Annotated in this window: 79 protein-coding genes (1 of these 79 cut by a window edge); 59 read left to right on the top strand and 20 right to left on the bottom strand. The window is 34.3% G+C overall.

The features are described from left to right. From HJ01_RS12140 to HJ01_RS12125, 4 genes are all read left to right on the top strand, one after another. Positions 1–3,216 (top strand): T9SS C-terminal target domain-containing protein (locus HJ01_RS12140; RefSeq protein ID WP_040473886.1); only part of this gene is annotated, 3,216 nt, incomplete at its 5' end. A gap of 159 nt (positions 3,217–3,375) precedes the next feature. Continuing rightward, positions 3,376–4,284 (top strand): type IX secretion system membrane protein PorP/SprF, encoded by a 909-nt coding sequence (locus HJ01_RS12135; protein ID WP_007138730.1) that lies wholly within the window; start codon positions 3,376–3,378, stop codon positions 4,282–4,284. Between the two features lie 11 nt (positions 4,285–4,295). After that, on the top strand, positions 4,296–6,233 hold the full coding sequence (locus HJ01_RS12130; protein WP_007138729.1) for an OmpA family protein: 1,938 nt from the start codon (positions 4,296–4,298) through the stop codon (positions 6,231–6,233). 89 nt (positions 6,234–6,322) lie between these two features. Beyond that, positions 6,323–6,991 carry a hypothetical protein gene (locus tag HJ01_RS12125; RefSeq protein ID WP_007138728.1) on the top strand — a complete coding sequence of 223 codons (669 nt, stop codon included), beginning with the start codon at positions 6,323–6,325 and terminating at the stop codon, positions 6,989–6,991. 73 nt (positions 6,992–7,064) lie between these two features. On the opposite strand, the gene HJ01_RS12120 is transcribed toward HJ01_RS12125, so the two are convergent. From HJ01_RS12120 to pyrR, 8 genes are all read right to left on the bottom strand, one after another. Continuing rightward, a complete protein-coding gene (locus HJ01_RS12120; protein WP_007138727.1) occupies positions 7,065–7,571 on the bottom strand; it encodes a CAP domain-containing protein in 507 nt (168 codons plus the stop codon). Between the two features lie 689 nt (positions 7,572–8,260). After that, positions 8,261–8,389: a hypothetical protein gene (locus HJ01_RS17975; RefSeq protein WP_007138726.1), complete on the bottom strand. Its 129-nt coding sequence runs from the start codon at positions 8,387–8,389 to the stop codon at positions 8,261–8,263. A gap of 394 nt (positions 8,390–8,783) precedes the next feature. Beyond that, positions 8,784–9,287, bottom strand: coding sequence for a CAP domain-containing protein (locus HJ01_RS12115; protein ID WP_007138725.1), 504 nt, complete (start codon positions 9,285–9,287; stop codon positions 8,784–8,786). 161 nt (positions 9,288–9,448) lie between these two features. After that, complete coding sequence (pdxH, locus tag HJ01_RS12110; RefSeq protein ID WP_007138724.1) at positions 9,449–10,093, bottom strand: pyridoxamine 5'-phosphate oxidase; 645 nt, start codon at positions 10,091–10,093, stop codon at positions 9,449–9,451. A 36-nt stretch (positions 10,094–10,129) separates the two neighbouring features. Next, the gene (locus tag HJ01_RS12105) at positions 10,130–11,035 is read right to left on the bottom strand and encodes a ribonuclease Z (RefSeq protein ID WP_007138723.1); all 906 of its coding nucleotides are present in this window, start codon (positions 11,033–11,035) and stop codon (positions 10,130–10,132) included. Between the two features lie 60 nt (positions 11,036–11,095). After that, positions 11,096–11,428, bottom strand: coding sequence for a hypothetical protein (locus HJ01_RS12100; protein ID WP_007138722.1), 333 nt, complete (start codon positions 11,426–11,428; stop codon positions 11,096–11,098). 53 nt (positions 11,429–11,481) lie between these two features. Beyond that, positions 11,482–12,408 (bottom strand): aspartate carbamoyltransferase catalytic subunit, encoded by a 927-nt coding sequence (locus HJ01_RS12095; RefSeq protein ID WP_007138721.1) that lies wholly within the window; start codon positions 12,406–12,408, stop codon positions 11,482–11,484. Between the two features lie 58 nt (positions 12,409–12,466). Next, positions 12,467–13,006: a bifunctional pyr operon transcriptional regulator/uracil phosphoribosyltransferase PyrR gene (gene pyrR / locus HJ01_RS12090; RefSeq protein ID WP_007138720.1), complete on the bottom strand. Its 540-nt coding sequence runs from the start codon at positions 13,004–13,006 to the stop codon at positions 12,467–12,469. A gap of 304 nt (positions 13,007–13,310) precedes the next feature. Here pyrR and HJ01_RS17755 point away from each other — a divergent pair, with 304 nt between their 5' ends. After that, positions 13,311–13,484, top strand: a complete 174-nt coding sequence (locus tag HJ01_RS17755; RefSeq protein ID WP_162829161.1) for a hypothetical protein — start codon at positions 13,311–13,313, stop codon at positions 13,482–13,484. A 60-nt stretch (positions 13,485–13,544) separates the two neighbouring features. On the opposite strand, the gene HJ01_RS12085 is transcribed toward HJ01_RS17755, so the two are convergent. Together HJ01_RS12085 and HJ01_RS12080 are read right to left on the bottom strand one after the other, a co-directional pair. Continuing rightward, positions 13,545–15,164 (bottom strand): ABC-F family ATP-binding cassette domain-containing protein, encoded by a 1,620-nt coding sequence (locus HJ01_RS12085; protein ID WP_007138719.1) that lies wholly within the window; start codon positions 15,162–15,164, stop codon positions 13,545–13,547. Between the two features lie 173 nt (positions 15,165–15,337). Further along, a complete protein-coding gene (locus tag HJ01_RS12080; protein WP_040473884.1) occupies positions 15,338–17,371 on the bottom strand; it encodes a beta-N-acetylhexosaminidase in 2,034 nt (677 codons plus the stop codon). A 489-nt stretch (positions 17,372–17,860) separates the two neighbouring features. Here HJ01_RS12080 and HJ01_RS12075 point away from each other — a divergent pair, with 489 nt between their 5' ends. The 14 genes from HJ01_RS12075 to HJ01_RS12010 all read left to right on the top strand — a co-directional run bounded on the left by HJ01_RS12075 (position 17,861) and on the right by HJ01_RS12010 (position 34,338). After that, positions 17,861–19,522 (top strand): hypothetical protein, encoded by a 1,662-nt coding sequence (locus tag HJ01_RS12075; RefSeq protein WP_007138717.1) that lies wholly within the window; start codon positions 17,861–17,863, stop codon positions 19,520–19,522. A gap of 153 nt (positions 19,523–19,675) precedes the next feature. Next, complete coding sequence (locus HJ01_RS12070) at positions 19,676–20,860, top strand: hypothetical protein (protein WP_007138716.1); 1,185 nt, start codon at positions 19,676–19,678, stop codon at positions 20,858–20,860. A 468-nt stretch (positions 20,861–21,328) separates the two neighbouring features. Beyond that, positions 21,329–21,946 carry a GNAT family N-acetyltransferase gene (locus HJ01_RS12065; protein WP_007138715.1) on the top strand — a complete coding sequence of 206 codons (618 nt, stop codon included), beginning with the start codon at positions 21,329–21,331 and terminating at the stop codon, positions 21,944–21,946. A gap of 68 nt (positions 21,947–22,014) precedes the next feature. Then, a complete protein-coding gene (locus HJ01_RS12060; RefSeq protein WP_007138714.1) occupies positions 22,015–23,208 on the top strand; it encodes an argininosuccinate synthase in 1,194 nt (397 codons plus the stop codon). Continuing rightward, positions 23,201–24,178 carry an N-acetyl-gamma-glutamyl-phosphate reductase gene (argC, locus tag HJ01_RS12055; RefSeq protein WP_007138713.1) on the top strand — a complete coding sequence of 326 codons (978 nt, stop codon included), beginning with the start codon at positions 23,201–23,203 and terminating at the stop codon, positions 24,176–24,178. Before HJ01_RS12060 ends, argC begins: the two co-directional genes overlap by 8 nt. An 84-nt stretch (positions 24,179–24,262) precedes the next feature. After that, complete coding sequence (locus HJ01_RS12050) at positions 24,263–25,399, top strand: aspartate aminotransferase family protein (RefSeq protein ID WP_007138712.1); 1,137 nt, start codon at positions 24,263–24,265, stop codon at positions 25,397–25,399. Between the two features lie 84 nt (positions 25,400–25,483). After that, entirely contained in the window at positions 25,484–26,680 is a 1,197-nt protein-coding gene (locus HJ01_RS12045; protein ID WP_007138711.1) for a glutamate-5-semialdehyde dehydrogenase, read from the top strand. A gap of 122 nt (positions 26,681–26,802) precedes the next feature. Next, positions 26,803–27,564 (top strand): glutamate 5-kinase, encoded by a 762-nt coding sequence (gene proB, locus HJ01_RS12040; protein ID WP_007138710.1) that lies wholly within the window; start codon positions 26,803–26,805, stop codon positions 27,562–27,564. A 68-nt stretch (positions 27,565–27,632) separates the two neighbouring features. Next, a complete protein-coding gene (locus HJ01_RS12035; RefSeq protein ID WP_007138709.1) occupies positions 27,633–28,580 on the top strand; it encodes an N-acetylornithine carbamoyltransferase in 948 nt (315 codons plus the stop codon). Next, complete coding sequence (argB, locus tag HJ01_RS12030) at positions 28,570–29,355, top strand: acetylglutamate kinase (RefSeq protein ID WP_007138708.1); 786 nt, start codon at positions 28,570–28,572, stop codon at positions 29,353–29,355. The genes HJ01_RS12035 and argB overlap by 11 nt, the downstream gene beginning before the upstream one ends. 65 nt (positions 29,356–29,420) lie before the next feature. Continuing rightward, positions 29,421–30,491, top strand: a complete 1,071-nt coding sequence (locus HJ01_RS12025) for a M20 family metallo-hydrolase (protein ID WP_007138707.1) — start codon at positions 29,421–29,423, stop codon at positions 30,489–30,491. Between the two features lie 272 nt (positions 30,492–30,763). Beyond that, the gene (gene argH / locus HJ01_RS12020; protein ID WP_007138706.1) at positions 30,764–32,044 is read left to right on the top strand and encodes an argininosuccinate lyase; all 1,281 of its coding nucleotides are present in this window, start codon (positions 30,764–30,766) and stop codon (positions 32,042–32,044) included. Positions 32,045–32,195: 151 nt separating this feature from the next. Then, entirely contained in the window at positions 32,196–33,194 is a 999-nt protein-coding gene (locus tag HJ01_RS12015) for a DUF2157 domain-containing protein (RefSeq protein ID WP_007138705.1), read from the top strand. Then, a complete protein-coding gene (locus HJ01_RS12010) occupies positions 33,178–34,338 on the top strand; it encodes a hypothetical protein (protein ID WP_007138704.1) in 1,161 nt (386 codons plus the stop codon). The genes HJ01_RS12015 and HJ01_RS12010 overlap by 17 nt, the downstream gene beginning before the upstream one ends. Positions 34,339–34,475: 137 nt before the next feature. Here the strand turns inward: HJ01_RS12010 and HJ01_RS12005 are convergent, their stop codons facing one another. Both HJ01_RS12005 and ytxJ read right to left on the bottom strand, forming a co-directional pair. Further along, positions 34,476–35,144 carry a hypothetical protein gene (locus HJ01_RS12005; RefSeq protein WP_007138703.1) on the bottom strand — a complete coding sequence of 223 codons (669 nt, stop codon included), beginning with the start codon at positions 35,142–35,144 and terminating at the stop codon, positions 34,476–34,478. Between the two features lie 26 nt (positions 35,145–35,170). After that, a complete protein-coding gene (gene ytxJ, locus HJ01_RS12000; protein ID WP_007138702.1) occupies positions 35,171–35,560 on the bottom strand; it encodes a bacillithiol system redox-active protein YtxJ in 390 nt (129 codons plus the stop codon). Between the two features lie 145 nt (positions 35,561–35,705). Here ytxJ and clpB point away from each other — a divergent pair, with 145 nt between their 5' ends. The 17 genes from clpB (at position 35,706) to HJ01_RS11905 (ending at position 55,012) form a co-directional block, all read left to right on the top strand. Continuing rightward, positions 35,706–38,312, top strand: coding sequence for an ATP-dependent chaperone ClpB (gene clpB, locus HJ01_RS11995; RefSeq protein WP_007138701.1), 2,607 nt, complete (start codon positions 35,706–35,708; stop codon positions 38,310–38,312). Between the two features lie 443 nt (positions 38,313–38,755). Continuing rightward, positions 38,756–38,953: a hypothetical protein gene (locus tag HJ01_RS17720; protein ID WP_007138699.1), complete on the top strand. Its 198-nt coding sequence runs from the start codon at positions 38,756–38,758 to the stop codon at positions 38,951–38,953. A gap of 962 nt (positions 38,954–39,915) precedes the next feature. After that, complete coding sequence (locus HJ01_RS11975) at positions 39,916–40,485, top strand: Crp/Fnr family transcriptional regulator (protein WP_007138696.1); 570 nt, start codon at positions 39,916–39,918, stop codon at positions 40,483–40,485. Positions 40,486–40,546: 61 nt separating this feature from the next. Continuing rightward, complete coding sequence (locus HJ01_RS11970; protein WP_007138695.1) at positions 40,547–41,074, top strand: heme-binding protein; 528 nt, start codon at positions 40,547–40,549, stop codon at positions 41,072–41,074. A 17-nt stretch (positions 41,075–41,091) separates the two neighbouring features. Continuing rightward, positions 41,092–41,499, top strand: a complete 408-nt coding sequence (gene uraH / locus HJ01_RS11965) for a hydroxyisourate hydrolase (RefSeq protein ID WP_007138694.1) — start codon at positions 41,092–41,094, stop codon at positions 41,497–41,499. Between the two features lie 376 nt (positions 41,500–41,875). Beyond that, the gene (locus HJ01_RS11960; RefSeq protein ID WP_007138693.1) at positions 41,876–42,691 is read left to right on the top strand and encodes an SDR family oxidoreductase; all 816 of its coding nucleotides are present in this window, start codon (positions 41,876–41,878) and stop codon (positions 42,689–42,691) included. 12 nt (positions 42,692–42,703) lie between these two features. Continuing rightward, a complete protein-coding gene (locus HJ01_RS11955; RefSeq protein ID WP_007138692.1) occupies positions 42,704–43,201 on the top strand; it encodes a hypothetical protein in 498 nt (165 codons plus the stop codon). Continuing rightward, positions 43,198–44,106: a helix-turn-helix domain-containing protein gene (locus HJ01_RS11950; RefSeq protein WP_007138691.1), complete on the top strand. Its 909-nt coding sequence runs from the start codon at positions 43,198–43,200 to the stop codon at positions 44,104–44,106. Before HJ01_RS11955 ends, HJ01_RS11950 begins: the two co-directional genes overlap by 4 nt. Before the next feature lie 185 nt (positions 44,107–44,291). After that, positions 44,292–44,864: a Crp/Fnr family transcriptional regulator gene (locus tag HJ01_RS11945; protein WP_007138690.1), complete on the top strand. Its 573-nt coding sequence runs from the start codon at positions 44,292–44,294 to the stop codon at positions 44,862–44,864. 73 nt (positions 44,865–44,937) lie between these two features. After that, a complete protein-coding gene (locus HJ01_RS11940) occupies positions 44,938–45,705 on the top strand; it encodes an MBL fold metallo-hydrolase (protein WP_007138689.1) in 768 nt (255 codons plus the stop codon). Positions 45,706–46,028: 323 nt separating this feature from the next. Further along, positions 46,029–46,634: an FMN-binding negative transcriptional regulator gene (locus HJ01_RS11935; RefSeq protein WP_007138688.1), complete on the top strand. Its 606-nt coding sequence runs from the start codon at positions 46,029–46,031 to the stop codon at positions 46,632–46,634. Positions 46,635–46,834: 200 nt separating this feature from the next. Continuing rightward, a complete protein-coding gene (locus HJ01_RS11930) occupies positions 46,835–47,356 on the top strand; it encodes a GNAT family N-acetyltransferase (RefSeq protein WP_007138687.1) in 522 nt (173 codons plus the stop codon). 749 nt (positions 47,357–48,105) lie between these two features. Further along, entirely contained in the window at positions 48,106–49,104 is a 999-nt protein-coding gene (locus HJ01_RS11925) for a sterol desaturase family protein (protein WP_007138685.1), read from the top strand. A gap of 297 nt (positions 49,105–49,401) precedes the next feature. Then, a complete protein-coding gene (locus HJ01_RS11920) occupies positions 49,402–50,859 on the top strand; it encodes an FAD-dependent oxidoreductase (RefSeq protein WP_007138683.1) in 1,458 nt (485 codons plus the stop codon). A 562-nt stretch (positions 50,860–51,421) separates the two neighbouring features. Next, positions 51,422–51,820, top strand: coding sequence for a hypothetical protein (locus tag HJ01_RS11915; RefSeq protein WP_007138682.1), 399 nt, complete (start codon positions 51,422–51,424; stop codon positions 51,818–51,820). 141 nt (positions 51,821–51,961) lie between these two features. Further along, complete coding sequence (locus tag HJ01_RS11910; protein WP_007138681.1) at positions 51,962–53,590, top strand: long-chain fatty acid--CoA ligase; 1,629 nt, start codon at positions 51,962–51,964, stop codon at positions 53,588–53,590. Positions 53,591–53,710: 120 nt separating this feature from the next. Continuing rightward, entirely contained in the window at positions 53,711–55,012 is a 1,302-nt protein-coding gene (locus tag HJ01_RS11905) for an APC family permease (protein ID WP_040473935.1), read from the top strand. A gap of 484 nt (positions 55,013–55,496) precedes the next feature. Here HJ01_RS11905 and HJ01_RS11900 read toward each other — a convergent pair whose 3' ends face one another. Then, the gene (locus HJ01_RS11900) at positions 55,497–56,243 is read right to left on the bottom strand and encodes an NUDIX hydrolase (RefSeq protein ID WP_007138677.1); all 747 of its coding nucleotides are present in this window, start codon (positions 56,241–56,243) and stop codon (positions 55,497–55,499) included. A 162-nt stretch (positions 56,244–56,405) separates the two neighbouring features. Between HJ01_RS11900 and HJ01_RS11895 the strand changes: the two genes are divergently transcribed. The 13 genes from HJ01_RS11895 to HJ01_RS11835 all read left to right on the top strand — a co-directional run bounded on the left by HJ01_RS11895 (position 56,406) and on the right by HJ01_RS11835 (position 75,200). Continuing rightward, complete coding sequence (locus HJ01_RS11895; protein WP_007138676.1) at positions 56,406–58,871, top strand: glycoside hydrolase family 3 N-terminal domain-containing protein; 2,466 nt, start codon at positions 56,406–56,408, stop codon at positions 58,869–58,871. 214 nt (positions 58,872–59,085) lie between these two features. Further along, the gene (locus tag HJ01_RS11890; protein WP_007138675.1) at positions 59,086–60,210 is read left to right on the top strand and encodes an acyltransferase family protein; all 1,125 of its coding nucleotides are present in this window, start codon (positions 59,086–59,088) and stop codon (positions 60,208–60,210) included. An 810-nt stretch (positions 60,211–61,020) separates the two neighbouring features. After that, the gene (panB, locus tag HJ01_RS11885; RefSeq protein ID WP_007138673.1) at positions 61,021–61,839 is read left to right on the top strand and encodes a 3-methyl-2-oxobutanoate hydroxymethyltransferase; all 819 of its coding nucleotides are present in this window, start codon (positions 61,021–61,023) and stop codon (positions 61,837–61,839) included. Positions 61,840–61,901: 62 nt separating this feature from the next. Beyond that, positions 61,902–62,660, top strand: coding sequence for a glycosyltransferase (locus tag HJ01_RS11880; protein WP_007138672.1), 759 nt, complete (start codon positions 61,902–61,904; stop codon positions 62,658–62,660). An 18-nt stretch (positions 62,661–62,678) separates the two neighbouring features. Further along, positions 62,679–64,097: an ArnT family glycosyltransferase gene (locus tag HJ01_RS11875; protein WP_007138671.1), complete on the top strand. Its 1,419-nt coding sequence runs from the start codon at positions 62,679–62,681 to the stop codon at positions 64,095–64,097. 17 nt (positions 64,098–64,114) lie between these two features. Next, positions 64,115–64,804: an RluA family pseudouridine synthase gene (locus HJ01_RS11870; protein WP_007138670.1), complete on the top strand. Its 690-nt coding sequence runs from the start codon at positions 64,115–64,117 to the stop codon at positions 64,802–64,804. Positions 64,805–64,877: 73 nt separating this feature from the next. Beyond that, positions 64,878–66,206, top strand: coding sequence for an aldehyde dehydrogenase (locus HJ01_RS11865; RefSeq protein WP_007138669.1), 1,329 nt, complete (start codon positions 64,878–64,880; stop codon positions 66,204–66,206). Then, on the top strand, positions 66,197–66,934 hold the full coding sequence (locus tag HJ01_RS11860; RefSeq protein WP_007138668.1) for a nitroreductase family protein: 738 nt from the start codon (positions 66,197–66,199) through the stop codon (positions 66,932–66,934). Before HJ01_RS11865 ends, HJ01_RS11860 begins: the two co-directional genes overlap by 10 nt. A gap of 33 nt (positions 66,935–66,967) precedes the next feature. Beyond that, entirely contained in the window at positions 66,968–67,759 is a 792-nt protein-coding gene (locus HJ01_RS11855; RefSeq protein ID WP_007138667.1) for a hypothetical protein, read from the top strand. An 830-nt stretch (positions 67,760–68,589) separates the two neighbouring features. After that, on the top strand, positions 68,590–71,973 hold the full coding sequence (locus HJ01_RS11850; protein ID WP_157999921.1) for a PAS domain S-box protein: 3,384 nt from the start codon (positions 68,590–68,592) through the stop codon (positions 71,971–71,973). 85 nt (positions 71,974–72,058) lie between these two features. Beyond that, positions 72,059–72,919 carry a neutral zinc metallopeptidase gene (locus HJ01_RS11845; protein WP_007138665.1) on the top strand — a complete coding sequence of 287 codons (861 nt, stop codon included), beginning with the start codon at positions 72,059–72,061 and terminating at the stop codon, positions 72,917–72,919. Between the two features lie 227 nt (positions 72,920–73,146). Next, positions 73,147–73,506 carry a hypothetical protein gene (locus HJ01_RS11840; protein ID WP_007138664.1) on the top strand — a complete coding sequence of 120 codons (360 nt, stop codon included), beginning with the start codon at positions 73,147–73,149 and terminating at the stop codon, positions 73,504–73,506. A 407-nt stretch (positions 73,507–73,913) separates the two neighbouring features. Further along, on the top strand, positions 73,914–75,200 hold the full coding sequence (locus HJ01_RS11835) for a DEAD/DEAH box helicase (protein WP_007138663.1): 1,287 nt from the start codon (positions 73,914–73,916) through the stop codon (positions 75,198–75,200). 84 nt (positions 75,201–75,284) lie between these two features. Here HJ01_RS11835 and HJ01_RS11830 read toward each other — a convergent pair whose 3' ends face one another. Continuing rightward, positions 75,285–76,820 carry a YifB family Mg chelatase-like AAA ATPase gene (locus tag HJ01_RS11830; RefSeq protein ID WP_007138662.1) on the bottom strand — a complete coding sequence of 512 codons (1,536 nt, stop codon included), beginning with the start codon at positions 76,818–76,820 and terminating at the stop codon, positions 75,285–75,287. A 368-nt stretch (positions 76,821–77,188) separates the two neighbouring features. Here HJ01_RS11830 and HJ01_RS11825 point away from each other — a divergent pair, with 368 nt between their 5' ends. The 8 genes from HJ01_RS11825 (at position 77,189) to HJ01_RS11790 (ending at position 88,549) form a co-directional block, all read left to right on the top strand. Further along, positions 77,189–78,661: a sodium:solute symporter gene (locus HJ01_RS11825; protein WP_007138661.1), complete on the top strand. Its 1,473-nt coding sequence runs from the start codon at positions 77,189–77,191 to the stop codon at positions 78,659–78,661. After that, entirely contained in the window at positions 78,642–79,076 is a 435-nt protein-coding gene (locus HJ01_RS11820; protein WP_007138660.1) for a GNAT family N-acetyltransferase, read from the top strand. The genes HJ01_RS11825 and HJ01_RS11820 overlap by 20 nt, the downstream gene beginning before the upstream one ends. Before the next feature lie 6 nt (positions 79,077–79,082). Next, positions 79,083–80,237: an amidohydrolase gene (locus HJ01_RS11815; RefSeq protein WP_007138659.1), complete on the top strand. Its 1,155-nt coding sequence runs from the start codon at positions 79,083–79,085 to the stop codon at positions 80,235–80,237. After that, a complete protein-coding gene (gene alr, locus HJ01_RS11810; protein ID WP_238531087.1) occupies positions 80,170–81,378 on the top strand; it encodes an alanine racemase in 1,209 nt (402 codons plus the stop codon). Before HJ01_RS11815 ends, alr begins: the two co-directional genes overlap by 68 nt. After that, positions 81,378–82,451: an alanine racemase gene (locus tag HJ01_RS11805; protein ID WP_040473883.1), complete on the top strand. Its 1,074-nt coding sequence runs from the start codon at positions 81,378–81,380 to the stop codon at positions 82,449–82,451. Before alr ends, HJ01_RS11805 begins: the two co-directional genes overlap by 1 nt. Before the next feature lie 171 nt (positions 82,452–82,622). After that, positions 82,623–85,619 carry an amidohydrolase family protein gene (locus HJ01_RS11800; protein WP_007138656.1) on the top strand — a complete coding sequence of 999 codons (2,997 nt, stop codon included), beginning with the start codon at positions 82,623–82,625 and terminating at the stop codon, positions 85,617–85,619. 49 nt (positions 85,620–85,668) lie between these two features. Beyond that, positions 85,669–86,967, top strand: a complete 1,299-nt coding sequence (locus tag HJ01_RS11795) for an amidohydrolase family protein (RefSeq protein WP_007138655.1) — start codon at positions 85,669–85,671, stop codon at positions 86,965–86,967. A gap of 277 nt (positions 86,968–87,244) precedes the next feature. After that, positions 87,245–88,549 carry an ammonium transporter gene (locus tag HJ01_RS11790; protein WP_040473882.1) on the top strand — a complete coding sequence of 435 codons (1,305 nt, stop codon included), beginning with the start codon at positions 87,245–87,247 and terminating at the stop codon, positions 88,547–88,549. Positions 88,550–88,621: 72 nt separating this feature from the next. Here the strand turns inward: HJ01_RS11790 and HJ01_RS11785 are convergent, their stop codons facing one another. Genes HJ01_RS11785 through HJ01_RS11775 form a run of 3 tightly spaced genes read right to left on the bottom strand, consistent with a single transcriptional unit; the run spans position 88,622 to position 93,302 of the window. Beyond that, complete coding sequence (locus HJ01_RS11785) at positions 88,622–90,658, bottom strand: protein-disulfide reductase DsbD family protein (RefSeq protein WP_007138653.1); 2,037 nt, start codon at positions 90,656–90,658, stop codon at positions 88,622–88,624. Further along, positions 90,658–91,968: a tRNA lysidine(34) synthetase TilS gene (gene tilS, locus HJ01_RS11780; RefSeq protein WP_007138652.1), complete on the bottom strand. Its 1,311-nt coding sequence runs from the start codon at positions 91,966–91,968 to the stop codon at positions 90,658–90,660. The genes HJ01_RS11785 and tilS overlap by 1 nt, the downstream gene beginning before the upstream one ends. Positions 91,969–92,015: 47 nt before the next feature. Next, positions 92,016–93,302, bottom strand: a complete 1,287-nt coding sequence (locus HJ01_RS11775) for an anthranilate synthase component I family protein (protein WP_007138651.1) — start codon at positions 93,300–93,302, stop codon at positions 92,016–92,018. A gap of 247 nt (positions 93,303–93,549) precedes the next feature. Here HJ01_RS11775 and HJ01_RS11770 point away from each other — a divergent pair, with 247 nt between their 5' ends. After that, positions 93,550–93,927 (top strand): DoxX family membrane protein, encoded by a 378-nt coding sequence (locus HJ01_RS11770; RefSeq protein ID WP_007138650.1) that lies wholly within the window; start codon positions 93,550–93,552, stop codon positions 93,925–93,927. Between the two features lie 116 nt (positions 93,928–94,043). On the opposite strand, the gene HJ01_RS11765 is transcribed toward HJ01_RS11770, so the two are convergent. The 3 genes from HJ01_RS11765 to HJ01_RS11755 all read right to left on the bottom strand — a co-directional run bounded on the left by HJ01_RS11765 (position 94,044) and on the right by HJ01_RS11755 (position 96,889). Beyond that, complete coding sequence (locus HJ01_RS11765; protein WP_007138649.1) at positions 94,044–94,577, bottom strand: lipocalin family protein; 534 nt, start codon at positions 94,575–94,577, stop codon at positions 94,044–94,046. Between the two features lie 143 nt (positions 94,578–94,720). Continuing rightward, complete coding sequence (gene lpdA, locus HJ01_RS11760; RefSeq protein ID WP_007138648.1) at positions 94,721–96,124, bottom strand: dihydrolipoyl dehydrogenase; 1,404 nt, start codon at positions 96,122–96,124, stop codon at positions 94,721–94,723. A 306-nt stretch (positions 96,125–96,430) separates the two neighbouring features. Further along, positions 96,431–96,889 (bottom strand): Lrp/AsnC family transcriptional regulator, encoded by a 459-nt coding sequence (locus HJ01_RS11755; protein WP_040473881.1) that lies wholly within the window; start codon positions 96,887–96,889, stop codon positions 96,431–96,433. A gap of 289 nt (positions 96,890–97,178) precedes the next feature. On the opposite strand from HJ01_RS11755, the gene HJ01_RS11750 reads away from it, so the two are divergent. Continuing rightward, a protein-coding gene (locus tag HJ01_RS11750) for an aminotransferase class I/II-fold pyridoxal phosphate-dependent enzyme (RefSeq protein WP_007138646.1) crosses the window boundary here: on the top strand, positions 97,179–97,404 show its beginning. The gene runs 974 nt beyond the window's last position; the window shows 226 of its 1,200 coding nt (coding positions 1–226); its start codon is at positions 97,179–97,181; the stop codon falls past the right edge of the window.

The raw sequence follows: 97,404 nt of genomic DNA, 5'->3' as shown, positions 1-97,404 counted from the left end.
ACGGTAGCTTGCGGCGCTTTGCCCGAACCTACTACAATCGCTTTTAGCAACGGTTTAAGTGAAGGTTGTTTAATCAGTGGCACTTCTAATGCTTCTACCTTTACAACAGCAGTTTCTGGATATTGTAATGGTAAAGTAATTGAGACTTGGACAGCGACAGACAGCTGTGGTAGAACCGTCGCTAATGTTTCTAGAACTATTACTATTGATGATAAAACGCCACCAACTTTTACCGCTCCCTCAAATATAATAATAGCTACAAATGAATCTTGTTCTTATAATTCATCCGTAGCAATTACAGGCGATGTAACCGACGAGAATGATAATTGCTCTATAGGTATTCAAGCTACTTATAATGATCAAATCACCGAAGGTCCTTGTGATGGCTCATCTACAATTAACAGAACTTGGTCTCTAATGGATCTTTGTGGAAATAAAGCTGAAGACCGTATTCAAATTATCACTGTTAAAGATACTACACCTCCACAAATCGCAACACAAGCATCAGACATTTTAGTTAGTTGCGATGGACAAGGAAATCAAACACAGTTGAGCGATTGGTTAAATTCAAATGGTGGTGCGATAGCAACTGATAATTGTTCTAAAACTTTATATTGGACTAATGATTTTAATGCATTATCTAATGACTGTTCAACAAGTGTCACCGTTACATTTTCGGTAAAAGATAATTGTGGTAATGCTTCTACAACTACAGCTACATTCTCTATTAATGATACAATCAAACCAGTATTAGGGGAAGTACCTGCTGATATGACGGTCGAATGTGATGCTGTACCTACAGCTTCCGCAGAAGATGTAACGGCTACTGATAATTGTGAAACAAATCAAACTGTAACTTATGCAGAAGTGAGAACAGATGGTAATTGTACGAGTAACTATATCTTAACCAGAACTTGGACCGCTACAGATGCTTGTAGCAACAGTAGTTCTAAATCGCAAAAAATTACCGTTCAAGACACTAACAGTCCTGTTTTAGGTGAAATACCTGTCGATATTACGGTTGAATGTGAGGAAGTCCCTACTGCTTCAGCAGAAGATGTTTCGGCTACTGACAATTGTGATAATAACCCAATAGTAAGCTATCAAGAAGTGAAAACAGATGGTAATTGTATCAGCAATTATACCTTAACCAGAACTTGGACCGCTACAGATGCCTGTGGTAACAGTAGTTCCAAATCGCAAAGAATTACCGTTCAAGACACTACCGCACCTTTGTTAGGAGAATTACCTTCCGATATAACAGTAGAATGTAATGCCGTTCCTACAGCTTCGGAAGAAGATGTATCGGCTACCGATAATTGCGATAACAATCCGAAAGTAAGCTATGAAGAAGTAAGAACAGACGGTAATTGTATCAGCAACTATACCTTAACCAGAACATGGACCGCTACAGATGTTTGTGGTAACAGTAGTTCCAAATCGCAAACTATAATCGTACAGGATACTACTGCTCCTTTGTTAGGGGAAATACCTGAGGATGTAACAGTAGAATGTGATGTGATACGTTCTGCTTCTGCAAAAGATGTATCGGCTATTGACAATTGTGACGATAACCCTATAGTGAGCTACGAAGAAGTGAGAACAGATGGTGATTGTATAAATAAGTATACTTTGACTAGAACATGGACCGCTACAGATGTATGCGGTAACAGCAGCTCTAAATCGCAAACTATTACCGTTGAGGACACTACTACAGCTGTAATAATTTCTTGTGCAAATGAACAAACTATAGCGTCAGATTCAAGCTGTAAAGCTTTAGTACCTGACTTTACTTCTACTTTAATTGTATCAGATAACTGTACTCCTTCTGAGTCATTAATCGTTAGTCAATCTCCTCTTGCTGGTAGTGAGGTTATGGCTGGAATAACAACAATAACCTTAACTGTGGAAGATGCATGTGGAAATGAATCAACTTGTGAAACTAAATTAACCGTAACAAATTATATCGTAGCAAATGATGATGACGTTACCGCTACTCCTATAAATGGTTTTAGTGGAGGTATTGCGATACCAAATGTACTTACCAATGATTTGCTTAACTGTCAAGAAATAAATCCATCTGAAGTGACAATTATAGCTTTAAGCGATCCAACTGATGGAGTGACACTGAATGCGATCACAGGGGAGGTAATTGTAGCACCTGGAACACCCACAGGTATCTATGCTATCACCTATCAAATATGTGAGATTACTAATCCAACTAACTGTGATGATGCACTTATAACAGTTACTGTTTCTGCAGCCGTTATCGATGCTATAGATGATATTGGTGGTTATGTTACTACTGCAGTTGGAGGACAATCACTTGAAAATGTCCTTAATAATGATACTTTAAACGGAAATCCTGCCACTTTAAGCAATATAAACTTAATTCAAGTTTCTACGACCAATCCTGGTATAACACTTAATACCAGTACAGGCGCTATTAATGTGACTGCTGGAACTCCTGCTGGAAATTATTTGCTAACCTATCAAATTTGCGATAAATTAAATTCTAGTAATTGTGATACAGCTACAGTTAGTGTATTTATAGCTTCACCAGAATTACAAGTAACAAAAACAGCCAATAACGAAAATTATAGTTCTGTAGGAGACATTCTTAATTACACTATAACAGTAACAAATACCGGAAATGTTACTCTTTATCAAATAACGGTTACAGATGATCTTACTGGTTTAAGTACTACAATTGAGTCTTTAGCACCTGGTAGCACCAAAGATTACACTCAAAATTATACTGTTACACAAGAAGACAGAGTGAGAGGTTTTGTAACCAATATAGCTCGAGCTAATGGATTTGCTCCAGATGAACTACCAATCTCTGGCGAGGATAGTGCAACTGTTGAAGCCGCAATTGTTTTAGGTTGTGCAACTATAACCGTTCATAATGCATTCTCTCCTAATGGAGATGGAATAAATGAAATCTTTGTAATTGATAACCTAGAAGATGTATTGTGTTATCCCAACAATTCAGTTGAAATTTATAATCGTTGGGGAGTACTTGTTTTTGAAACTAAGGATTACAATAGTCAAAGCAATTACTTTGATGGAATTTCAAGAGGAAGAGCAACTGTTAGTCAGTCCTCAGGTCTGCCTACTGGAACTTACTATTACATTTTGAACTATACTTCTATCGATGGTACTGGAGGTTTAAATAATAATAGAAAAGATGGATTTTTATATCTAACACGATAAAAGGTATTCACTACCTGAAAATTTAATCCAGGTTTTAGGTAGTGAAAAACCATATTATAATCCTATTATTTTTGAAATAAAAACAGTAAACTTAATTATCAAGACTACATTTTTAAGAATGTATCGTTTGATTGATAATTTATTTAATAAATATCTATTATGAAAACAAAAATATTCTCTTTCGTTTTGATGTTTACAACCATTGTTAGTTTTGCACAACAAGATGCACAATTTACTCAATATATGTATAACACAATCAATATTAATCCTGCCTATGCTGGTTCCAGAGGTGCCTTAAGTATTTTTGCTTTACATCGTACTCAATGGGTTGGCCTTGATGGCGCACCCGTAACAAATGCGGTATCAGTAAATACTCCTTTTTATGGAAGCCGTTTGGGGTTAGGGGTATCTATCATAAACGATAGAATTGGCCCCATTCATGAGAATACTATTTCTGCAGATTTATCGTATACTGTCCCAACATCTGAAACGGTCAAATTGTCTTTTGGAATCAAGGCAACCGCCAATTTATTTGATTTAGATGTCTCTAGATTAAATCCTGTAGATAATGACCCCAGTTTGCAAGATTACAACAATAAATTCTCGCCTAATATTGGAGCTGGTGTCTATCTACATTCTGATAAAGCATATGTAGGCCTATCAGTTCCCAATTTTATAGAAACTAACCGTTATGATGATAATGAAGTGGCCGTTTTTAAAGAAAAAATAAACTATTATTTAATTGCCGGTTATATTTTTGACTTAAATAATTCTATCAAATTCAAACCGGCCCTGTTAACAAAAATGGTCAAAGGAGCCCCACTACAAGTAGATATATCTGGAAATTTAATGTTTAATGAAAAGTTAGTACTTGGACTAGCCTATAGATGGAGTGCTGCTGTAAGTGCTATGGTCGGGTTCCAAGTTTCGGATGGTTTGTATTTGGGTTATGGATATGATCTTGAAACAACTAATTTGGACAACTATAACTCTGGTTCACATGAAATTTTCTTACGCTACGAATTATTCAGAAAAAATAAAAAAATGACAACCCAAAGATTCTTCTAAAAACAATTATTATGAAAAATAACATACTCTTTTACATAACTATAATAAGTGTTTTTTCATTTAACATTTATTCACAAAAAGCTAGAATAGCTTCAGCCGACAAAAAATATGAAAACTATGCCTATGTAGATGCTATAAAAACGTACGAAAGAGTGGCAGAAAAAGGATATAAATCAGTGGACATATTTAAAAAACTTGGCAATGCATACTATTTTAATGCTAAATTGGAAGATGCCGCTAAATGGTATGGCGAATTATTTGCTATGACTTCTGATCTAGAACCAGAATATTACTACCGATATGCACAGTCCTTACGTTCCATTGGCGACAATAACAAAGCCAACGATATGATGAAAAGTTTTAATCAATCCTCGGGAAATGACAAGCGGGCAAAACTTTTTGAAAAAGACATCAACTATCTACAAGCAATTAAGGAAAATTCAGGTAGGTATGAGATTGAGAATGCTGGAATCAATTCACAATATTCTGATTATGGAACAGCTATTTATTTAAATAAAATCGTATTTGCTTCAGCTAGGGATACCGGTAGTTTAGGGCATCGAAAACATGCTTGGACCAATCAATACTTTACAAATTTATATGTGGCAGATCTAGGGGAAGAAAAGCTTCCGGCAACACCTTACAAATTTGATAAAAGTGTCAACACCAAATTTAATGAATCCACTCCTACATTTACCAAAGATGGGAAAACGATGTACTTTACCCGAAATAACTATCTAGATGGTAAAAAAGGAAAGGATGGAAATGACATTACGTTAGTTAAAATTTATAAAGCCACTTTAGAGAATGACAGCTGGGCTAATGTGACCGAGCTTCCTTTTGACAGTAATAACTACAGTACGGCTCATCCCGCCTTAAGTCCCGATGAAAAAACATTGTATTTTGCTTCAGATATGCCGGGTACGATCGGACAATCAGATTTGTTTAAAGTGCAGATAAATGACGATGGCACTTTCGGAAACCCAGAAAATCTTGGAAGAACAATCAATACCGAAGGAAGGGAAACCTTTCCGTTCGTAAATGATGAAAATGAAATCTATTTTGCATCAGATGGTCATCCTGGCCTCGGGGGACTCGATATCTTTGTATCAAAAATAAGTACCGATGCTACTTTTAATAAAGTACAAAATGTAGGGATGGATGTTAATTCTCCAATGGATGATTTTGCATATTGGATAAACACCAAATCGAGAAAAGGTTTCTTTAGCTCTAATAGAGATGGTGGACAAGGATACGATGACATTTATAAATTCCTAGAACTAAGAAGACTTACTTGCGAGCAGGAACTATACGGAGAGGTAACAGACATGCAGAACAAAGAAATATTACCAGACACCAAAGTCAGTCTGTTTGATTCTCGATTTACTGCTATTGCCACGGTTAATTCGGATGAGAAAGGCAAATACTCATTTCCGGTAGAATGTGGTGAAACCTATCATATAAGGGCGCAAAAAGAAAAATATACTACCAAGGAACAAAAAATAATTATTGCTAAAGAAAATGGTAAGACAAACTTACCGATAGAATTGGAAAAAGAAGAATGCCAGGTGACTATAGGAGATGATTTAGGAAAATGTTTTGGAATAAAAATGATCTATTTTGATTTTGATAAATCGGATATTCGAATAGAAGCGGCACTAGACTTAGAGAAAATTTTGGATGTGATGAACCAGTACCCAAAAATGAAACTTGATATTCGTTCACATACTGATAGCCGTGGATCACTCAAATATAATGAGGCTCTATCAGACAGAAGAGCCAAATCAACAATTAACTGGTTAATCAAAAATGGCGTAAATAAAAACCGATTAGTTGGTAAAGGGTATGGTGAAAACCAACTGGTAAACAAATGTTCAGATGGAGTGAATTGTACGGAGGACGAACATCAACTAAACAGACGTAGTGAATTCCTAATAACTGAATTATAAAATTATACTAGTTTTTAAAATAACATAGGATTTTTTAATGCCAAAATATATGAAATGAGAGTCCAAATATTCTACTAAAAATAATTATCATGAAAATCAATATACTCTTTTACATCATTATAATAAATGTGTTTTCCTTTAACTCTACTGCACAAAAACGCGAAATTACATTAGCTGACAAGGAAAAACAAACTGTTCAGAAATCTGAAGTAGTCCCTATTACTTTAAGGACTGTAAAATCATACCATGTTGAAGAAAACATTAAAATGAAATTTGGAGGGTACACTACAACTTATAATGTATCTGACTCAAGTCTAATTAACACAACTGATTTGGGACCTAACAACATACGGGTTGTAACCCCTAGATTTACAGAATCCGAAGAACCAATGGATTCGCAAAAAGAAATAATCCCAGTAGCGGCAAGGGCTAAATTGCAACCCGAAATTATGACACCAACAGATACGTTGAAGAAAAAGAATGGATATGCTAGCGTATATATGATAAAAACTTACGAACGAGTTGCGGAGAAAGGATACAAGTCGATAGATATATTTCGAAAATTAGGAAATAAGTTTTACTTTAACGACGAAATGAAAAAGGCGGCCAGATGGTATGGCGAATTATTTGCGATGACTTCTGATTTAGAGGCGGAATATTATTACCGTTATTCGTCATCTTTAAAGGCGATCGGCGAAAATGAAAAAGCCAACGAAATGTTGGCAATATTTAATGAACTATCTGGAAATAATAAATAAGCTTTTTTAATCTACAGTAAAAAAAGAGACTGCAATTTGGGGTAAACAGCCTCTAATTTTAAAAAACAATTAATTATATTTTCGCAAAAATATTAGTGTAATACTTTTTGCCTGTTGTAGGGTTTTCTCTTATAGCAATTCCGAAATGAGTAAAATTACCTTCTATATTTTGTTTATGAGCAGGGCTATTTAACCAAGCGTTTAAAGCTGCTTGAGGCGAACTATAGTTGTATGCTATATTTTCCCCTACTGTTTTTGCTCCCAAAACTTTTATTATATTTTCAGAACGAGCGACAAAATCATCATGGTTCACCACATTGTTTGTAATCATATAATTATCATGCTCTTCTGACTTGTACGAAATATGGTTAATCTTTTCTAAAGTATTTAACCCAACACTAACTCTGTAATCATTTATCAACTTCATCGCTTCTAGCTCGTTTGCGGTATAGGTATAGTTCACGACAGCTTGCGATTTTGCTTCTACTGGCGATGCTGCTTCAGTAGCATCTGAAGAACAAGAATTCATTGTGAATATAACTGCTGAAAGTAATACGGCACGAAGTAAATATCTTTTCATAATATAGTAGTTTAAGTTTAAAGTAGATTGTGGGGCAAACTCCTTTAGTATAATATTGTATGTGTTCTAATTCTTCTCAAACATACTTATATTTCCGTTTAAATACCAAAAATAATCGACGAAATACACATTTTAATTTTAATAATCTTCCTTTTCTTACATTAAGACACTAATGTTTATATTCTATAATAAAAAATTTTAACAACTATTTCATTAACTTAAATCATAAGCGCTTTTTTACTTAAGTCATTATATTAAACTGAATATATCTAAGAGTAGTTAAATCGATACTTACTGCTTAGCCAAAATAAAAAAAACTAAAAGAAAAAATCATTACAAAGACAAAGAATTATGTATTGGAAAAAAAAGTTGTTAATATTTTCTTCCGTCAATTGAACGTACTCTGATTGAAATACCAAAATGGCAGTAATAACATTTCATATTTATCTTCTGCCTTGTACCGACCAATCAAGGATTAAAGACTAGATATGCTACAATTAAAAACAAGATCTCTGTAACTGATTTAGCTCCTATTGACTCGATTAAGCCTTGAGAACGAATAATAAAATTTTGATGACTAACTACATATTTATTAAGCATATAATCATCGTGCATCCCGCTGCTTTTAAGGAAACAAAGTTGTTTTTTACTAAAGAACTAAAAATAATATTTTTTCGATACGCATTAATTTAATCCATAATTTGAATTTCAGCAACACAATGAGAATAGGCTGTTATAGCTATTTTTGTAAACACTAAAGTAGTTGAATATAAATTGGTTAAGGTAGACTGGGAAGAATCTATAGTCCAAGAATTCATAATACATATTATTAACATACGTAATAATAAAGGAAGTGATTTTAATTTTAATAAAGTTTATAGTAATTTGATTATCAAATAATTTAATTCGACTATTATTTCAAAAGTTTAGTAATTACTACGAATTATTGAAATTAGCAACTACATTTTCGGATATGAACAAACTAATTAAAAATCAATAATTCAAATAAGTTTAACTATAGATTATTTACTTTTCTTACAATATACAGTGAGATTTTTGCAGTATAAAGTGAATTATTATTGAATCACATACTTATTAAATGTATTTCTTTTAGAAATTCAATATTCGATTAAAAGCGTCAACAATTACAGCATTCCCAAAAAAAAGCATAGGCTGTATCCTAAGGATACAGCCTATGCTTTTTTTAACAAACTATATTTTAGCAAAAATATTAGTGTAGTATTTTTTACCTGTTGTAGGATTTTCTCTTATGGCAATTCCGAAATGAGTAAAATTACCTTCTATATTTTGTTTATGAGCAGGGCTATTTAACCAAGCGTTTAAAGCTGCTTGAGGCGAACTGTAGTTATATGCTATATTTTCCCCTACTGTTTTTGCTCCCAAAACTTTTATTATATTTTCAGAACGAGCTACAAAATCATCATGGTTCACCACATTGTTTGTAATCATATAATTATCATGCTCTTCTGACTTGTATGAAATATGGTTAATCTTTTCTAAAGTATTTAACCCAACACTAACTCTGTAATCATTTATCAACTTCATCGCTTCTAATTCATTTGCGCTATAGGTATAGTTTACGACAGCTTGCGATTTTGCCTCTACTGGAGATGCTTCAGTAGCATCTGAAGAACAAGAATTCATTGTGAATATAACTGCTGAAAGTAATACGGCACGGAGTAAATATCTTTTCATAATATAGTAGTTAAAGTTTAAAGTAGATTGTGGGGCAAACTCCTTTAGGATAATATTGTATGTGTTCTAATTCTTCTCAAACATACTTATATTTCCGTTTAACTACCAAAAATAATCGACTAACTACATCTTTTAATTTAAATAATCGTCCTTTTCTTACTTTAAGGCGATAACCTCTCTATTTTCCAAGAAAAGTTTTCTTCACTCGTATATCGTATTCTGTCATGCAGACGGTTAGGTCTTCCTTGCCAAAATTCAACCTGCGTGGGAATGACTAAAAAACCGCCCCAATGTTTTGGTCTTGGAATTACCATGCTGTCAAAATCTGCTTCTAATTGTTTTAAATTTTCTTCTAGATAAGCACGAGAAGGAATAACCTCGCTTTGATTAGAAACAATAGCACCCAACTTACTTCCTTCGGGTCTTGAATCAAAGTAATTATCAGAAGTGTTTTCTGTTGTCTTTTGGGCTATTCCTTTAATTATTACCTGACGCTCCATACTATGCCAGAAAAAAGAAAGACAAATTTTAGGATTTGCGGCAATAGCCTTTCCTTTTTCTGAATTATAATTGGTATAAAAAATAAAACCATCCTCAGTGAATTTCTTCAACAAAACAACTCTAGCCTTAGGGAAGCCGTCTAAACCAACTGTGGACACCGTCATAGCGTTAACCTCTTCGTTACCGCCAAATTCTTCTGTTTCATGAAACCATCTATTAAATAAGTTGATTGGATCTTCCGGAATATTAGATTCTAACAACTCACTCTTTTCATAGGATTTTCTATAGTTACTCAGATCATTCATTTTTATTCTTTTTAAATTTGTTGGAATTCTAATACATTAAAAATCAAAACTTTTCCCATCCTCTGCCAGTAGCACTTGAGGAAAAATAGTTTCAGCCTCTTCTTTAAATAATTTTATATTTTCATATCGAGTAGAGTAATGTCCAAGAATTAATTGCTTGACAGTAGCCTTCAAAGCGATAGTTGCAGCTTCTTTGGCTGTGGAATGCAGTGTTCTTTTTGCTAAATTCTCTTCCGATTGTAGAAAAGTAGATTCATGATATAAGATATCCACATCACTTAGTAGTGGAATTATTTTTTCATTATAAGCGGTATCTGAACAAAAAGCGTAACTCTTTTGAGGTACAGGATCAAATGTTAACAGATGATTCTCAATAAGCCTCCCATCGTCCAAAATGATATCTTTTCCGTTTTTAATATTTTGGTAGTAACAGCTATCAATTTCAAAGCTTTGAACAGCATCTACATTGAGTTTCCTTTTATCTATCTTTTCTTGAAACAAAAAACCATTGGTGTATATACGGTGTTTAAGAGGAATTGTTTTTACCGTAACTTTCTCATCTTCATAAATTACTTGGCTATCACTTGATTCCAATTCGTGGAAATGCAAACCATAATTTGTCCAAGAATTAGACAAACGTAATTGCAACATAATGATTTCCTTAATCCCTTTGGGACCATAAATATGCAAATCAGTTGCTCTATTTAGCAAAGTAAAAGTAGATACTAAACCCACCAGTCCAAAGAAATGATCCCCATGTAAATGGGAGATAAATATATGATTAATTTTAGAAAACCTGATTTTATTTTTGCGCAGTTGTACTTGGGTGCCCTCTCCACAGTCAATCAGAAAAAGTCTGTTTTTAATTTCTAAAATTTGAGAAGTTGGATTGGTAAAGGTGCGTGGAGTTGCTGCATAGCAACCTAATATTGTTAGTTTCAAAATTATGAGTTTCGATTAAAGGCTTGAAGCCAAATTCTACCCTAAAGATTAGCGTTTTTTTTAAAATCCTAAATCCCTTTCAATCTCTTCCATTTCAATAATGTCATGCGCTTCTAGTAATGAAGGGACAACAGTAAGCGCATCAGGAATCGCATTATAGTCAAAATCAGAGATTACAATAATAAAAGATTTTTTCGCTTTTTTGTGCTGTTTGGATAAAGGTGAAAACAATTTGATGTCATTTATAGTCAAATCATTATGATACGAAAGGTCTATTATTATATTATGCTTTTCATATGTTTTATACTGGTGAGTCACTTTCATCAAAAAAGAAGTAAAATCGCCTTGAGTATCTTTAATTGTAACCGTGTGTCCTTTTTGATCTACTTTCATCTACTTTTATTTTCAAAATTAGTATGTAACCAAGTTAGTGAAGATTTATGAAATTACTGAATTTTTGAGGCCAAAAGATAGATTACCGCCATTCTTATGGCAACTCCATTCTCTACTTGGTTCAAAATAACTGATTGATGCGAGTCAGCAACCTCTGATGTTATCTCTACTCCCCTATTTATAGGGCCCGGATGCATAATCACAATTTCTTTGCTTAACGAATCTAATAAGGTTTTATCTAAACCATATTGTTGTGCGTATTCTCTTGTTGAAGGGAAAAAATTCACATCCATTCGTTCATTTTGTACTCGTAACATATTGGCCACATCACACCATTCTAATGCTTTTCTGAGGTTGGGCTCCACTGTCACTCCAAGTGACTCAATGTGTTTTGGTATCAGTGTTTTTGGTCCGCATACTTTAACTTCGGCTCCTTGCATTTGCAATGCATATATATTAGATAGTGCCACCCTTGAGTGTAAAATATCTCCAACTATAACTACTTTTTTACCGCCCACATCTCCTAGTTTTTCTCTAATCGAATAACTATCCAATAAGGCTTGTGTAGGATGTTCGTGCGCACCGTCTCCAGCATTTATAATACTTGCCTTTACGTTTTTCGACAAAAAATAAGCAGCACCAGGATTAGAATGTCGCATTACAACCATATCTACTTTCATAGAAAGTATATTGTTTACGGTGTCAATAAGAGTTTCTCCTTTTTTTACTGAAGATTGAGCTGCTGAAAAACTGATAACATCTGCTGATAATCTTTTTTGCGCTAGCTCAAAAGAAAGTTTTGTGCGGGTACTGTTTTCAAAAAAAATATTGGCAATAGTAATATCTCGTAAGGAAGGTACTTTCTTTATAGGACGATTAATGACTTCTTTAAAATGATCGGCCGTTTCAAAAATAAGGTCAATATCACTTTTGTTAATATATTTTATCCCTAATAAATGATTTACGCTTAATTCTTTCATTCTTTTACAATTATTATTGCTTTGTCAGCTTAGTTTTTTGAACGTTTAATTATACTGATTAGTTAGTAATCAAATAAACGACATCTTCAACGTCATTTTCTTTCCAATTTACCTTGACTTTCTCGTTGTTTATGGCATCCACTTGTCTTCCCCTATAATCTGGTTGAATAGGTAAATTGCGGCTAAAGCGCCTATCTATTAGAACAAGTAACTCTATTTCTGATGGTCGTCCAAAAGATTGGATTGCAGTCAATGCAGAACGAATACTTCGGCCTGTAAATAAGACATCGTCAATAAAAATAACTTTTTTATTTTCGACAATAAAATTAATCTTCGTCTTATTTGCCTCTAAAGGCTTATCCGTCCTACGGAAATCATCTCTAAAAAAAGTAATGTCTAAATAGCCTAGTTTGATTTCAGGAGTCCCGTATTCATTTTCCAATAGCTCTTTCAGTCGCTCAGCAAGAAAAGTTCCTCTTGGCTGAATACCGACCAAGATGGTATCTTTAAAATCGAGGTGTTTTTCAATTAGCTGACAGGCCAAACGGTGCAAAATGATATTGACTTCTTTGGAATTGAGCAAAACTTTTTGAGTCATAGTAAAGTAGTGTGTTTGGTGTCGCAAATATACAAATTCAAATTTATGATTTATTAATTATAGCCCTAGAATATAGTTTTCATTTATCATTTGATACAGATAACCAAGTCGATTAATGCCAAAGGCATTCCAATGGTGCTTATCTATTCGTTTTTAATCACTTTTTACAAAAGAGTAATCACTAGCCATAGTACAAATAATTAAGTTATTAAATAAAGCTATTTTATAACATTCAATGCGAATTATGTAACTAATTTATTTTGCCATTTGGTAATTTTATAATTCAATTTTAAATCAATTTGCCATGATAAACAAAGGAACAAAAATCTTCATACTTTTTGTAATACTGATTTCATTTACAAGCTGCTCCGTGATTGGAGGAATCTTTAAAGCCGGTATGGGCGTAGGAATAATTATAGTAGTGGCTATACTCGCGATCGTTCTATTTGTAATCAGTAAACTATTTGGGAAGAAATAATTCGAAAAAAAACTCCTGCAATCAAATTGCAGGAGTTTAATAATAAATGATTCGTGTTATTTATTTTGTATACATTTTTGTTCTTAATTCTTGAACTTTTTCATCATCCAAGTATTCGTCAAATGTCATATAACTGTCTATTGCACCATTAGGAGTTAATTCTACTACTCTATTACCGACCGTTTGTGCAAACTCATGATCATGAGTTGTAAAAATCACAGATCCTTTAAAGTTCTTTAATGAATTATTAAAAGCAGTAATTGACTCTAAATCTAAGTGATTTGTAGGTTCATCTATCATTAATACATTCGCTCTTTCCATCATCATTCTAGATAACATACAACGTACTTTCTCTCCTCCTGATAATACTCTACATGTTTTCAATGCTTCTTCTCCAGAGAAAATCATTTTACCTAGAAAACTACGGATATTTACCTCGTCACGTTCTTCTTCTGTTTTTACCCACTGACGTAACCAGTCAACCAATGACAAGTCACTCTCGAAAAAAGAATGATTTTCTACTGGTAAATAGGCTTGATTTGTAGTAACTCCCCAATCAAAATTACCTGAATCTGCAGTTTTATTCCCGTTAAGTATTTCGTAAAAGGCTGTTGTTGCGCGTGAATCTTTAGAGAATAATACTATTTTATCTCCTTTAGCCATGTTCAAATCAACGTTTTTAAACAATACTTCTCCATCAACAGAAGCACTTAGACCTTGAACATTTAATATCTGATCTCCTGCTTCACGCTCCTGATCAAATATAATCGCTGGATAACGACGACTTGAAGGTTTAATCTCCGATATATTCAATTTACTAATCATTTTTTTACGAGAAGTGGCTTGTTTTGACTTGGCCACATTCGCGCTAAAACGACGAATAAATTCTTCTAATTCTTGTTTCTTTTCTTCGGCTTTTTTGTTTTGCTGTGCACGTTGTTTAGCCGCTAATTGACTAGATTCATACCAGAAAGTATAATTTCCTGAATAATGATTAATTTTACTAAAATCAATATCCGATATATGTGTACAAACGGAGTCTAAAAAGTGACGGTCATGAGATACTACAATAACTGTATTCTCATAGTTTGCCAAGAAATTCTCTAACCAAGCGATAGTTTCAAAATCCAGGTCATTGGTAGGCTCATCCATGATAAGTAAATCAGGATTTCCAAAAAGTGCCTGTGCCAAAAGGACACGAACTTTTATTTTTCCCTCAAGATCTCCCATTAATGTATAATGGTGTTCCTCTGTTATTCCAAGATTGGATAGCATAGAAGCGGCATCTGAGTCGGCATTCCAACCACTCATTTCCTCAAATTGCACTTGCAATTCCCCTATTCTATCTGCATTTTTATCATTATAGTCTAAATAGAGCTCGTCCATTTCTTTTTTTATAGAGTATAACGTCTTGTTCCCCATTATTACGGTTTCCAATACGGTATGCTCGTCAAACATATTGTGGTTTTGATTTAAAACCGACATACGTTTTCCCGGCTCTAAATGAATGTGTCCTGATGTAGGATCCATTTCGCCCGAAATTATTTTGAGAAATGTTGATTTTCCAGCTCCATTGGCTCCGATAACTCCATAAATATTACCATGTGTGAAGGTTGTATTTACTTCGTCAAACAAAATTCGTTTGCCAAATTGAACTGATAAATTATTAACTGTTAGCATAAATTATTTTTATAAAAATTTTTGCAAAAGTACAAAAAATTACTGATTTTTTGCGTAGCAAACCAGATTTTAATGAATTGCATTCTGCTTACTAGTATATTAATTATCCAAAAAAAATCCTGACGTAAGTTCGTCAGGATCATATCAATTCAAAAGCCACAATAATCGTCAGTCTATGGCATTTCTGATAGTTTTTTTAAACTATTGTACACTACTAATTCTACATCGGCATTTTTCTTAGAATTGCATTTTTCTAATAAATTAGTCAAGATTGTAGGCTGTACAATTTTCTTGTTTTCAATCTTAAGCAATAGCAGTTGTGATAGTTCACTAAGACTTTCTGACAAAGGTAAAAGTGGTTGAATTAAAGGCGCATTTGCACTTAAATCAATCAATTGACCATTCATAGCGATCCATTTCCTAAAAAAATCAGTTACTACAATTTGGTTCTCTGGGCTTTTATTTTCCAAATAGGCCATCACCGCCTTGTCAAAATCATAGGCATCATAGGCATCTGCAGTACAAGCATCTGCAAACAGGGTTAGCGGTGAATGCATGCGGTATTTTTTCCCACCACCATTACGAGAATAGTTCTTTAAAGGCTCACATACATTAGACAAATCATTTATTGGAGCTGTAGATTGGTTATTACTAATATTTCTTAAAATCACCTCTTTGTTCCTAATATGGGAAATTCCCAGTTCCTCTAGTCTCCAGGAAATCGTCTTTAGACGTTTGTGCAAACTGTTCAAATCTGTAATATCCGCTTCAGACCACAATCGTTCCGCTATGGCTGCAGTTCTAGGCCATATTCTTGAATCAATATTTAAAGGTGTAACAAGTTCGCTCCACATTGCTGCTTCTCCCCCTAGAATCTTTACTTTTTCTTCGGAACTTAAGGTGCTATTGCTCGGAATTGGATCGTTCAAATAATGCTTGTCTATACTAAGCATCAAATCAATATAATATCCATTTGACAAAACAGTTTGATAACCGTTCTTCGCTGCTTTAGCAAGCGAACCTCCAGAAGCTTGACCTTCATTAGTTCCTCTCCAAGCATGAATTATAGCATTCTTAGACATATTTTCTGTCATTATTTCTTCCCAACCCATCAATTTCTTATTATGTTTTTTCAACATTGGAATCAATTGCATATTAAAATAAGTTTGCAAATCATGATTGCTACTCATTTTATTTTCCGTCTTAAATTCTTGAATCTGGGGATTCGCATTCCATTCTTTGCCATTGTTTTCATCACCGCCAATATGAAAATAATCCCCTGGAAACAACGGGCATACCTCGTCAAAAATTTCACCTAATAGTTGATATGTTTTTGGATTTGTAGGATCTAGAGTCGAATTATAAATACCTGAGTTTCTTTTTACGGTATAAGCTGGGTCAGCGGCTAACTTACTCCCTATTTCAGGATACGCAGTTAGTAAAGCCGAAGCGTGGCCTGGAACATCAATTTCCGGTACAACTAGAATCCCTCTCTCGGCTGCATATTTTACGATATTCTTGATTTCCTCTTGGGTATAATAACTTCCATCGGTTGACAGTTCATTCAATTTTGGATGATTTTTCATTTCTATTCTCCAGCCTTGATCATCGGCCAGATGCCAATGAAAAACATTCATTTTCATTGATGCCATAGCATCCAAGTTTCTTTTAATCACATCCACTGGTTGAAAATGTCTTGCAGCATCTATCATTAATCCTCTCCAGATAAACCTTGGCGAATCTGAAATCGTAACGTTCGGAAAATAAAAAGAAGCACTACTATTTTGCAACAATTGCAAAAGCGTCTCCAGACCATGCAAAGCCCCTAAATCTGTTGTGGCATTTATTAGTATCTTATTAGACACAACAGTAAGTTGGTAACTTTCATCTTCCTTTAATTTAATTTCGCCATTGCGAATAATATTTATTTGTAATTCCGCTTCCGGAACTTCATTTATTTTGGTCAAATGTGCTTGTTCCAGAAACAGTCCCGTTCTCCCATCCAATCTTCGAATAAACTGGGTTGCCCCAATAAAAATCCTAGAATTAGGGTCTCCTGTAATATTGACTTTAAAGCTTTTTGTTAAGGAAAAATTACCGCCTTGAAGACTGATTTCTCGAGGCCAAGGCATTAGGTTTAAATCGTCGAGTTTTATTTGTGCGGTCGAACTAATAACAACGAAAAGAAAAAATAAAATGTATCGCATATGTTTTTTTTGTCGGTTTTAATATTACTTTTTATTAATTAAATCGCTTCTACAATTCCAGAACTTCATATTCCAGAAAGGCTAAAGCATAGCAATGTAAGCTTTCTCGTATTTGTTTTAATACTTTCACTTCAGTCCTTCAATCGAATTAACTTCATTCTTATGAAGATATACATTTTATGAAATCAGATTACTTTACAACTGCATTAGTCAGTTTGCACGACTACTTCAACTTGCAATTTGCGAAATTCATAATTCCAAACCACTAAATTTGCAAACTTATTTCTAAAGCTACAATTAAATTCTTTACTCAATATAAAATAGCGAAATTCTTAAATAAAATTCAGCAATATTTAACAAAAAGTGAGTATTCTATAAATATAACGTGATTTATACTAAATTGTTTTTTTTTAATTCACTTAACAAATATATTTACGGTCTTGCAAAAAGAATATTTAACTAACCTTAAAATTAAACTATTTTATAATTATGAATACAGAACAAACAAAGTCCAATAATTCGGCGCTTTACACGCTTATTACCGTGTTTTTCTTTTGGGGATTCATAGGTGCATCAAATGGAGTTTTCATCCCTTTTTGTAAAGCTAAATTTGGCTTAGATCAATTTCAGAGTCAGCTTATTGATTTTGCTTTTTATGGTGCTTATTATATTGGCGCAATTTTACTTTTTATATTTAGTAGTTTGGCAAAAAAGGATATTCTTAATGCTTGGGGATTCAAAAAAGGGATTATCTATGGTCTTTTAGTAAGTACTTTTGGAGCAGCCTTGATGATATTAGCCGTAACAGAAGGTAATTACTTATTTATTCTTGGAGCTTTATTCATAGTTGCTTTGGGTTTTTCTTTACAGCAAACATCTGCACAGCCTTTTGCAGCATCTCTTGGAGAGGCTCATACAGCATCAAGCAGGTTAAATCTTGCCGGTGGAATTAATTCATTAGGAACAACAATAGGACCGATAGTTGTTTCAATTGCACTATTTGGTGTGATTGCCGGAGTTAATATTGAAGAATTTGCACAAAAAGAAAACTCTTTAGATTCCATGAGAATACTATATGTATTTGTTGGTGGACTATTTTTATTAGCTGCTGCATTATTCTTCTTTTCAAAAAAATTGCCTGCTGGAAAAAGCGATTCTACTTTTGAACCAGCAAGTAAAGCAATGAAGACCTTGATTGCCATTACGGTAATTTTGATAGCTGTATTTGCTTACATATTTTCTCGATATGAAGACCCAGAGTTTATCACTCGCTTTTTAGAGAATAACGAAAAAGATTACTTAGGACTCGGATTAACCGTTTCTACCTTGCTAATTGTTGTAGTTGGATTATTATTTGCCAACGCGACGGCGCAAAAAAATGCTGAGGGATGGGGTGCAATGAAATACCCACAATTAGTATTAGGGATGTTAGCACTTTTTACCTATGTGGGTGTAGAGGTAACAATTGGTAGTAACCTAGGTGAATTATTAAAAACCGCTGATTTCGGATCTATCACTGGTCCTGCATTGGCACCATATATGTCAATGTACTGGGGAAGTTTAATGATTGGTCGTTGGGCAGGTGCAATTTCAGTTTTTAACCCTTCGAATCAACTTAAAAAAATATTATTAATTGTTGTTCCTTATATCGCCTTTGGAGTAGTTTTAGCTGCAAATGCTATTTCGGGACAAGATGTCACTCCTTTATATGCTTATGCTTTTGTAATTGTGTTTCAAATTGGTGGTTTCTTCTTAGGTAAAGACCAACCTTCAAGAACATTAATGATTTTTGGTTTAATGGGAATGACAGCCATGCTAATTGGATTATTTACAACAGGAACAATTGCAATTTTTGCCTTTATGAGTGGTGGTTTATTTCTTAGTATCATGTGGCCGTCAATTTTTTCTCTTGCTATTGCAGGATTAGGAAAGTATACTTCTCAAGGTTCTGCATTTTTAGTAATGATGATTTTGGGTGGTGGAATTATTCCACCTTTACAAGGTAAACTTGCTGATATCATTGGTATTCATGCTTCTTATTTTATACCAGTTCTTTGCTTTGCTTTTATTGCATTCTACGGTTGGAAAGTGATCGAAATACTAAAAAAACAAGGTATTGGACATGAAATTGAAGTTGGCGGAGCACACTAAATTCATCTTCAAAAACTAACTGTCTATATAAAAAAGGAGTTATAATTCTTAATTCAAAATAAGAGAACCATCAAATTCATTTTGATGGTTTTTTTATGGCATTACTTTTGAATTTAAAAAATCTAATAAATACATTTGTTTAAACGATTCCATATGAAAAAAACTATACTCCTTCTTTCGATTACACTCTTTATTTCGGCTTGTGGCGTAAAACAAACACGCAATTTACTTACTTCAGGTAATTATGACGATGCTATTGACAATTCTGTATCCAATTTAAGATCCAACAAGGACAAAAAAGGAAAGCAAGATTACATCTATATACTAGAAGAAGCTTTTGCAAAAGCAAAGGAGCGCGATTTGAATTTAGTCAATCTAATGACTCAGGCTGCAAATCCTTTGAATCTTGAAAAAATATACAACACCTATTTATTGTTACACAATCGTCAAGAAAAAATCAAACCCTTGTTGCCTTTGAAATTATTGCAAGAAGGTAGAAATGCCAAATTTCCATTCAATAATTACAATAGTGAAATCATTGAATCCAAAAATGCATTGTCCCATTTTTTATATGCAAACAGCAAAAAACTGTTACTATCTGTCAATAAAATGAATTACCGTAAAGCTTATGATGACCTCGTTTACCTGGATCAGATTAATCCCGGTTACAAGGACATTTTGAGCCTGATGGAAGAAGCACAATTCAAGGGAACTGATTTTGTTAAAGTATCTTTAAACAACGAAACCAACATGGTGCTTCCTATCCGTTTACAGAATGATCTTTTGGATTTCAATACTTTTGACATGAATGACAAATGGACTGCCTATCACAGCAATACAGAGAACGGTGTTGATTATGATTTTCAACTAATTCTAAATTTTAGAAGAATTGATATCTCTCCAGAACAGCTGAAAGAGAAAGAGATTACAAAAGAACAAAAAATAAAAGACGGACTAAGAACCCTAATCGATAAAAACGGAAAAGTGGTAAAAGACAGTTTAGGAAATCCTATAAAAGTCGACAATTTTAAAACAATCCGAGTGAGAATTTATGAGTTTAGCCAATTTAAAGCTTGCCAAATAACAGCACAGGTCGATTACGTTAATGCTAAAAACCATCAGTTATTAAAGTCATTCCCACTGGCAAGTGAGTCCGTTTTTGAAAACACATATGCAACATATAAAGGCGACAAACGAGCTACTGATGATTCCTACTACTCCTACTTTGACAAAAGGAATCTTCCCTTTCCTAGCAACGAACAAATGGTTTACGATACTGGCGAGGATTTGAAAGCCAAATTAAAAGAGATTATAAGTAGAAATAAATTTAGACAATAAGATCTGACCTAACAAGACCATAAACGCTCCTTGAAACTCTATTTTAAGGAGCGTTTACGATTTCAAAATAACAATTAATTAAAATTTTGTTAGAAAAAGAAAATTCATGCCTGTGTATTAAAAATATGTGTACTTTTGTATCGATGAATAATATAAGTGTACATATAACTTCTATCTCACGGATAAACAGAACTTCTACTTCTCCCGAAGTACGGATGCTATTAGTATAGTGCCCAAAATTAGTTTTACTTTATTTTTATTCATATTTCATTTTTCCAATTTTGAAAATTCAACTGTTAAGCATTGGATTAGCATATCCTAAAAAAAACAAATTACTCTATTTTATAACTTTTATATCTAATTGTTATTCAATACTTTATTTCTATGTTTTTACAGATAAGTCCAATAACTTTTGGTATTCAAATTTGACTTCTAACTCATTTTTTAATAAAAAATTCATCTTCTGAAATGAATATCTCAATTATTATAGCTCAGGAAGAACATTTTAAGTACGCACAAGTAATTTGCGATACCATAGAATCGTCTGCCCTACTGAGAGGAACCGGAATTGCAAAACGTACTCCGGAATACATCCAAAAAAAGATGGAAAATAAGGATGCAGTAATTGCATTAGACAATGGTGTCTTCGCTGGTTTTTGTTACATCGAAAGTTGGCAAGACAGCAATTACGTTGCACATTCCGGACTGATAGTGCATCCTGATTATAGAAATTTAGGTTTGGCAAAAAAAATCAAATCTAAAGTTTTTGATTACTCCTTGGAAAAATATCCAAATGCTAAAGTATTCGGAATTACAACTGGTCTAGCCGTAATGAAAATAAATTCAGAACTTGGATACAAGCCTGTCCCATTTTCTGAATTGACTACTGACCCAAGTTTCTGGAAAGGATGCCAAACATGTACCAATTATGAAATTCTAAAAAGCAAAGAGAATAAATTGTGCTTGTGTACAGGAATGCTTTATGATCCTAAAGAAAAGCCAAAAACACCTCCAAAGCATCCGTTTAATGTCCGGATTTGGAACCGATTAAAAAAAATTAAACAATCGCTCTTCTTACAAGATTAATTCGAATATAAATAAAAAATATAATCAGCTAAACGCCTGCAAGCCGATAGCCCATAATAGCTCAAAAAATGAAAAAAGTTGTATTAGCATATAGTGGAGGTTTAGATACCTCATATTGCCTTAAGTATTTAAAAAACGAAAAAGGATATGAAGTTCACACCGTATTAATAAATACTGGAGGTTTTGATGATGAAGAGCTAAAAGCCATTGAAGAAAGAGCCTACGAGCTAGGAAGCGCAAAACACGCTAACCTTACCATCGTTGATAAATATTATGATAAAGCTATTAAATATTTGATTTACGGGAATGTACTAAAAAATAACACCTACCCTCTATCCGTTAGTGCAGAAAGAGTTTTCCAGGCTATTGAAGCCATAAAATATGCGAAATCTGTAGGTGCCGAAGCTATTGCTCATGGTAGTACTGGTGCTGGAAATGACCAAATACGTTTTGATTTGATTTTTCAAACCATCGCTCCTGAAATTGAAATCATTACTCCTATTAGAGATTTAAAATTATCAAGACAAGAAGAAGTAGATTATTTGTCAAAAAATGGAGTACATTATTCTTGGGAGAAAGCACAATATTCTATCAACAAAGGACTTTGGGGAACAAGTGTAGGAGGAAAAGAAACCTTAACTTCTAGTCAGCCACTTCCAAGTGAAGCTTATCCTTCGCAATTGCAAAAAGAAGGGGAAGAGAAAGTAACGTTACATTTTGATAAAGGACAAATAGTAGGGATCAACGGAAAAATAGATGCTCCCACTAAAAACATTGTCATCCTTGAAAAACTAGCAAATGCTTATGCTATTGGTAGAGATACCCATGTAGGTGACACTATTATTGGAATTAAAGGAAGAGTTGGTTTTGAAGCCGCTGCTCCCTTAATCATCATCAAAGCTCATCATTTATTAGAGAAACATACTCTTGGAAAATGGCAACAATACTGGAAAGAACAACTAGGAAACTGGTACGGAATGTTATTTCACGAAGGACAGTTTCTTGATCCTGTAATGAGAAACATCGAAGCTTTCTTAGAAGACACGCAAAAAACGGTTAACGGAACTGTAACAGTCTCACTTAAACCATATCACTTTACGCTTGACGGAATCGAATCTGAAAATGATTTAATGAATACTGGTTTTGGACAATATGGCGAAATGAATAACGCTTGGACATCTGATGATGCTAAAGGTTTCATCAAGATTCTAGGAAATGCACAAAATATATTTTCATCTGTAAACGACATAAGTTATGATTAATGTTGGAATAATAGGAGGTTCAGGATACACGGCTGGGGAACTAATCAGGATTTTGATGTTTCACCCAAATACCAAGCTTGATTTCGTTTACAGCACGACTAATGCAGGAAAGCCCCTTTCTGTAGCGCACCATGATTTAATGGGTGATATCGAAATGAACTTTACTGATACAGTAAACCCAAATGTAAATGTAGTTTTCTTGTGTTTAGGACATGGAAAATCAATCTCATTTTTAGAAAACAACAAATTTGCAAGTCACACGAAGATTATCGATCTAGGAAATGACTTTAGATTAACGAAAGATAAAGAGTTCGAAGGAAAGTCTTTTGTTTACGGTCTCCCTGAACTGAATAAAACCCACATTAAAAATGCAAACTATATTGCTAATCCAGGTTGTTTTGCAACAGCAATACAACTAGCTTTATTACCGCTTGCAGCAAATGGACTATTGAATAACGACGTTCATATCAATGCGACTACTGGAAGCACTGGCGCAGGAGTTTCTCCTTCGGAGACTACACATTTCAGCTGGAGATCAAATAATATGTCACATTATAAAGCTTTTGAACACCAACATTTAGGAGAAATTAACCAAAGTGTCAATCAATTGCAATCTAATTTTACAAATGAATTAATTTTTGTACCTAACAGAGGGGATTTTGCCAGAGGAATTTTTGCAACTCTTTACACAACTGTCGAAGAAAGCTTAGAGGACTTGATTGCTAAATATCAGGCTTTATATCAAGACCAACCTTTTGTAACAGTTACCACTACTAATATTAATATGAAGCAAGTAGTGCAAACTAACAAATGCATTATTAGCTTAATGAAAAAAGGAAATCGGTTATTAATTACTTCGGTTATTGATAATCTAGTTAAAGGCGCTTCTGGACAAGCTATACAAAACATGAATTTAATGTTTGGACTAGATGAAACCACTGGATTGCATTTGAAACCTTCAGGATTCTAAAAAATTTGTTTCAAGTTTAAAGTTTCAAGTTACAGTGCTAACTTTAAACTTTAAACCTTAAACCATTTAAACAAAAAAATCAAAATGAACTTATTTGACGTTTACCCATTATACCCTATTACGCCTGTAAAAGCATTAGATTGTATCATTACAGACGACAAAGGAATTGAATATTTAGATTTATACTCTGGTCACGGAGTAATTTCTATTGGTCATACCCAACCGTATTACGTGGCGAAAGTAAAAGCACAATTGGATAATTTGAGTTTTTATTCAAATGCAATTCAGAATCCACTTCAAGTAGAACTAGCTGATAAACTAGGGAAACTTTCGGGTTATACTGATTATAGCTTGTTTTTGTGCAGTTCTGGGGCTGAGGCCAATGAAAACGCTCTAAAAATGGCTTCTTTCCACACCAATAAATCCAGAGTAATTTCATTTGATAATGCTTTTCATGGACGTACTTCTGCAGCAGTAGCAACTACCGATAATAAAAAAATTATAGCACCGTTAAACGCACAGCAAATAGTTACTTTCTTGCCATTGAACCAAATTGATTTGGTGGAAGCGGAATTAAAAAAAGGAGATGTTTGCGCTGTCATAATCGAGCCAATCCAAGGTGTAGGTGGATTAGACCAAGGAACTACCGAATTTTTTCAAGCCTTAGAAAAGGTATGTAAAGCGAATGATGTGGTTTTAATTTTGGATGAAGTTCAATCTGGTTTTGGAAGAAGCGGGAAGTTTTTTGCACATCAATACCATGACATCAAACCAGACATTATCTGTATGGCAAAAGGTATGGGTAACGGATTTCCAATTGGTGGTATTCTAATTGCTCCTCATTTTGAAGCGAGTTACGGTTTATTAGGAACTACTTTTGGCGGAAGCCATCTGGCTTGTGCTGCAAGTATTGCAGTTTTAGACGTAATTGAAAGTCAGAACTTAATGGAGAATGCTAAAAAAGTAGAAACCTATTTTATGGAAGCCATCAAAGTTATTCCTGAAATCATAAAAGTGAAAGGAAGAGGATTAATGCTAGGTGTCGAATTTGATTTTGACGTAAGTGCATTAAGAAAAAAAATGATCATTGAAAAGCATATTTTTACCGGTGGATCTAGTAACAAAAATTTACTGAGAATTCTACCTCCTTTAACAATTACAACTGAAGCAATTGACACTTTTATCGTTGCACTGAGAGAGTCATTGGCTGAATTGAAATAACTTTCAAAATATACAAGTCATATAAACTCTTAAATTTATATGACTTATAGGTTGGATTTTTTTCTCAAACACAAAATTAAAATAATGAACATAGTATTATCCATAGAAAATAGAAATGCCGTATTAAGTCGAATGGCTGTACTTCTAGAGGAACAAAGAGCTAATCTTAAGACAATTAATCAACAGGATTTAAACAATTATTCTGGTGATGATTTGGCTATGGAGAAACGTTTATTAGTAGACGATAATAAAATTGACGGCATGATTTTGTCACTGCAGCAATTGACAAGCCAAGAAGATCCAATTGGTCAAGTTCGTTTTAATTTCACCCATGATAACGGATTGAAAATTAGTAATAAAACAGCTGCTTTTGGAACTATTCTTATCATATATGAGTCTCGTCCTGACGTAACTGTTGAGGCTGGTGGAATAGCATTCAAATCGGGAAACAAAATTCTATTGAAAGGTGGTAAAGAATCTTTATTATCAAATCAGAAGATTGTTACTCTTTGGCATCAAGCCTTAAAAGATTCTGACGTTGATACATCTTGGGTTGAATACTTAAATTATGACCGAACAGAAACACAAGCATTTTTAGAAAAACCAACACAAAAAGTGGACTTAATCGTTCCTCGTGGTGGTGAAAATCTAATTAATTTTGTAAAAAAACACGCTAGCTGTCCCGTTATTGTAAGTGGTAGAGGAAACAACTTTGTGTATGTAAACAAGGAAGCTGATTTAGATCAGGCTCTTGCAATTATTATCAATGGAAAAACCTCAAACATATCAGTTTGCAATGCTCTAGATAAAGTATTAATTGACACTAATCTTCCTGATTGGGAAGCTTTCGCAAACAAACTTACAGCAAAATTAAAGGAGTTTAATGTTACCGTTCTAGGAGATGAAGCTTTTGCAAGGGCGACTCAAGTACCGCTTATAGAAAACGATTTGATTTGGTACGAAGAATTCCTAGATTACAAAATTGTTATTGGTACAACTAATTCCGATCAAGAAGCGATTGAAAAAATCAATAAATATTGCGGAGGACATTCCGCTTCGATAATTACAAAAAATGAGGCTATCGCACAGCAGTTTATGGATAACGTAGATACTGCGGCAGTATACCATAATGCTTCTACACGCTTCACCGATGGTGGTCAATTAGGGCTAGGTGGAGAATTAGCCATAAGCACTGATAAACTACATCAAAGAGGCCCTATTGGTTTACAGCATCTCGTTACCAATAAATGGTATATTTACGGTGATGGGCAGATTCGGTAAATAAGTCATAAAGTCGAAAGATTGAAAATAGGAAAATTCAAATATTAACAACACTTTGCGAACTTAGCGCTTATCAACGTTTCGTTTAAAAACTAACTTTGCGCACTTTGCGGTTAAAAAATATGGCAAAAAAAAGAGTATTACTAAAAATTGGAACCAATACACTAACCAAGGAAACCAATCATATTTCCAGAGGAAAGATTGAGGATATTGGGATGCAAATAGCTGCTTTAAACGACGAATACGAATTTGTAATTGTGAGTTCTGGCGCCATCGCTGCGGCAAAACAATTTGTAAAATTGGAAAGTAAAGGCAAAGAGATAATAGTCAAGCAAGCCTTGGCATCCATTGGTCAACCTCATTTGATGCGGATTTTCCATGAAAATTTCAGTGATTTGGGATTATTGACTTCACAGTGTTTATTGTCGTATTCTGATTTTGAAAAAGAGCAATCCAAGATTAACATCGTAAACACCATCAACGTATTAATCGAAAACAATTACATACCGATTATTAATGAAAATGACACGGTGGCGACGGACGAAATTCAGTTTGGTGACAACGATAAATTAGCAGCATTAACTGCTGTGTTACTAAAAGTCGATATTTTAATAATTGCAACGAATACCAACGGAATTTATACGAAAGCTTCTATTCATAATGACATTCCAGAAACCATTTCGCTAGTAACTGATTTACAATTGATGCAACAAGAAGTAGGCGATTCAAAATCATCCCAAGGAACTGGTGGAATGCAATCTAAAATTGAAGCAGCGGCGATAGCTAAAGCTGCTAATATTGAGACTTGGGTAGTCAATGGGTTGAAAGACGATTTTATTTTGAACGCAATAAAAAATGCAATTCCATTTACAAAGATTGTATAAAAATTTAATTTGGTTAATCGAATATTCGGTTAATCGATTAAATAAACTATCGATTAAACTATAAAATAATGAATTACATATCAATACAAAATATCGATTCCCTTTCTGAATGGGTAAAAGCAGCTTTGAAAATAAAAAGTAAGCCACTTAAAAATAAAAAACTAGGAAAAAACAAGACCTTAGGGATGTTGTTTTTTAATCCAAGTCTAAGAACGCGTTTGAGTACTCAGAAAGCCGCTCTGAATTTGGGTATGAATGTCATGGTGATGAATTTTACTAATGAGGGATGGACTTTAGAATTCGAAGATGGAGCTATCATGAACCAAGGCGCTTCAGAGCATATCAAAGAAGCTGCTGAAGTAGTGTCGCAATATTGCGATATCATCGCTGTACGAGCTTTTGCTGGATTGGTAGATAAAGAAAAAGACAATGCCGAAACTGTTTTGGCAGGTTTTCTGAAGTTTGCTACAGTACCAATAGTCAATATGGAAGGCTGTACAGGTCATCCACTGCAAGCACTTGCAGATGCGATAACCATGCAAGAACACAAAACAAAACATAGACCAAAAGTAGTTTTATCTTGGGCACCACACCCTAAAGCTTTACCTCAAGCTGTAGCCAATTCCTTTGTGGAAATGATGCAGTTACAAGATGCTGAATTTGTAATTACACATCCAGAAGGTTACGAATTGAATCCAGAAATCACAAAGAATTCAACAATCGAATACGATCAAAACAAAGCTTTTGAAAATGCTGATTTTATTTATACTAAAAACTGGAGTAACTATGGTGATTATGGAAAAATCACTAATTCAGATCCCAATTGGACAGTGACCGCCGAGAAAATGAAATTGACAAACAATGCCAAATTCATGCACTGTTTGCCAGTACGACGTAATGTTATCGTTAGTGACGAAGTGTTGGATAGTGAAAATTCAATTGTCATCGAACAAGCAAATAACAGAACTTATGCAGCCCAATTGGTTTTGCAAAAAATATTGAAGAATGGAGAATAAAGCAGCTGTTACAATAGTTAAAATTGGAGGAAATATCATTGATGATGCTTCGGAATTAAAGCAGTTCTTATCTGATTTTTCAAGAATAGAAGGTTATAAAGTATTGGTTCATGGTGGAGGAAAATCCGCTACAAAAATGGCAAAAAGCATTGGTCTTGTTCCGCAAATGATTGATGGACGTCGCATTACTGACGTTGCTATGCTTGAAGTTGTTGTGATGATTTACGCAGGACAAATCAATAAGGATATTGTAGCTCAATTACAAGCCAATGACACTAATGCAATGGGGTTTTCAGGCGCTGATGGAAATTTAATCCAATCTGAAACAAGAAACCATCCCACTATAGATTATGGTTTTGTCGGTGATGTGCAAAAAGTGAATACCGCGTTACTCGAAACTTTAATTTCAAATGGAATTGTTCCTGTATTTTGCGCCATCACACACGATAAACAAGGACAATTGTTAAATACAAATGCCGATACGATTGCTAGCGAATTGGCAATTGCTTTATCTGAAGTATTTGAAGTAACCTTAAACTATTGCTTCGAGAAACCAGGGGTTTTATTTGATGCTGAGGATGATTCTTCTGTGATTGAAAAAATGAATCAAGAATTATACACCAAATTAAAGGCTGAGAAAGCCATCCATTCTGGTATGATTCCTAAACTGGATAACTGCTTCAATAGCTTGTCAAAAGGAGTTCAAAAAATAAAAATAGGCCATCATAGAATGTTGCAAGACAAGACAGCAATTTACACAAATATCGAACTCTAAAAGTTAAATACAAATTTTCAAAAAATAACAAAACTTAGTGCCTCTGGGCCTTAGTAGAAAAAAATATGAAAAACACAGAAACACTTAAGCAGGAAGCCATCGCATTATTAAAAAATTTGATTGAAACCCCGTCTTTTTCTGGTGAAGAAGATCAAACGGCCGCTTTAATCGAAAAATGGTTTGTAGCAAACGAGATTCCTTTCGAGAGAGAAAACAACAATGTCTGGGCTTATAACAAATATTTTGACAAAGACAAACCTACCCTTTTACTTAATTCGCATCATGACACGGTAAGGCCAAATCAGGCATATACAAATAATCCTTTTAAAGCAATTGTCCAAGACGGTAAGTTATACGGTTTAGGGAGTAATGATGCTGGTGGTTGTCTCGTTTCGCTTTTGGCTACTTTTGTGCATTTCTATGCTTCAGAAAACTTGCCTTATAACATTGTAGTTGTTGCTTCGGCAGAAGAAGAAAGCAGCGGAAAAAAAGGCTTGAACAGCGTGTTAAAAAGCTTACCAGAATTAGAATGTGCCATCGTTGGAGAACCTACCTTGATGCAGTTGGCAATAGCCGAAAAAGGACTTTTAGTACTTGATGTCAAAGTAAAAGGCACGCCAAGTCATGCTGCACATCAAAATGATGACAATGCCATTTACAAAACAATTCCTGTAATGGAATGGTTTAAAAACTATCGTTACGAGAAAATATCAGAACAATTAGGTCCAGTAAAAATGACCGTAACTCAGATAAACGCAGGAAAACAACACAATGTTGTACCCTCAGAATGTGATTTGGTAGTTGACATTCGTGTGAACGATTGTTATACTAATCAGGAAATTTTACAAACCGTTCAAGAAAATATTGAAGCTGAAGTTACGCCACGTTCCATGAATTTAAGCGCCTCTTCAATTCCGGCAACACATGGTTTAGTGCGGGCAGGGATTGCTTTAGGAAGAACTACCTATGGTTCCCCTACCCTTTCTGACCAGTCCGTTTTGAGCTGCAAATCGCTTAAAATGGGACCAGGCGACACTTTGCGTTCACACTCTGCTGACGAATTCATATATTTGAACGAAATTGAGGAAGGAATCCAGCTGTATATCAAAATACTTGGGGATTTTTTAAAGCAATAAAACAATTAGGAGCTTTTTACTTCGTCAGTTCGCCTTGCTCGTGCCCTGCTATCCGCTATATTCCCGACAAATAAAAACTACGGCTTGAAAAAAGCCTTGTTTCTCTAAATCGGGACATGCAGCTGTTATCAGGGCTAGAATCAAGTATAGCGATACAATAGTCTACACGAAAAGACAAACTCTAAGTACACTCTGAGTATCTCAGCAAAACAAAAGAATACTATTTAAGCTTCAATCAAAAACTTGAAACTTTAAACCTGAAACAAAAAATTATGAAACTTTGGGAAAAAGGAATACCAACAGATAAACAAATTGAACAATTTACTGTTGGAAACGATAGAGATCTAGATTTAGTTCTTGCTAAATATGATGCCTTGGGTTCAATTGCTCATGCTAAAATGTTAGGAAATATAGGCTTATTAACTACCACTGAAACTGATTTTTTAGTATCCGCTTTAAACGAAATCATTGCTGATGTCGAAAAAGGAAACTTTGTAATCGAAGATACTTTTGAAGATGTACATTCGAAAATCGAATATATGTTAACCTTAAAACTAGGTGATGCCGGTAAAAAGATTCACACAGCACGTTCTCGTAACGACCAAGTTTTAGTTGACGTCAATCTGTATTTAAAAGACGTAGTTAAAGAGCTTAAAGAGCAAGTAAAAGCTCTTTTTGATTTGTTGATGGAATCGGCAGAAAAACATCAAAATGTATTATTGCCGGGTTATACACACCTACAAATTGCAATGCCTTCTTCTTTCGGAATGTGGTTTTCAGCTTATGCCGAAACTTTAATTGACGATATCACTATGTTGAATGCCGCCTTGAAAGTTGTAGATCAAAATCCGTTAGGTTCAGCTGCTGGTTACGGAAGTTCGTTCCCAATTGACAGAACTTTCACCACAAAAGAATTGGGTTTCAAAACCTTAAAATTCAATTCGGTAGCAGCACAAATGAGCCGCGGAAAATCGGAGAAAACATTAGCTTTTGCTATGAGTAGTGTTGCCGCTACTTTAGCTAAATTCTCTATGGATGTGTGCTTATACATGAGTCAGAACTTCGATTTCATTACGCTGCCTGCACATCTTACAACGGGATCCAGCATCATGCCACACAAGAAAAACCCAGATGTTTTTGAGTTGATTCGTGGTAAATGCAACAAGATTCAAGCGTTGCCATACGAAATCACTTTAATTACCAATAACCTTCCATCTGGTTATCACAGGGACTTACAGCTATTGAAAGAAGGATTATTTCCTGCCATTCAAAACCTAAAAGCTTGTTTAGATATCTCTATTTTTTCTATCAAAGACATCAAAGTAAGAGATAATATTTTAAACGATCCAAAATACAACTACTTGTTTACTGTTGATACATTAAACGAAATGGTGGTCGCGGGGATGCCTTTTAGAGACGCTTATAAAGCCGTTGCTGAGCAATTGGAAAATGGAACATTTGAATCTCCAAAAGAAACGAAACATACACATGAAGGAAGTATAAACAACTTATGCTTAGCTGAGATAAAGGAAAAAATGAAGCTTGCTTACTAAACTACAATCTTACAATAATTATCTAACGCACTGTCAATCACAGTGTGTTTTTTTTGATCCTAATTTAAAGTCACAAAACGAATAGAACGCTACTTGTTTTACAATCTAGGAATAAATGTATATTTGATAGGAGTAACGAAAACACAACGCTATGGGGAAATTTGAAGAAAATGCTACTAATAGACTTTTTGAGAAACAATTAATCGACAAAGAGCAAATGGATCAGATTGCCGCTTATCGCAGATTAAATATCTTTTCAGTAAATACTGAGCTCAAATTATTCCTATATCTCTCCGTTTTATTGTTTACTTCAGGAATTGGTATCTTAATTTATGAAAATGTTGATAGCATTGGCCATATTGCCATTCTTAGTTTATTATTAATAGTAACTGTAATCTGTTATTATTTTAGTTTTAAAAATGCTGTAGGATTTCACAAACAACAAACTTATTTTGAGAACCCCTTATTTGACTATCTCATTCTTGCAGCCATACTTTTAAGTTGCACTTTCATAGGGTACCTCCAATTTCAATACGGTACATTTGGTACCCATTACGGCTTAGCCACTTTGATTCCTACTGCAATTGCATTGTTTTGCGCCTACTATTTTGATAATAAAACTGTTTTATCCATTGCAATAACTGGGCTCGCAGCCTATATCGGATTATCGGTAAGTCCGCAAGCCTTGCTAAATAATGATTTTCAGCAAACAGATTCCTTAAGTTACTCCGCCATTGCTTTGGGTCTTGTATTAATTATTTGGTCCATTTATAGCACTAAAATTGACTTAAAAAAACATTTCAACTTAGTCTTCTCGACTTTTGCTTTACATTTAATCAGTATTTCTTGTATCAATAATTTGTTTGAACCTTATTGGGGAGTATTTATTATCCTATTAGCGGTATGTTGCTATTACTTTTATACAGTAAGCTATAGCCTTAAATCAGTATCCTTATTTGTGTTCACTATTCTTTATACCTATTTTGGTTTAAACTTCCTTTTATTTAAAATTATTGACTTAATTAACATTGAAGATTTAATGATACCATTCTCTTTTTTAGTGCCTTTTTACTTTATCGGTTCTATAATTCTATTTATTCGTCTTATTAAGAAATTCAATAAAAACAACGCTGATGATAGTATACAATAAAGAAGAACTTGAAAATGTGACGCTACTTGACCAAGCCCAATCTTTAGAAAAAGCTGGTTTTATGAATAAAAAGCAGTATGACGAAATTTCAAAAGAACTCATAATTCCTAAAAGGCATAACAATCTACTAATAAGAGGGGCCTTTTTCTTATTAGGTATCTTTTTATATTCCTCGATTTGCAGTTTCTTTACTTTAATCATTGTAGACTTAATTGCTGAAAACTTTAAAATTCTAATTTTCCTTTATGCCCTTGTTGGTTTTGTAGCAGCAGAATTCTTGAGTAAGCAAAAATTTTATGGATATGGATTAGATGATGCTTTTATAGTAGGAGCGCAACTAACTTTGGCCTTGGCCATAGGAATTTCAACAGATGGAAATGGATTAATCATTTCTCTAATACTAATGATAACTTCATTACTAAGTTATCTCCGATATATGCATTTATCTATGGCATTGCTGTTTTTTTTTGCTACAACCTCTAGCTTGGTTTATACTCTTTTTGAACTAGGTGCTACTGGGAAAACCATTTTACCATTTGTATTGATGTTGTTTTCGGCAGGAATCTATTATTCTAGTAAACCGATTCTTAAAAATTTAAAACCAACATTTTATCATAAAGGAGTTTTGTTAGCAAATAGTTTTAGTCTTATTCTGTTTTACCTATCAGGAAATTATCTTGTAGTGCGAGAGCTATCAGTTGCATTATTAGGTGCGGAGATTGATCCAAACAGCGACATTTCGTTTGCCTATTTCTTTTACGCTTTCACATTTATAGTTCCTGCAGCTTATTTGGTTTATTCTTTATTAAAGAAAGACCGTATTATGCTTTGGATTGGAGCATCGGCAATGACGTTCTCTATTTATAGTATTCGTTTTTACTATGCTATTTTACCCATTGAAACCTTCTTGACTATTGCAGGATTACTGTTGTTTGCTTGTACTTATTTTGCTATGAAGAAATTAAAAAATAAGGCAACGGGAATTACGTTCCGGCTAGATCGCTTTACCAAAGCCAATGCTTTTATGAATTCCGAAGCATTAATCGCTTCTCAGCTTGGGCTAAAACCTGAAACTGTACTAGAATCTGATATGGAATTTGGTGGTGGTGGTTTTAGTGGTGGCGGTTCAAGTGGAGAATTTTAGAAAAACAAAAAAAGCCAGGAATTCACAAATTAAAACAATCTAATTTATGAATTCCTGGCTTTTTTTACTTGCTATTTAAAAACTTCAGAAATAAAACAGTAGTCATACATTTAGTTGACTAAATACTGCTAAATTATTTAAAATTTTACTTTTCCAGATTTTAAATAAATAGCTGAATTTTTTATTGAATTGTTCATAGCACCTACAAGGGCTTTTTCAAATGCAAATAACATAACACCTGCGCTCCCTTTTGATTCAAAATCCAATACCTTTTTACGTGATTTTACGTCATAAATCTGAAAATGAGATTTTACAATACAACTTTCACTTTGTGTACTCCCTATCATACCTCCGCCTCCAGCCATTGGCATACCAATATTACCTTGCATACTATTTGCAATTTCATAATTGGTTATCCTAATCAAATAGTCAGCAGATGAATTTGTAAATAATGAATCTACCCTTTTTTGTTGTTCTTCAGTAGATATCAAAGCATCACTTGATATTAATTTGATAGACTCATCAAGTAATACTTCTCTAAAAATATTATCTTGTTTAAATGCACTAGCGCATAAACTGTCATATTGCATTACAAAGTCATGCTTTTGCTTATATTTTTTATTAAACGTTTTGGTAAATTCACTAATTACTACATTGTTATCACCAACAAGTACAGCAGTTTTATTTAAACCAAAAGTAAAACTAGACTCTTTATAATTTGAATTTTCAGTAATACGAACCACTTGACAAGAAACTAATAACTGAACGCATACAATTCCAACTATTAAGCATTTGTTTATCCCCATTTTATTTTAATTAATTACCTTCAAAACTATACTTTAGTCTTCAAAACCCCAGCATCTATATCACTGTGGGAGGCATTGTAAATTGCTTTTCCATCCTTAATTAAGATTAATTGAGGCGATTGATGTTGCACTCCAAAACGATTCGCTATTTCATTAGAAACTTCGCGATATGCTATTAAATCTAAAAAATAAGGTGTAACTTTATCTGAGAAGTCAAATTCATTTTCAAATTGTTTCAATGCCATTCTGCTGATACTGCAACGAGTACTGTGCTTAAAAATAGCAATTGGAGTATCGTTTGAAAGTGTAATGATTTCATTCAACTGTCCCAAATCAGTTAAGTTATTCCAGTCCATTTTAGGGCTAGAATCATTTTGGTTCTCTGAACCACTAAAAATATTTTTAAAAAAACTCATTTTTTGTCGTTAATTAAGTCAATTTGACTAGTTTATATGATAATAATCATGTTTTATACGCCATTTTGTCCGTACTATTGTATTGGAATACAACTTGATTACCAAGTAGCAAAGTTACCTAAATAACTTCATAAACTAAAAGATCATGAATATAAATAAATTTACTATAAAATCACAGGAAGCCATACAGCTTTCCCAACAATTGGCTCAAGGTTTTGGCCAACAACAAATTGAAAACGAACACATTTTTAAAGCTATTTTTGATGTAGACGAAAATGTAGCGCCTTTCATTTTAAAAAAACTCAATGTAAACGTGCCCTTGTTTCTTCAAATTTTGGATAGTACTATTCAAAGTTTTCCTAAAGTTTCGGGTGGCGAGATCATGCTTTCTAGAACAGCAAACTCGGCCTTGAATGAAGCAGAGATTATTGCAAAGAAAATGAATGATGAATTCGTTTCCATTGAACATTTAATCTTAGCTATTTTTGGGTCCAAAAGCAAGGTAGCACAAATATTAAAAGACCAAGGTGTTACTGAGAAAGGATTGAAAGCGGCTATTGACGAATTGCGAAAAGGAGAAAGAGTAACCTCTGCCTCAGCTGAAGAAACATACAATTCATTAAATAAATATGCCAAAAACCTAAACGAATTGGCCAAAAACGGAAAATTAGATCCTGTAATTGGTCGAGACGAGGAAATTAGACGTGTACTGCAAATATTGACCCGTAGAACAAAAAACAACCCAATGCTTGTGGGAGAACCCGGAGTGGGAAAAACTGCCATTGCAGAAGGTTTAGCACATAGAATTGTAGATGGCGATGTACCCGATAATTTGAAAAACAAAATCGTTTTTTCACTTGATATGGGAGCACTTATTGCTGGAGCAAAGTTCAAAGGAGAATTTGAAGAGCGTCTAAAAGCCGTAGTAAAAGAAGTGACTGCTGCCGAAGGAGATATTGTGTTATTCATTGACGAAATCCACACTTTAGTTGGTGCCGGTGGTGGCGAAGGTGCTATGGATGCCGCGAATATTCTGAAACCAGCTTTGGCTCGTGGAGAATTGAGAGCTATTGGTGCAACCACTTTGGACGAGTATCAAAAATATTTCGAAAAAGACAAAGCGCTCGAAAGACGTTTCCAAAAAATTATAATCGAAGAACCAGATACCGAAAGTGCCATTTCTATTTTACGTGGTATCAAGGATAAATACGAGACTCACCATAAAGTACAGATAAAAGACGAGGCCATTATAGCTGCGGTAGAATTGTCACAACGGTATATTACTAATCGTTTCCTGCCAGACAAAGCTATCGATTTGATGGACGAAGCGGCTTCTAAAATCCGAATGGAAATCAATTCAAAACCAGAAGAATTAGATGTTTTGGACAGAAAGGTAATGCAACTGGAAATTGAAATCGAAGCCATAAAAAGAGAAAAAGACGAAAGCAAGATCAAAATATTGGGAATGGATTTGGCCAATCTCAAAGAAGATCGAAATAAAATTTATGCCAAATGGAAATCGGAGAAAGATGTGGTTGATAACATTCAGTCCATCAAAACCGAAATTGAAGATTACAAGTATGAAGCAGAGCGTGCAGAACGCGAAGGTGATTACGGTAAAGTAGCGGAAATTCGTTATGGAAAAATCAAAGAAGCTCAAGAGCGCTTGAACATTCTACATGAAGAGTTAGTCGAAAATCAATCTGATGGAAGCTCCTTGATAAAAGAGGAAGTTACAAGAGAAGATATTGCCGAAGTAGTAGCCAAATGGACCGGAATTCCTGTTATGAAAATGTTACAGGGAGAACGCGAAAAATTATTACATCTGGAGGAAGAATTGCATCAGCGAGTAGTAGGTCAAGAAGAAGCAATCGAAGCCGTAAGTGATGCGGTACGTCGCAGCCGTGCCGGACTGCAGGACATGAGAAAACCGGTGGGAACTTTCCTTTTCCTTGGAACAACAGGAGTAGGAAAAACCGAATTAGCAAAAGCCCTGGCTGAATATCTATTTGACGATGAAAATGCCATGACCCGTATCGACATGAGTGAATACCAAGAACGCCATAGCGTAAGCAGATTGGTGGGAGCGCCTCCTGGATATGTGGGTTATGACGAAGGTGGTCAATTGACCGAAGCCGTTCGTAGAAAACCCTATTCCGTGATATTACTGGATGAGATTGAAAAAGCGCATCCAGACACTTTTAATATTCTGTTGCAGGTATTGGATGAAGGAAGACTAACGGACAATAAAGGACGTCTTGCCGACTTCAAAAACACCATTATCATCATGACTTCTAATATGGGAAGCCAAATCATACAAGAAAAATTTGAGAATTTAAAAGGAAGTATGGAAGCCGCTACCGAGGCTGCAAAAGTGGAAGTCCTAGGTTTATTAAAACAAACGGTGCGTCCGGAATTCATAAACCGTATTGACGAAATCGTGATGTTTACTCCGCTAAGCAGCGAGAATATTACTAAAATTGTGAGCCTTCAACTGAAATCGGTGACCAAAATGTTGGCCCTTCAAGGCATCACCATGGACGCCACTCCAGACGCGATTGCCTATTTAGCCGAGAAAGGATTTGATCCGCAATTTGGAGCCAGACCAGTAAAACGAGTGATACAAAGAGACGTACTCAACAAGTTATCCAAAGAGATTCTGGCTGGCAATATTGCCACAGAAAGTATCATTCTTTTGGATGCATTCGATGGAGAACTAGTCTTCAGAAATCAAACCGAATTAGTAGAATAAATATTTATAGTTTTTTTTGTAGTAAGAAAACACCAGCCGAAGAGTTGGTGTTTTTTTTTATTGCTTTTTTCAGGAGCAAAAGTGATCATTTTTTCATGCACTTCCCTCCCGCTTTCCACAGTATCTTTTGTGCTGAACCCCAGCACAAAAAGGATACATGCTCCCATCGGGGCTAGACCACAACTATTTATTTTCATAACTCCTTCTTCAAAATTTGATTCGATCAAGCAAATTATTTATTTCAAAGAAATATTTTTCTTACTAATTTCAAATAACTTATGTTATGGCGCAAAGCCAACCACTTTCAGATTTATAGTCGCTATTTTATAACGAGGATGTACTAGTTGTAAGCCATTTTAAAACCCTGCTAATGAAAGACGACAATACAGAAAAGACGCAAACAATTATCAATCTAGTTAACAGAAACCATTAAAAGTTCAGAATTGACCAAAGTTTCAGTAGAACTAAAAGAGGTAGGAATAGACTCAATCCTTAAGAACGGTTTGCTGAAAGATATTCCAGTAATTAGCGTACTTAGTGGAATATGGAATGCAGGAGTTGCAATTAGAGATCATAGATTTTCAAATAAACTTCTTCTTTTCCTGCACGATTCTTCAAAATTACCACTAGAAAAAAGATAGCAACTAATTGAAAATTTAGAGGACAACGACTTTCAAAAAGAAGCTGGAGAAAAGTTAATAGCAATTATTGACAAGTTAGAGACATCTTCTAAAGCAGTTTTAATTGGCAAATTATTAAATCTTTTCGGGCAAGAAGTTATTACAAAAGATGAATTTTGGCGAGTTACATTTATAATAGAAAAATTACCGACAAGTGATATTTTAGCATTAAATAGTTGGAGAAATATTGACTTAAATAAAGTCGATCATATCAGAAAGCACCTTTATTTATCGGTTGGTTTGTTTTAGACATGTCGTCAACTGGATTTGTATGGACAGAAAGGCTTTGTGAAATAATTTCAGAAGAGTTACTAAAATAAAACGGCTTAACACCAATGAAAAATCGTACAACAAAAGCAATGAGAAATCAATCACTCAGATGAAGAATTACAAACAAACGCTTGTATGAGCTATGCCCTTTTTACTAAATGCACAAAAAACAAAAAATGGAAACTCATTGAGCGCTTACAGTATACCGATTTGATTTATGAAAACAAACTCAGAATCGAGAATAACTATGAAGTGTACCGTCGTATACAAGCTATTGTAAGACAGCCTTAAGGACTTATAAAGCGGCAATGATGATCATATATTATGACAGAGAAAACCAATACACACGCCTCTGCTGATGTTGGTTTCATTGTTACAGCCGACAACCTCACGAGAATATTCAACTTATTTGACCCAATACTCTTAAAACAGTATCTAAAAAATATTGTTTTGTTTTTTCAAACTATAAAAGGGGTTTTTAAAGATTTTTACCGTCTTTTTTTATTATTTCTAATCGAGTCACTTTTTCACAAAAAGAAAAATATTGTAATCAAAATTATCTATTTTTACTTTATAATTTATATAGTATAACACCGTTTATAGGTTCTAAGACAAACTGAATTTGTATGCTATTTTACCAAAATCGTAAAAAAATGTTTGAAATTCTTGAAAAAGTTTTAAAGAAAAAAACTGACGTAGATGATAATACATTAAAAAAAATAGTTTCATATTTTAAAATTATACATACTAAACGAAACCAAATTTTGGTCACTAGTGAGGAAATATGTCAAAACTATTATTTTATAAACAAAGGATGTATTCGTTTGTTTACCATTTCAAAAGACGGTAATGATAATTCAAGGTTTTTTGCATTTGAAGAAAATTTCGCAACTGCTTTGCCTAGTTTTATTGACCAAAAACCTGCCGAAGAATATTTACAGACAATTCAGGATTCGGAATTGCTCTATATTTCAAGAACCGACTTTTATCATTTAGTTAATACTTTACCGCAATTTGCAAAATTATACACTGAAATTTTAGAAAATGGTTTTATCATCGCGCAAAAACGAATTTATGGTTTTCAAGGATTTGATGCTAAAGAAAAAGTGGAATGGATAATTAAGCATCAACCGAAATTATTATTAAATGTTTCAAACAAAATGGTTGCGTCCTATTTAGGAATATCGGCTTCAACATTAAGCAGAGTGAAATCTAAATTGTAAAAAACGTTGACATAGGGCAACTTTTTTGAAATTTCAAGCAATTATCTTTGTAAAAAAAAAGATGAAAAATTTACTTTTAGTATTAGCATTTATTCCAATTATAGGTAGCGGACAACATAATTCAAACCCAAAAGAAATATCGAAGCTAAACGATAGTTATATTAAATCTATTGATAATCTAACATTAGATGCAGCCTATATTTTAACTAATCGAGTTATGAAAAAGGCATTTGAACTTGATAAAAATGTATCAATAGCAGTTCTTGATGCGTCAGCTAATATAATTTTAATTATTCGAGGCAATAATGTTGGAATCCACAACACAGAAGCTGCTCGGAGAAAAGCTTACACAGCACTATCTACCAAAACTTCAACACTTGAATTATTACAAAAAGCAAATAGTAATTCTCTTATTAAAAATTTAAATACACTACCAGAACTACTCCTTTTAAGTGGTGGCTTACCTATTTGGTATAAAGGAAATGTTGTGGGTAGTATTGGAGTTGCTGGAGGTGGAAGCCCTGAGAATGATGATTTAATAGCAAAATCTGCATCAATTAACGAAAAGGGAATCACAACAAGTAAATAACTTAATAAAGAAAAATAATGAAAAAATTAATCTACACTGCGCTTTTAGTACTTCTATCGACCTTTATATTCGGACAAAATAACAAATTCCAGCTATCAAGTCATATTTTAGATGTGTCAAAAGGTTCACCAGCAAAAGACATTTCAATCAAATTAGAAAAATATAACGAGAAAACTAAAGTTTGGTCATTTGTTGATGAGAAAAAAACTGATGTAAACGGAAGAATTACTGACTTCTTAAATTCAGAAAAATCAAATTTAGGAATATATAAATTGACTTTTTATACTAGTGAATATTTTAAAAAAGACGGTGTTGACAGTTTTTATCCATTTATAGAAGTCGTTTTTCAAATAAAAGACCATAACCATTACCACGTTCCAATCACATTATCAGCATTTGGATATTCAACTTATCGAGGAAATTAATTTAAAAAAATGGCTCTTTTAATTCAGTGCCTACTCAAAAATATCGGGTTCACAAATCCCCAACTTCTTAAAGCAATAGAGAAAAATAAAAAGAATAACCCCAAATCCCCAATAAACAACGTTGGGGATTTTTTTTTGCACAATTTATTACAATTACCGAAAACCTTAAAACCGTACTTTTTCTTTTATATAATTACAAGTAATTGTAAACGATTATAAATTTTTCAAGTACTTATAAATAGGATTTGCATATTTATATTAGTTAGCAGAAACTTAGACCAAAAATCCGTAAAAAGAATACAAAATTCCTGAATTTGCATGAGCTGTCAACTGACATTATGAGGCAACTTTGCACAAAAATTTTAAATTTAAAAAAATGCACAAGACAATTTTAATTATGGGAGCAAGCAGTGGCATCGGAAAAGAAACGGCAAAGTTATTTCAATCTAAAGGGTGGAATGTAATCGCTACGATGAGAAATCCAGCAAATGAAACAGAATTAAACAAATTAGAAAATGTTTTAGTTACCCAACTCGATGTTTTAGATGTCGCTTCTATTCAAGATGCGTTTAATGAAGGTATTCAAAAATTTGGTAATATTGACGTATTGCTGAACAATGCTGGTTATGGAGCATACGGACCATTGGAGGCATTTAGTAGAGACCAAATTGTTAGACAATTCAACACCAATGTTATTGGCCTTTTAGACGTTACAAAAACCGTCCTACCTCATTTTAGACAAAACAAAAAAGGTGTTATTATCAATATTTCCTCAATTGGAGGCAAAATGTCTTTCCCATTAGGTTCCTTATATCACGGAACAAAATTTGCCGTGGAAGGCATTTCCGAATCGCTTAACTTTGAAGTAGAACAGTTTGGTGGACAAGTAAAAATTGTCGAACCAGGAATGATTGCAACCGATTTTGGAGGCAGGTCTTTTGATTTTAGTAATGACGAAAACATGGCTGAATACCAAAAAATTGTTGGTGCGTTGATGACTGCAATGCCCGCAATGGCAGAAAATGCATCACCTGCAAGTGTGGTAGCAGCGGTAATATTTGAAGCGGCAACCGATGGTAAAAATCAATTGCGATATACCGCAGGTGAAGATGCTAAAATGCTTATGGCAAACCGTCAACAATATGATGATGATACGTTTATTGGAGGTATAAAAACACAATTCGGACTTTAAAACAATAGAACTATGAATCCAATTGTAAAATATTTCAATTCTGAAAAAGCCGAAAGTCTATTATTTATAAGCTTCGGTGTTTTCGCTATCCTATTGTCGGTCTATTTTTACTTTTTCATAAAAGAAAGCTTTTGGAAAGGTGTAGCCATTCCATTAGTGTTTTTTTCAATCATTCAAATCGTTATTGGGGCAACAATATTTACGAGAAGTCCAATAGACAATATAAGAGTTGAAAACATCCTAAAAAACGCCCCTCTTAAAATACAATCAGAAGAAATTCCAAGAATGGAAAAAGTAATGAAAAACTTCGTTTACTATCGCTATTTCGAAATTTTAATGATTCTTTTAGGTGTCATTTTAATGTACGCTTTATCCAATTACGGGATTTGGAAAGGTTTTGGTTTGGGACTTTTTATACAATGTGCAGTTTTATTATCTTTAGACTTCTTTGCCGAAAAACGGGGTCATTTTTATGTTGAACATTTAAAAGAATTAGTTGAGAAAATATGACAGCAATTGTACATCTTCATAGCGTTACGGACTTATATAAATTATTTAATTTAGGCAATAGTCATCATCCATTAGTAGCTGTTTTAGATTTCAGTAACGTAAGTGAACAAGTGGAGGAATACTCTAAAATTTCTACTGACTTTTATTCGATTATGTTTAAAAACTATTGCAAAAACAATATCAAATACGGTAGAAAAGCAATAGATTTTCAAGACGGTAATTTAATATGTATTGCGCCCAACCAAACTATTGAAATTGATAATGAAATAGAGCACAAAGAAAACATGATGGGTTGGGGTTTGTTTTTTCACCCCGACCTGATTAGAGCTACTTCCCTAAATGACAAATTAAAAAGGTACAGCTTTTTTAATTATGAAGTTGCAGAAGCCCTTCATCTCTCTGACAAAGAAAAAATTATTTTATTTGAATGTGTCCAAAAAATTCAAACGGAACTTCAAGAAAATATTGATATGCACAGCCAACATATCATTGTCTCGACCATCGAATTATTATTGAATTATTGTTCCAGGTTTTATGGCCGACAAATGATTACCAGAAGCCAAACCAACAAGTCAATAATAGCTCAAATAGAAACCATCTTAAACACCTATTTTTCCGAATCAAATGTCAAAGTACAAGGATTGCCGAGCGTTGCCTTTTTAGCAGAAAAAGTAAACTTATCGCCAAGCTATTTGAGTGACCTACTAAAAAAGGAAACTGGTAAAAACGGGCAAGAACACATTCATTTTTACCTTATAGAACAAGCAAAAACGTATTTAATAAATACAGAAAAAAACATCAATGAAATAGCATACAGTTTAGGATTTGAATATCCCCAATATTTTAATAAACTATTTAAACAAAAGACAGGTAAAACACCAGTGGAATATAGAACCTTGAATTAAGAAAGTTTATTGCTAACATCGATTTTGCAAAATCGCGAATTTTCTAGTAAATTCACTTTTAGGTTTTACAAGAAATTTTATCTTTAACAGAAAATAATCGGTTCCGAAGTTCAAGACCTCGCAAAGAAGAGGAATGATGTTTCAATTTTGTCGAGACATACCGCACCCACAACTTTAGAAATTAAATGAAAGCAACAGACAAATTATTTTTGTTTTTTAACAGTGAATTTCCTTTTAATAAAGAAGGCTTGGAAGAATTTGTATATACTTTCGTTGTTAAATCGTACAAAAAAGGACACATTATTTTAGAAAATGAAACGGTTGAAAACGAGCTTCGTTTTTTAGACCAAGGCATTATTCGGGAGTATTATGCAACCAACGATAAAGAAAAAAATATAAATTTTTATACAAACTCAGGTTTTATAACCGATTTTTCTTCATTTACACATTCCACGACCACAAAAAAATACCAAGAATGTTTGACTGATGTGGATTTGAGAGTGTTATCAAAAGAAAAATTCTTGAATTTTACCAACCAATATAATTGTGGCAAACAGTTTATTGAAGCTATTTTCCAACGCATCGTTGTCAATAAGGAAACCGAAGAATTTAACCATTTTGTAAATACTGCAGAAGAATTGTATCTCGATATTATGAAAAATAAGCCTCATTGGTTATTGCAAATTCCTCAATATCATATTGCTTCTTATTTGGGAATTACACCTGAAACATTGAGCAGAATTAGAAAGCGAATTTAATTTCTTGATTTCAATCAATGGAATCTATTTTAGCAATGAGCAACTTTGGACTTTCAATTTAAAACATCAAAAAATGAAAATACATCATTTGCGAAATGCCACTATGGTGATAGAAACTGGAGATAAAGTAATTTTAGTTGACCCAATGCTGGGAAAAAAAGGAACAGCTGGGCCAACTTTCACCCTTTTTCGTTTTAAACCACAACGAAATCCTATTGTAGATTTACCAAGCAATGCAATGGATATGGTTGAAAAAACGACACATTGCTTACTAACGCATCTGCATCCAGACCACTTGGACAAGGAAGCAGAGTATTTTCTTCGCTCTAAACAAATTCCTGTTATTTGTAGTATAAAAGACGATGCCACATTAATAAAAAAAGGATTAAACGTTTCCCAAACTATAGAATATTGGATAACAAACCCTTTTTTAGGAGGAAGAATTCTAGGTATTCCAGCAGTTCACGGTTACGGATTTGTTGCCAAACCTATGGGAGATGTAATGGGCTTTTACATCGAATTACCAAATGAAAAATCAATCTATTTAAGTGCAGATACCATTTATACCGACGATGTACATAGAGTGCTAACGGAACTAAAACCTGAAGTTGCAGTTGTAGCTTGCGGAACTGCACAATTGGATGTTTTTCAGCCTTTATTAATGCGAATGGACGATATTTTAAAATTTGTAAAAAACGCACCACACAAAGTAATAGCCAATCATCTGGAAGCGGTAAATCATTGTCCAACAACACGACAACAATTAAAAGTAGAAGTTTCAAAAATTGGACTATCTGACAAGGTTTTTATTCCAAATGATGGAGAAACTAAGATGTACTGATAAAATAGTAAGAATGAGTTTTATATAAAAAATCTAAGCCAGTAACTTAATGTGTTATTTGTATGTACTATAGATTTCCAGTGGGTAATCGAAGAGTATTGGCTTGCAAAAACCAATGCTGTTGAGAACTTTGGGGCAGTATAAAACTATGGCTGACAAGCGTTTTGCGTCAATCGGGCTCAAGTACAAACTTGATTTATTATACTTCTTATTAAGTTTAGTGCATATTGAGAGCCTTGTGCTCCGAAACCCACCCGAACGCCAAGACCAAAAACGTTGGCGCCTATTTTGACGAACCTTAAATATTAAAATGAGATGATAAAATGTATATTCCTAAAGTAAACTTAACAACAAATCAAACCGAAATTATTGCATTTATGAAGCAATTTAGTTTTGCAACTATAATCACAGCAAAAGACAGTTTTCCAATTGCGACACACTTGCCATTTTTAGTAACGACCAAAGACGACAATATTATTTTGAGTTCTCATTTTGCAAAAGCAAATGAACATTGGCAAGACATTGAGAATAAAAATGTTTTGGTGATTTTTAGTGAGCCTCACGCCTATATTTCTACAAAGAATTATGACAAAGAACTTAACGTACCAACTTGGAACTATATTTCAATTCACGCCTACGGACAAGGAAAATTAATAACAAAAATAGAAAAAACTTTTGAAGTACTTGAAACGACAATTGACAATTACGAAACTTCATACAGGCAACAATGGGACAATTTCCCAGAAGATTATAAAATAAAAATGTCAAAAGGAATTGTAGCGTTTGAAATACTTATTACAGACTTACAAGCCAAGAAAAAGTTGAGCCAAAACAGGACAGAAACAGAGCAAAGAAAAATCATTGATACTTTATCAAAAAGTACGGACACAAATGAGCTACTTATTGCAAAATATATGAAGAATGCCTGAAAAAAGAAAACTACTAACAGCCGTATTGAGCAATCGGGATTTAGGCTCTTGTTTAGGACTAGTTTTGTACTTTTGAATTTCATTGCATAATCGAAAGTTATGTGCATTCAAACCCCCAACTTCTTGAAACACCAAAATATCGATTGTCATTGTAACCGACTCACTTCAAAAATAAAAGAAAATTAAAAAGAAAATCAAAAATGAACTTTCAAATACAAAATAGCAACAGTTACGACACAGATGAAATTTTCCGTTTATACAAAATCGCTACCGATTTTCAGAAGACGAGATTTACCCATCACTGGCCAGAATTTGACAGACACCTTATTGAAACTGAAATTTTAGAAAACAGACAATGGAAAATAGTCTCAGAGGGTAAAATTGTCTGTGTTTGGGCGACAACTTTTGACGATCCACAAATATGGGAGGAACGCAACGAAGAACCAGCTGTTTACATTCACCGCATTGCAACTAATCCTGATTTTCGAGGACAAAATTTAGTGAGTAAAATTGTCGAATGGGCAAAAATTTATGCTCAAGAAAATCAAAAACAATTCATAAGAATGGATACTGTTGGAGATAATTCAGGATTGATTAATTACTACACAAAATGTGGCTTTGAGTTTTTAGGTTTATTAAAACTTAAAAATACTGAAGGACTTCCTGCACATTATGACAACGCAACGGTTAGTTTATTTCAAATTGACCTAAACTCAAAATGATAAAATAACTTCTCATCTTTTTGTTTCCAGTTTTACTTTATCCATTCTTGCGAATTGAACATATTAAAACAGTTTTTACCCCGTTGCAAAATACAAAAAGACGATAAGACCAAAATAAAAAGTATTTTATTTCCTATCGAGACTGAAATTATTTTTCAGGAAAGGATAGTGCCACTTTCAATCGTAGTTGCAGTACTTATGAATAATTTAATACCGTGATTTTTAATACAAATATCGAATCATAATAGCAATTGACTCTTTTGATTCGCGTTGCAAAACCTTTACTTAATTCACATAAGTAATTAATTACTAGTCACAAAGCATCGGTAAGTTTAACTATTATACCGTTGTAATAGGATTCTAATGCATCACTCCCACTTCCTAATATAACCGATTTAGCCTCAACATTAGATCCTCTTTTTCTACTTTTAGATTCACTATTTATCAAAAAAAATAAGTAATAATAAATATACCCCTTCAATAAGCTTCCAACTGTTAATGCTATTTTAACGAAACATTATTGCTAAAATTAAAGTTTAAAAACTACCTTGAAAAAATTATAGTATTCCACTAGATAAGAGCATTTTTTTGTGCTTTGATGTGAAATTTGAAAAAAAAACATCAAAATACTATAATACCCATCCTATCAAATATTAATCTAGATGATCCTCACTAGTTTCTTATTTCGAAAACTTAAAAAAGCGTAAAAAACTACAATAATAAAATTAACACCATTATAATTATACTACATGAAAGAAAATCCTTTGACTATGGAAGTGCTATTAGATCAACTAGCAGGACTCAACATTATACAAATTGCAGCCATTCCATTGATTTTACTAGTTATATTAGAGTGGGTCCTTACAATTATTCAAAAAAAAGATTACTATAATAAACTAGACACTATATCGGCTACATTTATTGGTCTTGTAAATGTGGGTATCTCTGCTTTACTGAAAATAGGAATTTTTGGAATTATACTGTTTTTTTATAATGTCATCCCATGGAGCATCCCAACTGAATGGTGGACGTATATTCTTTGCATTATTTCTATAGATTTTTTTAGATACTGGTCACATAGATTGACCCATGTTAATCGTTTTTGGTGGGCAACTCACGTTACACATCACAATTCAGAAAAATACAACTTGTCAGTGGCATTTAGGTTAGGTTGGACACAGCACATTAAATTTATCTTTTTTATTCCTGTGATATTAATAGGGTTTGACCCAGTACTTTTTTTTATTTGTCATCAAATTGAAGTTCTCTATCAATTCTGGATTCATACCGAATATATTCGAAAATTACCGGCTCCAATTGAATACATTTTTGTTACACCTTCTCATCACAGAGTGCATCATTCTACAAATGACAAATACTTGGACAAGAACTTTGGATCAACATTTATTATTTGGGACAGAATGTTTGGAACTTTTGAAGCAGAGGAAGAGCAAACCGTTTATGGTATTACGACGCCAATTAATACCTATAACCCCATTACTTTAAATTTTCACGAATGGAAAGATATTTTCTTTGATGTAATTAAAAGTAGGTCCTTAAAAGAAGCATATGCTATGCTATTTACAAGTCCTTCTAAATTAGAAGATGTTAAAACTAAGTTCAATGCCATTAATTTAAAGGAAAATGAACAATCAAAAAAGATGCAGGCTGGTTTTATAAAAGTGAATAAAATTGACAAAACAAAAGATGTTCCACAACTTGTCAAAGAAGAAGTTTTAGAAACATAAAAAACAGTTCAAAAACTGATACAATTCATTATGCATATCTAAAGGCAACGCGATACCCAACTAAATTAGTTCTTGTTGCCTCCGAAATCATCTTTCATGAAAGCAACTATTCAAACGGTAGCTAAAGCAACTCTGAAGAAAATACCGTACTTTGTAATTGAAATATCAAACCTTTATGGCAATTTATTGATATGATTGGTGTTGTAAGCGCTTTGTTTAGTGCATATAAGTAACTATGTATGTACTTTTGCAAATGAACCCCAGATTTGACTCAACATCAAGTTAAATAATGAGAAAGTGGAAAAGATAAAAAATTCAGCTCTAAAATGGACTATTTGTCAAGAATGTCATGGACAAGGTAAAAAAAGTAGGGGGCTTAGCAAAAAAGCGCGACTTGGCTACCAGATGGCATTAGATCTTTATGGAAAAACGAATGATGAACGGACGGCACCAGTTCCTCCAAAGGGGCATCTATATTCCTGCTTGAACTGTAGCGGATCCGGCTTGGTTCCTTCTGTTGCCCCTCCTATTGCCGATAACGAAAATTACCCAAATATTGCTATTATTGGTGGCGGTATAGGTGGTGTGGCACTTGCAGTGGCTTGTTTGCACCGCGGAATCCCCTTTACCCTTTATGAACGGGATAGCAACTTTGAAGCACGATCGCAAGGCTATGGACTTACTTTACAACAAGCTAGTAGAGCAATCGAAGGATTGGGCATTTTCTCTTTAGAACAGGGCGTAATTTCAACAAGACATCTGGTTCATACTACAACAGGAAAAGTGATTGGTGAATGGGGAATAAGAAAATGGATGCAGTCCGATGCGAAAACGTCACCGAAACGTACAAATGTACATATCGCACGGCAGTCTTTGCGGTTAGCGCTGCTGGAACAACTTGGCGGACATGATGCGGTACAATGGGGACACCAATTAGTTGGTTTTAATGAATCTGACGATGATAGTCTTGGGCTGATATTTGAAGTAAATGGCGAGATTCAGCATGCCAAAGCAGATCTTGTGGTCGGAGCCGATGGTATTCGTAGCGCGGTACGCAGCTTGCTGATTGCAGAAGATAGTAGTCCATTGCGCTACCTAGGTTGTATTGTTATATTGGGTATTTGTCCTTTGAGTGCTATTGAGAGCCATAGCAGTTCATTACTAGACTCGGCTACTGTATTTCAAACCGCCAATGGCAACGAGAGGATCTATATAATGCCTTTCACATCAGACTCGGTGATGTGGCAATTGAGCTTCCCGATGCCAGAAAAAGAGGCTAAAGATTTAAGCGCACAAGGAGTTCAAGCCCTAAAGGAAGAAGCCTGTCGTAGAACAAAATGGCACGATCCCATTCCTCAAATTTTAGCAGCGACTCTAGAAACTCAGATTTCTGGTTATCCAGTGTATGACCGAGAATTACTTGAGCCAGAACTATTAAAAAAAGCAGGGCCAGCTACTCTGATCGGAGATGCAGCTCACCCCATGAGCCCATTCAAAGGGCAGGGTGCTAATCAAGCGCTGCTAGATGCGCTCTCGCTCGCTCGCGGGATCTCAAAAGGATGCAGACCTTTATCTCAATGGAGAAAAGCTGGAGTGAGGGAAAGTGTATTAACTGTGTTTGAATCAGAAATGTTAGAGCGCAGTGCTACTAAAGTGAAAGATTCAGCCGACGCTGTACAATTCCTACATTCCGAAACGGTACTCCACGAGGGTGATGAACCGAGAGGGCGATATATAAAGAAAGAAAAAGCATAATAAAACGCTGCACATGGCTTAAACAGTTGATGCCATTAATTGTCAAAAAACTGAATAGTAATAATAATAATATCCTTTGAACAGGTTTTTGATAGTAAAACTGTCTCAGATGCAATGGTAGAATAGAGCCTACTGCAGATAACAATTAATGTTAAAAACAACCGTTGAGAGTTAGATCTATGTCATAGATGAAGCGTTTACAGGTATTGTGATGTTTTGAAAAATGCTACTGGTCTTTGTCCCGTAATATATGGTTTGTTATTTATAAAATCTACATGGCAAACACTTTATTTGGCTGATAGAACCCGATAATTACTATTTGCTAAAGAGTAGCAGATGTAAGCTATTAGCTCGTCCACTAATTGAAATAACCAATGTCCTTTGTTGTGAAAATTAAGTAAACATCTATAAAAATTCGCGAAATAATATTAGGGCAAGCGACAAATCTAGTAAAACGACCTTTTTTTATCGTACTTTGGTTTGTGGAAAAACAATCCCCTTCAAAATTAGCAAAAAAGCTAAAGCTGCCTGAATTCTATAACTCGATAAATAACTAAGTCTTATGAATTTAAAAAATGTTGCTCCTTTACTAATCGTGGCTATTCTCGGTATGGTTTCCATACTACTTCCGATATTTATTTATGGTGATTTGAAGCCTTATGATTCGCCATTATTCCCTCTAATTAGAACTGGTATTGAAGGCATTTCTAGATATAGCTTAATCTTCCTTCTTTTATCCGGTTTTATAGTGAAGTTATTTAGCAATTTACCCTTTTGGCAAATTGGACCGATGAGCATGGCTTTATTCCCATTAGCCGCTATTTGCGAAATGATTGCCGATTCTTCTTCTCATAACATGTTTCCATTTGAATTCATCATGTATGGCTTTCTAACAATTCCAGCTATAATAGGCGCAATTACCTCCCAAGTTATTAGAGGTTTTGTTATAAGAAAGCAGTAAAAACTTCCTGTAACAAGGCTTCACACTAATATAAAATAAAAATCTTAACTTAGTCAAGAAACCTGAGAATTACGAAACGGATTGTAGCAATACTAAAAATAAAGACCTTATTAAAAAAATCACTCATTAAAACATTTTAATATGAAAGGATTAATAATGGATTATCCACTTACAACAAATACTATCCTTGAATATGGAAATAGCGTCTATCATCATAAAAAGATAATAACCCATTTACCAGATGGAATAAGACATGAGTATAGTTTTGGTGATATGTATAAACGTTGTAAAAAGTTAGCCAATGCATTAACACAGAAATTAGGAATCACTAATGGCGATATGGTGGGCACTTTTGCTTGGAATCATGGTCCACATGTCGAATTATATTATGGAATATCTGGTATAGGAGCTGTTTGTCATACTATAAATATCCGCTTGTCTGCTAACCAAATAGAATACATTATCAATAATTCAGAAGATAAAGTAATATTTGTTGATGCAACATTAGTTCCTCTTTTAGAAAAAATTGCTCCATTACTTGAGACTGTCGAATACTATATTTTGATAAATGCAGCCGACGATTTTATAACCACTTTACCCAATACATTGCATTACGAAGATTTGATACGAGACCAATCAGAAGATTTTGAGTGGCCTGAGTTAAATGAAAATGATGCCAGCGGTTTGTGTTATACCAGCGGAACAACAGGCTTGCCAAAAGGAGTCTTATATTCCCATAGGTCAACATTTTTACACGCCACAACGATAATGTCACCTAATGCGGGGAATTTTAGCAATAGAGATACTGTTTTATTGATTGTACCGCAATTTCATGTCATGGCCTGGGGTTTTCCATACTTGTGCCTGCTATCTGGATCAAACATGGTACTTCCCTCGTCTAATTTACAGCCTGAGGCTATAATAAAAATTCTTATAGAAGAAAAAGTAAATAAAGCCAACGGAGTTCCAACTATATGGTTAGGTGTCTATCACGCCCTAAAGATGAATCCTCCAAAAGAAAAATTAGCGCTCGAAGAATATCTTGTTGGCGGTTCGGCACTAACAAAAAGTCTTATTGAAGGTTTTGAAAAAGATTTCGGAATAAAAGGAGTTCAAGCTTGGGGAATGACTGAAACATCTCCTCTGGGAACAGTAAGTCGCCTTCAACCACTACATGATTGTCTGTCAGAAGACGCAAAGTTAACTATTCGTGCCAAGCAAGGAACTGCATTTCCAGGTGTAGAATTAAGAATTGTAACTGATGATGGGAATTTGGCACCAACAGATGGTAAAACTATGGGCGAACTGCAAATAAAAGGCGCATGGACCATTACCTCTTATTTCAAAACGAATAATAACGAAAATTTCACAAAAGACGGTTGGTTTAAAACTGGTGATGTGAGTACCATTGATCAAGATGGTTATATGGAGATTAAGGACAGAACTAAAGACCTTATCAAAAGCGGTGGTGAATGGATCTCCAGTGTAGCACTTGAATCTGCATTAATGGCTCATCCTAAAATTAAAGAAGCTGCCGTAATTGCAATACCAGATGAAAAATGGGTCGAAAAACCTTTGGCTTCAATAGTTTTGATGAATAATGAAGATGTAGTTTCAGAAGAAGAATTAATCGATTTTTTATCGAGAGAATTTGTAAAATATCAAATTCCGAAAGACTATGTTTATATGAATGAAGTACCGAAAACCAGCGTTGGCAAATTTGACAAAAAAGAAATCCGAAAGCTTTTTGCCGAAGGAAAACTTACTTAAACGGTATGACCGTCGATTAGAAGAAAATAGTAATATAAAAACGAAATGCCAAGCCGCACAAAGTCTCGTAGGCAGGCTCACGTTGCGCTTACTGAAAAAAAATTAATCACAAAAACAAAAATGGATAATTATAAAAAAGATAGTTTAACTCTTAAAGGCGCAGTGGCTCTTGGTACCGGAGTAATGATTGGAGCGGGAATTTTTGCGCTTTTAGGTCAGGTTGCCGAATTATCAGGGACCTTATTTCCATATATCTTTATTATCGGAGCAATTATTTCTAGTTTCAGCGCTTATTCCTACATTAAAGTTTCTAATGCGTACCCTTCTGCAGGTGGTGTAGCAATGATTTTGATGAAAGCTTATGGCAAAACAACGTTGACCGCCGCAGCCTCTGTCCTTATGGCACTTTCCATGATCATAAATGAAAGCCTAGTGGCGAGAACCTTTGGTACTTATACCTTACAGCTTTTTGATGTGGAGAGGAATTCCTTCTGGGTGCCGGCTTTAGGCGTCGCCTTATTGATCCTTGCTTATATTATTAACGTATCAGGAAACAAGGTTATCGGAAAAACTTCCCAAGTGATGGCGTTCATAAAAATCGCCGGAATAATCGTCTTCGCTATTGGAGGCTTATGGGCTGCCCATTTTACTTTAGGTGATGTTCTGCCTGCATCAACAGATGCAGCTAACTATTCAGCTGCAAGTTATGTTGGGGCTATTGCCCTTTCGATACTGGCATATAAAGGATTTACGACGATAACCAACAGCGGTGGAGAAATCACTGAGCCGCACAAAAATGTGGGAAGGTCAATCATTATTTCAATATTCATTTGTACAGTTGTCTATTTTTTGGTAGCTATTGCAGTTAATTCCAGTTTATCAATCTCTGACATAGTAAAAGCAAAAGATTACTCTTTGGTTGAGGCAGCAAGACCCGCCTTTGGAAAATTAGGAATTTATTTTACTGTGGGAATAGCAATTGTAGCTACGATTTCAGGGGTGATCGCCAGCATTTTCGCTGTATCTCGAATGACGGCCATGCTAACCGATATGGAGCTTGTACCGCACAGTCATCTTGGAATGTCAGGAAGCATTCAAAAACACATGTTGATCTACATTGTTGTTATTGCAATTACCTTAACTATTTTCTTTGACTTATCGCGCATTGCTTCAATTGGGGCTATTTTTTATTTAGTGATGGACATGATAGTTCATTGGGGTGTTTTTAAACATTTAAGAAAAGATGTAAAGGCTAATGGGATAATATTGATAACCGCATTATTGCTTGACTTATTAGTATTAATTGCTTTTTTATGGGTCAAAGCTAATTCTGATATTTTTGTTGTTATTGTTTCAGCAATCGGAGTTATTTTTGTGTTTGCAGGAGAAAAATGGTTTCTACATTGGAAAAAAAAGGAATAGATCGCTCTTACAATTTCCGTCAGCTGATCCGATTATTAAACTATTTCCTCCGGGTATCAGTAATGTGAACTATTTTCCAAAAGTCATTCTTTACGAACAAAGTAATAACGTTAACTCCACAGTGACTAAGTAATCCGTTTTTGTAGAATCCATAGCAGTCCACACTAAAAACTTAGCACCATCTACTTGAATAGAATAGCTTCCCATCTTTTCAGAAAATTAAATGTCATTTGGTATCGCTGCAATTGAATTGTAGAATACTGACAATGATTCTTCCGATAAAGAACTCCCTTTGGTACTTTCAAAAATAGATTTCAAAACACATTTTATGAACATACAGATTTTATTTTAACCGCGTCTCTAGTATAAAAACCCTCGAAAAAAAAATAATACTATAATTAATTTCCTAGTTTTATGCTTGACTTTTGAATGAAAATAAAACGAAAAACAGGAGAATAATTATTTTCATATTTCGTTATTTAATTTACCAGCCTTCATTAAATCCGTTAGTGAGTGCCATCTGGTATTTCTCGATATCAAATTTATACAAGTCTGGCGCTTTATGAGCCCCGCCTTTCCTACTCTCTTCTAGTTTTTCAAGAATATCATAGCGCAACATCTTTCTATAGAAATTACCGCGATTCAGCTTCTTACCCAGAATGATTTCATATAATTTTTGAAGTTCAGGCATAGTGAATTTCTCAGGCAATAAATTATAACCAATTGGCTTATGATTTAATTGTCGGCGAAGCGTTTCTAAAGCCTTGTCAAAAATCTCCCTGTGATCCATCATAAAATCAGGTAGGTCTTCAATTGATATCCACTCACAAGCATCTGAAATATCATCCATTACTAAGTTTACTTGCTGAAAATCAACTAAAGCATAAAAGCCAACAGAAAGAAACCGTTGCTTATTCCATAGTGTATCCTCAAAATCGTCAAAAAGTCCATTTGAGCGATTCAAGTCGCTAAAAATTTTGAATTGCTGCAAATAAATATTCTCTGCCCCTGTCCTTTGGTATAAAATTCTATTAGCAGCCTCTTTTAGATTATCTTCTTTTAAAACATAACCACCTGGAAGAGCCCAAACATTTTTATCCTTTATTCTGGTAATAAGCACTTTCAAGCTTGCTTCTTGAAAACCGAAAACTACACAATCAACTGATAAATTAGGAATATACTTTTTCCATGCCGCAGCTGACTTTTCTTCTACTATTTTTTTAAACTCCATGTATCTTAATTGGCTGCAAAAATACGAAATTGATTATACTTTTATCTTTTAAAAACTGATAATCAGAAAAATAATCTCTTTTTTTTACAAAAATAGCAGAAAAATCATTAATATTGCTTCATATTGAAGCAATGAAAAATAACTAGTAACTAAAATAACCACATGAGAAACAAATCAATTTCAAAAATCGCAAAAACATCACTGCTGTCTGCATTGCTGTTTTCAGGAATTTCTTGGGCAAACAATTCAGAAACTAACGAACCTAAACCGAATCCTATTCTAACCATAAATGGTTTTAGCTTTTCTGACCTAAACAGAAATGGAAAATTAGATAAATACGAAGATTATCGACTTTCAACTCAAGACCGAATCCAAGATTTAATCAATCAGATGACTGATGAAGAAAAAGCAAGTATGCTTATTGGAATTGGAATGCCAGGCTTTGACTGGGCTAAAATGCAGTTTAATACTGGAAAAGACACTGCAAAAGTACCTGGTTCTGCCGGCGGTACAACTGCGATTTCGCGATTAGGCATCCCTTCGATAATTGTATCTGATGGGCCTGCTGGTTTACGTATCAAACCAATAAGAGAAGAGGATTCGAATACCTATTATGCTACAGCATTTCCGGTAGGAACTGCATTAGCTTCTACTTGGAACGAAGCCCTGATCAATTCTGTTGGTAAAGCAATGGGGAATGAAGTAAGAGAATATGGAGTAGATGTTTTGTTAGGTCCAGGTATGAATATTCACAGAAATCCATTGTGTGGAAGAAACTTTGAGTACTATTCTGAAGATCCGCTATTGACAGGTAAAATTGCTGCTGCAATGGTAAACGGTATACAATCTAATGGTGTAGGAACATCGGTAAAACACTTTGCAGCTAATAACCAGGAAAGAAACAGAATGGGCGTTAATGCGCATGTCAGCGAAAGAGCTCTACGCGAAATATATTTAAGAGGATTTGAAATCACGGTTAAAGAAGCGCAACCATGGACAGTGATGTCTTCTTACAATTTTTTGAATGGTGCGTATACATCAGCACGTAAAGACCTTTTAACAACCGTACTTCGTGACGAATGGGGTTTTAAAGGATTAGTAATGACAGACTGGTTTGGAGGTTACAACGGATTTGGAGCTATCAGGGATAAAGACGCTGTTAGTGATGTTGTCAAACAACTTACAGCTGGTAATGACTTGTTAATGCCCGGTTTACCGGCTCAAAAAAAGGCAATTGTTACAAACATAAAAAACGGCACACTATCTAAAGAAGATATCAACATTAATCTAACTAGAGTGCTAGAATTGGTAATGAGATCCCCTGCCATGAGTAACTACGAATATTCAAATAAACCAAACTTAAAGGAAAATGCTCAGGTTACAAGAGACGCTGCAGCTGAGGGTGTCGTTTTATTAAAGAATGAGGGTAATGTATTACCGTTTACTTCAAAATCAGCTCCATTAGCCGTTTTTGGTATAACATCGTATGATTTTATTTCTGGTGGTACTGGAAGTGGTGATGTAAATGAAGCATATTCTATTTCATTAATTGATGGCTTGACTAACTCTGGTTTTTCTATTGATGCAGAATTAGAAGGATTATACAACCCATTTATGAAGGCTCAAAAAGAGATTGAGACTAAAAGACGTGAAAAAGAAGGTTTATTGGCAACTCCAAAAAGACTTCAGGAATTAGAGGTAAGTTCAGAAATCGTTCAACAAAAAGCTAAAAGTTCTGAATTAGCATTAATCACAATAGGTAGAAATGCTGGTGAAGGTGATGATCGTAAAGTTGATGAAGACTTTAACTTGGCACAAGATGAAGTTAACCTAATCAATACCGTTTCGACTGCTTTTCATGCTCAAGGCAAAAAGGTAGTTGTTGTTTTAAACATCGGTGGTGTGATCGAAACGGCAAGTTGGAAAGATAAAGTAGATGCTATTCTTTTACCATGGCAACCAGGTCAAGAAGGCGGAAACTCTGTTGCAGACGTTTTTTCTGGAAAAGTAACTCCATCAGGAAAATTAACGATGACTTTTCCTGTAAAATATGAGGATGCTGCTGCAACTAAAAACTGGATAGGTACACCTGCTGAAAACCCTACAGACGTAACTTATGAAGAAGGTGTTTATGTTGGATACCGCTATTTCAACACATTCAATGTAAAACCATCTTATGAATTTGGTTACGGATTATCATATACTACTTTTGATGTTTCAGCAATAAAATTAAGTTCTACTACATTTACAAACAAAATAGAGGTTACGGTAACTGTAAAAAATACAGGTAAAGTAGCTGGTAAAGAAGTAGTGCAATTGTATCTGTCCTCACCTGCAAAAAACATTGACAAACCAAGTTCTGAATTAAAGGCTTTTGCAAAAACGAATTTATTGCAAGCAGGCGAAAGTCAAACACTTACTTTAACATTGAATCCTAAAGATTTAGCTTCGTTTATCACCAATAAAAATGCTTGGATTGCTGAAGCTGGTTCGTATAAAGTAGCTGTAGGAACATCATCATTCGATATTAAACAAACGGCTCAGTTTTCTTTAGCAAAAGAATTAGTCGTTGAAAAAACGCATTCGTCTTTTGCTGCAGATGTTAAATTTGAAGATTTGAAACACTAATTAATACATTCAATTACTAATACAGCTTCTAGAAAGGAGTACAACTTAATAAGCCTGACAGAAATGTTGGGCTTTTATAACTAAAATTAATTGCGATTTTAGTCGTTAAAATTAGTTTTGACTACTAAAAGCAGTCCTTTTTTACAGCTTGAAAATATATTTTTTGTCTTCGAAATAGCATAACGAACATTTTAATAAATAACAACTGAAACATATGAATACTAAGGCTTCAAAACCTCATTATCCTATTTTGGATGGATTGCGCGGTATAGCAGCACTTATGGTAGTTGCTTTTCACATTTTTGAAGCACATGCTACAAGTCATCTCGACCAAATTATAAATCACGGCTACCTTGCCGTTGATTTTTTCTTTTTACTATCTGGTTTTGTTGTTGGCTATGCTTATGATGATCGATGGGATAAAATGTCCATTGGTAATTTTTTCAAACGCCGATTGATTCGACTACAACCCATGGTAATTATGGGAATGATTATCGGAGCTTTGTTATTTTATTTTCAAGATTCAGCAGCACTCTGGCCTACTATAAATGAAGTTCCTGTCTGGAAAATGCTTTTAGTAATGGTTATTGGATTTACACTTATTCCAGTTCCCACATCTTTGGATATTCGTGGCTGGGCAGAAATGCATCCTCTCAATGGACCCGGCTGGTCATTGTTTTATGAATATATTGCCAATATTCTCTATGCCCTTTTTGTTAGAAAACTTTCAAAAACGGCCCTTAGCATACTTGTAGTTCTTGCTGGATGTGCATTAGTCCATCTTGCGGTTACAAGTCCTAATGGAGATATTATTGGAGGCTGGTCACTAAATACTGAACAAATACATATTGGTTTTGCTAGAATGATGTATCCGTTTTTTGCAGGAGTGTTGCTTTTCCGTTTGGGGAACTTAATTCAAGTTAAAAATGCGTTTTTTTGGTGCAGCTTACTAGTTATAATTGCATTGGCTATGCCAAGAGTTGGAGGAAGCGCACATTTATGGCTGAATGGTGTTTATGATTCAGCGGTTGTTATTTTGTTTTTCCCTATCGTTATTTTCTTGGCAGCAAGCGGAGAAATTAAAAGCAAGTTCGCCGGACGAGTATGTACCTTTTTTGGTGACATATCCTACCCTATATACATTACTCACTATCCGATCATATACATATATACAGCATGGGCCGTAGATAATAAAATGAAGATTAGCGAAGCATATCCTGTGAGTATATTAGTTTTATTGTCATGTGTTGCGCTTGCTTACACTTGCTTAAAATTATATGACCTGCCTGTAAGACGATGGATTAACCAAAAAGTACTCCAAAAACAGCAGGACAAATAGATTCTAAAATTGTCCTTTTATCGTGTTTTTGTTATAAAAGATAATAATTATTTTTAATAAAAACCTATTTGATTATAGCAAAAAAACTTAGTGTAACATTGCTTTTCTTCCACAGTTATTGAGTGTTTTTCCTTTCTGGAATTATGTCCTTTTATACCTTAAGTGATGTAGTGTTTAGAGATTCTGATTTTTTGAAACAGAAAAAACAAGTTATCAAAACGATTAAACCAGATGCTAGCGGAGAGAAATAAGTAGGACGTAAGAGACACGAGGCTTGAAAGCACTTCGCAAAAAAGTAAATAGCATTTGTTTTAAGGATGCAATCTACAAAAACCGGTTTAGTTGATTAAAAAACATAACATCTTCCTTCAGTAACTGAAGAAATACTATATCTCCATAAAGAAAAATGAGGAGCTCTATTGTTCCTATATAAATATCTTTTTTGAAATGACTCTTTTATATTTTGTGCGGTCCTCTTTTCAAATGTTCATGACGAAAAAATCGATATTCAAAAAAGGAAAATACTTTACGGCAGCTAGCATCATATTAACCTTGATCGTGTTGTTTGTACAGCGATAAGCAGAGGTAAAGAAGGTCTTAAATAGCTAATCTGATCTCTATTTATAAGAAGTAAATAATTGAATACCTGAATAGAAACTGGACGAATCTACTTTTAACAATTATCCAGCGTAGAACTTAAATAAAATGGGGCAATTTATTCGGCCCCTTTTTTTTGTTTCTAAAGAATTTGTTTCACTACTTTTACAGTATATAATCCGACACCTAAGTTGTGCCAAAAATAGCAATCCCATGTCAGCAGCAAAAAAAGACTACAAAAGAGTTACTACCAAGTCACTAATTGAAATGAAGAATAATGGAGAAAAAATCTCCATGCTCACCGCTTACGATTTTACAATGGCAAAAATTGTGGATTCGGCAGGTATTGATGTTATCCTAGTTGGAGATTCTGCTTCAAATGTTATGGCCGGGCACGAAACGACCCTACCTATCACTTTAGACCAGATGATCTATCATGCCTCCTCAGTTGTACGAGCCATCGAAAGATCCTTAGTTGTTGTGGATTTACCTTTTGGAAGTTACCAATCAGACCCTAAAGAAGCGTTGCGCTCGTCCATCAGAATCATGAAGGAAAGTGGCGGACATGCAGTAAAACTGGAAGGTGGAAAAGAAATTAAAGAATCAATTAAAAAAATATTAAATGCCGGAATTCCTGTCATGGGACATTTGGGTCTTACTCCACAATCTATCTATAAATTTGGAACTTATACTGTACGCGCCAAAGAAGACGAAGAAGCAGATAAATTAATGGAAGATGCAAAATTATTAGAAAAACTAGGTTGTTTTGCGTTAGTATTGGAAAAAATACCTGCACACTTGGCTGAAAAAGTGGCCAAAAGCATTTCGATCCCAGTAATAGGAATAGGTGCTGGTGGCGGTGTTGACGGACAAGTTCTTGTAATCCATGACATGTTGGGAATGAATAATGAATTTAGCCCTAGGTTTTTACGTCGCTATATGAATTTGTATGACGGAATGACAACAGCAATAAGTCAGTATGTTGCTGATGTAAAATCGAGTGACTTCCCTAATGAGAAAGAGCAGTATTAACCTATTATTGATGTTAACTTAACAAACAACGTAGTACATTTACTCAATAAAAACACACCCTAATGAGAGAAATACCTTCTTCTTTTATTGTTATACCTTGTTACAATGAAGAAAAAGGTATTTCTTTTTTAGAATACTCCCGATTTCTTGATAATTTTCAAGACAGCATGATTTGCTTTGTTAATGATGGTTCAACAGACAATACTCTTGAGGTACTTAACACTCTTAGAAAAAAACATCCAACTCAGGTCCATATTGTTTCCCTGATAAAAAATTCTGGAAAGGCAGAAGCAGTCAGAACGGGAATCAATTATTGTAATCAAAATTTTAATCATCGCTATATAGGATATTTAGATGCCGATTTGGCAACAACCCTCGAGGAATTCATGGATATTAGTCATTATCTAAAAGAGGAAGTTGTTTTTTGTTTTGGCTCACGAATTAGAAAAATTGGCTCTGTAATCGAACGTCAAAATAGCCGTTTTTTAATCGGGCGCATAGTCGCCACTTCCATTTCCAAAGTACTTGATCTAAAAGTATATGATACCCAATGCGGTTGTAAGGTTTTTACAAAAGAAGTTTCGGAGCTTTTATTTAAGAAAAAATTCATTTCAAAATGGCTTTTTGACGTTGAAATATTTTTTAGGATGATGATTCTTTTCGGGAAAGAAAAAGCTATTCAAAAAATGCATGAAGCCCCTTTAAAATCATGGATTGAAAAAGGGAATTCAAAAGTAAAAACAACTTACTTTTTTAAACTGTGGATTGATTTATATCAAATTAGTAAAAATTACAAAAATAATGGGAAAGAATATGTTTAATTTAAAAACAGCTGGAAAATGAATGTAGAGAAATTTAAAAGCAATTCTTATGTTCTGTATATCTCCGTAATTCTTATCGCGCTGTTTAGATTATTGTTGACTGCAACGATTCCCCTATTAGACAAAACAGAGGCAAGATATGCTGAAATAGCCAGAATTATGCAGGAAACAAATCAATGGGTGGTCCCTCAAATTGATTATGGCATTCCTTTTTGGGCAAAACCTCCTATATCTACATGGTTGTCTGCCGGTAGTTTTATTGTTTTTGGTGTTAATGAATTTGCCGCTAGATTTCCTTCTTTTCTTCTTAGTATCCTCTTATTGGTTATAGCGGGGAAAATGGCAAAAAAAAGCGGTGTTTCTTTTTATTTACCAGGCTTTATTTTATTGACGACTCCTGAATTTCTAGTTCACACAGGGGTAGTTTCTACAGATACTGCTTTAGAATTTTGTATAGCCATAATGATGATTTCGTTTTGGAAAACCATGAAGAGTGAGCAGAAAACCTACTGGAATTATCTGTTTTTTATCGCCTTGGGATTGGGACTATTGGCAAAAGGCCCACTTATTATGGTGCTGACTTTTCCTCCGTTATTTTTATGGTGCTGCTTGGACATACGCAGATTTCGTGAATTATTTTCTAAGTTTTCAATCATCACTGGAATTCTAATCACATTAATAATAGGACTGCCTTGGTATTATTTTGCAGAACAGCAATCACCTGGTTTTCTGGACTATTTTATAGTTGGAGAACACTACAAACGATTCGTCGAACCGGGTTGGAAAGGTGATTTATATGGTAGTGGTCACTCACAGCCAAAAGGAATGATTTGGGTTTTCATGCTCGTTTTTGGACTTCCTTGGATCCAAATCGTTTTGTATAAATTATGGAAAATACGAAAAACAATTTTAAAAAATGATTGGGTTTCTTTCTTGGTTTTATGGTTGTTTTGGACTCCCCTATTTTTTACGCTTTCTAAAAATATATTGCATACCTACACCCTTCCAGTAATGATGCCTATCATGTTTTTGATGGTATATTGGTGGGAAGATTTCACAAGAAAAAAAGTACTGATTCGCATTGCATTAATTTTTCCAATAATTGCTTTTGTAGCCTATACTGTAATTGCAACTGGACTATTTGATGACAAAATGAATACTGATAAGTATATACTAGAGCAACTTATGGAAAAAAACGAAAACAAGGATATTCCTTTGTATTATTGGAAAGAGAAAAATTATTCTGGACAGTTTTACAGTAATGGCAAAGCCCAACTAATAACAACTGAAAACCAATTTGACTCCATTTTTAAAATCAACAAAAAAATAATTTTAATCACGTTGAAAAAAAGGGAGAAAGAAATTCCAAAAAAATATATTGAACAGATGGTTTTAGCCGAAAGCAATTATAAAACTTCTATTTTTGTATCAAAATAAAAGAGTAGCATTAAGTAATGAAAGAGATATCGAATAAGAATAACCTTCAGGTATTGCATGAAGACAACCATATCATAGTGGTCAATAAACGTGTGGGTGATATTGTACAGGGAGACAAAACGGGAGACAAGCCACTATCTGAAGTTGTAAAAGAATACATAAAAGACAAATACAACAAGCCGGGAGAAGTATTCCTTGGAGTTGTTCACCGTTTGGACAGACCCACTACTGGAATTGTGGTTTTTGCTAGAACCAGTAAGGCACTGACGCGATTGAATGAGTTATTTAAGAATAGAGAAACTCAAAAAACATATTGGGCAATTGTAAAAAACAAACCTGAAAAATCAGCGGATAAATTAGTTCATTTCATCAAAAGAAATGAAAAGAATAACACTTCAAAGGCGCATATTAAAGAAGTGCCAGACAGCAAATTAGCGAGTTTAGACTATACTATTTTCAAAGAACTTAACAACTATTTTGCACTCGAAATAAATTTGCATACGGGAAGACATCACCAAATCAGGGCGCAACTTTCAGCCATTGGCTCTGCCATAAAAGGCGACCTAAAGTATGGTTTTGACAGAAGTAACCCTGACGGAGGCATTCACTTGCATGCCAGGAAGTTAGTCTTTATTCATCCTGTCACTAAAGAAGCTGTATCCGTTACTGCACCAGTCCCTAATGAAGTTATATGGAATGCATTATAATTTTATTTAAAGAAAAAATCATAATTGAAATTTAAAAATTAACTTGCATAATAATTAAAGAGATAATTTTAAAATGAATTATAAAACAAATATCGACTACAGAAAAGAAACTTTAATAAAGCTTCTTAACAACGTTATTATTCACGAAAACGAAATAATTCAGGCATTATATGATGATTTCAAAAAACCTGCTTTTGAGGCTGTCTTAACTGAAACCAATTATGTTATTTCGGAATTAAAAGATACTATTAAAAATATACATAGATGGGCTAAGCCAAAAAAGGTCTTTCCATCTATTCTCAACTTCCCTTCAACTGATTATCTCTATAAAGAACCTTACGGAAAGGTATTAGTTATTGCTCCCTGGAACTACCCTTACCAGTTGGCTCTTTGTCCGTTAGTTTCCGCAGTGGCAGCGGGAAATCAAGTGGTCCTTAAACCCTCTGAATTAACGCCTAAAACGTCAGCAATACTTGCTAAAATTATTGCAAAGACATTTCATATCAATCATGTGGAGGTTATCGAAGGTGGCGTAGACGTTTCCCAAAATTTACTTTCACAACGCTGGGACTATATTTTCTTTACCGGCAGTGTGCCCGTTGGTAAGATTGTTGCAAAATCCGCTGCTGTGAACCTGACTCCTATTACACTCGAACTGGGTGGAAAGAACCCTTGTATAGTTGATGAAACTGCTCACTTAAAGCTAGCCGCGAAAAGGATTGTTTGGGGAAAATTTATTAATGCAGGCCAAACCTGTATTGCCCCTGATTATATCTTGGTAAAAAAAGAGATAAAAGACCAGTTCGTGCACTACTTGAAGAATGAAATAACGGCAGCTTATGGCAATAAGCCTCAAGATTCTCCTGATTTTGCAAGAATTGTGAACAGTAAAAACTGGAATCGGCTAGCGAGTATGATAGAACCGGAAAAAGTAATTTTTGGAGGAGATACTGATGAGGCAAATTGTTATATAGCACCCACATTGATTGACGAGTCTAATCTCGATAGTCTTATTATGAAGGACGAAATATTTGGACCTTTGCTACCCATACTTTCTTATGAAAGTGAAGCCGATATTCATGTTATCGTTTCTAAATATGAAAAACCATTGTCCTTGTATGTTTTCACTACAAATAATTCATTTGCGAAAAACATAATCCAAACCTATTCATTTGGAGGAGGATGTATTAATGACACTATAGTTCATTTCTCTAACAAAAGACTGCCTTTTGGTGGTGTAGGCCATAGCGGAATTGGGGCCTACCACGGAAGCTTGAGTTTTGATGTTTTCTCCCATAAAAAAGGAATTGTTAAAAAAGCAAACTGGTTGGATCTGACAATGCGATATGCACCCTACAATAATAAATTAGTAACTATAAAAAAGTTATTAAAATGGATGTAACCCCTGAAAAATCAGTATGCGCAGCCATTCATTACCGTCGCTCTGTACGTGTTTTTACGAAGGAATCACTTGATGATGAAAAAGTAAAAGAATGCATCCATTTGGCTTCTCTTGCTCCTACTAGTAGTAATATGCAACTTTGGGAATTTTACCATATCACTTCAACTGAAGTACTAGGCCAACTTAGCGGAGCTTGCTTTAATCAGAGTGCTGCTAAAACGGCCCAGCAAATGGTAGTCGTGGTAGCTAGAAAAGATTTATGGAAGAAAAGAGTACGATCAAACATTGCTTTTTTAAAATCGCAATATGGAGACAAACTACATTCTGAATACTCGAAAAGAGAAAAATTTGCCCTGAATTATTACCAAAAAATAGTTCCAACCCTATACTTTGATTTTATTGGAATTCTAGGAGCATTAAAATATATTTCTTTCCAAGCGATTGGGATATTCAAGCCTATTTACCGTGAAGCGAGACGAAGTGACATGCGTATTGTAGCGCAAAAAAGTGCCGCACTTGCTGCCCAAAATTTTATGATTAGTATGGCTGCCATCAATTATGATAGCTGCCCAATGGAAGGCTTTGACTCTTTGAGAGTAAAAAAGATACTTAATCTTCCCAACTCTTCAGAAATAAACATGATCATAGCTTGCGGAATCAGAGATGAAACAGGAGTCTATGGAGAACGTTTTAGAGTACCATTAGAAGAGGTTTATTTTAAACTTTAACCCCCAAATCAACCAATTATAACCCAACAAAAAATGAATTCACAAAAAAACAGAATTGAAGAAATAAAAGCCAATGGATATCAATTAGATTTCGCCAACGTTTTTAATATTGCATTCGAAAATTATAAAAAAATAGCCCTTTATGCGGGTTCCTTGATATTGATATTCTCCGTTATCATTTTCGCTATAGTTGCAGTGGTTATAATTTCATTTTTTGGAATCGCAGCATTAGCTAAGATGATGAATCCCGAAAATATAACAACTCAATTGGAATCAGGAAATTTTAAATTAATTTATATGTCAATGGGAGTATTATTTTCATGTTTAATAAGTCCTTTAGCAGCAGGCCTAATAAAAATGGCTTATTGTGCGGAGAGGGATGAGGAATTCCATGTTTCCACCATCTTTGAATATTATAAAGCCCCATATTTTAAAGAACTCTTTATCGCCGTTCTCCTTATTTCCAGCGTTACTTCTGGTTTAGCTATAGTACTAGAATACGCTGGAGTACCACTAATTGGCTCATTAATAAATCTTGTTATATCATTTTTTACCTTATTGACCATTCCTCTAATTATTTTTGCTGACCTGAAAGCGGTCGATGCTATCAGTTCCAGTTTTACTCTTGTTTTAAAACAACCATTGGTACTTTTGGGACTTATAGTTGTTGCTGGGATAGCATCTATGGTAGGATTCATTGGATGTTGCATAGGAATCTTTTTTACGATTCCTTTTACATATTCTATGTATTATGCTTTGTACAGCGAAATTGTTGGATTTGACTCTCAAAATGAATTTCTGGAAGTGAAAGACCCAAAGTACTAATTCTATTAAAATAAACAAGTGTTTCAAAGAATCACTAAACTCTAACTTGAACTGTTTTTTCACAATCTTAAATCCCAAATTTTTATTATTATTAATTTGGGGTTTAACAATAATTTTCGTTATATTTCTTAAAAAAATATAAAAATCTATCTATGGCATTTTGCTATACCCTTGTTTTTTCTTTCATTTCAAATATCATTTTCGTTTTATGGAAATCTTTTCCACTTAAAACGAGACTTTCATTTATAACGTACTCTGCTGTGAAGGACGACATTAATTTAAAGTGGGTACTAATACCTATTTTAATTATTTGTTATGGTTTGTTAATCTTTAATTTTTTTAAAATTAAATCAACTTTAACAAATAAATTTATAGAAGTTAACAATGAAGAATATATTAGAAAGAAGGAATATCAGACTTATTTATTATTTCTAGGAATTATAAATCCAATAACAGAAATTAATTTTGAAATTTTTTCTGTTAGACCTAAAAGTTTATTGGCTTCAAACTTAACTATTGGCGCTGTCTTATTATTACTCTATTTTATAAGTACAAAAAAAACAATTATTTTTCGATATATAAAACAGATTTTTATTACTGTTTACATCCTTTATTTTCTTTTAATATGTAAAAGTATTCTTTTCCTAAGTTTTGATATTATTCCTATCATATCCTTTGTAGTTGCCTTTTTCTTTTCATATGTAGTCCTTAAGCCTATAAAACTCTACTCCTATTTTGTGGCGTTTATATTTTTATTTATTGGATCCAGCAGTTTTTTTGAGCTGGTACCCATTAAAACTACTGTAATCTTATTAAATTTTTCGATTTTAGTGTTTATCATAAATTATATTAGTCATGTAACGTCCTTAAATATTAAGGATAGATTTAAGTTTTCAAATGAGATTGTAAACAAAGGAAATTCTCTAGTTCTCGCAACAAATAAAAAAGGAGAGATTGTATTTTGCAGTGAAACTATCACCCCAATTTTAGGATATTCAATAGCTGATGTAATGGGAATGGGATATTGGAAAGTTACTGAAGATCCCGAGTTTTTTGGGGAGAAGTATCATGATGGTTTTAAAGAGGATGTGATTTTTACTAGGAAACTTAAATGCAAAAATGGTGAATATAAATACATTCAATGGAAAGATAAAAAATTCTCAGACGATTTATATATTGGAATTGGACAAGACGTTACAGATCAAATAAATATTCAAAAATCATACAAGAACCTTGTGGAATCTGCAACTGATATAATTTTTGAGTTGGACAAATATGGGCAATATATATTAATAAACAAAAACTCTGAAAAGCTGATTGGCTACAATTTACAAGAGTTAAAGGAAATAAAATTTCGCGATATCATAAGCGCTTCCCATTCTCAAAATGTACAGTATTTTTATTTGAATCCAACTTGGGAGATGAATAGCTTCCCAATGTTAGAATTTCCTATCATTAACAAAAGTGGGGAAGAGATATGGATTTCGCAAAAAGTATCCATTAATAGGGATGAGAAACGTGTGATAACGGGCTATTCTGTTATTGCAAGAGACATTACTTTTGTAAAAAATATTGAGAAAGAAAGAACGGAGCGACAGGAAAAAATAATTAAATACAACGAAGCATTAAGGAACTTAACGGTAAAAAGCTATTCCAATAATGCCGACTTTGAAACGATCTTAAAAAACATATTAGAGATTACTACCAAAACAATAGGTGCTAATCGAGCCAGTTATTGGAAGTGTTTTCCTGAAGAGCTTAAATGTCTAAATCTATATCAATTAAACACTGGTCAGTTTGAAAGTGGCCTTATAATGAGCAAAGAGGACTACCCAAACTATTTTGCCACTATTCAAGAAAAAATCCAAATTGTGGCTTCAGACGTATATGCCGCAGATGCGACCAAAGAATTATGTGCTAAATATGCTCCGCAAAATAAAATATCTTCACTATTAGATACTCCAGTGATCATAAATGGAAGACTGAAGGGAGTAATTTGCATTGAAACAACAGACTACGTTAAGCTTTGGAATCATGAAGATATCAATTTTGCCCGATCCGTATCAGACTTGCTGGCTATGGCAATCGAATCTAAAATGAGGCTAAAAACCGAAAAAACATTAGCTTACAAAAGCGAATTATTATCCGCAATGGCCTTGTGTACCGAAAAATTCTTAAACAGTAAGGATATCGATGCCATTTTTACTGAAGTACTGGTTATAATGGGAAATGCGACAAAATCACATCGCGCCTACTATTATAAAAATAATGCGGATCAGAAATCAATCAGCCAAAAATACCGATGGATTTTTGACAACACTAGTTTAACAGATAATAATCCTCAACTTCAAAATCTACCGTACGAATATTTTGAGGACCTTCTACTACCGCTCTTAGATAATAAAATATATCAAGCTTCTGTTCCAAAAATTAAGAACATCTCTTTAAAAAACAAATTACTCAATGTAGATGTAATTTCACTAATCCTTTTTCCTGTCTTTATAAAAAACAAATTTCATGGATTTCTTGGATTTGACAATACAGACAAAGAACGAATCTGGTCAGAAGATGAAGTCAAAATTCTACAGACTCTAGCACGAAATATAGCCTCCTCAATTGACAGTATCGCTAACGAAACGGCCATATTTGAAAGCGAAGAAAAATTTAGACTATTAGCAAATAATATACCTGGGACGGTTTATTTATCTGAAAATGATAGCGACCATACAAAACTATATCTCAATGATGAAATTGAAAAGTTAACGGGATATACGAAAGCTGACTTTTTAGAAAAGCGCATAATTTATACAGATTTGATTCATCCAGAAGATATTAAAAAGACTGTTCACGAATCTATGGAAAGTCTATCTAAATCTGAACCATTCCACTTAACCTACCGAATCATAAATAAAGTTGGTGACATAGTATGGGTAGAAGAGTTTGGTGACGCCGTAATTAAAAATGGAAAAATCATTTATATTGAAGGCATCATGCTGGATATCACTAAAAGGAAAGAGGCAGAAAAAGCGATACAAGGACGTGAATATGCTGAGGCGGCTAATAAGGCAAAGTCTGAATTCCTAGCTAATATGAGCCATGAGATCAGAACGCCGCTCAATGGTATAATAGGTTTTACTGATTTATTGATGAAAACCGAGCTGGGGGAAATTCAGCAAAAACATATGATCACCGTCAATCAATCTGCCAATTCGTTATTGGGAATTGTGAATGACATTCTTGATTTTTCGAAAATCGAAGCTGGAAAACTTGAACTACATATTGAAAAATATAATGTAAAAGAGTTATTGGATCAAATAATAGATTTGATATTTTATGAATCCAATCAAAAAAAGCTGCAATTAGACCTAAATATTGCTGCAGATATTCCAAAATATTTTTGGGTAGATATTGTACGGCTCAAACAAATTCTAATTAATCTTTTAGCAAATGCCGTAAAATTTACTGAAAATGGGTTTGTAAAATTAGAAGTTACACTCCTTGAAGAAATTAATAGTTCCACTAATAGAATCCGTTTTGCAGTGATTGATTCAGGCATAGGAATTATGGAAATAAATAAGAAAAAAATATTTAAAGCTTTCTCACAGGAGGATAGCTCAACTACCAAAAAATTTGGGGGGACAGGCCTAGGGTTGACAATCTCAAACAAATTGTTGGGACTTATGGGCAGTCATCTAAAACTTAAAAGCCAAATAGGTGTTGGAAGTTCTTTTTATTTCGATCTAGATTTAAAAAGTACGAATGCATCAAAAAAATTTACATCGCTAATTACTAACCCAGATTATGTTAGTAATGATATTATTTTAAAGACAGACGCCAAATTTGAAAATTTAAAAATAATGCTTGTTGAAGACAACAAAATCAATATGTTATTACTAAAAACTATAATCAAAAACATACTCCCGCGAGCAAGTGTTTTTGAAATTCCCAATGGGCAAGAAGCCTCAATTAAATTTGAATCCTTGGCTCCTGACATCATTTTCATGGACATTCAAATGCCAGTCATGAATGGATACGAGGCTACAAAAGCGATACGAAGTTTAAAAATGGGCAAACACATTCCTATAATAGCCGTTACCGCCGGAACAGAAAAAGAAGAAAAAGATAAATGTATAAAAACCGGAATGAACGATTACATTTCAAAACCTATCGCAAAAGGAGTTATTGAGGAAACTCTTATTAAATGGGTGACCTAATTTGTTAAATTAAAGTGAATACCTAAAATATTTATTTAAATTTGGAAAACAATTACAGGTAAATATCAATTAAAAAGTAATATTTATGAAATGGCAAGGCAGACGAAAAAGTGATAATGTTGAGGATAGAAGAGGTATGTCTTCTAGCGGAAAAACAATTGTAGGTGGTGGAATTATTGGAATTATAATTTTACTCTTAAATATTTTTGGAGGTGAAAATGCGCAAATGCTTACACCAATATTGGAACAGATGAATCAAGGTCAAAGCGCTCCTACTGAACAAAGAGACCTAACTACTCAAGAACTAGAAGAACAAGCTTTTATAGAAACAATTCTTGCTGATAATGAAGATGTGTGGACTAAAATTTTCAAGGAAAACAACCTCAATTATAAAAAACCAAATTTAGTCTTATTTACAGGTGGAGTTGAAACTGAGTGTGGTAATGCAACCTCAGATTCTGGTCCTTTCTATTGCCCTGCAGACCAAAAAGTATACATGGACTTAACGTTCTTTGAAGAATTGAAAACAAGATTTGGTGCTCAAGGAGGAGATTTTGCGACTGCCTATGTAATTGCTCACGAGATTGGGCATCATGTTCAAACATTATTAGGTACATCAGCAAAGATGCGTGAAATGCAACAAGGCAAAACTAAGGCTGAAGCCAATAAATTATCTGTAGCATTAGAGCTACAGGCTGATTTTTATGCTGGTGTTTGGACCCATTATAACCAAAAAATGAATAATATATTAGAGGATGGTGACATTGACGAAGCTTTGAGTGCAGCTCATGCTGTTGGCGATGATGCCATTCAATCAAAAATGCAAGGTCATATCGTTCCTGAATCTTTTACACATGGAACATCCGAACAAAGGAAATACTGGTTTATGAAAGGCTATAAATCGGGCGATATCGAACAAGGAAATACGTTTGATGAATTAAGATAAATTACAGTTTCAATTGAACTCAAAAAATCGGGATATACTCCCGATTTTTTTGTTTATGTAGAACTTCTGAAACAGAACTAATTCAACTTTAAAACAATAAAAAGGATACTTTAAATACCATTCCCCGATACTTATCGTCTAATCACCTTCGTAAAAATACTCCCTGACTTATATCAATCAGTCTACTACTTTATATTGATAAATTTATACCCAATAAATGAGTGAACATGACTAAGAACGCAAATCAACTAGGTATATGGATGGATCACTCTGTTGCCTATCTAATAGAATTTAGCACAAAGCCTTTCGAAATTCAAACAATTGTGGGTGAGTTTGTGCTGGAAAACGATACCCTCAGTACTACTAAAAAATCTATTTTAAACAACCATTACAATAAAATTGGAAAGACTATACTAAAATATAAAAAAATCGTACTTTTTGGTCCCTCTGACGCAAAGCTAGATTTTTTTGATTTTTTAAGTGAGGATGAACGCTTTCTGAAATTGAAAATAGAAATTAAGAATCCTGATAAGATGAACGTTAACCAACAGCATGACTTTATAAAAGAATACTTTGGACAAGATTAATAAGGCAATACCTTACTATAAAACCTCTCACTTAGCATTTCTAATATTTTAAGCTTTAACATGATGTGTCTTATAGAATTGGCATCTAAATTCTGAATTCTGCAGATTTCTACCTTTACAAAATTTCAGTATAAACCGATTTAGAACAATAGAAGCGTTCAGAGAATAAGCATCATAATCCTAGTGATATTTGATTTTTTAAATAGTAATTATACTTTTATTGCTTCAATTTTAATTTAGTTTACCACTAGCCTTCTTTACGTTTTTTAAATATGATTAAATTGAAATGCCATATTATATTGAAACAAAGTCAACCAATCAAAAGCAGATAGGAAAAATTAGCAGTATCTTCGCGCCAAATTAAAGGAGTAAGCTTAATAATAGTGTTTACTTCATAAACACAATTTATGTCATTCAACTCATTAGGCTTATCTGATGCTTTACTAAAAGCTATCAGCAAAAAAGGATACACAACACCTTCTCCAATACAACAAAAAGCAATTCCACCTATTTTAGAAGGTAAAGATGTTTTGGCATCTGCACAAACAGGAACCGGAAAAACGGCTGGTTTCACACTACCGATATTACAAATATTAGCAGAAGGGAAACACTTAAGTCACAGACCCATTCGTGCGTTAATATTAACACCTACAAGAGAATTAGCAGCTCAAATACTTGCTAATATAAAAGAATACAGTGAATTTTTAGATTTACGTAGCACAGTGATTTTTGGAGGGGTTAATCAAAAACCACAAGTTGCTCAATTGCGTCAAGGTATCGATATCTTAGTAGCAACTCCTGGCCGATTAATCGATTTGCAAAATCAAGGTTTAATAACGCTTTCTAAAGTTGAAATACTAGTTTTAGATGAAGCAGATCGTATGTTAGACATGGGTTTTTTAAGAGATATTGAGCGTATTATGAAAGTATTACCTGTAAAAAGGCAAAACTTGATGTTTTCGGCAACCTTTTCAAAAGACATTAAAAAATTAGCAATGGGTATTTTGCATAAACCAGTTCAGGTTGAAGCTACACCCGAAAATACTACAGTTGACGCTATCACTCAAAAAGTGTATCCTGTTGCAAAAGAGAAAAAAACAGAATTAATTATCAAATTAATTACGGAAGGAAACTGGAAACAGATTTTAGTTTTTACACGTACCAAGCAAGGTGCAAATAAATTAACTGAAAGTATGATTAGCGCTGGTATTCAAGCAGCGGCTATTCACGGTAATAAAGGACAAGGCGCAAGAACTAAAGCTTTAGCTGGTTTTAAAAACGGAAGCCTAACCGCTTTAGTTGCGACAGATATTGCAGCGCGGGGCTTAGATATTCCATTATTACCACATGTTGTGAATTTTGAATTGCCTAATATTCCTGAAGATTACGTGCACCGTATTGGTAGAACAGGAAGAGCTGGGGCAAACGGAGAAGCTATTTCTTTATTCAGTCCAGACGAAACTGTATTTTTACGCGATATCGAGAAATTGATTGGCATGAAACTACCTAAAGAAAACATAAAAGGTTTTGAGCCAGACCCGAAAGCATCAACCGAACCTATTAAACAAGGGCAAGGTAGACAACAACGTAATTCAGCACCAAGAAAACCAAAAGCGGAAAATACAACCCGAAGTAGCAGTAATAGCTTTGGTCCGAGACGTCCTAGTCAAAATAATGACAGACGTTCTAATTAAATTACAAACGGGAATATTAAACACACAAATCAAGAATCCTTTACTTTAAGTAAGGGATTTTTGTGTTTTATAGCTGTTCCAATTTCAACCCAACCATCCATCACGATCCAAACTTCTATACTGAATAGCTTCCGCAATATGAGAAGAAACTACCGTCGGAGCAGCATCCAAGTCAGCAATAGTTCTAGCTACTTTCAAAATACGATCGTAGGCACGAGCAGAAAGGTTCAGTCGCTCCATTGCGGTTTTTAATAATTGTTTAGAAACATCATCAAGAGCACAATATTCTCGGATGTGTTTGGTATTCATTTGTGCATTATAATGTATGTTTTCCATTTGTTCAAAACGTTCCGATTGGATTTCGCGTGCCGCTGTAACCCTTTTTCTAATATCAACACTAGATTCTGCTTTTCTATCATCAGATAACTTTTCGAAAGGAACTGGAGTTACTTCGATATGAATATCAATCCGATCCAATAATGGTCCAGAAATTTTACTCAAATAGCGTTGCATTTCGTGTGGCGAAGAAGTTTGCGGAGAATCTGGGTCGTTAAAAAAACCACTCGGACTCGGGTTCATGCTGGCTACCAGCATAAAAGACGATGGATAGGTCACTGTAAACTTCGCTCTGGATATCGTCACTTCCCGATCTTCTAATGGCTGACGCATGACTTCTAGAACATCCCTTTTGAATTCAGGCAATTCATCCAAGAACAAAACTCCATTATGTGCCATAGAAATTTCCCCCGGTTGAGGGTAACTGCCTCCTCCAACAAGGGCAACATTAGAAATAGTATGATGTGGGCTCCTAAAGGGCCGCTGATTCATTAAACCAACTTCCTTCAGCTTCCCGGCCACGCTATGAATTTTAGTCGTTTCTAAAGCTTCTCTCAAGGTCATAGGAGGTAAAATACTTGGTAAACGTTTGGCCAACATCGTTTTTCCAGCACCTGGCGGTCCAATGAGAATGATATTGTGTCCCCCTGCTGCCGCAATTTCCATACATCTCTTGATAGATTCTTGACCTTTTACATCACTGAAATCAAATTCAGGAAAATCAAGATCTTTATAAAATTCAGCTCTGGTATCTATTGTTGTTGGTTCTAGATTTCCCTTTCCTTCAAAGAAATCAATTACTTCCTGCACATTTTCGACCCCATAAACATCTAGACCGGCCACTATTGCAGCTTCTTTTACATTTTGTTTTGGAAGGAAGAATCCTTTGAAACCCTCCTCTTTCGCCTTAACTGCAATGGGCAAAGCTCCTCGAATGGGTTGCAAACTGCCATCGAGAGAAAGCTCTCCCATTATTATATACTTGTCTACGTCTTTAGCTTCAATTTGTTGGGAAGCTACCAGAATCCCAATGGTTAAGGTTAAATCATAGGCAGAACCTTCTTTCCGCAAATCGGCAGGAGCCATATTGATAGTTATCTTTTTTCCTGGCATAGAATAACCATTATTTTTAAGAGCAGAGGCAATTCTATAGCTACTTTCTTTAATGGCATTATCAGGCAAACCTACTAAATGGTAGCCAATTCCCTTATCAATATTCACTTCAACGGTGATTGTGGTGGCTTCCACCCCAAACACTGCGCTTCCAAAAACTTTAACTAGCATGGGCAATTATTTTTACTAAAAATAGACAATTTTAACATACCAAACTAGACAATAATTTAACCTAAAAAAAGAATGATTAATAGACGCTAAACAAGGAATTAATAGCAATAAAAATACTTTTACATACACCTCTTAATTATTCGGGTTAGCGGTTTCTATGGGTTTTTCGATATATTTTCTTATATTTGCCGATATTTATTGGTTTTTGGGGCCAAAAAAGCGTTTTATTGTCAATAATTCGTATACCCCTCGCTACGATCTCATATTCCTGAAATCATCCTGAAAAATCATCTTTTAATGCAGTTTACTGTATCCGTTGCCATTTGGAAAAATTCCATTCACAGGCATTAAAATAATCAGAATATAATATGCACACAATAGATTATATTATCTTTGTTATTTACATGGCTGCCATGTTAGGTGTTGGTCTTTATTTCTTTAATAAAAATAAAACAGCCGAAGATTTTTACGTAAGTGGACGTAATATGAGCAGTTGGCATATTGGTTTATCCGTTGTTGCCACTGATGTCGGCGGTGGATTTTCAATTGGATTGGGCGGGCTCGGTTTTACCATGGGAATTTCTGGTTCATGGATGTTATTTACCGGACTACTTGGTGCTTGGTTGAGTGCTGTTTACCTTATTCCAAAGGTCAGCCATTTAGGACACAAGCATAAATTTTTTACTTTTCCTCAAATATTTGACCATTTTTACAATAGCAAAGTCGCGCTGTTAGCTGGAATTATTTCTGCTATAGGATACATTGGGTTTACGAGCTCGCAGGTTTTGGCTGGAGCCAAACTAGCTTCTGCTACCATAGAAGGATTAGATATACAAATGGCATTGATTGTTATGGGCGCCATTGCAGTAATCTATACAGCAATTGGTGGGTTAAAGGCTGTGATATACACTGACACGATACAATGGTTGATACTGATTGGTGGATTGGTTTTCATCGGAATACCAATTGCATATAATGCTGTAGGAGGCTATGATGTGATTAAAGCAACATTAGCTCCTGAATATTTATCGTTAACCAACGTCACATGGTACCAAATTTTAAATTGGTCCGTAACCATCATTCCAATTTGGTTTGTGGGAATGACTCTATACCAGAGAATCTATGCCAGTAAGGGTGAAAAAGAAGCAAAAAAAGCTTGGTTAATTGCCGGTATCTTCGAATGGCCTATAATGGCTTTCATGGGCGTCATCTTGGGAATGCTTGCCAAAGTTGCCGCTACAAACGGTATGTTTGAAGGAATTACCGATGCTGCATCAATGGATAGCGAAATGGGATTGCCTATTTTATTAGCGACTATTCTTCCCGTTGGATTAATGGGTTTGATGCTTTCATCTTATTTTTCGGCTATACTATCCACCGCTGACAGCTGCTTAATGGCCGCATCTGGAAATATTGTCACTGATATTCTTGCCAAATTTTCTAAGAAGGAGTTAACACATAAAAAAGAACTCCGTCTTTCTCAAATAGTAACACTATTGATTGGTGTTTTTGCCATATTACTGGCGTCACAAATGCAAAATGTACTGGAACTGATGCTCTACTCCTACGCATTCATGGTATCTGGATTATTCATTCCTGTACTTGGTGCTTTATTTTGGAAGAAAAGTCATCCCATTGCTGCTTTTTGGAGTATGCTTTTAGGAGGAGGTACCACGATTTTCCTAATTATTACAGAAAATAAATTACCTTTAGGAATAAAATTACCCGAGCATTTGGATGCAAATATTTACGGGATAAGTATTTCACTCCTTTTATTCGTTACCATATCGATTTATCATAATAACAAAAAAGAAAAACAAAATGGAATTCAAAATAATTAATGCAACTTCAGGAGAAGACAAAGCATATACCAATCAAATAATTGCTCAGTTTCTGTATACTCATTTAGAAGAATATGGAGATAAAATTGAAGATATTCTAAAATGTATTGATTATGTCATGCATCCAGACAAAGGAGGAAATATAGTAGTTGGTTTAGAGGAAAATAAAATTGTAGGTGTTACAATTTTAAACAATACCAATATGAAAGACTTTATCCCAGAAAATATTTTGGTATATATTGCAGTTGACAATAGCCAACGAGGCAAAGGATTTGGAAAACAATTAATGCAAAAAGCCATCTCAATTGCAGAGGGAAATATTGCACTACATGTTGAACCAGACAATCCTGCAAAAAAACTATATGAAAAACTAGGATTTACTAACAAATATCTGGAAATGCGTCTCATCAAATAGTCCAAAATGGAAAATTTACACCAACGTATCGAATCTTTAATTCAGTTGCGTAAGGAATTACATCAACATCCTGAGGTTTCTGGAAACGAGTTGGAAACCTCTAAAAAAATAATTGCTTTTCTCGAAAAGTACACTCCTGATGAAATCATTACAGAAATAGGAGAAACTGGAATAGTTGCTATTTACAATGCGACACAAGCAGGAAAAACGATCCTGTTTAGATGCGAACTAGATGCACTGCCAATTGAAGAAATAAACACATTTGACCATCGCTCGCAAACCAATGGAGTTTCCCATAAATGCGGGCATGATGGACATATGGCTATACTATGCGGTCTAGCAGCTGAACTTTCGCAGAATAAACCAGAAACAGGAACGGTCATTTTATTGTTTCAACCAGCAGAAGAAGATGGTAGCGGAGCTCAAAAAGTATTTTCGAATCCAAAATTTGCCTTGCTTCAACCTGATTTCGTTTTTGCTTTACACAACTTACCAGGATTTCCAAAAAGTCAAATTGTTATAAAAAACGACACCTTCACTTGCGCCGTTAACAGCATCATTATAAAGCTTAACGGAGTCACTTCACATGCAGGAGAACCTGAGAAAGGGATTAATCCAGCATTAGCAATTGCTTCAATTATTAAAGAATTTGATACTATTATTCAATCTGATATTTCAAAGGACAATTATTGTCTTATAACCCCCATTTATACTGAAATGGGTAAAAAAGCCTATGGCGTTTCTGCTGGGGCTGGAGAAGTTCATTTTACAGTTAGAAGTGATAGTAATTCGCAAATGAAAAAAGTGGAAAACACTCTAGAAAAATTGGCTTTATCAATAGCAAAAGAATATAAATTAGAATGCAACATTACTTGGACACAAGGTTTTCAAGCAAATGAAAATAATAAGGAAGCAGCAGATCACATCAGAAATGCAGTAAAAACCAATAATTTTGAATTATTCGAAAAGGAAACTCCTTTTACTTGGGGTGAAGACTTTGGTCTGTTTACCCAGCAGTACCCGGGCGCTATGTTTGGCCTTGGATCTGGAATAAACACCCCTGCCCTTCACAATCCAGATTACGATTTTCCTGATGAAATCATCAGTACAGGAATTTCCGTTTTTCATCAAATCAGCAAACAAATTACGAATGCACACTAATTCAATAATAGAACTCAATCGTACGGCTTACCAAAAAAACATTGCTTTTCTAAAGACCACCTTTGGAAAAAAAGTTAGAATTTCATCTGTAGTGAAAGGCAATGCCTACGGACATGGAATAAAAGAAATTGTCAGCATGGCCTATGAAAATGGAATAACACATTTTTCTGTTTTTGACATGGAAGAAGCTAAAGCAGTAAAAGCGGAATTATTAGATAAAGTCACCATTATGGTTATGGGACTCGTTCAGGATGAGGATCTGGAATGGGCCATCACTAACGATGTCGAATTCTTTGTTTTTGAAACAGCAAGATTGACTAAGGCAGTCAAAACTGCCAAAAAATTAAACAAAAAAGCAATAGTACATATTGAAGTAGAAACTGGAATGAACCGAACGGGTTTTGAAAAAAATGAAATGAACAAGGTTATTGCTTTATTAAAAAAAGAAAAAGAATATATTTTTTTTAAAGGACTTTGCACTCACTACGCCGGAGCCGAAAGCATAGCCAACTATTACAGGGTCGATAAGCAAATAAAACGATTCGATGATATTTATCAGTACCTTTGTAAGAATGACCTGAAACCTGAAATAAAACATTCCGCCTGTTCGGCAGCATCGATCATGTTTCCTGAAACAAGAATGGATATGGTGCGTATAGGAATCATGCAATATGGCTTGTGGCCAAGTCCCGAAGTATTTGTCAACTATTTGAATACTAAAAAAAGTAAAATAGATCCTTTACATCGCGTAATCACTTGGAAAAGTAAGATTATGAGTGTGAAAAAAGTCGCCATTGGAGATTTTATAGGATACGGAACCAGTTTTCTAGCAGAACGAAAAATGAAAATTGCCGTAATACCTATTGGTTACTCTCATGGCTATAGTCGTTCCTTAAGTAATCAAGGAAGGGTCTTAATAAATGGGCATCGCTGTATCGTTGTCGGATCTGTGAATATGAATATGATGACTGTAGATGTTACAGACATTGAAATCGTAAAAAAAGACGATGAAGTAGTGCTCATAGGCTCACAAAATGAGCTTTCTGTTTCTGTTGCATCCTTTAGTGATTTTAGTAATCAACTAAATTATGAATTATTAACCCGAATATCTAAAACGATTCCACATAAAATCATTGATTAATGGCATTTATAAAATTATATAGGAAGAAACTCCAAGAGAACTATGCTTTTCTAGACCGTACTTTTAAGTCTCGTAATATTAAATGGGGGGTGGTTTCTAAATTGTTGTGTGGAAACGAAATATACTTGAAAGAAATTATAGCACTGGGAGTCAAGGAAATTCATGACTCTAGAGTAAGTAATTTAAGAAAAATAAAAGAATTAGATCCAGACAGTATTACAGTATACATAAAGCCGCCTGCAAAGCGCAGCATTCCGGATATTGTACAGTATGCTGACATCAGCTTTAACACCGAAATTTATACCATTAAAATGCTTTCCAAAGAAGCTATCAAACAAAATAAAACTCATAAAATCATCATTATGATTGAAATGGGCGACTTACGTGAAGGTGTAATGGGCGAAGAGTTGGTTGATTTTTACGGTGATATTTTGAAGTTACCTAATATTGAAATTATTGGTATTGGAACCAATCTAAATTGTTTAAGTGGTATCATGCCAACCCAAGATAAATTGATCCAATTGAGTTTATACAAACAATTGATCGAGGCCAAATTTAACATTGAAATACCATTGGTTTCCGGAGGAACTTCCGTTGCTATCCCTTTGATTTTGAAAAATGCTCGTCCAATGGCAGTCAACCATTTTAGAATAGGTGAAGCTTTATTCTTTGGCAAAGATCTCTTTACTGGAGAAACTATGGAAGGCATGCACAATGATGTATTTAAATTGTATTCAGAAATTATCGAGATTACTGAAAAGCCAGACACACCCGTTGGGGAGTTGGGAGAAAGCGGTGTTGGAACCTCATACGTACCAAGCGATTCAGATGATTTAGGAATAACATCCTTAAGGGCAATCTTAGATATTGGTCTATTGGACATGCAGCCCCAATATATAGAAGCTGAGGACAGTGATATCACTATTATTGACGCAAGTTCAGACATGCTAGTGATTGATATTTCAAGCTCGAAAAAACCTTATAAAGTAGGAGATTTAGTCTCTTTTAAAATACAGTATATGGGAGCGCTCTACCTTTTAAATTCTGATTATATAGAGAAAACGATTGGATAACATAAATTTAATTTATAGCCTAAAAGGGAAAATGAAGTCAAATTCATTCTCCCTTTTTTTATGTCTTTTTGAGACCTATAAATGTTACCAATGCACAAATGTTAAATAGCTATCTTTTTAACAATTAACTACAATGATTATCTATATTTAGCAAAAATTAACATAAACTATATGAAAAGAATCGTTACCCTCCTATTCCTATTAATTTTAATCCCAAAAATTAATGCACAAGAATATTTTCCAAATAATGAAAGTATCCAAAACAAAAACAGCAATTACACAGCTTTTATCAATGCAAAAATCATTGTAACTCCCCAACAAATTATTGATAAAGGTGTTTTACTAATCCAAAATGGAAGAGTAATTGCCGTTGGGAAAACGATAACAATTCCAAAGAATGCTGTGACAATAGACTTGGATGGAAAGTCTATATACCCCTCATTTATTGACATGTACAGTAGTTTTGGAATAGAAAAAACAAAAAAAATTGAAAGTGCGCGTCAATCGCAGGTATACGACACAAAAAAAGAAGGCTATTACTGGAACGAGCATATTAAACCAGAAGCAGATGCCTATCAAGTTTTCAGATATGACAATTCGAAAGCCGAAGAACTACTAAAGGCAGGCTTTGGAGTTGTAAATACACATATAGCAGATGGTATAGCACAAGGTACTGGAGCCTTAATTGCCTTAAACAATGAAGACCAAGGATTTCGTTTAATAGCCGATAAAGTCAGTAATCATTTTAGTTTTTTAAGAAGCGCTGCTTCAACTCAAGCCTATCCTAGTTCACTAATGGGAATGATGGCTCTGCTCCGCCAAATGTATTACGACCTTGATTGGTATAAAAAAGGGAATTCAAAAACTCTAGATTTATCATTGGAGGCCTTAAATAAAAACGAGAAATTAGTTCAAATATTTGCGTCTGAAGATAAACTGAACAGTTTGAGAGCAGCAAAAATAGCAAAGGAATTTGGTTTGAAATATATTTTAAAAGGTGCAGGAAACGAGTACCAAAGAATTGAGGAAATCAAAAAAACTGATGCCAAATTCATAATCCCAGTAAATTTTCAGGAAGCCTTTGACGTTACAAACCCATATCAAGCAAGCCAATTGGATTTTTCTGATTTATTACAATGGAATCAAGCTCCAACAAATTTAAAAGTATTGTCAGACAATGGAATAACATTTGCCTTAACTACAGATAAATTAAAGAAGACCGAAGATTTTCGAACTAATCTTTTAAAAGCGATTCAATATGGTTTTGACAAAACCAAAGCATTAGAATCTCTAACTACCATTCCAGCTTCATTATTAGGAAAAAGCAATGAAATAGGGAGTTTGAAAGAAGGTAACTATGCCAATTTTCTTATTACTTCAGGTGAAATTTTTGATAAAGAAACTACTGTTTATGAAAATTGGGTTCAGGGATCAAAATATGTAATTAATGATCGCCTTGTAAAAGACATTCGTGGAGAATATGACTTGACTTTTGCTTCGAAAACCTATAAGTGGACCATAAAAGGTGAAATAAGCGCTCCAAAATCAGAGATTAAAACAACTGATGCTACGAAATTAGATTCAAAAATTTCCATTGCAAACAATTGGCTTTCTGTAATAGTACAAACAAAAGACACTACAAAAACTAATTTTAATCGCCTGACGGCTTATATCGATAACAGTAAAAACATAACTGGAAAAGCGATTTCATTTGACGGAAGCGAATCAACCTTTACAGCGGTAAAGACCGCTGCATTCCTAAAAGAAATCGATTCGTCTAAAATAGAAAAAAATATTAAGATCCTTGCGACTACTTTTCCTGACATTGCTTTTGGTGATTTAGAAAAACCGAAACAAGAAACGTTGCTATTTAAGAATGCTACGGTCTGGACAAACGAAAAAGAAGGTGTTTTAAAGCAGACTGATGTATTAATAAAAAATGGAAAAATTGTAGCAATTGGAAATGCAATCTCTGATCCGTCAGCAACGCTAATTGATGCAAAAGGTAAACATTTAACAAGTGGTATCATTGACGAACATTCGCATATTGCGATATCTAAAGGAGTGAATGAAAGCGGTCATAATTCAAGTGCCGAAGTTACGGTCGAAGACGTGGTTAACTCAGATGATGTTAATATATACAGAGAGCTAGCTGGAGGCGTTACAACATCGCAGTTGCTTCATGGTTCTGCAAACCCAATAGGCGGGCGCTCAGCAATTGTAAAATGGAAATGGGGAGCAAGTCCAGAAGAAATGCTTTATAAAGAACAGCCCAAATTCATCAAGTTTGCATTAGGAGAAAATGTAAAACAAGCGAATTGGGGAAATATAAACCCTACTCGTTTCCCACAAACAAGAATGGGTGTAGAACAAGTTTATATCGATTACTTTCAACGTGCAAAGGAATATGATGCAGCATGGAAAACATACAACTCAGGATCAAAAAAGGATAAAACAAAAGCGCCAAGAGTTGATTTGGAACTACAAACTCTAGCTGAAATACTAAATAAGGAACGTTTTATTAGCTGTCACTCCTATGTGCAATCAGAAATTTTGATGCTAATGAACGTGGCTGAAAAATTTGGCTTTAAAGTGAATACTTTTACTCACATTCTCGAGGGATACAAAGTCGCCGACAAAATGAAAGAACACGGTGCTGGCGCCTCCACATTTTCTGATTGGTGGGCGTATAAATTTGAAGTGAACGATGCCATTCCTTACAACGGTCCAATTATGCATAATGCAGGAGTTGTGGTTGCCTACAATTCTGATGATGCAGAAATGTCAAGAAGATTGAATCAAGAAGCTGCAAAAGCGGTTAAATACGGGAATATCTCTGAAGAAGAAGCTTGGAAGTTTGTCACTTTAAATCCTGCGAAACTTTTACATATTGATGATAAAGTGGGCAGCATAAAAGTAGGGAAAGATGCTGATATTGTACTTTGGAATGACAATCCATTGTCAATCTATGCCAAAGTCGAAAAAACAATAATCGAAGGTGTTGTATATTATGACATCCAAAAAGATGAAGCCAAAAGAATAAGGATTACAAATGAGAGAAGTCAGTTAATTAGTCAAATGCTAGACGAAAAGAACAAAGGAATCAAGACTCAAGAACCAAAGAAAAAGGAAAAAACAGAATACCATTGTGATACTTTAGAACAATAATAGACCAAAAATGAAGAATCAAAATCATAAAAACATAATTCTAAATACAATGAGCAAAAACATATATATCCTATCATTGCTATTCAGCATGACATTAATTGCCCAACATGCACCCGCCAAGAAGCAATCTAAATCTATCTTGATTCTTAATGGTAGAGCACATCTAGGAAATGGGCAAGTAATCAACAATAGCGCAATTGGGTTCAAAGACGGTAAGCTAACATTAGTGGCCGATGCCACATTAATTCGATTAGCAAAAGATGCTTATGAGGAAACCATAGACGCAAGCGGAAAACAAATATATCCCGGTTTCATTGCCCCGAACTCAACATTGGGTCTCGTTGAAATTGATGCCATCAAATCATCTGATGATGAAAGTGAAATTGGAAATATGAATCCAAATGTACGCAGTATCATAGCTTATAATGCCGAGTCTAAAGTTATTGAAACTGTCAGGCCCAACGGAATACTGATGGCACAAATTACTCCTCGTGGTGGCACAATATCAGGTACATCATCAATTGTTCAGCTTGATGCTTGGAGTTGGCAAGAGGCATTAGTGAAAGAAAATGACGGTATTCATCTGAATTTTCCTTCGCCTTTTAAGAAAACAGGATGGTGGGCCGAACCTGGAGACCTGACTTTAAACAAAGACTATTCGAAACAACTCAATGAAATAACTAACTTTTTATCGAACGCGCAAGCCTATCAACTGGCTACATCAAAAGAAAGAAATGTTGTTTTAGAATCGACCAAAGGCTTATTTGATGGTTCACAGACCTTATTTATTGTTGCAAACGATGAATTGCAAATCTTTGACGCCATTAAATTAGCAAAGGGAAGTGGAATCAAAAAGATTGTAATAGTTGGCGGATTTGAAGCCTATAAAACATCCGATTTATTGAAAGCGAACAACATTGGGGTTTTATTAAGACGTGTTCATGATATGCCGCAATATGACGACCAAGATGTAGACCTCCCATACAAAATGGCCAAGATTCTGACTGACAAAGGAATAGTAGTAGGACTTGAAAATAGCGGCAGCATGGAGCGAATGAACACTCGTAACCTCCCTTTCCTTGCGGGTACCTGTGCTGCTTATGGATTAGATAAGGAGCAAGCCCTAAAATTGATTACCTCAAATACAGCCCAATTATTAGGGATTGACAGTTTTTGCGGGACACTAGAGGAAGGAAAGGATGCTACGCTTTTTATATCGGATGGAGATGCTCTAGACATGAGAACAAATAAACTCTCAAAAGCATACATACAAGGAAGGCTACTAAATTTAGAAAATCATCAGTCAAACCTAAATCAAATTTATAAGGAGAAATACAATCAAAAGTAGTACTTGAATAATTGATTAAAATGAATTGAGAAATAGACAATTTACCTTCTGGTATATTGTCTATTTTTTTTTTCGGATTGTATACAGTTTTTTTCGTTTGTAAATAATTTGTCATGCCAGAATTAGCGAATCCTTAATTTAGAATGAAAAATAAAACATACCCGTAATAAAATAGGGGTGAAAATACAAAAACAATAAAAATAGACAGCCTTACCTATATTTACACAAGGTACTTTGTATTTTTTTATATTTTTGACCGATATTAAATCTAACTACAATGAGAAAAATTATTTTAAGCGTGATACTTGTCACCCTTTTGGTCTTAACTATCTGCACAAATTTTATGTTTCCAGAAACTCCAATTCCATTGGAAGAGGTGAAATTTGATACAGGAGATACAGCATGGATGATTGTCGCTACTGCCCTAGTTCTAATAATGACACCTGGATTAGGTTTCTTTTATGGGGGAATGGTAGGAAAAAAAAATGTTATTAGTACTATGTTACAAAGTTTTATGGCAATGATTATTGTTACTATACTTTGGGTAATTATTGGATTTAGTCTGTCATTTGGAACTTCAATCGGAGGTGTGATTGGTGATCCAAGAGATTATTTCATGTTCAAAAATGTTGGGATCACAAGTGCTTGGGGCACAATTCCATTTATGCTATTTGCTTTATTTCAAGCAAAATTTGCAATAATTACTCCTGCGCTAATTACGGGTGCATTTGCCGAAAGAATCCGTTTTTGGGCATATATGTTATTTATGGTATTATTTATCCTTTTCGTTTATACCCCTCTATGTCATATGACTTGGCACGAAGATGGCATATTCTATAAAATGGGAGTATTGGATTTTGCAGGAGGAACAGTAGTTCACATGAGTGCAGGATGGGCAGCCTTAGCTGGCGCAATGTTTCTAGGAAAAAGAAAAGGTCAAAAATCAAGTCCTGCTCGTATTACATATGTATTGTTAGGAACTGGATTATTATGGTTCGGTTGGTTTGGATTTAATGCAGGTTCTGCGCTAGCTGCAAATGGTTTAGCTGCACAAGCATTAGGTACAACTACCGTAGCTGCTGCTGCTGCAGGAATGGCATGGGTTTTCTTCGATAAAATATTAGGACATAAGGTTTCGGCTATGGGAGCTTGTATTGGTACAGTTGTAGGTCTGGTTGCTATCACTCCTGCAGCAGGATTTGTAAGTATCCCTAATGCTCTTTTCATTGGTATATTCAGTAGCATTGTAAGTAATATTGTAGTAAGCAAATTTCATAAAGGAAAAATTGATGACGCTTTGGACGTCTTTGCTTGTCACGGTGTTGGTGGTATGACTGGAATGTTATTAACTGGCGTTTTCGCATCGAAAGCAATAAATCCAGCAGTTACGGACCAAGGGCTTATTTTTGGTGAAACTACTTTATTTATTAACCAACTAACTGCATTAGTAATCGTATCCGTTTTCGCATTTACAATGTCCTATTTCCTTTTCTTTATCGTGAATAAAATCACTCCACTTAGAGTAAGTGAAGACAGAGAAGAACTAGGTCTAGATATTTCTCAACACGGTGAGTTTTTATAACCATCTATTGAATCTGTTAAAAAAAAAGAGACTATCAGTGATAGCCTCTTTTTTTTTAAATCCAAATCTTATTTATTTCTTGTAATTAGCAATTCCTGCCTTTAACCAAGTCTCATATTCTTCTAATGAAACATAGCTAATCGTTGGAGCCGCTATATTTAGATTATTACCCTCTAGGTCTGTTAAAACATATAAAGGCTGCGTATTCGTTTTATATTTAGATATCATAAAGTCTGTCCACTTATCCCCTACTGTTTCAATCTCTGAACCAGTTGTTTTTGAAATAAATTGTTCGTTTTCAGGCAAATCCCGTTTATCATCTACGTACAAGGAAATAAGTACCACTTCATTGTTTAGAATAGGTAATATCTTTGGATCAGACCAAACATTATTCTCCATTTTTCTGCAATTCACACACGCATAACCTGTAAAGTCAAGCATAATGGGTTTATTGACTGATTTGGCGTAAGCCAAACCCTTCTCATAATCATCGAAAACAACTATTCCGTGTGGGCCACTTTTAGCACCGTCGGGTAATACGGCTGTTGGAGCATTTCCCCCAGAACCACCTACGCCAGAAGGACTTTCGCTATACTCAACAGAAGGTGGAAAAGCGTTAATTAATTTTAAAGGCGCTCCCCAAAGTCCCGGGATTAAATAAATGGTAAAACTTAATACAAGCAGTCCCATAAGCAATCTTCCAACCGAAAGATGAGTCAGCGGACTATCATGAGGTAGAGTTATTTTGCCAAATAAATAAAAGGCTAATGTTCCAAAAATAGCAATCCAAATTGCTAAGAAAACTTCTCTTTCCAGTAAATGTAGCTGCAAAACTAAATCAGCATTCGATAAGAATTTGAATGCCAAGGCCAATTCAAGGAAACCTAGTACCACCTTAACTGTATTCAACCATCCACCTGATTTTGGTAAAGAATGTAACCATCCCGGAAACATGGCAAAAAGCATAAATGGTAAGGCTAATGCCAATGAAAAACCAAACATCCCTATAATAGGCGCTATTCCTCCTTTTGAAGCTGCTTCAACTAATAAAGTTCCTACAATAGGTCCTGTACAAGAAAAGGATACAATCGCCAAAGCCAAAGCCATGAACAATATTCCAATCATACCTCCTCTATCTGCCTGATTGTCCACTTTATTTGCCCAAGAATTCGGAAGCATAATTTCGAAAGCTCCTAAAAAAGAAGCTGCAAAAACAACTAATAAAACAAAAAATATTAAATTAAACCAAACATTAGTAGACAAGGCATTCAATGCATCAGCACCAAAAACCCAGGTTACCACAAAGCCTAACATTACATAAATAACGATAATGGCTATACCATAAATAACAGCATTTCTAATTCCCTTCGCTCTACTTTTACTTTGTTTGGTAAAAAAACTTACGGTCATAGGAATCATAGGGAAAACGCAAGGTGTCAATAATGCCGCAAATCCAGAAAGAAAAGCGATAAAAAAGATGGACCATAAACCTCTTTTCGAATTAGACTTTGCAGCTTCAACTGTTGCTTTTTCAGGGGCAGCTTCCATAATATTACTCCCCCCAAGGCTTGGAGCTAGCGAATCTACTGTTGTTGAACCTACCGTTTCGACTATTTCAACGTTTGTTTTTTGTATGTCAACAACGCTACTTACGATTGCATCAGCAGGAATTGAAAAAGTGAATTTTTTCTCTAAATTGATACAAACCTCCTTACAAACTTGATAGTTTAATTCGGCTTCAATTTTTGCCGTTGTCGCGTTTGTCACATGAACTATCTGCTGAATTTGAACTTTCCTTTCAAAAAAAGTTTCATAGACTTCAAAAATATCATTGTAAGCCGTTTTTGTTTTACTCTCTTTAGCTTTGCCAATAAGATTAAAATTGCCTTTTTGATTTTTAAATAAAACTTCCAGTGCTAAAGGCCCGCCATCAGGAGTAAATTGGGAATACATATGCCAATCTTTTTCGATATCTCCGTTAAATGTCAGAATGTAAGTGTTGTCAGATTTCTTTTCAATTTTAGTGGTCCATTTTACAGGATCCAATATTTGAGAATTTACATTGGCAAAAGCCAAGAATGCAAGTAGTCCAAAAATAATTTTCTTCATTATTCCAATTGTATTTTTAATATGTTTTGTGTGCTTTCTCTTATTCTAAATCGTTCGTCTTGTCTGATTCCCACAACCCAAACAATGGTTTCGCCAGACCATAAAATCCAAACATTTTCTTTTTCGATCAATGATAATTTTTCGTCTTTAAAAAGCTTACTCACTTTCTTAGATTTACCTTCCATTCCAAAAGGCTGAAAATAATCCCCTTCTCTCCAACGACTTAATACCAAAGGAAATTCCAGTTTATTTTCATCAACAAATATAGCGGTATTTGAAGCAACGGAAATGTCAGATACCTTACAAAACGAAAGATTTAAGGGAATATTAACTTTCTTTGTGTCCTCAGTAATAAAATAGTCACGTACCTCTATTTCAGTATTTATTGGACATAATATTAAGAAATCCCTGTCTTTCAACAATCGAAAGTTAGGCGAAAAAACTTGCTTTCCACTTTGACTATTAACTAAATCATATACATCATCCCAGGCTGAAAACCCAAACTCATTCAGCCACTGGTATAAATACGACCTATAATTAGGTAGTTTTTTCAATTGATTTAAATCGAAACGTATTTCGTCTTGCTCCTGCTTTGCCACCTGCTGATATACCATAATCGAGGCGTCTTCGACCATTTGCTGCGATTCCTGCAGGAAAGACTGCGTCTTTTGAAAAGAAGAAATGAATTGTGGATTAAGCTCTTTCAATAACGGAACCAAATCGTGACGAATTTTATTTCGAAGATATTTATCTGATGCATTGCTGCTGTCTTCCCTCCACTTAATACCATTCTCATTGGCATAGTTTGCAATTTCCTCGCGAGAAAAAGGCAATAGCGGCCGGATTATCTTATCATTTTGCTCTGGAATTCCAACTAAGCCCTCTAGTCCAGTACCTCTACTTAAATTAATTAAAAAAGTTTCTATGTTATCATCAGCATGATGGCCAGTGAGAATATAGTCATAATTTTCAGTTTCTAAAAGTTCGTAAAACCAGTTATAGCGCAAATCACGAGCCGCTACTTGAGTAGAAAGCTTATAATCTTTAGCAAAAGCATCCGTGTCAAATTGCGTTACAAAAATTGGTATCTCATTTGCTTCAGCGTAATCCTGAACAAAATTCTGATCGCCAAAACTTTCCATTCCTCTTAACTGAAAATTACAATGAACAAGTGCGACATCATATTTCAGTTTGTAAAATAAATGAGCCATAATCATACTATCCAGGCCACCACTTGTTGCCAGCAATAGCTTTTTGTTTTCTAAAAAAGGGAAGTTATGTGCAATATGATTCTTGAGTTTATCTAGCATTCTTCAAAAATAAAGATTAAAATCTGAAATAGATTTATGAATTTCACTTATTCCAAAACTTCTCGCATCGCTTTTGCTTTAAGCAAACATTCCTCATATTCTTTTTCGGGAAATGATAGCGATGTTATGGCGCTACCCACAGAAAACGACAGATAGTTTCTTTCCTGATTGTACAAAATACTTCGGATAACTACATTAAAATCGAAGTCGCCATCTGGAGTAAAGTAACCAACTGCACCGCTGTACAAACCTCGTTTACTCTCTTCAAGTTCTTCAATGATTTTCATCGCTGAAATCTTAGGTGCACCCGTCATACTTCCCATCGGGAAAGTGGTCTTGATTGCATCTATAACTGCATATTGAGGGTCTAATTTTGACGTAATCGTTGAAATCATCTGATGCACCTGCATAAAGGAGTAAATACCACACAACTCTGGTACTTGAACAGAACCTTTTTGTGCCGTATGAGACAAGTCGTTTCGAACCAAGTCGGTAATCATAATATTTTCTGCACGTTCTTTTGGGTCTGATACCAATTGATTTTTTGACTTTTCATCCTCAACTGGATCAGAAAACCGTTTTGCTGTTCCTTTAATAGGTTGCGAGAGAAGTATATCTCCTTGCTTTTTTAAATAACGCTCAGGGGATGCACAAAGCAAAAAATGATTGTTATTTTTAAAAAAAACTGAAAATGGAGGTTGTGAAATTTTATTAAGCCTCTGAAATTTATCAAATGGGTCTATTTTCACATTTTCGGCATAAAATTCCATGCAAAAATTAGCCTCATACAAATCACCCTGCTGTATGTGGCTAAGCATTTTTGACACTTTTTCGAGATAGCTACTTTCGGAAATGCGTTGACGTATCGTTATACTATCTACTATTTCCAATTTCGATTCTTGTTTTTTTGTAATCTCATCAAAGTCATCTTCAAGTTCATCGTCACACATATTGAGATATTTAATTTCAAGTTGATCTCCTTTCAACAAAAATATCTTCTTGGGCTGAAAGAAAAATAAATCCGGAAAATCCAAACCATCAAAATTGCCGGATTGCAGTAACTCAACATCATTTTTTAAATCATACGATAAGTAACCAAAAATCCAATCTTTAGTAGTTTGTTGGTATTGTTTTAAATCTTCAAAAGCATTGTGGGAATCTGTTTTTATAGAAGTAAATGCATCTACCGCCATCATACAATCATAATTTGAATAGTGCTGAGGATAATCATTACTGTCCAAAAAAATAATTTCACGGAATTGTTTTGACCAGCCCAAAAGTTGCTTTTTTAACAATTTAGGGTCTGAAATGTGCTTGTGAATTGAAGTTCTCAAAAAGGATCTGTTTTTAAAATCCAAAATTACGATAAAAAAACACCTTTAATATCTCCTTATAAGAAAAATCAGCCGATATTTTTCGTAAATTTACAATAACATGCTGTCTCTAAAGCATTTCAATAGATTAAAGCAAAGACATAGTGTTTCTAATAAAAGGGGTAGCATTGGGAACTATTTAATAGGAATGAAAGTGAATTTCCAGAATATTACATTTTAGTCGTGTAACCCATAAAACCTATATACTATGAAAATCGCAACCATTATTGTTCGAACACTCCTAGGTCTTTTGTTTCTTTATACCTCTATCAGTTACTTTTTACATCTTAATCCAGAAGCAGCCTCTACTGGTGAATTTAAAGCTTTCCAACTTGGGCTAGTAGCCTCTACTTATTTATTTCCTTTGGCAAAATCGGTAGAATTTTTATGCGGATTATCATTTGTCACTGGGAAATTTACAACATTAGCAAACCTTGTCATTTTCCCTGTAACCTTAAATATTCTATTAATCAACTATTTCTTGACACCTGACAACTTGCCGTTGGCCATATTTGTATTTATAGGGAATCTATTTTTAATATTTACCCACTGGGAAAACTATAAAGGATTATTTAAAATGGATTAAGTCCTTTTAAAAAAGCATATCAAAAAAGAAATCCGCTACAGGAGCGGGTTTCTTTTTTGGTGTGAAAAATCGGGTTTATTTAAAAATCGATTTTCAATTCCAATCCTTATTTTGAATTATTTATTATGTTCTACCCAGATTAAGTCGGCAGTATTGTACCCAATATCTTGTGCTTTTTTCAAATAATCATCTTTAATTTCTTCTGGAATTGATGCTTCTCGAGATAAAATCCATAAATATTCAAGGCTTGCTCCCGCAATCAAAGCATATTTATAATCTTTATCAATAGCAATAACATTATAACCACTATAAAAAGGGCCAAAGAAAGACACTTTTAACATGGCTACCTTTTCATCACCTACAAACTTGGCTTTACCAATACTTTGCTTCCATTCCTTCTTTTTATAATCATAACCTTTGTTATCCACTTTAATCATCCCATTGTCTTTGATGGAATATTGTGCAGTAGTATTATTTAAATCTCTTTCATATTTAAAATCTAACCTAGCAATTTCATACCATTTACCTAAATATTTTTCTTTATCGAAATGATCAACTGCTTTTGCTTTTTCTGGAATGGTTTTGCTTGAGCAAGAATTAAGAAGAACACCTACTAAAACTAACCCACCTAATAAATATCTCTTTTTCATCCTTTTTGTTTTTAACAAAGATAATAACGAATCGCAACTAATTATTTATATAATTCAAGTTGAAGATTACAAAATTAATTTTTTGTCCCAAAAAAAAACCGTCAAATAAATTTGACGGTTTTTTTAGTATAAATTATGTAACACTAAACGTGTATTGCTCTGTTTTCAGTAGCTGCTAATGCGGCTTCTTTTATTGCTTCTGCGAATGTAGGGTGTGCGTGTGACATTCTTGCGATGTCTTCAGCAGAAGATTTGAATTCCATTGCAACAACTGCTTCAGCAATTAAATCAGCTGTTCTAGCTCCAATCATGTGAACTCCAAGAACCTCATCCGTTTTTGCGTCAGCAAGGATTTTTACAAAACCATCTAAATCCCCACTCGCTCTAGCGCGACCTAATGCTTTGAAAGGAAAGCTTCCAACTTTATACTCTACTCCAGAAGCTTTTAACTGCTCTTCAGTTTGTCCTACTGCAGCCACTTCTGGCCAAGTATAAACAACACCTGGAATCAAGTTATAATCAATATGTGGTTTTTGTCCAGCTAAGATTTCCGCAACCATAGTTCCTTCTTCTTCCGCTTTGTGAGCTAACATAGCTCCACGAACTACATCACCAATTGCGTAGATATTTGGAATATTAGTTTGTAAATGATCATTTACTTCTACTTGTCCTCTATCTGATATTTTTACGCCTGCTTTGTCTGCATTTAATCCATCAGTATAAGGACGACGTCCTACAGATACAAGAGAATAGTCTCCTTCTAGCGTTATAGTTTCTCCTTTTGCATTATCTGCCTGAACAACTATACCTTCACCATTTCTTTCAACGGACTTCACCTTATGAGAAACGTAGAACTTCATTCCTTGTTTCTTTAAAACTTTTGTCAATTCTTTAGATAAAGAAGCGTCCATTCCTGGGATAATTCTGTCCATATATTCCACCACAGAAACCTGAGCTCCCAGACGTAAATACACTTGACCTAATTCAATTCCAATCACACCACCACCAATAATAACGAGGTGCTTAGGTACTTCTTTTAATTTTAACGCTTCAGTAGAAGTGATAATTCTTTCTTTATCAATTTTGATAAAAGGCAAAGAAGATGGTTTAGAACCTGTTGCAATAATGATGTTTTTTGCTTCTACAGTTTCAGATGTTCCGTCTGCTTTTGCAACAGCAACATGAGTCGCATCAACAAAAGATCCCAAACCTTCCAGAACTGTAATTTTATTTTTATCCATCAAATACTTAACTCCACCTGATGTTTGGTCAACAACTGCTTGTTTACGAGCAACCATTTTCTCCAAATTTACTTTTACTTCACCTGAAACTTCAATTCCATGATCTGCAAAATGAGCTATTTCAGCATAATGATGCGAAGATGCTAACATGGCTTTTGAAGGAATACATCCTACATTAAGACAAGTTCCACCTAGAGTTGAATATTTTTCGATAATTGCTGTTTTGAGACCTAGTTGCGCACAACGAATTGCTGCTACATATCCTCCTGGACCAGAACCAATAATGACTACGTCAAATGAACTCATAGTATATTTTATTTTGTGTTTATAGTTTGTTGTTGCTGATCTGTTAAAAATCAAGAACAAAGATTTTCTGATGCAAAAATAATAATTTAAAATGCGAATCCGATGTATATTGGTTAATTAATACTTATTATTTAGGCTTTTTTGTATGATTTCTCGAAGAATGAAAAACAGAATGAACAATTACCTCATCTTTAAAAATTTCGAAGATAATGACAAATAGAAATTTAATTAGTGCTAATTATCCGAAGTATGGCTTTTCTTTATTGCAAATAATTCGGGGTTTGTAATGCCGCAGCAACTAATATATTATAAAGGAACAACTGTTGTGTTTTTAACTTCGCTAATCATAAAGGTGCTTTGAGTACTACCTATGTGTTGCAGTGTGGTCAGCTTACTTACCAAAAACTGCCTGTAGGCTTCCATGTCCTTTACTACTATTTTCAGGATGTAATCATAATCACCACTTACGTGAAAGCATTCTAACACCTCAGTAAGTTTGACGACTTCACTTTCAAACTTGGTCAGAAATTCCTGAGAGTGCTGTATGAGCTTCAAATGACAAAATACGACAAAGCCCTTCTCCACTTTCGACTTGTTTAGTAAGGCTACATATTGATCTATAACTCCCTCTCGTTCCAGTTTCTTTACGCGTTCATAGACCGCAGTGACCGAAAGGTTCAGTTTTAACGAAAGTTCCTTCGTTGTCTTTTTACTATCTGTTTGCAGTAACAACAGCAATTTTTTATCTATTGAGTCCAATGTCATTTTGTGATTTTTTTGGTAAAAGCCATAAAGTTTAAATAAAAATAGATAAAAAATCTACAACAACCCAATTTTTAAGATTTAAAATCTATTTTTTGACCGTAATATTGATAATAAAAACTATATAATCGAACTTTACTTTATAAACCAATAGGTCTCAATTGATGCCCGATTGTATTTAAGCTTTTTAGTGATTGAATTAGTTTTAATTGACTTAAAGCCAATTATGCATAAATAGATCCTATAAGTAAAATAATTATTAGCTAACAATAAACCAAAAACCAATATTAAAATGAAATTTAATCCTGCAGACAACATTCAAGATTTACAATACTTTGGTGAGTTTGGTGGTGTAAACCCATCAATATCCGACTCTTCTACCTATACTTTCTTATCAGCAAAAACCATGTTTGATACTTTTGAAGGAAACATGGAAGGTTGTTACTTATACTCTCGTCATTCTTCGCCAAGTAATTTGTATTTAGACAAAGCAATGGCAGCAATGGAAGGAACAGAAA

Source organism: Flavobacterium frigoris PS1, from assembly GCF_000252125.1.
Lineage (GTDB): Bacteria > Bacteroidota > Bacteroidia > Flavobacteriales > Flavobacteriaceae > Flavobacterium > Flavobacterium frigoris_A.
This window is presented reverse-complemented; position numbering and strand designations above follow the sequence as displayed.

Coding starts and splice junctions, on each gene's coding strand:
- HJ01_RS12135 (WP_007138730.1), top strand. CDS start 3,376: ATGAAAACAAAAATATTCTCTTTCGTTTTGATGTTTACAACCATTGTT.
- HJ01_RS12130 (WP_007138729.1), top strand. CDS start 4,296: ATGAAAAATAACATACTCTTTTACATAACTATAATAAGTGTTTTTTCA.
- HJ01_RS12125 (WP_007138728.1), top strand. CDS start 6,323: ATGAAAATCAATATACTCTTTTACATCATTATAATAAATGTGTTTTCC.
- HJ01_RS12120 (WP_007138727.1), bottom strand. CDS start 7,571: ATGAAAAGATATTTACTTCGTGCCGTATTACTTTCAGCAGTTATATTC.
- HJ01_RS17975 (WP_007138726.1), bottom strand. CDS start 8,389: ATGAATTCTTGGACTATAGATTCTTCCCAGTCTACCTTAACCAATTTA.
- HJ01_RS12115 (WP_007138725.1), bottom strand. CDS start 9,287: ATGAAAAGATATTTACTCCGTGCCGTATTACTTTCAGCAGTTATATTC.
- pdxH (WP_007138724.1), bottom strand. CDS start 10,093: ATGAATGATCTGAGTAACTATAGAAAATCCTATGAAAAGAGTGAGTTG.
- HJ01_RS12100 (WP_007138722.1), bottom strand. CDS start 11,428: ATGAAAGTAGATCAAAAAGGACACACGGTTACAATTAAAGATACTCAA.
- HJ01_RS12095 (WP_007138721.1), bottom strand. CDS start 12,408: ATGAAAGAATTAAGCGTAAATCATTTATTAGGGATAAAATATATTAAC.
- pyrR (WP_007138720.1), bottom strand. CDS start 13,006: ATGACTCAAAAAGTTTTGCTCAATTCCAAAGAAGTCAATATCATTTTG.
- HJ01_RS17755 (WP_162829161.1), top strand. CDS start 13,311: ATGATAAACAAAGGAACAAAAATCTTCATACTTTTTGTAATACTGATT.
- HJ01_RS12085 (WP_007138719.1), bottom strand. CDS start 15,164: ATGCTAACAGTTAATAATTTATCAGTTCAATTTGGCAAACGAATTTTG.
- HJ01_RS12080 (WP_040473884.1), bottom strand. CDS start 17,371: ATGCGATACATTTTATTTTTTCTTTTCGTTGTTATTAGTTCGACCGCA.
- HJ01_RS12075 (WP_007138717.1), top strand. CDS start 17,861: ATGAATACAGAACAAACAAAGTCCAATAATTCGGCGCTTTACACGCTT.
- HJ01_RS12070 (WP_007138716.1), top strand. CDS start 19,676: ATGAAAAAAACTATACTCCTTCTTTCGATTACACTCTTTATTTCGGCT.
- HJ01_RS12065 (WP_007138715.1), top strand. CDS start 21,329: ATGAATATCTCAATTATTATAGCTCAGGAAGAACATTTTAAGTACGCA.
- HJ01_RS12060 (WP_007138714.1), top strand. CDS start 22,015: ATGAAAAAAGTTGTATTAGCATATAGTGGAGGTTTAGATACCTCATAT.
- argC (WP_007138713.1), top strand. CDS start 23,201: ATGATTAATGTTGGAATAATAGGAGGTTCAGGATACACGGCTGGGGAA.
- HJ01_RS12050 (WP_007138712.1), top strand. CDS start 24,263: ATGAACTTATTTGACGTTTACCCATTATACCCTATTACGCCTGTAAAA.
- HJ01_RS12045 (WP_007138711.1), top strand. CDS start 25,484: ATGAACATAGTATTATCCATAGAAAATAGAAATGCCGTATTAAGTCGA.
- proB (WP_007138710.1), top strand. CDS start 26,803: ATGGCAAAAAAAAGAGTATTACTAAAAATTGGAACCAATACACTAACC.
- HJ01_RS12035 (WP_007138709.1), top strand. CDS start 27,633: ATGAATTACATATCAATACAAAATATCGATTCCCTTTCTGAATGGGTA.
- argB (WP_007138708.1), top strand. CDS start 28,570: ATGGAGAATAAAGCAGCTGTTACAATAGTTAAAATTGGAGGAAATATC.
- HJ01_RS12025 (WP_007138707.1), top strand. CDS start 29,421: ATGAAAAACACAGAAACACTTAAGCAGGAAGCCATCGCATTATTAAAA.
- argH (WP_007138706.1), top strand. CDS start 30,764: ATGAAACTTTGGGAAAAAGGAATACCAACAGATAAACAAATTGAACAA.
- HJ01_RS12015 (WP_007138705.1), top strand. CDS start 32,196: ATGGGGAAATTTGAAGAAAATGCTACTAATAGACTTTTTGAGAAACAA.
- HJ01_RS12010 (WP_007138704.1), top strand. CDS start 33,178: ATGATAGTATACAATAAAGAAGAACTTGAAAATGTGACGCTACTTGAC.
- HJ01_RS12005 (WP_007138703.1), bottom strand. CDS start 35,144: ATGGGGATAAACAAATGCTTAATAGTTGGAATTGTATGCGTTCAGTTA.
- ytxJ (WP_007138702.1), bottom strand. CDS start 35,560: ATGAGTTTTTTTAAAAATATTTTTAGTGGTTCAGAGAACCAAAATGAT.
- clpB (WP_007138701.1), top strand. CDS start 35,706: ATGAATATAAATAAATTTACTATAAAATCACAGGAAGCCATACAGCTT.
- HJ01_RS11975 (WP_007138696.1), top strand. CDS start 39,916: ATGTTTGAAATTCTTGAAAAAGTTTTAAAGAAAAAAACTGACGTAGAT.
- HJ01_RS11970 (WP_007138695.1), top strand. CDS start 40,547: ATGAAAAATTTACTTTTAGTATTAGCATTTATTCCAATTATAGGTAGC.
- uraH (WP_007138694.1), top strand. CDS start 41,092: ATGAAAAAATTAATCTACACTGCGCTTTTAGTACTTCTATCGACCTTT.
- HJ01_RS11960 (WP_007138693.1), top strand. CDS start 41,876: ATGCACAAGACAATTTTAATTATGGGAGCAAGCAGTGGCATCGGAAAA.
- HJ01_RS11955 (WP_007138692.1), top strand. CDS start 42,704: ATGAATCCAATTGTAAAATATTTCAATTCTGAAAAAGCCGAAAGTCTA.
- HJ01_RS11950 (WP_007138691.1), top strand. CDS start 43,198: ATGACAGCAATTGTACATCTTCATAGCGTTACGGACTTATATAAATTA.
- HJ01_RS11945 (WP_007138690.1), top strand. CDS start 44,292: ATGAAAGCAACAGACAAATTATTTTTGTTTTTTAACAGTGAATTTCCT.
- HJ01_RS11940 (WP_007138689.1), top strand. CDS start 44,938: ATGAAAATACATCATTTGCGAAATGCCACTATGGTGATAGAAACTGGA.
- HJ01_RS11935 (WP_007138688.1), top strand. CDS start 46,029: ATGTATATTCCTAAAGTAAACTTAACAACAAATCAAACCGAAATTATT.
- HJ01_RS11930 (WP_007138687.1), top strand. CDS start 46,835: ATGAACTTTCAAATACAAAATAGCAACAGTTACGACACAGATGAAATT.
- HJ01_RS11925 (WP_007138685.1), top strand. CDS start 48,106: ATGAAAGAAAATCCTTTGACTATGGAAGTGCTATTAGATCAACTAGCA.
- HJ01_RS11915 (WP_007138682.1), top strand. CDS start 51,422: ATGAATTTAAAAAATGTTGCTCCTTTACTAATCGTGGCTATTCTCGGT.
- HJ01_RS11910 (WP_007138681.1), top strand. CDS start 51,962: ATGAAAGGATTAATAATGGATTATCCACTTACAACAAATACTATCCTT.
- HJ01_RS11905 (WP_040473935.1), top strand. CDS start 53,711: ATGGATAATTATAAAAAAGATAGTTTAACTCTTAAAGGCGCAGTGGCT.
- HJ01_RS11900 (WP_007138677.1), bottom strand. CDS start 56,243: ATGGAGTTTAAAAAAATAGTAGAAGAAAAGTCAGCTGCGGCATGGAAA.
- HJ01_RS11895 (WP_007138676.1), top strand. CDS start 56,406: ATGAGAAACAAATCAATTTCAAAAATCGCAAAAACATCACTGCTGTCT.
- HJ01_RS11890 (WP_007138675.1), top strand. CDS start 59,086: ATGAATACTAAGGCTTCAAAACCTCATTATCCTATTTTGGATGGATTG.
- panB (WP_007138673.1), top strand. CDS start 61,021: ATGTCAGCAGCAAAAAAAGACTACAAAAGAGTTACTACCAAGTCACTA.
- HJ01_RS11880 (WP_007138672.1), top strand. CDS start 61,902: ATGAGAGAAATACCTTCTTCTTTTATTGTTATACCTTGTTACAATGAA.
- HJ01_RS11875 (WP_007138671.1), top strand. CDS start 62,679: ATGAATGTAGAGAAATTTAAAAGCAATTCTTATGTTCTGTATATCTCC.
- HJ01_RS11870 (WP_007138670.1), top strand. CDS start 64,115: ATGAAAGAGATATCGAATAAGAATAACCTTCAGGTATTGCATGAAGAC.
- HJ01_RS11865 (WP_007138669.1), top strand. CDS start 64,878: ATGAATTATAAAACAAATATCGACTACAGAAAAGAAACTTTAATAAAG.
- HJ01_RS11860 (WP_007138668.1), top strand. CDS start 66,197: ATGGATGTAACCCCTGAAAAATCAGTATGCGCAGCCATTCATTACCGT.
- HJ01_RS11855 (WP_007138667.1), top strand. CDS start 66,968: ATGAATTCACAAAAAAACAGAATTGAAGAAATAAAAGCCAATGGATAT.
- HJ01_RS11845 (WP_007138665.1), top strand. CDS start 72,059: ATGAAATGGCAAGGCAGACGAAAAAGTGATAATGTTGAGGATAGAAGA.
- HJ01_RS11840 (WP_007138664.1), top strand. CDS start 73,147: ATGACTAAGAACGCAAATCAACTAGGTATATGGATGGATCACTCTGTT.
- HJ01_RS11835 (WP_007138663.1), top strand. CDS start 73,914: ATGTCATTCAACTCATTAGGCTTATCTGATGCTTTACTAAAAGCTATC.
- HJ01_RS11830 (WP_007138662.1), bottom strand. CDS start 76,820: ATGCTAGTTAAAGTTTTTGGAAGCGCAGTGTTTGGGGTGGAAGCCACC.
- HJ01_RS11825 (WP_007138661.1), top strand. CDS start 77,189: ATGCACACAATAGATTATATTATCTTTGTTATTTACATGGCTGCCATG.
- HJ01_RS11820 (WP_007138660.1), top strand. CDS start 78,642: ATGGAATTCAAAATAATTAATGCAACTTCAGGAGAAGACAAAGCATAT.
- HJ01_RS11815 (WP_007138659.1), top strand. CDS start 79,083: ATGGAAAATTTACACCAACGTATCGAATCTTTAATTCAGTTGCGTAAG.
- alr (WP_238531087.1), top strand. CDS start 80,170: ATGAAATCATCAGTACAGGAATTTCCGTTTTTCATCAAATCAGCAAAC.
- HJ01_RS11805 (WP_040473883.1), top strand. CDS start 81,378: ATGGCATTTATAAAATTATATAGGAAGAAACTCCAAGAGAACTATGCT.
- HJ01_RS11800 (WP_007138656.1), top strand. CDS start 82,623: ATGAAAAGAATCGTTACCCTCCTATTCCTATTAATTTTAATCCCAAAA.
- HJ01_RS11795 (WP_007138655.1), top strand. CDS start 85,669: ATGAGCAAAAACATATATATCCTATCATTGCTATTCAGCATGACATTA.
- HJ01_RS11790 (WP_040473882.1), top strand. CDS start 87,245: ATGAGAAAAATTATTTTAAGCGTGATACTTGTCACCCTTTTGGTCTTA.
- HJ01_RS11785 (WP_007138653.1), bottom strand. CDS start 90,658: ATGAAGAAAATTATTTTTGGACTACTTGCATTCTTGGCTTTTGCCAAT.
- tilS (WP_007138652.1), bottom strand. CDS start 91,968: ATGCTAGATAAACTCAAGAATCATATTGCACATAACTTCCCTTTTTTA.
- HJ01_RS11770 (WP_007138650.1), top strand. CDS start 93,550: ATGAAAATCGCAACCATTATTGTTCGAACACTCCTAGGTCTTTTGTTT.
- HJ01_RS11765 (WP_007138649.1), bottom strand. CDS start 94,577: ATGAAAAAGAGATATTTATTAGGTGGGTTAGTTTTAGTAGGTGTTCTT.
- lpdA (WP_007138648.1), bottom strand. CDS start 96,124: ATGAGTTCATTTGACGTAGTCATTATTGGTTCTGGTCCAGGAGGATAT.
- HJ01_RS11755 (WP_040473881.1), bottom strand. CDS start 96,889: ATGACATTGGACTCAATAGATAAAAAATTGCTGTTGTTACTGCAAACA.